Genomic DNA, 115,343 nt, shown 5'->3' on the forward strand with positions numbered 1-115,343 from the left:
GGCTATGTACTTACCGCTACAGGGTCGTACTCGGGACTTTCACCCGTTAGAGTTCGCCCATGCTGGGCGAACAAAAAAACGAACCCTCGCTAAAGGATTCGTTCCTCTTATTATTTTAAGACAGCGAAGGCTGCCTCTGCCGCTTCAATCGTTTTTTCAATATCCTCATCTGTATGTTTTGTCGATAAGAACATACCCTCAAATTGAGAAGGAGGAAGAGAAATGCCTTGCTTGAGCATTTCTTGGAAGTAGCGAGTAAAGTAATCTAAGTTTGAAGAGGATGCCTTTTCAAAGTTCGTTACTTTCTCATCTGTAAAGAAAAAGCCTACCATCGATCCAGCTCGGTTAATTGAGTGAGGGATGCCGTGTTTTGTCGCTGCTTCTGATAAACCATCTGCAAGCTTAGCTGCTAGGACATCAAAGCGATCATAATCTTCTGGTGTCAGCTGTGACAGTGTTTCATATCCGGCTGTCATGGCTAAAGGATTTCCTGAAAGGGTTCCCGCTTGATAAATTGGTCCTGCCGGGGCAATTTGTTCCATAATTTCTCGCTTCCCGCCGTAAGCTCCTACAGGAAGACCGCCTCCAATAACTTTTCCAAGACATGTTAAATCAGGTGTCACGCCTAAAACCCCTTGTGCACAGTTGTATCCTACACGGAATCCAGTCATGACTTCATCAAAAATTAACAGCGTGCCATTTTCTTCTGTGATCTCACGAAGAGATTCTAAAAATCCTGGCTCTGGAGGGACAACGCCCATGTTGCCTGCTACCGGCTCAACGATTACACCAGCAATGTCATCGCCGAATTGTTCAAACGCATACTTTACGCTTTCTAAATCATTATACGGCACCGTTAACGTATTTTGTGCAACGGATTCCGGCACTCCAGGTGAATCCGGCAGACCAAGTGTAGCAACACCCGACCCAGCTTTAATTAACAGGGAATCGCCGTGGCCATGATAGCAGCCTACAAACTTCAAGATCTTGTTACGTCCTGTATAACCGCGTGCAAGGCGAAGAGCACTCATTGTTGCTTCTGTTCCTGAGTTCACCATACGCACAACTTCAATCGACGGTACTCGCTCAATCACTAATTCAGCTAGTTTTGTTTCAAGCTCACTCGGAGCACCAAAGCTTGTTCCTTTTTCCGTAGCCGCTTTAAGCGACTCCACTACTTGCTCATCTGCATGACCTAAAATAAGCGGCCCCCACGAAAGAACATAATCAATGTATTCATTTCCATCGATATCATAAATTTTTGACCCTTTTCCGCTCTCCATATAAACAGGGTCCATTTTCACTGATTTAAATGCACGTACAGGGCTGTTTACGCCACCTGGCATTAATGGTTTTGCTTTTTGAAATGCAGCTTCTGATTTTTTAAATGTACGCATTTTCATCTCTCCTTTCGATTCCACGTTTTTATTACGGTTTCATTTCACGTATTTGAACCAACGCCCAAAGCTTACTTCGTTTCTTGAAGCCAGCGTGCCACATCTTTTGCATGGTACGTTAAAATAAGGTCAGCTCCAGCACGCTTCATGCTCGTCATCTTCTCTAGGACAATGGCTTTCTCATCCACCCAGCCGTTTTGACTAGCTGCTTTAACCATCGAGTATTCCCCGCTAACATTATACGCAACTACAGGATAGCCTGAATGATCTTTTACTTCACGAATCACATCTAAGTAAGAAAGGGCCGGTTTAACGATGAGAAAATCTGCTCCTTCTTCCACATCAGACTGTGCCTCACGCAGGGCTTCTAGTCTGTTTGCAGGGTCCATTTGATACGTTTTACGGTCTCCGAACTTAGGAGAACTGTGAGCAGCGTCACGGAAAGGTCCGTAAAATGCTGAAGCGTATTTAACGGAGTAAGCCATGATCGGTACATCATGGTACCCTGCTTCATCTAGGCCGTGGCGGATCGCTGCAACGAACCCGTCCATCATATTAGAAGGTGCAATAATATCTGCTCCTGCCTCTGCTTGTGAAACCGCTGTTTTGGCTAGTAGATCTAGAGTTGGATCATTTAAAATCTTCCCACCTTCAATCACTCCGCAATGGCCATGATCTGTAAATTGGCACAGACAAGTATCCGCGATGACAGTCAAATCCGGATAGTTTGATTTAATTTGACGAATCGCTTTTTGTACAATTCCGTGATCATGATAAGCAGATGTGCCGACTTCATCTTTTACATCTGGCACACCAAACACGATGATCGATGGGATGCCAAGGGCTGCTACTTCCTCTACTTCGGCATCAACAAGATCAAGTGACCACTGATAGACACCAGGCATTGAGTTTACTTCATTCTTAACACCTTCGCCCTCTGTAACAAAAATTGGGTAAATGAGATCATCTGCTCTTACATGCGTTTCTCGGACCATGCGGCGAACACTATCTGAATTGCGCAGACGGCGATGACGATTAAATTCTACATTCTTCATACCTTTTTGGCCTCCTTATAATAGGTAATGATCGCTTCAATTAAACCTTCTATTGTGTATGTACTAGCTGTTATATCTACGCTTAAATGAAACTCTGTTGCCGTTTTTTCTGCAATCGGACCAATACAAGCAATCTTAGCATCCTTAAATGGCTTTTCTATTTTAAGCTCATGAAGAACCTGAGCAAAATGTCTAACCGCAGATGAGCTTGTAAACGTAATGACATCTATAGCCTGACCGCTTTTTATAAAAGCTCTAAACTGATCTTTAGCTTCAGGCGGACAGACCGTTTCGTATATGGTAAGGTCTGAAACCTCAATCCCAGCCTTTTCGAGCTCTATTGGCAATAGAGTACGTCCTAGGTTTCCTCTAGGCATTAGAATCTTCTCACCAGCAGTGATATGTGTGGTTAATGCTACTACTAAATTTTCTGCTACATAACGGTCAGGCAGCAGATCTGCTTTTAATCCGTATTCATCTAATACGGCTTCTGTTTTTTCACCTACTACCGCAATGCGTGCTTTCAATGAGGATGGTAAATGCCTTTTTTTCAATTCCTCTAAGAAGAAACGTACCCCGTTCGCGCTAGTAAACACAAGCCAATCAAATTCATTTATGTACGTAATGGCTTTCTCAAGCTGATCACTCTTGACTGGCTGAAATAAGAGAAGCGGAATTACATGAGAAATTCCGCCTGCCTCCTCGATTCGATTAATAAATGGTTCAGCTTGATCTTTTGCACGTGTTACAAGGACATGTTTACCCGACAGTGCATTTGTAGCCATTATGAGTCCAGCTCACGTTTTACTTTATCTAAAATTTCTTTAGCCCCTTTTTCAAGAAGGCGCTCTGAGACTTCTTCGCCCACTTTGACAGGATCCTGTCCAACTACAGTATCTTTTAGGATCGTCTTACCATCAGGCGAGCCCACTAATGCTGTAAGAGAAACCTGCCCGTCTTCCTGCATCGTTGCATATCCCGCAATTGGTACTTGGCACCCGCCTTCCATCTTGTGCAAGAACGTTCGCTCTGCTGTAACTGTAAGAGCTGTTGCTTCATCATTTAACTTTTGAATTAACTCAATCACTTCTTGGTCATCACTGCGGCATTCAAGTCCTAGTGCCCCTTGACCTACAGCAGGTACACACATTTCAGGCTCTAAATACTCCGTTACTAACTCCTCTGAGTAGCCTAAACGATTAAGTCCAGCTGCTGCTAAAATAATTGCAGAGAAATCCTCTTCTTTTAATTTACGTAAACGAGTTTCAACATTCCCTCTGATCCATTTCACCTCTAGGTCAGGACGCTCTGCTAACAACTGAGCAGAACGACGAAGGCTGCTTGTCCCAACAATCGCCCCGCTAGGCAAGTCTTTTAATTTCACATGATCGAGTGAAATAAACGCATCACGCGCATCTTCACGTTCCGTAATCGCTGCTAATGAAAAGCCATCAGGCATAACAGACGGGACATCCTTCATGGAGTGTACAGCTATGTCAATCTCTTTATCTTCAAGAGCCTGCTCAATCTCTTTTACAAAAAGACCTTTCCCGCCTACTTTTGAAAGAGTGACATCAAGAATTCGATCTCCTTTTGTCACAATCTTCTTCACTTCAAAGTTATAAGGGACTTCTTTTTTCTTTAATTGATTGATAACCCAATCTGTTTGGGTTAATGCTAAATTACTGCGGCGTGAACCAATAACAATCGTACGCATTTCATAAACCTCCAATTAATACACCGGTCAAGTATCAAGATAGGATCATATGAGCAGAACCTGAAAAAAATTAGTTACACCCATAAATGAAACTCTGAATATTGACCAGATAAGAAATAGTTAATTAATAGTAATAAAAAGCATGCTATATTTAGCAATGCCATATTGTATCCTCGCACGTAGTGAACAGCTCGCTGATAAAGATAAACCGCATAAGCCGCTAACACGATCAATGAGCTGATGACTTTTGCATCCGTTAATGGAATAAAGCCAAACTGACTGTACGCCCATACAAAACCTAGGATTAAGCCAATTAAAAAGAAAGGGAAAGCAAAGATCGTCATTCGATTAGCGAGTGTATCAAGATTTGTTAAGGAACCAAACCTTACTAACCGTTTTCCCCACAGTTTTTTCTTCAGCATTTGATGTTGGATGACATACATAATAGAAAAGGCAAATGATAAAGTAAAAGCTGCATATGATAGGAGAATAATGGTAATATGGATGATTAACAGCTCAGATACAAGCAGCGTGTAAAGTGATTCTGGGATTCCGCTGTCGTCTACAAATAAACTGAATGCCATCATACTAAAGCCAATCACATTGGTGAAGAACACAAGGAAATCGACTCTAAAGTACCAGTTGATTAACAACGATGAACTAACAACAACCCATGCATAAAAAAAGAGCCCTTCAAACGGGGTAATTAACGGCAATCGATTTAACTCAAATGCTCGGTACACGAAATACACCGTTTGCAAGACCCATACTATAGAAAGCAACCAGAAAGCCAGTCGATTGACTTTCCGGTTTTGCTGTAAGAAATCAATAAAATAGCCAAATACACTTAAACTATATAAAACAATCGTTAATGGATAAATCCAATTCATCCGCCAAGGTCACTCCTTTCGTTAGGAGCGAACGACTGCATCTTGCTCTTTTGAAATGGTTGCATACTCTTTCTTCTGTGCTTCCCACTGCTGCTCAGCCTCGCGCACACGAACCTCACGCTCATGAGCTTCAAGCTCATCTTCTAACGCAAAGATCTTAGTAAATAACTCAAGCGCATCATCAGAACCAGGCTCACCTGCAAGTTCCTTTACTCTTGTAACAGGGTCTCTTAGCAGTTGATTAACAATACTTTTCGTATGCTTACGCAGAACTTTCTTCTCACGCTCTGTTAAATCAGGCAGCTTGCGCTCAATACTCTCCATCGTTTCCGCTTGTACTGCAAGCGCTTTTGTACGAAGAGCCGTAATGATCGGCACAACTCCTAACGTATTAAGCCATGATTTAAATTCATCAATTTCCATTTCAACCATAAGCTCAATTTTTTCAGCTTCGCGCTTACGCTCTTCTAAGTTAGCTTCTACGATATTTTGCAGATCATCAATATCATATAAATACACATCATCAAGATCTGCTAAGGCAGGATCAAGATCACGTGGCACAGCAATATCCACCATAAACAGCGGACTGCCTTTACGCTTTTTCAGTGTTTGAGCCATCATATCTTTAGACACAACAAAATCACGAGCTCCTGTTGAGCTGATTAAGATATCAGCATCAACGAGCGCCTCTTGAAGCTCTTCAAACGGTCTTGCTTGTCCGAGAAAACGCGCAGCAAGTTCCGCGGCACGAGCTTCTGTACGGTTAATAACCGTAATCTTCTCTGCCCCGTTCGCATGCAAATGCTTTGCAGTTAACTCACTCATTTTACCGGCCCCTAAAATAAGAACATGCTTGCCAGTAAAATCCCCGAATATATTTTTACCAAGCTCGACAGCTGCGTAGCTGACTGATACTGCATGTTGTCCGATCTCTGTACCAGAATGTGCACGCTTGGCTAATGTTACTGCCTGCTTAAATAGATGATTAAAAATCGTTCCAGTTGCTTGTTCTTTTTGCGCTAAGAGGAAGCTGTCTCGAACCTGTCCTAGAATCTGCGTTTCTCCTAAGATCATAGAATCTAGTCCACATGCGACTCTAAATAAATGCTCAATCGCATGATGGTCTTCACGAATATCTAAATACGGAGACACTTCGTCTTTAGATAATTGAAACCAATCTGCAAGGAAGGTTTTCGTGAAATGACGTCCTGTATGAAGCTGGTCAGCCACTACGTAAATTTCCGTTCGATTGCACGTAGAGATAATCGTGCACTCTAAAATACTCTTCATATTACGTAATTGATTAAGAGCAATTGGCATTTCAGCTTCTTGAAAGGCAAACTTCTCACGCATCTCAACTGGGGCTGTTTTATAATTTAAACCAACAACTATAATATGCATTCTTCCTACACCCCCACCGTTCGATATCTCTCAATTAATATCTATCATGTCCTTCATACACTCAAGTGAGAGCATAACAGGATCTTACAAAAATCGATCAAATTAGGTAATAGTTTATCCTTTACCCTTTACTGAACTTATTATAACATGTCTGTCTAAACACACAAAAAAGAATTTGTGAACAGATCATGAAGCCTATGCTATTATGTTGGTATTACATAAAGACACTGGCACGTTAGTGAATTCTTTCCTTTTAGCATAACCATTTCTTTGTTACTATATGTCAGATTACCATAGGATTGATCCGCTTATGACATATGAAATGTGACCAAATTAATAACTGATTATTTTTGGGAGGACCTTAATATGAAGCAGCAACGAAGCGTAAAGCCGAAAAGAATCTTTCCTGGAGTATTACTTATAGGACTTGGGCTCTATTTTCTCGTGAATCAATATCAATTCCCTTATAAAGAACAGCTAGCAAGCTGGCCGTCGATATTAGTCATCATAGGGGTTGCCTTCTTACTGCAGGCCACGCTCGGAAAAGAAACTCATTCCTTATTCCCTGGCCTCTTATTAACTGGCTTAGGAGTTCATTTTCACGGACTAGCCCTTCTTCCATCATGGCCCGATCATTGGGGAATGTATACCCTCATTGTCGGTATTTCTTTTTTATTCGTCTATCTCCGCACAAAAAAAGAAGGGTTGATCCCAGGTCTCCTTCTCACGGTTATTGCCATCATAGGTTTTATGTCATTTAACCCACTCGACGCTATTGAGTCAACCACTCAATCAACCATCGGATCAATACCAACCATTTTACTAGATTTATGGCCTGTTGTCCTGATTATTCTTGGCGTTGTCTTTATTTTAAAACGAAAGTAATAACAAAATCAAAAGGTCTGCATCAATTTGATGCAAACCTTTTGATTTTTTATCTCGTTGCGTAATGCATTATTGTTTTCCATGCTTGTTCTTTCCCATGACCTGATTCAGATGAGAATAACAGCAGCGGATCTTCCTCATGCTTTGACAACTCTTCTGAGATGACCTTCAAATGCTTTTGCCACTTGCCTTTAGGAATTTTATCGCATTTCGTCGCAATGACAATAACGGGAATGTCAAAATGCTTTAACCACTCATACATGAGCTTATCATCTTCTGTTGGCTTATGACGAACATCAATTAACTGAACAACAGCGCGCAGCTGTTCACGCTGCTGAATGTACGTTTCAATCATCTTTCCCCATGCTTCACGTTCTTTTTTCGACACCTTTGCAAACCCGTATCCCGGAACATCTACAAAATGGAGCTGCTCATTAATCGCATAAAAATTTAACGTTTGTGTTTTACCAGGACGCTGCGATGTACGGGCAAGGCTTTTGCGGTTAATCATTTTATTAATAAAAGAGGATTTCCCCACATTTGAACGCCCAGCTAAGGCAATCTCCGGTAATGGTGTATTAGGGTACTGCTCAGGTTTTACAGCAACTGTAAATAATTCTGCTTTTGTTACTTTCATTTCTTCTCTCCCAACGCATGCTTTAAGACGTCATCTAAGTGCCCTACAAGGATATAGTTTAAATCTTCACGTACACTCTCTGGCACATCTTCTAAGTCTTTCTCATTATCTTTTGGGATGATGATGGTTTTAAGCCCTGCTCTGTGAGCACTCATTGACTTCTCTTTTAGACCGCCAATCGGTAAAACACGGCCTCTTAGCGTAATTTCTCCAGTCATCCCCACTTCTTTTTTAACCACTCTGCCTGTTAATGCAGAAATTAAAGCGGTGGCCATCGTTATACCTGCTGAAGGGCCATCTTTAGGCGTTGCTCCTTCAGGTACATGAATATGGATATCATTTTTCTCATGGAAGTCAGGCTCGATCTCAAGCTCCTTAGATCTTGCTCGAATATAACTAAAGGCCGCTTGAGCAGACTCTTTCATCACATCACCCAATTTTCCAGTCAGCGTTAACTTCCCTTTTCCTGGGGCTAATGAAACCTCAATAGACAGGGTGTCTCCTCCTGCAGAAGTATAAGCCAGACCAGTAGCTGCTCCCACTTGATCCTCTTCTTCTGCCTGACCATAACGAAAACGAGGTTTTCCTAACATGTCTTCTACTGTCTTAGCTGTAAGTATAACACGCTTTTTTGTACCTGTTACGATCATTTTTGCTGCTTTACGACAGAGGGTTGCCAGCTGACGCTCTAAATTACGAACCCCTGCTTCCCTGGTATAATAGCGGATTACCTTTTGAATTGCTTCATCCTTTACTTGCATCATCGACTTTTTAATACCATGATCTTTCATTTGTTTTGGCAGCAAATAATTTTTGGCGATTTGCATCTTTTCGACTTCGGTATATCCTGCAATATGAATCATTTCCATTCTGTCACGAAGAGGTCCTGGAATCGTTGCAATATTATTCGCTGTTGTCACAAACATGACTTTAGATAGATTATACGGCTCTTCAATATAATGATCACTGAAATTATGATTTTGCTCAGGATCCAGCACTTCTAGCAAGGCAGACGAAGGGTCTCCACGAAAATCATTAGCCATCTTATCTATTTCATCTAGTAAGAAAACAGGATTAATGGATCCAGCTTTCTTCATCCCTTGTATCATACGGCCAGGCATAGCCCCCACATATGTACGGCGATGGCCGCGGATCTCTGCTTCATCCCTTACCCCGCCTAGAGAGATTCGTACAAATTCCCGATCAAGAGAACGTGCAATTGAGCGGGCTAACGACGTTTTACCTACCCCAGGAGGGCCGGACAAACAAAGAATTGGTCCTTTTAACTCATTCGTTAATTGCTGAACAGCTAAGTATTCAAGCACACGTTCTTTCACTTTTTCAAGCCCGTAGTGATCTTCATTTAAAATCTCTTCTGCGCGGTTAACATCTAATTGGTCTTCTGTTTCATATACCCATGGAAGTTGAATCAGCCATTCAATATAATTTCGTAATACAGAGCTTTCTGCAGAATTAGCAGGCATCTTTTCATACCGGTCAAGCTCTTTTAATGCTTTTTCTTCCACTGATTCAGGCATCTCAGCTTCTTCAATCTTCTCACGCAGCGTAGCGACTTCTCCGCCTCGTCCTTCACGATCTCCAAGTTCCTTTTGGATCGCTTTCATTTGTTCACGCAAATAATATTCCTTTTGCGTCTTTTCCATTGATTTCTTCACTCGCTGGCCGATCTTCTTCTCAAGACCTAACACTTCTTGTTCGTTATTTAATATATCGATTAAATGAAGAAGTCTTTCAACAACATTATTCATCTCAAGAAGTTCTTGTTTTTCAGCAAGCTTCAATGGAAGATTAGATGCTAAAACATCTGCAAAACGACCTGGTGCTGTAATGTCAGAAACAGTCGCAAGCGTTTCTTGGGAAACTTTCTTGCTTACTTTTGTATATTGTTCAAACATCTCTAACAAGCTTCGCATAATCGCTTGCGTTTCTGTTGTACGTTCTTTTTGTTCTTCTGTTAATGGAGAAATGTCTACTTCAAGAAATTCCTCATTGTCTACATACTGTTCAATCTCAGCACGATAAAGTCCTTCTACGTGAATACGAACCGTACCGTTCGGAAGCTTTAACAGCTGTTTAATTTTAGCGATCGTTCCAATTGAATAAATCTCATCTTCAGTCGGCTCGTCAATTGAAATTTCCTTTTGAGTAGATAAAAGGATTTCTTCATCTTCATTCATTGCAAATTCTAATGCCTGTACCGATTTTGCCCGTCCCACATCTAAATGCAGAACCATCGATGGAAAGACGAGCAATCCGCGTAAAGGCAGAAGCGGAATTCGTCGTTTTGTCTTTTCTGCGACCATCCGCATACACCTCCAAATTTCCTAGTTCCGAATCAATACCCTAATCACCCATACGTTAACCTAAACAAATCGTTTAAGTCTATAATGTGTTGGATTGTTCTGGCTTAATTGCTAAAAGATTCGAATTTGATCTTCATTAATTTTATCTTATCCCCCATTCTTTGTCTAATGATAGTCGTTAGATCAAAGTTTCTGTCCTATACCGGCGTAACCGAAGAATCAAGAGTTGTACTTGCTGGAATAACTGCTTCCTCTGTCTCAACCGCTTCTAAAGCAAGATCTAACACTTCATCTAAATGAGTGACTGCAACAATCTCAATGCCCTTTACCTCTTGCAAGATTGCTTGTTCGTTTTCTTTAGGGATAATCACGGTTGTGGCACCGGCAAGCTTAGCCGCTTCTACCTTGGCTACCACTCCTCCGATCGGCTTAACCGAGCCATGGATCCCAAGCTCTCCTGTCATCGCTACAGTATTTTTTATTTTTTGCTTTTGAATGGCAGAGAAAATACCAGTGGCGATGGCGATTCCGGCAGACGGGCCATCAACAGGTCCTCCTCCTGGAAAGTTCACATGGACATCATAATCCTGAGTGGGGATGCCCATTCTTCTAAGAACCGTTACGACATTTTCCACAGAGCCTTTAGCCATACTCTTTCTTCTTATTGAACGCATTTGATTGCCTGTACTTTCTTCCTCTGCAATACCTGTTATATTTACCGTTCCTTTGCCAGGGTTATCGATCACATTCACTTCAATTTCAAGCAAGGCGCCCATATTCGGTCCAAATACTGCAAGACCATTCACTAACCCTACCGCTGAATCTTCGTGAATCTTTCGCTCCGGACGAGGTGTAAGCTGACTGGCATGCAGCACCCATTCTACATCACGCAGTGTGACTTCTTCTCGCCCTTCTGAGGTCGCGACACCAGAAGCGATTTGAACAATATTTACAGCTTCACGTCCATTTGTTGCATATTTAGCGATTCTCTCTAGTGCACTTTCTTCTGCTTTAAAAGAAAGTTTATTAATCGCTTTTTGAGCAATCAAGATAATTTCCTGTGGCTTTAAGGCACGGAAATACACTTCAAGACATCTTGATCTGATGGCCGGAGGCAGCTCTTGGGGTGTTCTTGTTGTTGCACCGATCATTCTAAAATCTGCCGGCAGTCCTTTTTGAAAAATCTCATGAATATGTTTTGGAATTTGCTGATTTTCTTCACTATAATACGCACTCTCTAGGAATACTTTACGATCTTCCAGCACTTTTAATAATTTATTCAGCTGAATGGAATGAAGCTCACCAATTTCATCAATAAATAATACCCCGCCATGAGCCTTCGTCACAGCTCCGTGCTTAGGCTGGGGAATTCCGGCTTGTCCCATCGCTCCTGCTCCTTGATAAATCGGATCATGAACCGATCCAATTAACGGATCAGCAATTCCTCTTTCATCAAATCTTGCTGTGGTTCCATCTAATTCAATGAACACAGCATCTTGACGAAATGGGGATTGGCTGTTCTTTTTTGCCTCTTCTAATACTAAACGTGCAGCAGCTGTCTTACCGACACCAGGCGGTCCATATACAATAACGTGTTGAGGATTTGGTCCGCATAACGCCGCACGCAATGACCTGATTCCTTCTTCCTGCCCCACAATATCATCAAAACTGATCGGTCTTACTTTCTCCGATAGAGGTTCGCTCAACTGAATTTCTCTCATCTTTCTTAATTGTTCCATCTCTTTTTTTGAATCTCTATCAATGGTCACACGTTGGTTGCGTTGAGTTTTTAACAAATTCCAAAAGTACACCCCGATAATCACGCCAAACACTAACTGAATGATTAAAGCAATACCTGTCCAATTCATCCTGTAACCTCCTGATGTCGTCATAAATTGTTTTTCTGATTAGAATGTTCTTCTCAGTTAAATTGTCTTTTTACTTTAAATTGATTTGTTGCTTAATTTGTTTTTATTAGTATGACCGACAACAACGACACTAACCACAAAACTCATTACTTCTATAAATTCATGCAGGAAGGCTGAGATTACAATATAAAAAAACACATCTCCTCATTGGGAGATGTGTTTAAGAAGCATTAAGCACTTTCCTTAGGCTCTTCTTTAGACAGCGAAATTTCAGTACCATCTTCTGTTTTTAAGATTGGCAGTGCATTTTCAGTGATGCATTTATCATGAATCACACATGTTACAACATCGGAACGCGAAGGAAGGTCAAACATTACATCTAGCATGATTCCCTCAATAATCGAACGAAGGCCACGGGCTCCTGTTTTACGCTCGATCGCTTTTTTCGCAATTTCCACTAATGCCTCATCAGTGAACTCTAATTCAACATCATCAAGCTCAAGCAATTTTTGGTATTGCTTTACTAAAGCATTTTTAGGCTTCGTCAGAATCTCAACAAGAGCATCTGTATCAAGCGGCTCAAGACTTGAGATAACCGGAAGACGGCCGATAAATTCTGGGATCAGACCAAAGCGCAGAAGATCTTCTGGTAATACTTTGCTTAGGTATTCGCCTGGCTTTAATTCTTCTTGCTTCACTTCTGAACCAAAACCGATCACCTTTTTACCTAAACGGCGTTTGATAATCTGCTCGATTCCATCAAATGCTCCGCCGCAGATGAACAATACATTCGTTGTATCAATTTGAATAAATTCTTGATGAGGATGCTTACGTCCGCCTTGAGGAGGAACGCTTGCTGTTGTTCCTTCAAGGATCTTCAGTAATGCTTGCTGCACACCTTCACCTGAAACATCTCTTGTAATCGATGGATTTTCAGATTTGCGAGCTACTTTATCAATCTCATCAATATAGATAATTCCTTTTTCTGCTTTCTCCACATCATAGTCAGCAGCTTGAATTAATTTAAGTAAGATGTTCTCGACATCTTCCCCTACATAACCTGCTTCTGTAAGCGATGTTGCATCAGCAATCGCGAAAGGAACATTTAGAATGCGTGCTAATGTCTGAGCAAGAAGAGTTTTCCCGCTTCCTGTCGGTCCAATCATCGCGATATTACTTTTAGCCAGCTCCACTTCTTCAGAGCGGTTCATGGAGTTAATACGCTTATAGTGATTGTAAACAGCGACTGAGAGCGACTTCTTCGCTTGATCTTGACCAATTACATAATCATCTAAGATTTGACGGATCTCTTGAGGCTTAGGAACCTCTTGGAATTCAACTTCCTCTTCACCGCCAAGCTCCTCTTCTACGATTTCTGTGCAAAGTTCAATACATTCATCACATATATACACACCAGGACCTGCAACTAACTTACGGACCTGATCTTGAGTTTTTCCACAAAAAGAACATTTAAGCTGTCCTTTATCTTCATTAAATTTAAACATCAAATCACCCCTCACGAATATTTTACCATCAAGTGTCATCTTTTGCCTATTGATGACCCTTCATGGAGAGTTATACACGACGTAAATGAAAGTATGATGGGCATGGTTCATTAGCTTCGTCAAGCCATTGTAACACATAACCCGTAAAACCCGTTAAAAAAAGCTCTGCTGCTATGTACAAATAATTCAAACTACTTACTTTATCATGCTGACAAGTTCTTTCTTTATTTAGTTTATGTGTGGATTTAGTATACATTCAAGATTCACCCTAAAAAATCCTCTTTCTTCATTCAAACTTTCTTCGTTCAACGTTTTAAAGAATGATACGATTTTCACCTTAGGAGAATATTGATCTGACGAGTATACACGTATGGATTACTTGAAGCGCTACATACATCTTGTTCATAAGAGATTAGAAACATACCTCACAACGGACAGATTTCTTAGAAGTCTTTTAAATGAGATAAAGACAAGGCACAAATTGTGCGCCTTGTCTTATTTATCACCTTTTGATTAAACTCAAACCTAAAGTTATGCTTTTTTGCTGTTTTCAACAAGCAGTTCAACAGCTTTTTGGATTTTAAGGTCGCCTTTAATGCCTTCAGTTCCGCCTTGCGCAGCGAAGATTGTTTTTAATTCTTCAACAGAACGTTGGTACATTTCAGCCATTTTTTCTAGTTCAGCATCAACATCTGCATCTGTTGCTTCAATGTTTTCTGCATTAGCAATTGCTTCTAGAGTAAGGTTAATGCGTACACGTTTTTCTGCATCTTTTTTGAACTGCTCACGCATCGCTTCCTCATCTTGACCAGCGAATTGGTAGTACATTTCAAGGTTCATACCTTGCATTTGCAGGCGTTGTTCGAACTCTTGAAGCATGCGGTCTGTTTCAGTTGTTACCATAGCTTCTGGAATGTCAACTGTAGCATTTTCAGCTGCTTTTTCAACTAGAGTGTCACGGATTTCAGTGTCAGCCGCTTGCTCTTTTTCTTTTTGAAGCTTATCTTTGATTTCTTTTTTAAGCTCATCAAGAGTTTCTACATTTTCATTTGCATCTTTAGCAAACTCATCGTCAAGTGCAGGTAACTCTTTACGCTTAATATCGTGTACTTTCACTTTGAATGTAGCAGCTTTACCAGCTAGATCTTCAGCATGGTATTCTTCTGGGAAGTTTACTTCTACATCTTTTTCGTCTCCAGCTTTAAGACCAACTAATTGCTCTTCAAATCCAGGGATGAATTGGTTTGAACCAATTTCAAGTGAATAGTTTTCAGCTTGTCCGCCTTCAAAAGCAGCGCCGTCAACGAAACCTTCAAAGTCGATAACAGCAGTATCGCCGTTTTCGATTGCGCCGTCTTCAACAACAACTAGTTCAGCATGACGATTTTGAAGCTGAGTAAGTTCTGCTTCTACATCCTCATCTGTTACTGTTGTATCTTGCTCTTCTACTTCAAGACCTTTGTACTCGCCTAGAGTAACTTCTGGCTTCACAACAACTTTAGCAGTGAAAACAAGGTTGCTTCCTTTTTCCATTGTTTCGATATCGATCTCAGGACGATCTACAGGCTCAATGTTTGTCTCATCGATTGCTGCAGCATACGCTTCTGGCAGAAGAATATCTAATGCATCTTGATATAGAGCTTCTACACCAAATTGTTTTTCAAATAAAGAACGAGGTACTTTTCCTTTACGGAATCCTGGTACGTTTACTTTCTTTGCTACCTTTTTGAATGCAGCATCAAGTGCAGCATCTACTTTCTCTGCTTCAACATCAATTGTTAAAACGCCTTCGTTTCCTTCTAACTTTTCCCATTTTGCAGTCATAACTCTTTCCCTCCAACTATACACATGTTCGCAATGCGAACGATTTTTATACTGTTCATGATTTACAACCATTCTATTATAACATAACACTATGTGTTTTCAAATCAATCTTGTTTTGATTATCCCCTTGACTAAAATCTACTTTTTAGTGATGCGGTCTACCCATCTTTTATTGCATAAAATGAGTATATGCCTCAAATACTTTTTCTTCTAGTTTAGCAACTTCTCTAGCTCTTTTTTCTAATGCATCATCATCAGTACTATACAAATCGGCTATTTCACTGATCGATTCATCAAGCCCAAGTCTCTCACTTGCAAGAAAGTGATAAACGGCAGCCCATAAAGAAGCATTTTCAGGGGTCGGAATAAATGGATACCAGGCAAATAAATGCAAACCGCCAATTTGTTCAGCCATCTCTTTTAATAGAGGATCTTTATGCTCTAAGCTGTCTTGCAGCGCCTCTTTTACTTCTACAGCAAAAGGCTGCTCATTCACTGCTTTTAATTGACTAGGGATGACTTTTTGTTCTTTTTTAGATTTTTTAATATAGACTTCTGCGTGGTAGTTCTTTGTATGTAAAATCTCTAAGGCAAAGCTTCGCAGCAGCCAATCTTTTTGTGAATCTTCTATGTATGTAACTAACACTTCCAAGGCATCCTTATATGGGCGATCCTTTAAAACCTGCAAGGCCTTCCACTGTATCTCAATCGAACCGCTTTTTAAATCATTGCTTATTTCTTGGATGACAGATTGCTCATCATCTTGACTTTCATTCATCGTTTCGTCATCAATATTTGCAAGTAATACAGAATCATCGATCATCTGTCTGCTGAAATGAAGCAGCTGATAAAACGATTCAGCAAATTGAGCAGGCACATTATTTTCACTCAAAACTGCTTCTAGCATATCTACTACTTCTTGATAGTGACCTAATTGTACCAACAAAGAAATATGTACTTGAAGATTATCGTAATATTCCCCAATTCCTTCATTTAAAAGAGCACTCGTATGAGTAACCGCTTCTTCTAATCTACCAAGCTCCACAAGACTCAATACTTTTCCAAATCTTACTTGCGGGTGATCTGGTTCATATTGCTCTGCTGTAAGGAAATGATTATAAGCTGCCGTTGCATCCTTCGCTTTTAGAGCATCCATTCCCTTTTCAATTAAGCGCTTAACAAGACCTGGGTATAAGATTACATTTGTATCTTTTTTATTCGTTTTTTTGCCGTCCATGGAATCGCTCCACTCTTTTTGACATGTTGCTTACTATTCTGTGTTTACTAGCATTAACCATTTATTTTAAGTTATTCTTTTCAGTTTATCAGCTTGATCCCTGAATTACAACGAGAACAGACCTTTAGGAGCATTCAGAAAAAACATCCCTACCAATATTTTAAAAACAAACGAGTCATTTGACCTATTTTCTTTGACAAACACCCCTGTCTAAATTCATAATGATTATACATTAAATAAATAAAACTTGTACGAGTTGTATAAATAAGACTCGTGCATAAGGGAGATGGACAAATGGTTTTCCCATTTAAAACGAAAAAATCCGATTACAAACCAAGCTTTACAATCAATACAGGACTGCCTCATACAATCAAAGATAAAGAAATAGATATGCGCATGGCCTATATGGGATTTACAACACAAAGTACAGAGCACTTGCAGGAGTTGCAGGCGTTTGTTGATGAACATGCAGATGCTCTTTTAGAAGCAACATTAGATCATGTGTATTCTTTTCCACACTTAAAGAAGATAGCTGAAACACATTCAACTAGAGAGCGGCTTAAAGGGGTTTTTCTTTATTATTTAAAAAACGTTGTAGAAGGGGATGTATCCTTAGAAGATATAAGAAAGAAACAAAAAGTAGGAAGTGTTCATAATAATAGTGACCTTCCGATTGCGTGGTTTTTAGCAACGTATCAAGTCTTTTTACAATTAATCATTCCACAGCTGGTATCGAACTTTTTTAAGGAACCAGATAAATTAACAAATTACATTCTTGCTTTAACAGGGCGATTTAATTTTGATTCTCAATTAATTGTTGAGGAGTATCTTCAATCAAAAATGAGACAGCTAAACGATTTACACGAGTCAAATCAAGTCTTGCAGCAAGAACTCTTATCTATTAGCCAGGAACTCGCATCAACGATTAACAAAACAGAGGCATCAACTACTTCAACGACTCACAAAGCGAAGCAAATAGGATTAGAAACAGACAATACGGTGAAATCGAGTCAGAATTTACAAGGTCTGCTACATAAAAATGTAAATGATGTAAACAGCATGTTCACTACTTTTGAAATGTTAGAAGAACAAGTCATACAAACGATCACTCAAACAGATCAATTAAAAGACATCTCAAAAAACATTATGAAAATGACGAACGAAATCGAAACAATCTCTGACCAAACGAATCTATTAGCATTAAATGCTTCTATTGAAGCTGCTAGAGCAGGAGAACATGGAAAGGGTTTTTCAGTCGTAGCGCACGAAGTTAGAAAGCTTGCTGAACAATCTAAAGAAATGAGCAGCTCCATTTCACACTTAATTAATGATAGTAACAAAACGATCCAAGCTCTCGTCTCGCAAATGACGACAATGAATACCGCAAGATCAGGTTCTAGTGAAAAGATGACGACTGTTAAATATGGTCTTGAAACCGTTCAAATGGAAATGGAACATTACATTGAATTATTTAAGAAAAATAAAGAAGATGTTGACTACGTGATCTCTTCTATAGAGCATATTCACGAGACGGCCCATGAAATGGCTTCGCTCAGTTCTGAGCTTCAACAAAAAGCAGAGGAAATTAAATCAAAGTAAAAGTAAACGGATGAAGGATAAAGGACAACATTTAAGATGCGGCCTAAAGCGCCGCTACTGAAATATGCTTCGCTTTTCGTGGGGAGCTTGTGAACTTCCTCGGGCTTTTGCCCTGTGGGATCTCACTCCTGCTCTAGTTCCCACAGAAGTCTTCACATATTTCATCCGCTAAGTTTCTCTACTGTTCTGAAGTGTAGTAGAAATTTGGTTAATTTAGCTTAACTAAATACTTATTATTATATTTTTCACAGTAAAAAAGCACCTGGAAAAGGTGCTTTTTTACTGTGAGGGGGAGTAACTAAACAATATTCTCGCTCCGTTGATTTAGCGGAAGGGCTGCGTCTATTTCAGGAGCGGCGAGTATGCTCTCTCCCAGCCCTTTTTCTTTCTTATACAGGCTGACCTGCCATTTTGTCTTCATACTCTTTGATTTTCCCGTCGTATTTCAGCGTTAAGCTGATCTCATCCCAGCCATTTAGGAGCATTTCCTTCCAGTATGGGTCAATGGCAAAAGAAGTCTCAAAATCCTCTGATTGGATCGTTTGGTTTTCAAGATCTACGGTCAATCTTAATTCTTCGTTCTCCCCTTTTTGCAACAGCTGATAAACATCCTTTTCATCTAGTCTAATCGGAAGCATCCCGTTCTTTAAGCAGTTGTTATAAAAAATATCGGCGAAATTAGGAGCGATCACGACTCTGAAGCCATAATCATGCAATGCCCAAGGTGCATGCTCACGAGACGAACCACAGCCAAAATTATGACCTGCTACTAAAATAGTCGCTCCTTTTGCATGTGGTTGATTAAGCTCAAATTCTTCGTTTTCACTTCCATCTGCCTTAAAGCGCCAATCAAAAAATAAAAATTGACCAAATCCCGTACGTTCAACTCTTTTTAAGAATTGCTTAGGAATGATTTGATCCGTATCCACATTCACTCGGTTCATTGTTGCCGCCTTACCTTCATGCACTTTTAATGGTTCCATCCTATATCCCTCCTATGTTGTTAGTGTTTTTCCTTTTTTGTAGTCACGTACATCAACAAAATGGCCAGCAAGAGCTGTTGCAGCTGCCATCTCAGGACTAACCAAATGTGTTCTAGAACCTTTTCCTTGGCGTCCCTCAAAATTTCGATTGGATGTAGAGGCACAGCGTTCTCCTTCCGGAACGACATCAGGGTTCATACTTAAACACATGCTGCACCCAGAATCGCGCCACTCAAAACCAGCTTCAATAAATAATTGATCCAAGCCCTCTTTCTCCGCTTGTTTCTTTACTTTTTGAGAACCAGGTACGACCAATGCACGCACGCCGTCCGCTACTTTTCTTCCATTAATGATTGATGCTGCTGCACGAAGATCGCTTAGACGGGAATTTGTACAGGAACCGATAAAGACATGCTGAACTGCTACTTCTTGAATTGGTGTTCCTGGTTTTAAATCCATATATTCCAATGCTTGCTCGATCCCACGTCTATCTGCCTCAGATACCGCTTCACTTGGAGATGGAATTAACTTCGAAACACCGATCCCTTGCGACGGGTTTGTGCCCCAAGTAACCATTGGTTCAATCTCTTCGGCACGAATCGTTACTGTTCGGTCGTATTTTGCTCCCTCATCCGTGGCTAGTTTGCTCCATTGTTGCGTTAGCTCTTTGAATGCTTCCCCACTCGGAACATATTCGCGGCCTTCTAAGTAATCAAATGTAACTTGGTCTGGGCTGATTAAGCCAGCTTTCGCGCCAGCTTCAATGGACATATTACAAATAGTCATTCTCTCTTCCATTGTCATTCCGCGAATTGCTTCGCCTGTAAATTCGATGACCGAACCCGTTCCGACATCGACCCCGAATTTTGCGATAATCGCTAAAATAACATCTTTTGCTGAAATGCCAGGTTTAAGCTTGCCGTCAATGTTCACTTCCAATGTTTTTGGCTTTGACTGCCAAAGGGATTGTGCAGCCAAGACATGCTCTACCTCACTTGTACCAATACCAAAGGCAAGCGCCCCAAAAGCCCCGTGTGTGGATGTGTGACTATCTCCGCAAACAATCGTTTTCCCAGGTTGAGTAAGGCCCAGTTCAGGACCAATTACGTGGACAATACCATTCTCCGGATGTTCAAGATCAACTACATCAATTCCAAATTCATCACAGTTTTTCTGAAGGGTTTCAATCTGCGTTTTGGCAATCTGATCTGTAATATTGTAACGATCCACCGTCGGAACATTATGATCCATCGTTGCAAATGTTAAATCCGGTCTCCTTACCTTTCGATTGTTTAGCCTTAGGCCTTCAAATGCTTGAGGAGATGTCACTTCATGTACCATGTGCAGGTCAATATAGAGCAAACTCGGCTTACCTTCCTCCTTAATGACTTCATGCTGATCCCATATTTTCTCTATAATCGTTTTTGGGGTCATATGATTTCCCTCCCTTTTCTTTATTAATTGTTTATATACAAATGTTTTACGTACAAATATTTCACGTCCAAATGTATCATTTAGATGATCAAGGTATTAAAAGAGGGCAATGGATGAATCCACTGCACCTGCTTTTATTACACACGAATATGGTTTAATTGCTTAATGACCTCATCTGTCACTTCATCTGTTGAAGCCTGCGCCTCTCCCTCTTTTGCAAGGTCAGCTGTACGAACTCCACTTTCAAGCACCGCGCTGACAGCTTCCTCAAGCACACGAGCTTCCTCTTCTAATCCGAATTCATATTTTAGCAGCATGGCAACAGACGAAATTGTCGCAAGCGGATTCGCTTTGTTTGTTCCAGCAATATCAGGAGCTGATCCATGAATTGGCTCATATAAACTTGGTCCAACTGCAGAGAGACTGGCAGACGGCAGCATCCCAAGAGATCCAGTCAGCATAGAAGCTTCATCACTTAAAATATCACCAAACATATTCTCTGTCACAACGACATCAAAGTAAGCCGGCTGACGAATTAACTGCATTGCAGCATTATCTACAAGCATATGTTCATAGCTTACATCTGGGTAATCAGCTGCTACCTGCTCCACTACTTCTCTCCATAAACGGCTTGATTCAAGTACATTCGCTTTATCTACTGAGGTTACTTTTCCGCGTCTGACTTGAGCCAATTCAAAGCCCTTACGAACGATACGTTCAATTTCATAACGTGTATAGGTAAGCGTATCAATGGCTATTTCATCACCGCCTTCCCCTTTACGCTCACGAGGTTCGCCGAAGTAGATGCCCCCTGTTAGTTCCCGTACAATAATAAAATCTACTCCTTTGATTCTCTCAGGCTTTAAAGGCGAAGCATCCAGTAAACTTTCATAGCATGTGACTGGTCTAAGATTTGCAAATAATTGCAGCTCTTTTCTTAATTTGAGCAGCCCTTTTTCAGGACGCATTTCAGGTGCTAATTGATCCCACTTAGGGCCCCCGACTGCGCCAAGGATGATCGCATCACTCTGACGGCAAACTTCAAGAGTCTGATCAGGAAGCGGGTTCTCGTGCTGATCAACAGCACACCCGCCGATATCTGCAAACGTATAGTCAAATTGATGATTAAATTGTTCAGCAAGCTGGTCTAACACTCGTAGTGCTGAGCCTACTACTTCTGGTCCAATCCCGTCTCCAGGAAGGACAGCAATGGTCTTTTTCATACTGAGCCCTCCTAGGCGTTTAACTGTTTCATCCGCTCTTCATTATAAGCACGGCGGTTAATCGTACGGTTAATGGCGTGAATATACGCTTTAGCAGATGCTTCTAATACATCATGCGCTGTACCACGGCCTGTTGATTCTACCCCGTCGTATTGAATTTTCACGAACACTTCTGCAAGTGCATCGCGTCCGCCGTTAATAGACTGAATGCGGTAATCTTCTAGAACAACCGGGCCTTCAATCATACGCTCAAGCGTATTGTAGATCGCCTCAACACTACCCGAACCTGTTGCAGCTTCTTGAATCGTTCCCTCAGTTGGTACATTCAATGTAATCGTTGCAGTCGGAATATTGTTGGTACCATAGTTTACTTGCAATGCCTCTAGCTCGTAATGAGCAACAGAGCCGCCAACAGTCGCTTCAGTCATAAGGGCAAATAAGTCGTCCTCTGTGACATCTTTCTTTTTATCTGCTAAATCTTTAAATGCTGTAAAGATTGTTTGAAGCTGCTCATCTGTGCCGTTAAAACCAAGCTCAACGACTTTCTCTTTAAAGGCATGACGTCCAGAATGCTTTCCAAGAACCATTCGGTTAGAAGACACACCGACTAATTCTGGCGTGATAATTTCATATGTTTCTTTATTCTTTAACACACCATCTTGGTGAATGCCTGATTCATGAGCAAAAGCATTCGCACCTACCACTGCTTTATTGCTCGGTACAACCATACCTGTTAACTTGCTCACTAGTGAACTAGTGCGTTTGATTTCTTTTAATGTTAAGCCTGTTTCAGCTTGATAATGGTCTTTACGAATATTTAGGGCAACAGCAATTTCTTCAAGCGATGCATTTCCTGCTCTCTCACCAATGCCGTTTACTGTACATTCCACTTGGCCTGCCCCGTTTTGAATCGCCGCCAGTGAGTTTGATACAGCCATTCCAAGGTCATCGTGGTTATGAGTAGATAAAATCGCACGGTCAATATTCGGTACATTTTCTGTTAAGTAACGGAACATATTCCCGATTTCATGAGGTGTAGTATATCCGACTGTATCCGGCAGATTAATAACCGTTGCTCCAGCATTGATCACTTCTTCAATAATCTTAGCCAAAAAAGGAAGTTCAGAGCGACTCGCATCCTCTGCTGACCACTGGACTTGCGGGAATTTAGCTTTAGCATATTTAACTGATTCAACCGCCGTACGAACCACCTCATCAGGCGTCATACGCAGCTTATAGGTCATATGAATTGGTGAAGTTGCCAAGAAAACATGGATGCGAGGTTCCGCACTGTCTTTTAGCGCTTCCCAAGCTGCATCTATATCTTTTGTTACAGAACGCGCAAGGCCTGTCACGGAACTTCCTTTTACCGTTTGTGCAATTGCCTGAACGGAGCGGAAATCTCCTTGAGAGGAGGCTGGAAACCCAGCCTCAATCACGTCTACACCAAGTCTTTCAAGCTGCTTAGCTATCTCAAGTTTTTCTTCAAAGTTTAAATTGACGCCAGCCGATTGTTCACCATCACGAAGCGTGGTATCGAAGACGTTAATTTTTCGCACTAGCTACCACTCCTTTTGCTTTTGGCTTTGCTTTAACAAATGGCATCATTTCACGCAGTTCACGTCCTACTACTTCAATCGGATGATTTTTCTCCGCTTCGTTGATTGCTGTAAATTCAGGACGATTCACTTGGTTCTCAAGGATCCAACCTTTTGCAAATTTACCTGTTTGGATATCTGTTAATACTTTCTTCATCGCTTGCTTTGTATCTTCAGTCACGATTTGCGGACCTGCTACAAAGTCACCCCATTGTGCTGTATCAGAGATCGAGTAGCGCATGCCTTCTAATCCACCTTCATACATTAAATCTACAATTAATTTTAATTCGTGCAGACACTCAAAGTAAGCAACTTCTGGTTGATAGCCTGCTTCAACAAGCGTTTCAAATCCTGCTTTAACAAGAGCTGTTGTACCACCGCATAGAACCGCTTGCTCACCGAATAGATCCGTTTCTGTTTCTTCTTTAAATGTAGTTTCAAGAACACCTGCACGAGCAGAACCAATCTGCTTAGCATAAGCAAGTGCAATCTCTTTTGCTTGGCCTGTTGCATCTTGGAATACTGCAATTAAGCCAGGAACGCCTGCACCATCTTCAAACGTACGACGAACTAAGTGACCTGGTCCTTTTGGTGCTGCTAAGAATACATCCACTGTCGCAGGAGGTACGATTTGATTGAAGTGAACATTAAATCCGTGTGCAAATGCTAATGCTTTTCCTGCTGTAAGCTCTGGTTCAATTTCTTCTTTGTACACCTTTGGCTGATGCTCATCCGGTAGAAGGATCATGATTAAGTCAGCTTGTGCTGCTGCTTCTCTTACTGTATAAACATTAAAACCATCCTCTTCAGCTTGAGCCCAAGACTTTCCTTGACGAAGACCTACGATTACATCTACTCCGCTCTCACGCATATTTAGCGCATGTGCATGCCCTTGTGAACCATACCCGATTACTGCTACCTTTTTCCCGTTTAATACTGCCTCGTTTACATCACCGTTATAATATACTTTTGCCATTTCTCATCTCTCCCTTGTTTTGGTTGTTTTAGTTTTTTAATTTATTAGTTAATTAAGGTTAAACGATAGGAATCATTGAGCGGTTTTTTATGACCGCGATTAAATGCTGTGATACCTGTACGCGCCAATTCTTTGATCCCATACGGCCTCAAAAGATCAATAAATGCTTCCACTTTTGGATGGTCTCCAGTAATTTGGATCGTCATGCTCTCACGGCCGATATCAATAATCGACGCTCTAAATGGATTCACTAGAGCAGCAATCTCTCCCCTTTGAGCCGTAGATGCCACAATTTTAATTAAAGCTAGTTCTCTAGCTACAATCGCCTCATCTGTGATGTCTTTTACTTTTAACACATCCACTTGCTTATTCAGCTGTTTAATGACCTGCTCTACATTTTCCATTTGATCAGCGTTTACGACAAAGGTCATTCTTGAAATAGAAGGATTCTCTGTCACGCCAACTGTAATGCTCTCAATGTTGTAATGCCTTCTTGCAAATAAACCTGTAATTCGATTCAGCACACCAGATGTATTGTTTACTAGGGCTGTGATCGTACGTTTCATGGCTTAACCCCCTCCATTTGGTGCTGTCCTTTCCCTGGTGAAATCATAGGGTAGACATTTTCTTGTTTCGCTACCCTGCAGTCCATTAAGACTGGTCCAGGATAGTCAAACATTTCTTTTAGAGCAGATTCTAGCTCGTGCAGCTCATTTACCTGCATTCCTTTAATATCATAGGCTTCAGCTAGCTTCACAAAGTTTGGCTGAATCGGGAATAAAGAGTTTGAGTAACGCTCTCCGTGGAATAACTGCTGCCATTGTCTAACCATTCCAAGAGCGGCATTGTTAACAATCATGATTTTAATTGGCAGGTTCAGCTCTTGCAGGATAGAAAGCTCTTGGGCTGTCATTTGAAATCCTGCATCTCCAATGATCGCTACAACCGGTTTATCCGGCTTTGCAAATTGAGCTCCAATGGCCGCCGGGAAACCGAATCCCATTGTTCCAAGGCCGCCTGAGGTTACCCATTGGTTAGGATGATTGAACTTATAGAACTGAGCAGACCACATTTGATGCTGACCAACATCTGTTGTCACGACCGCTTCACCTTTTGTCACTTCATAAATCTTTTCGATTAGGTGCTGCGGCTTGATTGTTTCACCGTCTTGGACATACCATAATGGATACTCTTCTTTCAGCCCGCTCAACCAAGTTTTCCACTCCTGATGGTCACCGCGCTCTCCCTGTTCTTCAATCAACATTTTCAGCGCTTCTTTGGCATCCCCTACTACTGGAATCTCTGTCGGAACATTTTTGCCGATTTCAGCAGGATCGATATCAATATGAGCCACTTTTGCGTTTGGAGCAAAGTGTGCCAAATTTCCAGTTAATCGATCATCAAAACGTGCACCGATACTAATTAAAAGATCAGCTTCGTGGAGAGCCATGTTCGCCGTATACGTCCCATGCATTCCAGCCATCCCAAGATGTAATTCATCTTCACCTGGGAAGCTGCCTAACCCTAATAGAGTGTTCACTACAGGAATTTGCTGTTGCTCTACATACCGAGCGAGTTCTTCTGAAGCTTTTGCGTGCAGAACTCCTGCCCCAGCAAGAATGACTGGCTTTTTAGCCGTTGTGACGGAATCAACCACCTTGCGAATTTGCAATTTGTTTGGAATAACCGTCGGCTGATACCCCGGGAGGTCAACCTCTTTATCGTAATCAAATAATCCTGTTGCTAAAGATACGTCTTTAGGGAGGTCGATTAATACAGGTCCTGGTCTTCCAGTCGTTGCAATATGGAAAGCCTCTTTAATAATTCTTGGCAGCTCATCAACAGAGCGTACTTGGTAGTTATGTTTAGTGATTGGCATCGTAATTCCAATCATATCCGCCTCTTGGAAAGCATCTGTTCCAATGACTGTTGTTGCTACCTGTCCCGTAATAACTACAAGCGGCAGGGAATCAATCATCGCATCAGCAATTCCTGTCACAACATTTGTCGCTCCCGGCCCTGATGTCACAATACAAACACCAGGCTTTCCAGATACTCTTGCATACCCTTCAGCTGCGTGAATCGCACCTTGCTCATGTCTCGCTAAAATATGTCTGATTCCTGTTTTATAGATTTCATCGTAGGTTGGAAGAATAGCTCCTCCTGGGTATCCAAAAATGACATCAACATCCTCACAGGCTAATGCTTTAATCAGCATACTAGAACCCGACATTTCTTTTGCATGTGCATTTGTTTCGGTTTCCATACTTTGCAACTTTGTGCTCACATCTCTTCCTCCTCACAAACTATCTTTTTGAACATTCTGTATTTTCTTTGTGAATTAGTATCTTGTATCTTTTTTATCAAATAAAAAAATCTTTCCACTCCACAACAAGCCGTTAAGGTAACGACTGAAGGGGTGAAAAGATTTTTTTCACGGTACCACCCTTGTTCGCTGAATAAAATGCATTCAGCCTTATGGACAAGCCAGGCTTATCACGTTTTGATAACGAGTGCTTTTAACACTCGACCAACCCTAGTAGAATATTCGTTCAGGTTGACACTCAGAGGTGAGCTTCTTCATTAGAGCAACGCCGCCTCTCAGCACCAGCAGCTCTCTGTAGTTGCTACTTCTAATGAATACTTTTCCTCTTCTTCGTTTTAACTATTAAATTTTCATAACTCCGCCAGTATTCGCGGATGTAACTAATTTTGAGTAACGTGCTAAATATCCTTTTTTCACCTTAGGTTCAGGTGCTACAAAACCTTCTTTACGCTCTGCATGTTCTTCAGGTGTAACTAACCATTCCAGCGTACGGTTCGTTAAATCGATGCGGATCTTATCTCCGTTTTCAACGAATGCGATCGGACCGCCTTCCGCTGCTTCAGGAGAAATATGACCAATCGAAATTCCTCGAGATGCACCTGAGAACCTTCCATCTGTAATCAGAGCAACCTTTGTACCAAGTCCTCTACCTACAATCGATGATGTCGGTGCGAGCATTTCTGGCATTCCTGGTCCGCCTTTAGGTCCCTCATAGCGGATAACGACTACATGACCTTCCTTAACGGTTCCCTCATCAATTCCTTTTTGAGCATCATCTTGAGAGTTAAAGATAATTGCTTCTCCTTCAAATACCTTAATCGAAGGATCAACAGCCCCTACTTTGATCACTGCCCCATCCGGTGCAAGGTTTCCATAAAGAATGGAAAGGCCGCCGACAGGACTATAAGGATTATCTTTGCGACGAATAACATCGTCGTTTGTAATTTCTGCATGTGCTACATTTTCATATAAGCTCTTGCCAGTAATCGTAATTCGATCAGGGTGAATCGCTCCGTCAATATGACAAAGCTCTTTCATAATCGCACTTACTCCCCCGGCTTGATGAACATCATCCATTGAATAATCAGAAGCAGGACTGATTTTAGATAAATAAGGCACTCTCTCAGCCACTTTATTAATCCGATTTAAGTCGTACTCAATTTCTGCTTCATTCGCAATAGCTAATGTATGAAGAACTGTATTTGTTGATCCGCCCATTGCCATATCTAGAGCAAAGGCATCATCAATTGCTTCTTCTGTAATGATATCGCGAGGCTTAATATCTTTTTCAATTAAGTTCATTAAATGCTTAGCTGCATCCTTAATTAATTGGTGGCGAGCTTCGCTTGTCGCAACCATAGTACCGTTACCAGGCAGGGCCACACCAAGCATTTCCATTAAGGAGTTCATCGAGTTTGCTGTGAACATTCCAGAACAAGATCCGCAAGTCGGACAAGCACTCTGTTCAATTTCAAGCAGCTCTTCTCTTGTCATAGCCCCTGATGAGAATGCCCCGACTCCTTCAAATACAGAAGCAAGTGAAAGGCTTTTTCCATCTTTTGTACGCCCTGCTTCCATCGGTCCTCCTGATACAAATACAGAAGGGACATTCGTTCTAACAGAAGCCATTAACATCCCTGGTGTGATTTTATCGCAGTTTGGAATGTAGAATACTCCGTCAAACCAGTGCGCATTGATTACTGTTTCTGCTGCATCACAGATAATTTCTCGGCTCGGAAGCGAGTAACGCATCCCGATATGCCCCATAGCAATTCCATCATCTACGCCGATCGTGTTAAATTCGAATGGAATTCCACCTGCATCTCTAATTGCTTGCTTAGCTACTTCTGCAAATTTATTAAGATGCATGTGGCCTGGAATAATATCAATATATGAATTACACACTCCGATAAATGGTTTATCCATTTCATCTTCTCGTACACCAGCGGCTCTCAGTAAGCTTCGGTGTGGTGCGCGATCGATGCCTTTTTTAATCATGTCACTTCTCATATTATCGCCCCTAATTTCCCTTGCTTCTCTCCACTCCGCTCGTCTATTACTATCTCTATATAAGACTAACTAGTCTCAACTGACTTCTATCTGTTCTTTTTCTGTATATACTTTCTCTCCATCTTCTACAACACGCTTACGGAAGGCCGCTAACAACTTATTCGTTTCCTTTCCTGGTGTCCCATCTCCGATGACTCTCCCATCTACTTTTACAACAGCAATCACTTCTGCAGCTGTACCTGTTAAGAAGACTTCATCAGCAACATAAACATCGTGTCTAGTAAAAGGTTCTTCCCTCATGTCGTAACCAAGCTCATTAGCGAGCTCGATAATTGCATTACGAGTAATCCCTTCTAGAGCTCCAATATATCCTGGAGGAGTGAGAATCTTGTTGCCTTTTACGATAAATACATTGTCCGCAGATCCCTCTGCAACATAGCCTTGATCGTTCAGCATAAGTGCTTCACTTACTCCAGCTAAACTGGCTTCAATTTTTACGAGGATATTATTTAGATAGTTCAGTGATTTCACTTTTGGACTTAGTACATCAGGCCGGTTTCTTCTCGTAGCAACCGTTACAATTTCAAGTCCTGTTTTGTAGAGTTCTTTAGGGAATAAAGCTAATTCCTCTGCAATCACTATGACTTGCGGCTTTGCACAAGATGATGGGTCAAGCCCGAGATTGCCTACACCTCTTGAGATCACTAAACGAATATAAGCATTTTTTAATTCGTTTTTTCTTAATGTTTGGACAACAATGTCCGTCATTTCTTCTTTCGAATGAGGAATCTCTAACATGATTGACTTTGCTGAATAATACAATCTGTCAAGATGTTCGTCTAGTCTAAAGACATTTCCATCGTAGACACGAATGCCTTCAAATACGCCATCACCATATAGAAATCCGTGATCATAAACAGACACTTTGGCTTCATGTTTCAAAACAAATTGTCCATTTAAATAGATCCACTGTTCACTCATGCTGCTCACTCTCCAATCAGGCAAAACAATGTCACAAACCATGTTGCCAAGCTCGTTTTACAACTAAAAAGGAACCTAGAATGTATCTTCCCTGAGCGGACATTTGTTTTTTCTAAGTTGTTTATTTGAGGTTTATAATACGCTCATTTTGGGAAAGGGTCAACCACTTTCGGTAAAATAATTTGACAATTTTGATTTATCCGAACTATTGTATACGCTTACACTTATATCCTGCTTGCGTTACAGCTCTTTAAAATTCTTTTTATTTTTTATTCATAGAATCTGTCGAAAGCGGAAAAGATATAGTTGGGTGATGAAGATGAAATGTAAGCAACTGTTCCGCTTGGTTTACTTATCTAAACGCTTTCCTTACATTCGATTGAGACAAAAAAGGAAAGCCTCTTTAATTTTAGTTCAAGAAAACGAGAATAGCTGCCGGACAGAAGGGGAACGAATCCTCTATGAGAAATTAAGAGAATCCGGATATTATCCGACCCCGCATTATAAGATGTTGGGCAGTACGGTAAACATGGCTCTTGTACCATTCAGGCTTGCTTTGATGGAACGGACATCAGGAGTTGATGAAAAGAAGCTTGTAAGATCGTTCAAGAAAAAAGGCTGGAGTGTATTGTTTTACGAGGAAGATACGATGCTTTCTGACACACACAATTACTTAAGAGAAATTAGACAGCAAGCAAGACCAACAAAAAACGTCTCCGTATAAATACGGAGACGTTTTATTATATTTATTATGTATTACAGAAATGGCGTCCCAGGAGAGATTCGAACTCCCGACCGACGGCTTAGAAGGCCGTTGCTCTATCCTGCTGAGCTACTGGGACAAAGCGGGTGATGAGAATCGAACTCACATCATCAGCTTGGAAGGCTGAGGTTTTACCACTAAACTACACCCGCATGTTAAATTAGCTTTCGCGAAAACGCATGTTACTCATTAAATTCGGTCAGATCAGTTACTGACGACGCTTATAAATATACCTTATAAAACAGTAAGTGTCAATAAAAATCCTATAATTTTTTTGGATAAAATTCCACTTATTAAGAAGACGGTCAAAATGGACCGTCTTCCCCTTGCTTCTTCATCTCGAGTAAGTGCGGGATAGATCTGTTAACTTCTCACCGCTGGCTCTTTCATAAAAGCTAACCTCTACCTGAGTATCCGTTATGTCACAGATAACATATGTTTGCTCTTTAGGCTTTCGTGGCAGACGCATGCTGCCTGGATTAATGAATAGCACTCCTTGCTCCATAAAACAATCTGCTACGTGTGAATGACCGAAACAAACCAAGTTTGCTCCTACTTCTTCTGCACGATAACTCAGAGGAACATACGTCATCTTTACGTTATAATGGTGACCATGAGTAACATACACCGTAAGCGACCCATAAGTTTCTTTTATTTCTTCAGGAAAATCTGCTCCAAAATCACAGTTTCCTTTCACTGTCTTCACTCCATTTAGCTCTTTGGAATCAACCTGCAATTCAGAATCTCCGCAATGAATGAGCTCATCAACTTCATGCTTATGGCGGTCGACCACTTGAACAACCTCATCTGTCCACCCGTGGCTATCACTCATAATTAACAGCTTCAAACGATCTCCTCCCTTGATTGCCATTTATTCTTTATTTCCATTGCTCCATAAGCTTCTCAAGTGCTCTGGCTCGATGGCTGATCTGATTTTTTTCCTGTGGTGAAAGTTGAGCCATCGTTTTCTCAAATCCAGGTAAGAACATAATAGGGTCATAGCCAAATCCGTTTGCTCCTGCTGGTTCTAGTGCAATGATTCCCTCACAAGTTCCCTCTACAACATAAGTCGGTTCCCCTGGAGAGGCTACGGCTATCGTACAAACAAATCGTGCCGTTCGATCTTCGCTTGGGATATCCTTCATTTCATTCAACACTTTTTCGTTGTTTGCCTTATCACTTTTTTCCTCACCGGCATATCTCGCAGAATACACACCCGGACGTCCATCTAAGGCGTCAATCACTAAGCCAGAATCATCCGCAATTACTTTTTGGTTCAAAGCTTTTGCAAGTGTCTCTGCCTTTAGGACCGCATTCTCTGCAAACGTTTTCCCTGTTTCTTCAATATCAGGTATTTCCTCATACTCAAAGAGAGATGTTACCTGATAGCCATCATTGGCAAACATTTGCTCAAATTCTCTTACTTTCCCTTTATTTTTAGTCGCAATTATAATTTGATTTTTCATTAATTATTCATCCTTTTTATATGTATCAATCTTCTCTGAAATCTCACCTAATGCAGTTTTTTGATGGGAGATTAACTCGTCGATTCCATGTTCAGCTAAGTCGAGCAGTTGATTCAGCTGCTCCCTTGAGAACGTAGCTTCCTCACCCGTACCTTGAAGCTCTACGAATTGATGAGCGCCAGTCATGATGACATTCATATCTACTTCTGCAGCAGCATCTTCTACATAGCATAGATCAAGCACCTCTCCATGAGTCGGCACAACTCCTACTGAAACAGCTGCTAAATAGTCTTTAATTGGCCAGCTTTTGATCAGACCTCGCTCGACTGCTTTGTTAACAGCTATTGATAATGCGACAAAAGCGCCTGTAATGGAAGCGGTTCTCGTTCCACCATCTGCTTGAATAACGTCACAGTCAATCCAAATCGTTCTTTCACCGAGCTGGTCTAAGTCTAAAATGGTTCTTAGCGAACGCCCAATTAAACGCTGGATTTCCATCGTTCTTCCCGTCACTTTCCCTTTTGATGATTCTCGTATTGTACGTTGTTCTGTCGCGCGCGGAAGCATAGAATATTCTGCTGTAATCCAACCTTTGCCCTGCCCTCTCATAAAAGGGGGGACTCTCTCTTCTATACTTGCTGTACAAATCACTTTTGTATCACCCATCGAGATAAGTACTGATCCCTCTGGATGTTTTAAATAGTCCGTATCCAACTGGACTGCTCTAAGTTCATTTACTTGTCTTCCATCTGATCTCATATTGCATTCCTCCTCTACCATATCATAACATCTATCCCTTTGTAGAATCACACAATATCCAATCTCCTATCCATGGAAATCAATGAGATCAAATGATTATCTAAAACCATACTCAAAAAAAGAGACAGCATTTTGCTGTCTCACTCAATTAGAAACTCCCTGTATTCACTTTTTCCGGTCTAGATACAGGCTGCGTCACCTGACCCGATTCATGTAAAATATTTGTTTCCCCGTTTACTTGTACTGCGACCTGCTCGACTCCTTCTTGTTCTGTCAGGGTAAGCGCGAGCATATTCAATGCTGTATCAGATACTGCTTTTGCATCCAGCTGGCTTAACAATGATTCATTAAAGTTTAAGGTCACGACCCCATTTTCATATAAAGGGTCGGATAACAGCTCAACGCCGTTCCTAAAATCAGTTAATAGATTAGACTTATAAGAAGGTCCCTGCAAGAGTTCATTGACTGCTGCTTTCAATGAATCTTCACCAAGTCCTACCCTTCTTGTGACAGGAACATAATACGTGTTTTCGCCTTTTTGATCTAGAAAATATAGCGTAACGCTTTTACTGTTGACCATATCTGCTACACCATTTGATTCAATATTAATCCCATTGGCACGGCTTACCCCCTCACCAATCGGAGTGCCATTTTGCGGCATCATCTCTTGGTCATAGCCATTAATTCTAATTTTCACTCTTTCAACTGTATCAAACTGTGTTAATGTCCACGTGATCGCTTGAAGAATCTGCTGTTCTTGTTCAGGGTCATACTCTTTAAATTCATTTGAGAAATCAGCAATAGCGACTCCATCATCATCTAAATGAACATCCACTTCCGTTCCAGCAGGTATAACCGCTTTAAATCCATTTGGCAATAATTCAGTCACAGGTCCACCGTCAACTAAATATTGAAGAGACTGGCGCAGGACACTTTCCGTTTTAGGCAAAGTTAACGTTTGAGGGACGACTAAGCCATTCTCATCGATTAGATACAATTCTCGCTGCACATCTTCTACAACTGCATCTGCCTCAGCTTCACCTTCACCCTCATCACCATCTTCGCCTTCTTCACCTTTACTAGGAGCTTCGGCATCCCCTTCGCCGTTTACTCCTTCTCCACTCTCTTCTAATTCAAGCGAATCTCCCTCATCAATATAGCTAACTGGCGGCGCATCCATTTCATTTGCTGCTTCATTCGCTCCAAACGAACACCCTGTAGCTACAAGGGTTGAAATGACTAATACAGGAACACCTTTACGAAAGAACTTACGCATTGTTTCCCCTCCTAAAAAAGATGGTTTGTACTACATGTATACGAGCACTTTTGAACTTTAGACCACTTGTCTACAAAAAATAACAAGCACAAAAAAACCACCTAACGTAATGTTAGACGGTTTCTTGTCTGCCTAGACGAATCGACTCGACTTCAATATCGATTTCAAGCCATTTATCAGCAAGTGTTTTGAATTGGTCTTTATCTCCTGTAGTAAAGAAGCGGTGGGTTGGTTTTCGTTGGTCGGTAAACAGTAAATTATTATGATAGAGGAGCCCGCTCACTTCTCTTGCGGTTTCATCCCCAGATGAGATCAATTGCACATCCGGACCCATCTGCTTTTGAATAGTGTCTTTTAACAGCGGGTAATGAGTACAGCCTAAAATCATCGTATCAAAACCTCTATTTTGTAATGGCTCTAATACTTCTTTTACAATCAGATCAGCTTCTGCTCCCTCAAATACTCCACGTTCTACTAGCGGAACAAATGGAGGACAAGCTAGACTTTCCACTCTCACTTCATGATTAATTGACTTTAAAGCTTTTTCATACGCACCGCTCTCAATCGTCCCAACCGTACCAATCACAGCCACATGATCCTTTTTTGTAACCTTAAGTGCACTTGTTGCACCAGGATGCACAACACCAACTACGGGAATGGAAAGTTCCTTTTTTACTTCTTCTAAAACAACGGCTGTTGCTGTGTTGCATGCGATAACTAACATTTTCATGTTCTCTTCAAGCAGCCGGTTAATCATTTCCCAAGTGTACGTGCGAACCTCTTCGCTCGTTCTCGGGCCATAAGGACATCTAGCTGAATCGCCCAGATAAACAATCTCCTCTTTTGGAAGCTGCCTCATCATCTCTTTAGCTACTGTTAATCCCCCTAGGCCCGAATCAATCACTCCTATCGGTCTATCCACTATGTTTCCCTCAATTTCTATGCAACCTTGACGTTCTACACTTTAGCCTTCATTTCTTCATGTAGTACATGCAAGCTCTTCTCGAGAAAATCGACTTCTTCTTGAGAAAAATTCTGCAAAATATTTTCTAAATACTCTTGTCTTTTATTGATCACTTCATTAATAATTGTCGTTCCTTTTTCTAACAAGTGAATCCTAACGACACGACGATCATTTTTATCTTTCACACGTTCTACCAGCTCGTTTTTCTCCATCCTGTCAACGAGATCAGTCGTAGTACTGCACGCTAAATACATCTTGTTAGATAGCTCTCCTATTGTCATATCACCATATTCGTTCAACCATTGTAATGCGACAAACTGTGGCGGAGTAATAGGAAACTGCGTTAAAATTTCTCTTCCTTTTTGCTTAACCATTTCTGAAACTCTTCTTAAAGATCGTTCAATTTGTTCAATTTGTTGATGGTCCATCTAATGTACCTCCGTCTATTAAACGTGATTTCGTCTATGACGTCTAGACGAAAATCGTCCTAATTTATTTTATATTTTATACGCATTTCCAAACCCGCAGCCGGCAAGCTCCAGCATTTAGTTAGCGATCTCATTTCGTTACATCGTTCCACACTTAAAATATGTACCTTATTTCCTCATTGTCTCTGTTTTCTGCAGGAATTGCAAGCTTTGATCTAACTGTTACGAGAAATGTCAAATGATTTTGCTCATAAAAAAGAGCAACCGCCAAGACGGTTACTCTAAGTATATTATGCTTTCACAAATGCTTCACGGACACGAGCTTCTACTTCATCTGCTGTATCTAAGTTAAGCATTTCTTGCGCAAACGTTGCTAATTCTTCTTTTGACAGGTCAAGTAATTGACTTCTAGCAGGTAAGATAGATGTTGCACTCATGCTGAACTCATCAAGACCAAGACCTAATAATAACGGAATAGCAATCTCGTCTCCTGCCATTTCACCGCACATTCCAGCCCATTTTCCTTCTTTATGAGCTGCTTTAATGACCATATCTACTAATCGTAAAATGGAAGGGTGATACGGCTGGTACAAGTATGAAACTCGCTCATTCATACGATCTGCTGCCATTGTATATTGAATCAGATCATTTGTACCAATACTGAAGAAATCAACTTCTTTGGCAAAACGATCTGCAGCTACTGCTGTCGAAGGAATCTCAACCATGATTCCAACTTCGATCTCATCTGATACTTCTACACCTTCAGCAGTAAGCTTGTCCTTTTCTTCAGCAAGTAAAGCTTTTGCTTCGCGAAGTTCTTCAAGAGTAGCAATCATTGGGAACATAATCTTCAATTGACCATACGAGCTAGCACGCAAGAGAGCACGCAGCTGAGTACGGAACATATCGTCTTTTTCTAGACAAAGTCGAACGGCACGGTACCCTAAGAAAGGATTCATCTCTTTCGGAAGATCTAAATAAGGAAGTTCTTTATCTCCACCGATATCAAGAGTACGAATAACGACCGGTTTTCCGTCCATACGCTCAACTACTTCTTTATAAGCTTCGAACTGCTCATCCTCAGTCGGAAGTGCGTCACGTCCCATATAAAGAAATTCGGTACGGTATAAGCCAATACCCTCTGCACCATTATTAATTACACCTTCAAGATCTTTTGGTGTACCAATATTTGCAGCAAGCTCTACATGTTGACCATCCTTTGTAACAGATGCTTCATTAACAAGCTTAGCCCATTCTTCCTTCTGCTTTTGATAATCAGCTTTCTTCTTTTCGTATGTAGCCAACTCATCAGAAGATGGGTTAATAATGACATCACCATCGATACCATCTACAATAATTGTCATTCCATTCTCAATTTTTGCCGTTACTTCTTTAGCCCCTACGACCGCAGGGATTTCAAGTGAACGAGACATAATAGCTGAATGAGATGTTCTTCCGCCGATATCTGTAGCAAATCCTTTAATGAATACAGGGTTTAACTGCGCTGTATCTGATGGCGTTAAATCTTCTGCAATAACAATCGTTTCCTCAGCAATAGTTGCTAATGATTGAGCTTCAACGCCTAGAAGATGTCCAAGCACACGCTTTGATACATCACGAATATCAGACGCACGTTCTTTCATATATTCATTATCCATGTTCTCAAACATATCGATGAACATATTAGCGATTTCATTTAATGCGTATTCGGCATTTTGACTTTCATCGTTAATTTTCCCTTTTACTGCATCAACAAGCTCAGGATCACTTAAAACAAGCAAGTGAGCCGCGAAGATCTCGGCTTTATCAGCACCCATTTCAGCTTCAGTCTTGTCTTTAATGACAGTCAGTTCATCTTTTGCTGTTTTAAGTGCCGCATCAAAACGCTCAATCTCAGCATCACGATCAGTCACTTTTTTTAATTCAATATTCAGGTCAGGTTCAACGTGGACAAAAGCTTTGGCGATTGCTACTCCGCTAGAAGCAGCAATCCCAGTTAATTTTAATGACATTATTCGCCTAACCCTTCTTTAATAACATCCTCAATTGCTTGTAATGCTTCATCTGCATCAGAACCTTCTGCCTTAATTGTTACTTCAGCACCTTGACCTACACCTAGTGACATAACACCCATGATTGATTTTAAGTTAACAGACTTACCTTTGTACTCAAGAGTTACATCTGATGAGAATTGTCCTGCTTTGTTTACTAATTGTGTTGCCGGACGAGCGTGAATTCCTGTTTCTGCTGTAATTTTAAATGTTTTTTCTGCCATTGTTCATCAACCTCTTTCATTTATTTTAGAATGGGGTTGGTTTGATGCACCCATTCTGTTTCATAATTTTGTCGCTGCTCTTTGCATCCTCCTAACGTTAACTATGCAATTTGCATCTGCATGAAAACGTTTTAAAGGGAATCCTACAAAAAACAGGCATCAGTAAAGAAACGCACATGATGATAACATGGACTACACTTGTATCGTACCCCATTTAAACCTCATATACACTTCCATACTCATGCCTGATCTTGTCAGTAACACGTAACCTAAGTGCAACATTTATTTACTTAGTAAGACAACATATTATTTATTTAATAAATCGTTGTAAGTAAAACACAACTTCCGGCAGCTGTTCTGCCTTGTAATGTGTGTTAAAACGTTGATTTAAAACATTAATTAACTCACTAGAGACAGTATAGCACAACTCAAATTCTTCTTTCAACACATCTGATAGCTTGGGAGAATAGTTGAGTATGTCAGTTGATTGAAAACGATCAATCAGTTCGCACAAAAAACTAACTAAACGCATATACTCAACTGAGCGCCTATTCAAACTGACATTGCCTTTTTCCATAATAATTTCTACAAGCTCTGAAATGAGCTGAGGATGTTCATTCATCTCAGATAGTGGCTGATTAGATGAAGCACTATAAATATGCAATGCGACAAATCCAATTTCAGCTTCTGGCAGTTCGACAGCCAAGTGAGAGTTTAAGTAATCTACCGCTTTTCTAGCAAGGTGAAACTCGTTTGGAAACATCATCTCAGTTTCAGTTAAAAATGGATTAGAAATTTCGATCCCCTGCTCCAGCCTTCTTATCGCAAATTGAATATGATCCGTTAAAGCAAGATGAATCCGTTCATAAAGAGGCTTAGGCAGCTCTCTTTGAATCATGCGGATAATCTCATTGATATGAACGATTAATGCTTCATCTAGATCACTTAGGAGCTCTCTGTATTGCTTTTGTTCTTCTTTGTCTTTTAACACAAATAATTTATCAATTGCATCGGCTTGTATGTGCTGTCCTTTTTTACGGCCAAAGCCAATCCCTTTGCCAATGACAATCACTTCATTAAGCTCAGGACTTTGTGCGATTACCACATTATTATTAACTACTTTCTCAATTCGATAAGTTCCATTCATGAACTGCCCTCTTTTGCATACATTCTATATACCATCTTATCTAAGGAGCAAATCACCGTCAATAAATATAGTCATTCGTATCATGCTTTATTTATTTAGAGATTATGCTCACATGTTAGAAGTTCTTTACATATACTATCAAGACTAAAGCCCTTCAACAGTGGGATTGAGTTACCCAAATTCGCTCTTAGCCCGAGCAAGAAGGAGTGAACTCATTGAAAGGAGCAGAATTCGGACCTAAACCATTACTTACGAAAAGGGAACGAGAAGTGTTCGAACTACTTGTACAAGATAAAACAACGAGAGAAATTGCACAAGAACTTTTCATAAGTGAGAAAACAGTACGAAATCACATTTCTAATACAATGCAAAAGTTGGGGGTTAAGGGGCGCTCTCAAGCTGTTATTGAACTGATCAGATTAGGTGAAATCGAAATCTAAACAGCATTAAACGCAGCAGGTGCACAAACATCATATGACAGCCTTCTCGGTCAGCTTACCTCCTAATTTGGAAGTAAGCTGACTTTTACTGATTTATAAAGCCTCTGTAACCACACTTTTACCATTGCTTATGAACAAACCATTTCTCCTTTGAGAGCTTGACGCATTTCTTCATTCCAAGGTACTGCTTTGCCGCTTTCTTTACCTATTTGGACAATGGCTCCTCTTCCAGTTAAGCACACCTCTTGATCTTGATTAAGAACGAGATAGTGAAGATCCAATGATGAACTTCCTAATTTTTCAACTTTCACATACACTCTTAGCTGCTCGTTGAATTTAATTTGTCTTACATAATCGCATTGAAGGTCAGCTGCTACGATCATCGTCTCAAAATCGGCATCGGCCCATTTTTGCATTAACCCTAACGAGCTGAAATATTCAAGCCTGGCATCTTCAAAATAAACAAGGGCGTTTTTGTTGTTCACATGCCCGAAAGCATCTGTTTCTGAAAATCTCACACGAACCTCGCTTGAGAAAGTGAACCCATTTTTCCATTTATCAAAATCAGTAATATACGCTGGCAGTCTCATGTTAGTCCCTCACTTCAAATAGTAAATAGTCTATTAAAAAAACTCACCCTCTATTGACCTATATACCTACTTAAGGGTAATAGCTCAATAAAAGGGTGAGTGTTAAATTTCAATCATTAACCGATTAATTCTTATTGTCCACCAAAGAAGTTCTTAAATGATTGTAATGTTGTTTGACGGTTTAGGTCCGCAATGGATGTCGTAAGAGGAATCCCTTTTGGACAAGCTTGTACACAGTTTTGTGAGTTACCGCAATTAGCAAGTCCGCCATCACCCATAATAGTCTCTAAACGTTCTGCTTTATTCATTTCACCAGTTGGATGAGCATTGAATAAACGAACTTGAGATAACGGCGCAGGTCCGATAAATTCAGATTTACTGTTTACATTCGGACATGCTTCTAAGCAAACCCCACAAGTCATACATTTAGAAAGTTCATAAGCCCATTGACGCTTTGTTTCTGCCATACGTGGCCCTGGCCCTAAATCGTATGTTCCGTCAATTGGAATCCATGCTTTTACTTTCTTCAATGAATCAAACATTCTGCTGCGGTCAACCATTAAGTCACGTACAACAGGGAATGTTTTCATTGGCTCAAGGCGAATTGGCTGCTCAAGCTGATCCACTAGTGCCGTACATGATTGACGGGGCTTCCCGTTAATCACCATTGAACACGCTCCGCATACCTCTTCTAGACAGTTCATATCCCATGCGATTGGAGTTGTTGTTTCCCCTTTTGTAGTAACTGGGTTACGACGGAACTCCATTAACGCTGAGATAACGTTCATATTTGGACGATATGGTACCTCAAACTCTTCCACATAAGAACTGCTGTTCGGGTCATCTTGACGAGTCACTTGGAATTTGATTGTTTTTTCACTCATGATTTAACAGCTCCTTGCTTCTTTTGTGAGTAGTCACGTTTACGAGGTTTGATGAGTGATGTATCAACTTCTTCATACGTAAAGTCTGGTGCGTTCTTCGCTGGGTTGAACGTAGCCTTTGTTGTTTTTAAGAAGTCTTCATCATTACGCTCAGGGAATTCAGGCTTATAGTGTGCTCCGCGACTCTCGTTACGATTGTAAGCACCAAGAGTAATTACACGTGCAAGGCTTAACATACCATCAAGCTGGCGTGTGAATGATGCACCTTGGTTACTCCATTTAGCCGTATCATTAATGTTGATGTTTTTGTAACGTTCCATCAACTCTTGAATCTTTTCATCTGTTTTAAGAAGCTTTTCGTTGTAACGTACTACTGTTACGTTATCTGTCATCCACTCACCAAGCTCTTTGTGAAGGATATAAGCATTCTCTTTACCATCCATTTTCATGATGTTATCAAATGTTTCTTGCTCTTTCTTCACTTCATTATCAAATAATGATGAAGACATAGCTTCTGCAGACTTCTCTAGTCCGTTCATGTATTCAATAGCTTTAGGACCAGCAACCATTCCACCGTAGATCGCAGAAAGCAGTGAGTTTGCTCCTAAGCGGTTTCCACCATGCTGAGAGTAATCACACTCACCTGCAGCAAATAGACCAGGGATGTTTGTCATTTGATCGTAATCAATCCACATTCCACCCATTGAATAGTGAACAGCAGGGAAGATCTTCATTGGTACTTTACGTGGGTCATCCCCCATGAACTTCTCATAAATCTCGATGATACCGCCAAGCTTAATATCAAGCTCTTTAGGATCTTTATGAGATAAGTCAAGGTATACCATGTTTTCTCCATTAATACCAAGCTTTTGCTCAACACAAACGTCAAAGATTTCACGCGTTGCGATATCACGTGGAACAAGGTTTCCGTATGCAGGGTATTTTTCTTCTAGGAAGTACCACGGCTTACCATCTTTATATGTCCAAACTCGTCCACCTTCACCACGTGCTGACTCACTCATTAGGCGAAGCTTATCATCACCTGGGATTGCTGTAGGGTGGATCTGAATGAATTCACCGTTTGCATAATGAACACCTTGTTGATAAAGTTTCGCAGCAGCAAAACCAGTGTTGATTACGGAGTTTGTTGACTTACCAAAGATAATTCCAGGGCCGCCTGTTGCCATGATTACAGCATCAGCTGGGAAGCTCTTAATTTCAGAAGACTTCAGATCTTGTGCTGTAATTCCACGACAGGTACCTTCATCATCAACGATAGCTGATAAGAACTCCCATCCTTCATACTTTGTAACAAGACCGCTTGTCTCATGACGGCGAACCTGCTCATCTAGTGCATACAGTAATTGCTGTCCTGTTGTAGCACCTGCAAATGCTGTACGGTGATGCTGAGTTCCACCAAAGCGGCGGAAATCAAGAAGACCTTCTGGAGTACGGTTAAACATAACTCCCATACGGTCCATTAAGTGAATAATCCCTGGTGCTGCTTCTGTCATTGCCTTTACAGGAGGCTGGTTTGCTAAGAAGTCCCCCCCGTATACCGTGTCATCAAAGTGCTCCCAAGGAGAATCCCCTTCACCCTTTGTATTTACCGCACCATTAATTCCGCCCTGTGCACACACAGAGTGAGAACGTTTTACCGGCACCAATGAAAATAAATCAACAGGCACCCCTTTTTCTGCTACTTTAATTGCTGCCATCAGACCAGCTAGTCCGCCTCCGACAACAATAACTCTGCCTTTACTCATCCTGATCCACTCCTTAAATGTTTGCTAAGTCTGGATTAATGAATGCGAGGATTGCGCGAATCCCAACAAACGTTAATGCGACGAAAATACCGATCGTTACATATGTTGCAATTTGCTGTGAACGTGGTGTAACTGTAAGTCCCCAAGATACTGCAAATGACCACAAACCATTAGCAAAGTGGAACGTAGCAGCAACGACACCTAAAATATAAAACGCAAGCATAAATGGACTGCTTAAAATATCGGCCATCATATTGTAGTTAACTTCTGCACCAAATGCAGCTGCGATACGAGTTTCCCAAACATGCCATGCAATGAAAATTAATAAGAAGATACCTGAAGTACGTTGTAAACGGAACATCCAGTTACGGAAGAAACCATAACGTGCCGTGTTATTTCTAGCTTGGAATGCAATATAGATACCATAAATAGCGTGGTATAATAGTGGAATAAAAATAATGAAGATCTCAAGCGCATAACGGAAAGGTAAGCTTTCCATGAAATGTGATGCTTGGTTAAATGAACTAGCTCCTCTTGTAGCAAAATGATTGACTACCAAGTGTTGTACTAAGAATAATCCAACTGGAATTACGCCTAGTAAAGAATGCAACTTACGATTAAAAAACTCTCGATTACCGGCCATACCTTTGTCCCCCCACAATTGTTTTTTGACTACCCATACAAAAACTCTGTCTACATTCTCTCTTTTTCCGTATAACGTGTACCTCCCCACTGTGAAAACAACGTGATATGGAAATTAAACGAAATTTGTGAAACTTACGTAAAGTTTCTGTGAAAAAAATCCGACAAATTAATTGTACTCCCATCAGTTTGCCTCGTCAAGAAAACGTATACAAGTCTTTTATCCAAAGTTTTTCGCGCTTTGTAACCCTTACTGGGCAAGAAACCCTTGGTATTTCGCACTTTTTGTAGAAAATAGTCTGTTAATTTTAATGGCTCTAACTCAATCTCCTGAAAAAAATTATAAAAAAAATCCTGTTTACCCTGAATTTCTCAGGATAAAACAGGATTTTTGTTCTTTAACCAATAATAATCCGCTCAGTTGGATATTTAAAATGACTCTTCGTTTCTCTTCTTCTAATAGAGAATAAGAAGGCGATTAGTCCAACCCGCCCAATAAACATTAATACCATTAATACAAACTGGCTAGGCAACGATAAATCAGGTGTAATCCCTAATGATAAGCCACATGTTCCGAACGCAGAGGCAGTTTCAAAAATAATCGCTAAAAGCGTGATATCACTTTGCGATTCAAATGCAGCAATTAAAGTAACAGCTGCAAACAACATGACTAGAAACACGGATAGAACAATGAAAGCCTTTTGACGATCTTCAGGATGAATCTCTCTTCCAAATACTTTTACATCATCCTTACCCAGGGCAAAGCATTTAATCGTTAAAAACATGACCGCTACCGTCGTCGTTCGAATTCCCCCGCCCACACTTGAAGGACTGGCCCCTATAATCATAAGGGCAGACATAAACAATAATGTCGCAATATTTAATTCCGACACATCCATAGTCGAAAGGCCGCCGCTTCTCGTGGTGGCTGAATTAAAGATGGAATAAAACAACTGCTGATGCCACTCAAGACCTACGTAATAGGATCCCGTCTCAAGCGCCCAGATTCCAATAACCCCAATAATAAAAACAGCAAAATAAGTAGTCGTTGTAATTTTCGTAAACAAGCTGAATTTAAAATGAGGGTTATCTTTAGAGAAATACTCCTTTAGTTCCATTAACACAGGGAACCCAATCGCACCAGCAAAGATAAGCAAAATCACCACAAGCTGAACATAATAATCGTTCGCAAAAGGAATTAATGATTGCCCCGTGACATCAAAACCCGCATTTGTAAATGCACTTAATGAAGCAAATGCCCCTTGATAGAAGGCTTCTCCAACCGTATCAAAGTAGCGTATATAATATGTACCTAGAATCAATGCCCCAATTAATTCGATGATTAACGCTACAAAAAGAATACCTCTCATCAAATTCACAAGGCCGGAAAATTTATTTTGGTTTTGATCAACCATAATCAGCATTCGCTGAGATAAATTGATTTTCTTTCCGAAAAGCATCCATACAAATGTGCCTAGTGTCATAATGCCAATTCCGCCAAGCTGAATAGCCAATGCAAGAAAGAATACACCTATATAACTATACGTTTCTGACACATTTACCACCGTTAACCCAGTCACACTTACCGCACTTACAGACGTAAATAACGCTTCAGAGAAAGTAAGGTCGACTCCTTCTTTATGTGAGATAGGTAGATAAAGAAGGATACTAAAGACAATCATTGCTACGATATAAGAAATGATAATAACCCTAAAGGGGGAAAGAAATTGACTTAACCCTAATTTCATCGCGTAGTACCTCCGTATTCATTCGCGCTTAAGTATACCATTTCTGTATAAGAGAAACTATAAGCGCTAGGAAAAAAGTAAGCACTTTTCCTTATCTTTCCCACTGATAATCTCTCAATACTTCTGAGATTCCTTCTATATTCATTTGGACAGCTAGAAAGAGACCTTTTATAATATAAGAAGAGGAGAGGTGTTTTTCTACATGGAATCTAGAGATGAGACATTCGGTTACGATTTACTTAGAAATGATATTTTAAAGGAGGTCTTCGGGCAAGAGCATGATTCTATTATGTACTGGGTTGGAAAAGCCCTTGCTCGCAAGTACCCGTTACATACAATCGAGGAAACCATCGATTTTTTTGAAAAAGCAAATTGGGGTACCCTGTCATTAGTAAAAGAAAAAAAGCAAGAGCGGTTATTTGAACTGCGCGGCGAATGGATGGATAAAAAAGATGATCGCTGTTATCAATTAGAGGCTGGATTTCTTGCGCAGCAAGTAGAAACATGGCTGTCCTCTTATACAGCTGCTACTCAGACAAAGAAAAAAGGAATCATTCACATTCAAGTAGAGTCTGATCTGCATGATACGATTGAAGCGTAAAAAAAGCGATGCATGAGTGCATCGCTTTTTCCTTTATACTAATTGTGCCGCTTGTTCTTCATGTACTTCGTCTAACTTAAACGCATCATGTAAGACCTCAACAGCCATCACCATATCGTCTTCAGAAACAACAGCCGACACTTTAATCTCAGATGTACTGACCATTTTAATGAATATTTCATTTTTAGCTAGAGCCTCAAACATTGTAGCTGCCACACCAGGATTTGAAATCATGCCTGACCCTACAATCGATACTTTTGCTAGATCTTCTTCATGATATAAGTGTTCAAATTCAAGTTCGTTCTTTGCTTGCTCTAAACATGCTACCGTTTCTTTCAGTGAGCATTGAGTAATAGAAAATGAGATATTAACATGATCTTCGTCATATTGGTTCTGAATAATAATATCTACATTTACTCCGTTGCTAGACAGAATAGAAAAAAGTTTTGGCAGGGTATCCATACGGTTTGGCAGACCTGCAACCGTTACTTTTGTGACGTCATTCTCAAATGCAATCCCTCGTACAATTAAATTTTTCTCCACTGTAACTTCCTCCTCAATCATTGTTCCCGTTTCTTCTACCATGCTTGATGCAACCATTAATGGGACTTCATAATTTTTCGCAAACTCTACCGCTCTTGGATGAAGTACGCCTGCCCCCAAATTAGCCATTTCTAACATTTCATCGTAGGATACCGCCTGCAGTTTACGTGCCTTCTTCACATACCGTGGGTCCGTCGTGAAGACTCCTGTTACATCTGTATAAATCTCGCAACGATCGGCCTCTACAGCTGCAGCTAACGCAACCGCTGTTGTATCTGAACCGCCTCTTCCTAATGTTGTAATGCTGCCATCTTCTGTTACACCTTGAAACCCTGCCACAACAAGCACTTTTCCTGCTTCAAGCTGATTCTTTAAACGTTCTGAATCAATTTCTTTTATTCTAGCATTTCCATGAGTTGCTTCTGTTAAAATTCCTGCCTGACCGCCTGTATAAGATACGGCTTCTACTCCGCGCTTTAAAAGAGCCATTGTAAGTAAGGAGATCGTGACCTGTTCTCCAGTGGATAAAAGCATATCCATTTCTCTTTTACTTGGATGCTCCGTAATATCATTTGCTAAACCGACTAACTGATCCGTTGACTTTCCCATCGCTGATACAACAACAATCAGCTCACTCCCTGCCTCCGCTGCTCGTGTAACACGGTCTGCAACATTTTCAATCTTTTCTACAGAACCAACTGATGTTCCGCCGTATTTTTGTACAATCCTTGCCATTTCGCCTCATCCTTTCAATCTCTTCACGCGCGATACTTTTGATCGACTGGATGTGTTATACCTTTTTTGCGTACAAAAAAAGCAACAATAAGGAAAACCCCTCACCGTTGCTTGTCATACCGTACAGGTACCACACTACTCCCTTTCTCACGTGAGATAGTTCTCCACAAGACTATTGGGTATAGTCAAGTGACAGCCTTATCCCTGTTTGAGATAAGTCCAGCATGTATAGCTATGAGCTCTATACAAACTTCGGCGAATTCCCCTTTTAACCAGCGTCTTAGAACCTCACCGCTCTCAACTGGTTTACTAATGGTTTTCGCTCCTCTACCATCACTTCATTGTTTTGAAGTGCGGCATATTTAATTGGTTTTCATTCTAGCAGAGGATTACGTATGTTGCAATAAGAAATTTAATCTTTCTCATGCAGCTTTTCATAAATAGCTTCTGCTACGTTCCTTGGAACCCCTTCTACTGCTAATTCTTCAATCGTCGCTTCCTTCATTTTTTTCACGGACCCAAAATGTTTGAGCAGCTGGCGTTTTCGTTTCTCTCCTACACCAGGAATCTCATCAAGCACAGATTGAAAGAAGGTTTTTGACCTTGTTTGTCTATGAAAGGTAATCGCAAACCTGTGAACCTCATCTTGTATTCTTTGAAGTAGATAAAATTCATGGCTGTCTCTTTTTAACGGAATGACTACAGGAGGGTCGCCCATTAATAATTGAGAAGTGCGGTGCTTTTCATCTTTAGCAAGTCCGCAAACCGGTATGAAGAGTCCTAATTCGTCTTCAATTACTTCTTGCGCAGCAGCGATTTGACCTCTCCCGCCATCAATGACAATTAAATCAGGCAGCGGTCTTTCTTCTTGGAGCAGCCTCACATAGCGCCTTTTTACAACCTCGCGCATTGAACCGTAATCATCTGGACCTGTCACTGTCTTAATTTTATATTTCCGGTAATCTTTGCGGCTTGGCTTCCCATCTAAAAAGGTCACCATTGCAGAGACAGGATCTGTTCCTTGAATGTTTGAGTTATCAAAGGCTTCTATGCGATAAGGTGTTGCAATCCCCATTGCTTCTCCTAATCGTTCTACTGCTTTGATCGTTCGATCTTCATCCCGCTCAATTAAGGAAAACTTTTCTTTTAGCGCAAAAGAAGCATTCTGGTTGGCTAAATCAAGCAGTTCCTTTTTCTTACCTCGTTTTGGATGAGCTGTTTTCACTTCTAATAATTGTTCAACCAATTCACGATCTACTTCTTCTGGCAGGAGTATTTCTGCTGGCTTAATATGATCTTTTTGAAGATAAAACTGCCCTACAAATGTAAGCAGATCATCCTTAGCTTCTTTATAAAATGGAAAAATCGACACATCCCGCTCGATCAGCTTTCCTTGACGTATAAAGAACACTTGCACGCACATCCAGCCTTTATCATAAGCAAAGCCAAATACATCTCGATTAATGTGATCATTAATGGTCATCTTTTGCTTTTCTCTGATTTGGTCCATATGCTGCAATAGATCTCTTAATTCTTTGGCCCGCTCAAAATTCAACTCTTCTGAGGCTTTCATCATCTTCTCGGTCAGATCTTCTTTAATCTCATCATGACCTGAACGCAAAAATTTAGTGATTTCTTGAACCATCTCTTGATTTTGCTCTTTGGTTACCTCATAAACACACGGCGCTAAACATTGACCAATATGATAATATAAACACACTTTATCAGGCATCGTTCTGCATTTACGCAATGGATATAAGCGGTCTAATAACTTTTTCGTTTCGTTAGCCGCCCCTGCATTAGGATAAGGACCAAAATACTTTCCGCCGTCTTTTTTTATATTTCTTGTCGTGATCAAACGCGGATGCTCTTCGTTCGTAATTTTTAAATACGGATACGATTTATCATCTTTTAACATGACATTGTATTTTGGGTCATGTTTTTTTATTAAGTTCATCTCGAGAATAAGTGCCTCGATATTTGATGAGGTCATAATATATTCAAAGTCCACAATTTCACTAACAAGCCTTTGTGTTTTCGCATCATGAGAACCGGTGAAATATGATCTCACTCGGTTTTTCAAAACCTTTGCTTTTCCTACATAGATAATGGTTCCTTGACGATCTTTCATTAAATAACAGCCAGGCTGATCAGGCAAGACCGCTAGCTTTTCCTTCAGGTAATTTCCATCTTTCTGATTCACTTACACGTCTCCCCCTCTCCATTACAGCGAAACTTATTGCTGTAAATCCGATAGCTCTAACCTATTGGCTGCAAAATCTAAACATATGTTCTCTCACTCTATTGTTAGCGACATCTAAAAAAATATCAAGTATGAAGCAGCAAGCACAGCAAAAAATCGCGCTCTCTTTTGAGGGCGCGATTTCATAATGAATTATAGGTGTTTGTTTAGAAGTTCAGCTAATGCTTCCTTCGGCTGGAACCCAACAACTTGATCTACTACATCTCCATCTTTAAAAACAAGAAGAGTAGGGATACTCATGACGCTGTACTTACCAGCTGTTTCTTGGTTCTCATCTACATCTAACTTAGCGATCTTTACTTTATCGCCCATCTCTGCATCTAATTCTTCAAGAACAGGTGCAATCATTTTACAAGGTCCACACCAAGGTGCCCAAAAGTCTGCAAGAACGACTCCCTCACTTGTTTCACTTGCGAATGTTTGATCTGTTACGTTTACGATAGCCATCAAAAAAGCCTCCTTTAATTCTCAACAAAATAATTTACAGTCTGATTATACCATTTGACGTATTAAATTGGCGAATAAGTTGCTCGCAATTATCATCCCCTGCCTAGTATTAAAATAACCGAATGAATAATTTTAAAACATGCCCGCTATAATACAGGCAACAAAAAAAGAAAGCCCATGCGTCCATGGACTTTCTTTAAGGATCATTAGTTAGAAACTAATGTGCTTTTAAGCTCTTCTGTCAGGATTGGAAGAATTTCAAATAGATCGCCGACTATACCGTAATCAGCTACTTCAAAAATAGGAGCTTCTGGGTCTTTGTTAATTGCTACAATGACCTTAGAGTTAGACATACCAGCTAAATGTTGAATCGCACCTGAAAGACCAACCGCAATATATAAGTCTGGTGTTACGACTTTACCCGTTTGACCAATTTGAAGTGAGTAATCGCAATAGTCTGCATCACACGCCCCACGAGATGCTCCAACCGCACCGCCTAGGAGGTCTGCTAATTCTTGAAGCGGCTCAAAGCCTTCTTTACCTTTTACTCCACGGCCGCCAGCTACGATTACTTTTGCTTCAGACAGATCAACACCGCCTGTTGCTTTACGAACTACATCTTTAATGACTGTGCGTAGATCTTTAATATCTACTGTTAAGTTCGACACATCTCCGCTTCTTGACTCATCTTTTTCAAGCGGCGGAATGTTATTTGGACGGATTGTTGCAAAAACAACTCCCTCATTCACTTTCTTTTTCTCAAATGCTTTACCAGAATAGATTGGACGCGTGAATACCGCATCTCCTCCGTCCATCTCAACAGAGATCGCATCAGAGATCAGCCCCGCATTTAGTTTCATTGCAAGACGAGGTGAAACATCTTTCCCTAATGAAGTGTGTCCAAGAAGAACTCCCTCAGGACTCTCTACATCAAGAACTTGCAATAATGCCTGTTGATAAGCATCTGTTGTGTATGTTTTAAGGTCAGCATGGTTCACAACGATTACACGATCTGCACCGTAGTGGATAAGACTTTCAGCTAAACCGCTTACATCTTCTCCTAAAAGAACCCCTACTACTTCTCCGCCATCTGCTACTTCTTTTCCGGCAGCAACTGCTTCATATGATACATTACGTAATTCTCCGTCACGAACTTCTCCGATTACAAGTACTTTCTTTGCCATGATAATCCCTCCAATTAAATGACTTTTGCTTCAGATTTCAGAAGTGATACGAGCTCTTTTACTTGCGCTTGCGGGTCGCCTTCTAATAGTTTTCCTGCTTGCTTTTCTGGTGGTAAGAAGATTTCAATTGTCGTTGTTTTTGCTTCTACATCATCTTCATCCAAGTCAAGATCATCTAAATCAAGTGTTTCTAATGGCTTTTTCTTCGCTTTCATAATACCAGGAAGTGATGGGTAACGCGGCTCATTTAAACCTTGTTGAGCCGTTACAAGAACAGGAAGAGATACTTCTACTGTTTCTTCGTCTCCTTCAACATCACGAACGATTGTTGCTGTCCCGTCCGCCACTTCTAGGTTTGTAATCGTTGTCACTTGCGGGATTTCTAATAGTTCAGCTACACGAGGACCAACTTGTCCGCTTCCTCCGTCAACCGCCACATTTCCGCCTAAAATAATGTCATACTCTTGCTCTTTTAAGTAAGCAGCAAGCATTGAAGCTGTTGTAAATTGATCTAATTCATCTACATCTTCGCTATCAAGCAATACAGCTTTGTCTGCACCCATTGCTAAAGCAGTACGTAGTTCTTTTTCTGCCTCTTCTTCACCAACTGTTACAACCGTTACTTCTCCGCCATGTTCATCACGGAGTACAATCGCTTCTTCAATGGCATACTCATCGTATGGGTTAATAATAAATTCTGCTCCACCTTCATCAATTCGACCGTTTGAGATCGCAATTTTTTCCTCAGTGTCAAAAGTACGTTTCATTAAGACGAAAATGTTCATGCTTTATTCCCTCCTAGAATTAGTAAACTATTTATTTTGGAATTTAGGTGCTCGCTTTTCAATAAAGGCTTGTATGCCTTCTTTTCCATCCTCTGAATCAAATGCAAGCCCAAAAAGTTCAGCTTCTCGCTTCGCTCCAGCTTTGTACTGCTCATCAATGCCAAATTGCAGCAGCTCTAAAGTTAAGCGTGTTGTTACTGTGCTTTTCTTGGCAATCTTTTTCGCTAACGCCATTGCATCTTCAATGAGCGCTTGCTCAGAATGAGTCGAATTAACAAGACCTAATGTTTTTGCCTCAGACCCTGTAATCGGATCACTAGTCAAAAGCATTTCGGTCGCTTTAGCACGGCCAACATACTGCGGCAATCGCTGGCTTCCTGCAAATCCTGGAATTAATCCAAGCTGCAATTCTGGAAGACCAAGTTTTGCATCTTCTGTTGCCAGACGAATATGGCAAGCCATAGCAAGTTCTAATCCTCCGCCAAGTGCTGCACCATGAATAGCTGCAATAACAGGTTTTTTAAATGCTTCAATACGATCAAATAGAACTTGACCTTGCAGGGCTAGTTTGGTGAAAGCTGCACCATCCTCTACCTCTGTGAACTCTTTGATGTCAGCTCCTGCGGCAAAGAATCTTCCTTCGCCGCATAAGAGGACAACATGAACATCATTATTCTGTTCAATTTGAGTAAAGGCTTCATCAAGTTCCGATAGAACGCCGCGTGACAAGGCATTTGCTGGCGGACGAGCTAACGTTATGGTCGCAATATGTTCGCTAACATCAAGCTTGATATAATCCATTCCTTCCACTCCATTCTTATCTACCTTTTACAAAAACCTCCCAAAAGCATTTGGTGTAAGGGTTTTGCTAGAGCACTCAGGTCATACTTGCAGTCTTTCATAACCCAATTTGTAACTACTTCATCTAACGTGCCGAAAATCATTTGACGCGCTAGGCGATTGTCTAACTCAGGGTCAAAATAACCGCTTTCTTTCCCTTCAGTAATTAATTCGTCCATCAAGGTTAAATACCCTTTTAAGATATCATTAATTTTCAGTCTAAGGTCCGTATTTGATTGTCTAAGCTCTAGTTGTGTGACGATAGCGAGCTGCTTATCTGCTTCTAATTGTTCAAAGTGCGTGGTCATTAGAAGGAGGAATTTTTCATCCACGGTTTGGCAAGACTCAATCTTTGTTCGAATGGTCTCTACAAAACGGCCCATCTTCTCTTCAAATAAAGAGGTCAAAATGTCTTCTTTATTTTTAAAATAAAGATAAATCGTTCCATCCGCAACTCCCGCCTCTCTGGCGATCTTCGCTACTTGTGCCTGATGATAACCATGCTTAGCAATAACCGTTACAGCTGCATCGATAATCTGGTTGTATTTTGGTCCTTTTTTCTTTCCCACTTTTGTCGCTCCTTTAAAATGAATGAGTATTCATTCATATCTCTTATTCTAGTGGAAAAAACCAAGACTGTCAATCCACCATTTTCATAATAGAATGGTTATCAACTAGATTTCTCTTGATTTAATGCAGCTGTTTTCTCTTTTTCTTCCTCGATAAGTACTCGCTTTAAAATTTTACCGACAATTGTTTTTGGGAGCTCTTCACGGAACTCATATAACCTTGGTACTTTATAAGCAGCCAGATGTTTACGGCAATATTGATTTAACTCTTTTTCAGTAAGCTGCTTGCCTTCTTTAAGGACGACAAATACCTTTACGGTTTCCCCGCGGTATTCATCCGGCACACCAATAGCTACTGCTTCTTGAATATCCTCATGGTTATATAACACTTCTTCAATTTCTCTAGGATAAATGTTAAAACCACCAGCAATAATCATATCCTTTTTACGATCAACGATATAAAAATAGCCTTCCTCATCCATATATCCCATATCACCCGTTAAAAGCCAATCATCTTGCATCGTTGCTTGAGTAGCCTCCGGCCGGTTCCAATACCCTTTCATAATTTGCGGGCCTCGAACGGCAAGCTCCCCTACTTCTCCTTGCTCCACAGGTTCTCCTGTTTCCATAGAGAGAATAACAGCTTCTGTATCCGGCCATGGCAATCCTATACTTGCTTGGCGATGGTCTCCCCATAGCAAGTTACAATGAGTCACCGGTGATGCTTCAGTCAGACCATATCCTTCAACAAGGCGACCGCCTGTCAGCTCTTCAAACTTCTGTTGAACTTCTTGAGGCAATGAAGCAGAACCGCTGATACACGCCTCAATCGACGACAGGTCATACTTCTTGACATCAGGGTGATTAATTAGGCCGATATACATCGTTGGTGCACCTGGAAAGATTGTAATACGTTTTTTGTTAATAATTTTCAAGACTTCTTTTGGATCAAACTTCGGAACAATATGAAGTGCATTCCCGTTCATCAGCGTAAGATTCATTGATACAGTCATGCCGTATACGTGAAAGAATGGAAGCACAGCTAACGTACGCTCTTCGCCTTCTTTCATTTTGTACATCCAATGACGGCATTGAATCGTGTTCGCCACAAGATTACGGTGAGTCAGCATAACTCCTTTTGCAAGGCCCGTAGTCCCTCCTGTGTATTGCAGCAAGGCTAGGTCCTCTCTTGGGTCTATATCTACCTCAGGACGCTTGTCGCTTCCGGCCTTAACAAAGGGCAGAAACGGATGAATAGTAGAAGAGTATTCCACATTGACCGTCATCTTTGTGTTCTTCTTTTGGATAAACGGATAAATCAAATTCTTTGGAAACGGCAAGTAATCTTTGATAGCGGTTACAATAATATGTTCGACTGACGTTGCATTTTTCACCTTCATTACCCGTGGATATAACAAGTCCAAACATAAGATAATTTTGGCGCCTGAATCAGATAGTTGATGTTCTAATTCTCGCTCTACATACAGAGGATTGGTTTGAACGACTACTCCTCCGGCTAGTAATGTTGCAAAATAAGCAATGACTCCTTGCGGGCAGTTAGGCAGCATAATCGCTACGCGTTCACCTTTTTTAAGACCTAAGGTTTGAAGATGATTGGCGAGCCTTCTTACTTCTAAGTCAAATTGACTGTATGTAAGCGACTTCCCCATAAATTCTAACGCCGTGTTGTTCGGATATTTATGTGCAGCTTGCTCAACTAATTCGTGTAGTGAAACATTAGGATATTCGATACTTGCTGGAATTTCCTTGTGATAACGTCCAACCCATGCATGTTCTGTTACTGTCGACATTAATTGGCCTCCTCATCGCTCCCCTTTCCTTATAAACGTTTCCTCTCTCTCTTCTACATTGTAATGAATAATGATTCAATTTTAAATAGATTTTTGTGATTTTTTAAAATTTTCCTGCGATCTAGTCGAAATTTGTCCTTTATTAACATATTCACACTCATAAAAAAACTGCCCGAAAGTCGGACAGTTTCCTTCATCACTCTATTCACTGCTTGCTTTTTTAGCTTCATGCTTTTTGTTTTCTTCTTCAACCAAAACACGTCTGAGGATTTTACCAACAAGTGTTTTTGGAAGTTCTTCTCTAAATTCATATACCTTTGGCACTTTAAATGCAGCTAGATGCTTGCGGCAATATTGATCGAGTTCTTCTTCTGTGACAGATTTCCCTTGCTTTAATACAATAAATGCTTTGACGGTTTCCCCGCGATACTCATCAGGAGCCCCGATAATGACAGCTTCTTGAATCGCATCGTGCTCATAAAGCACTTCTTCAATTTCCCGTGGGTAAATATTAAAGCCGCCTGCAATGATCATATCTTTTTTACGATCAACAATGTAGAAATAGCCTTCCTCATCCATATAACCCATATCACCGGTTAAGAACCAATCATCTTTAAACACTTTAGCCGTTTCCTCAGGCCTGTTCCAGTACCCTTTCATCACTTGAGGACCACGGATGGCAATTTCACCAACTTCTCCAAAATCAGCTTTTTCGCCTGTTTCAGCAGAAATAATTGCAGCATCGGTATCCGGCCACGGCAGACCGATACTTCCTGTTTTCCTCTCTCCCCAAATTAAATTAGAAATAGCAACTGGAGAGGTTTCAGTTAACCCATACCCTTCTACGAGTTTACCGCCTGAGAGCTTCTCAAACTTTTGCTGAACTTCAAGCGGCAAAGGTGCAGCTCCGCTTAAACAAGTTTCAATTGATGATAAATCATATTCCTGTATATCAGGATCATTAATGAGTGCCACATACATGGTAGGAGCACCTGGAAATAGTGTAACCTTTTGCTTTTCAATTGTTTTTAGTACATCTTTCACTTCAAACTTCGGCAGGATAACAGTTGTTAACCCTCCCATAATTGAGAAGTTCATGATGACCGTCATACCATACACGTGGAAGAACGGCAAAGCTGCAAGCATTCTTTCATTGCCAGGGCGCATCTTATACATCCACGCCATACATTGAGAAGTATTAATGACGAGGTTTGCATGTGTCAGCATTACACCTTTAGCAGGGCCGGTTGTACCTCCTGTGTATTGCAATAATGCCAAATCAACGGTAGGATCTACTTCTACATTTACCTCTTTTGTAGACCCTTGGTTTAAGAAATTTTTAAAAGCAAGCGTCTTATCGTCGTACACAACTTCAACTTTAATACCCATTTTCTTTTTTTGCACGAGTGGATACAAGAGATTTTTCGGAAATGGTAAATAATCTTTAATGCTCGTTACGATGACATGTTCTAAGCTGGTTTTACTGCGAACGGCCTGCACTCTTGGAAATACTAAATCAAGACAAATAATTACTTTTGCACCTGAGTCAACCAGTTGATGCTCGAGCTCCCTTTCAACATATAAAGGGTTCGTCTGCACTACAATGGCGCCAATCATTAAAGTACCGTAATAGCTGATAACCGATTGGGGACAGTTTGCAAGCATAATCGCGACACGGTCTCCTTTTTGAATGCCTAGAGACTGAAGCTGATTTGCAAACTGTTTAGCTTGATTGTAAAGCTCTTCATACGTTAACTCTTTTCCAAGGAAATGCAATGCTGATGTACTAGCATACTTACTTGCAGCTTGCTTTAGGTAGTCATGAAGCGTATTGTCCTCATATGGAATCGTATGAGGAATCTCCTTTGGGTAGTGCTTGAGCCAAACCTTATCTTCATGCGTCATAACAGTCATCTCCTTACCCCTTTCTCCATTCTCCTTTCTTGTGTGCCACTCTCCTCTAATACTATTGTATTGTAATCGCTTACAATTTTGAATCTTTTTTTAAAAATTTTCTGAACTTTTTTCCTAGTTCTTATTTATCCGATAAAAAAGACTGTGCAAAATACATTCGCACAGCCTTTATCTATTTTATGAAGCTGCAAAGAACATCATGTAAATGATACCCGCTAAAATGAACGCCCCGCAGCATACATACAATATTTTCATTAACGTTTCCAACGTACCTTCTCCCCTTTAACTTCTGCTTATAATGCTCGCTCCTATGACATAAGACAGACCAATTGAAATCACCATCGCGATAAAGCCAACAGCACGGTTATCGCGAGCAATCTCTTCATCAACTTTGAAGCTTGGCGTTAAAAATTCAAATATAAAATAACTAAAAAGCAATAGAGCAAAGCCTAGTACTCCCCATCCTAGCATCATTAAAAGTGAGTCGGAGTGTTCAATAGAGTGCCTAAAAATATTGGCTACCCCAAAGATTTTCCCTCCTGTTGCAAGCGCCACTGCTATGTTGCCATTTTTGATTTCATCCCAATTTTTGTATTTCGTTACCGTTTCAAACACCGCTAAAAAGACGATTAGCGCTAGCAAGGAAACACTGTAATATGCCGCAGTCTTGATTAATTCAAGCTCGAAAAGTGACTCCATCCTATTCTCCTTCACTCGTTTCTAACTCTAGTCAACTACTTATAACCTGTGCAGTCTTACACGTACGTTCTAAAGAGTCTATTTTAATTCAATCACCGTATTTCCAAGACCGCCTTCATTCATACCTCCGTCACGAGCTGCTTTTATTCTTGGATGCTTACTCACTAATTGTTTAACTCCTTTTCTGAGAGCACCCGTCCCTTTCCCGTGAATAATTGATACTTGATGATAACCAGCCAATAGCGCATCATCAATGTATTTTTCTACTTTTAACATAGCATCTTCATACCTCTCTCCGCGAAGATCAAGTTCAGGTTTCACATGATGCTCGCTGCCTCTGACAGTAGCAAGAGGCTTTGTCTCTACTTGTTTTGGTTTATCTAAGAGCTGTAAGTCATCTGCTTTGACTTTCATCTTCATAATGCCGATTTGAACGTTATATTCTTTCTCATTGACCTGTTCAATGACATGCCCTTTTTGCCCGAAGCTTAATACTTTAACATCATCGCCGACTTTAATTGTCTGCTTCGCTTTCGCTCTCGCAGCTTCCTTTTTCACTTTCTTTTGCTTTGCCGTCAGCTTTGGTGCTGCTTCTTCTAAATGTTTTTTTGCATCAATTAATTGATGCTCCTTAACATTCAGGCCTTCTTTTTGCATTTCTCTTAGTTCACCAATAATAAATTCGGCTTCTTCTTTAGCAGACTCAACTGCAGCTTTTGCTTTATCTTCGGCCTCTTTTAAGACACGTTCCTTTTGTTCTTCTAATTGTTCTATTTGAGCCATTAACTCATTTCTTAATGTTTCAGCTTTTTTTCTGATCTCGCTCGCCTCTGCCCATTCAGATTCAGCAGATCTTTGGCTTGTCTCTAAAGAGGCAATCATATTTTCAATTTGATTCGTTTCACTATCAATTTGTTCTTTCGCTGATTCGATAATGCGCTCATCAAGTCCAAGCCGTCTTGAAATGGCAAAGGCGTTACTGCGGCCAGGAACTCCTATAAGTAAACGATAAGTTGGTCGCAATGTTTCTACATCAAATTCAACACTTGCATTCATTGCCCCTTCTCGGTTATATGCATAGCCTTTTAACTCACTGTAATGGGTGGTCGCAACAACACATGCCCCTCTTTTATACACATCATCCAAGATAGAAATCGCAAGTGCAGCACCTTCGGTCGGATCTGTCCCTGCACCAAGCTCATCAAATAAGACCAGGCTTTGAAAGTCAACCTTATCTAAAATGTCCACAATATTTGTCATATGACTTGAAAACGTACTTAAACTTTGTTCAATCGACTGCTCATCACCGATATCAGCAAATACTTGCTTAAATACGGCTACCTCAGATTCCTCATCAACCGGTACATGCAATCCTGATTGAGCCATTAACGTTAAAAGTCCTACTGTTTTTAAAGTGACCGTTTTACCGCCCGTATTTGGTCCAGTGATAATTAATGAACGGTATTCGTCTCCGAGGATCACATCGATTGGAACAACTTCATTATCAGCGAGCAACGGGTGCCTTGCTCTTTTCAAATGAATGTAGCCACGGTCATTAAGCAGCGGCGCTGTTGCTTTAATTCGTTTCGCATAATGAGCTTTGGAAAAGATAAAATCAAGCTGCGCTAATTGCTCAAGATTAATAAGGATCGCATCCGCATGCTCTGAAATAAGGGCAGACAATTCTGCTAAAATCCGCTCAACCTCATGTGCTTCTTTTACTTTGGCTTCTCGTAATTGATTGTTAATAGTAACAATTGCCTGCGGTTCGATAAAAAGGGTTGCTCCAGAAGCAGATTGATCATGTACAATCCCGCCAAAGGCACTGCGATACTCTTGTTTTACTGGAATAACAAAGCGGTCATTTCTAATCGTTACAATCGCATCTGAGAGCATTTTCTGAGTGTTAGAAGAACGAGTAATACTTTCAAGCTTCGATCTGACCGATGACTCATAACTTCTTACTTGCTGTCGAATCGTTCTAAGGGCCGGGCTTGCAGAATCCAGCACATGTCCATTATCATCAATGCATTGTTTGATCGCACGTTCTATATCCGTTAATGGCTCTATTTGTTGTGTGTAATAATAAAGATGTGTCAGTTCAAGCTCTTCTTCTTCGACCATCGTCTCAATGAATTTCTTTAATTGTCTGCCGCCATAAATGGTACTCGCAATTTCAATTAATTCTCCAGCAGCTAACGCTCCGCCAATCTGCGCTCGCTTCGCATGTGCAGTCACATCAAAAATCCCGCCTAGAGGCACATGACCTTTTAACCTTAAGACAGTAGCCCCCTCAGACGTTTCTTTTTGGCTGCGTGCAACGTCTTCTAGGTTCACATGCGGCTTAAGTGTATGAACAAGCTGCTTGCCTAAAGAAGAGGCCACATGTTCTTGCAGCTGATGCTTCATTTTGTTGTACTCTAATACCCTTAATACACGTTCCATCTATTTACTCCTTTATAAAACCATTTTATATCTTTATTTGTCGTGGCGATTTAAAAATGCCCTCACTTCGTCTACGCTCCACATATTCAGTACTTGTTCTTTTTTCAGCATCGCTCTTCTTGCTTGCGCCACACCATATTTCATATCAGTTAACCCATCTATATGATGAGCATCTGTATTTACTGAAAGAACAACTCCTGCTTCAGCAGCTTTCTTGAGCCATTCGGCAGCTAAATCAAGACGGTTCGGATTTGCATTCAGCTCAAGAGCCGTATTCGTTTCTTTTGCTAATTGAATAAGAGCTTCTAGATCAACGTCATAGCCCTTACGTCTGCCGAGTACTCTGCCGGTCGGATGGGCAATTAGATCCACATGATGATTTGTTAAAGCCGTTTTCAACCGATCCATAATCACCTCTTGTTTTTGTGAAAAAGAAGAGTGGATCGAGGCAATCACAAAATCTACTTCTGATAAAATAGAATCGTCATAATCAAGCGTTCCATCAGGCAGAATATCCATTTCAATACCGGTGAAAATCGTAAAATCATCGTATTGCTGATTCAGTTCACGAATCTTTTCATGCTGCTCTTTAAGGCGTTTTTCGGTTAACCCATTTGCCACCTTTAAATACTTTGAGTGATCTGTAATTGCAATATAATGATACCCTCTAGCTTGAGCTGCTTTTACCATTTCTTCAATTGAATTGGCTCCATCACTCCACGTCGTATGCATATGGAGATCTCCGTGGATGTGCTCTAAATCGACATACTCTTTCTCCGACTCGTAATACTCAACCTCACCTTGGTCTTCTCTAGCTTCCGGCGGGATGTAGGCTAGACCGAAATGGGCAAAAAAAGCTTCTTCGTCTTCAAAGGTCTTCACTTCACCCGTTTCATTATTTTCTACGCCGTATTCACTTATTTTTTCGCCTCGTTTTTTTGCAAGCTGGCGCATTTTCACATTATGATTTTTTGAGCCAGTAAAATGATGAAGCGTCGTAGCAAATTCCTCTGGCTTCACTAGTCTGAAATCAACTGATATCGGGAATTCTTGTTCGATTTCTAGCGATACTTTGGTGTCGCCGTTTGCAATAACTTTCCCCGCTCCTTCAAGTGACACTAACTGCTCTCTTACTTTAGCAGGGTTATTAGTTGCAATGATGAAATCAAGGTCTTTCACCGTTTCGCGAAGCCTGCGTAAGCTGCCGGCTCTTGAATACTTTTCAATATCACTCATTTGTGCAAGCTGCCCTTCAACCCATACAGCAACCGGCAATACTAAAGGAAGAGCCAGTCGTTCCGGTCTTGTCATAGCCTCTTCAAGCGCTACCAAAATTTTCTCTTCCGTCTTTTTGCCAAATCCAGCTAAAGCTTGTACTTTTTTATCTTTACATGCTTGCTTTAAAGTGGTAGCATCTACAACCCCCAGCTCTTGATAGAGCTTACCGATTTTTTTACCGCCCAGCCCTTGAACTTTTAGCAATGGAATTAAACCTGCTGGTACATCTTCACTTAGCTCTTTTAATAAGGTAGATTCCCCTGTTTCCTTAAGCTCATTAATGACTTCGGCAGTCCCTTTTCCGATGCCGTTTAACTTTACAGGATCTTTAATTTCATCTAGTGTCCGCTCATCAGTCTCAAGAGCTTGAGCTGCTTTTCGATATGCAGATATTTTAAACGGGTTTTCCCCTTTAATTTCTAAATAAATCGCAATAGTCTCCAGGGTTTTAATTACCTCTTTTTTGTTCATCACACTCACCGTTCCTTTCTCCTATTCACCATCATACCGATATCTAACAGGTAAAATCAAGAATTCAAGCAATCATAGAAAAAGGTCTAACCATTTCGGTCAGACCTCTTCGTTTTATGCCCCTAAATCATTACGAATCCATAAGTCACGGATCCAATCAGATAAAAACGGCGTGTAATTCATCATTGTTTGAGCAACAATCGAGCGCTGCAATTGATCTTGAATAAGATCAACCGGAAGCAATGCCGCCACATACAGCAGGATAAATAGAATTAAGTAGGTTTCTACAAAACAAAAAATGCTTCCTAGTAAACGATTAATTGATCTTAAGATTGGTAGGTGTGCTACAAAATCTAGCATTGACCCTACAATATGAAGTAGAATTTTTGTTCCAAAGAATAGAATTGCAAAAGCGATCCCAGAGTAATACACGCTCTCGCCATTAAAAGAATTAATAATCATTCCTACAGTGCTGTCTTGTGAAAATTGAGGATATGGAATCCAGAGCTGGATATAAGATGCGACCTCTTGATAGTAAGTATAAGCCACATACAAAGATACTATAAATCCAACTAGATGAATCAGCTGCAAAATAAGTCCACGTCTACGTCCTATAAAGAAACTCATTAATAAGAGTAGAAGGATAAGAAAGCTCAACATATTATTCGTCTCCTGTCGTACGGTTTGATCCCTTTGTTTCGTTTAATTCAGATCGATTTAGTTCGGATCGATTTAATCCCCTTCGACCTAAATCTGATTTATCTCGCTCGGTTATTTCTAGCTCTAATCTCAACTGTAACTTTTTACATTCATCTACTACATTTACAGCTGTTAGCACAGCAAGACGCGTTGTATCTAAATAAGGATTTCTTTTTTTTATTTCTCTCATTTTTTGGTCAACCTCTTGCGCCACTTCTTTTATATGTGCCGGAGATTCTTGACCGACAACCGTATAATTCTGACCATAGATTGAAACAGTTGTCCGTTGCTTTTCTTTTTTCTTAGACACAAAAGAAGCCTCCTATCTCGACATTGTTCCTGCATTTATTAACTAACTTGCACAAACGCTCTAAAACAGTATCATGCATAATATCTCATACACCATTATACACAAAATGTATACACAGCCGACAAAATCCTCAGTTAATCATAACACGAAGAAGGGTTGATGGAAATATACTTGTTTCTCCTATTGGAAAAAAAAGAAAGATTTCAAAGAAACCACTGCCGAGTCTTGCGGCAGTGGTTGATCGCATCTTAATAAGTTGTTAACCCTGTTATTTTTTGCAAGCGGTATAGGAACCTCGTTATCCATGTTGTATTATCTTGATATTCTTCGTACGGCACTGTGTAATGCCCTTGTTCATTGTTCCACACCCGCTCAAAATAGCTGGTGATATCTTGTGAGAATTCCTGCTCATTCGGTGCCTTTACCCATAGGTTTGTCTCTAAATTATAGTCGCGTAAGTTACGGCTTGTAAAGTTAGCTGATCCTCCAATAACAGTGGTTTGGTCTTCAGTTATTCTTGCCATTAACTTTGGATGAAATTGTTCGCCAATCGTATCGTACCATCTAACCTCGATTGGGCCTTCTTCTAGTAATTCCGCTGCTACCGGACGATTTGGCAAGCCAACCTTTTCTTGTCCGAACGCATCTTTATTAGGGTCTAGCACTAAGCGTACTTGAACACCCCTGTTTGAAGCATCAATGAGGGAGTTAATAACGTCGCGGTCAGATAGGTAAAACATTGCAAACCACAGCTCATCTCCGCTTTCTGCTTCATCTATTAACTCTAACGTACGCTCATATATTCTGCCTTCCGTAATCACCCTAACTTCTGCTTCCCCTTCTTCTGCCAGGCGAGCTTCAACATCTACTGTCGGACCATCTGAGAATTCACTTGCAGCATTTTCAGTGTACACAAGCTCATCAATAATCGGCCCGTCTACTTGAATAGCAATATTTGAATGATAAGCACTGGCATCGTGAGGATTTGCTGAAGAAATAATTGCTGTTTTCTCTGTTGCTACTACTTTACGATGATTTGCTTTTACATTAAATAGCTTTAAATAAGATCTTAATGTCACGTCTGGAGCTTCCGGACTAAAGGCATTAGGAAGCCAGCCGCTGCCTGATTGACCAAACCATTGTATAAAGGTTCTCCAAATGCCCGAGTATAAAGGGTTGGAATCACGCAGCTGCGTTACATCAACAACAACCACATCAATCCCTGCATCACGCAGCTGCTCAAAATGCTGTGACTTATGCGATCCATACGTTGTATTAATTTCATCTGATAAAACAAGCATTTCAATATCAGGTTCTGCTTGTTTTTTCTCAATTAATACATCTGTCATATGCTGGCTAAGAGGGGGGAAATCCAGCTCTGGGTCATAAAACTCATTATACAAAAACATATCAAATACGATAAACTCTTCAGCTTCATTTACAGCCTCTTCAACTGCTGTGAAAATCTCATGCTCCATCTGGATGAGACCATCCTTTTGATACGTTAAATCGTATAAAAAATCTACATTATTCACGTAATAAGAATCACTTTCATAAGAAACCCCTTCAGGAAGCGGGCGATAGATCCCATAAAGTGTAACGATAACTAGAATAGATAATATTACAATAAGTACATAACGCTTTTTCAGTGATGCCACTCTCCTTCAACCAATTTAAAAGAACCCCCTGCCTTATCTTTTCCTTTTAGGCAGGGGGTTCAAACCACTTATATTAAGATCTTAGAGAAGCTCCGATTTGTGCTTGCAGTTCCTCCAGCACTTTTTCATGCACAAGAGTAACATCTTCATCCGTCAGCGTTTTTTCTGGATCTAAGTAAGTTAATGAGAAAGCTAATGATTTCTTGCCTTCTTCCATATGCTCACCTTGATAAAGGTCAAATAACTGAACAGAGCGTAAAAGAGATCCTCCAGTTTGGCTGATCACTTTTTCAACTTCCCCTGCTTGTACTTCACTATTTACTACAAGGGCAATATCTCTTTGGATGGACGGGAATCTTGGCAGGCCTTGATACACCACATCTTCAACATCAACGTTTAATAACATTTCTAAATCAAGCTGGAAGACATACGTTTCACGCAAGTCTTCTTCTTTTTCAGTAGAAGGGTGGACTTGGCCGATAAATCCTGCTTCTACATCATTCACCATGATCACTGCCGTGCGGCCCGGATGCATTTTAGGACGTTTTACTTGCTTAAAGCTTACATGATCTTCTAACCCCAATTCAGCAAATAACCCTTCTACAATTCCCTTAACAACAAAGAAATCTACAGGCTTTTTCTCGGCTTGCCATGGGTGTTCAAGCCACAACCCTGTAAATGCTGCTGCAACCATTTCTCGCTCTACCGGCTGTTTTGTCAGCACCTTTTCCTCACTTGTGAAGATTGATCCAACTTCATACAAATGAAGATCTTGATTTTTACGATTTAAGTTATAGGTTAATACATCAAACAAATGAGGGATTAAGCTTGTGCGCATTGTGCTGCGGTCTTCACTCATCGGCATCGCTAAACGTACTGCCGATTCTGCCGGAGACTCCTCTGCAAACCCCTCTGCTTTTTTAGGACTTGTTAATGAATACGTAATCGCTTGAGTAAGACCCACACTTTCAAGGTAGCGGCGAACGCGTCGGCGTTTTGCTTGATAAGGTGTTAATGCTCCTTGAGTCGTTGCTCCTACAGGCAATGTCGTTGGGATCGTATCATAACCGTACAATCTTGCCACTTCTTCAAACAAATCTTCCTCAATCTGAATATCACCACGGCGAGTCGGAGCACTGATCACAAGGGTTTCTCCTTGATCCTCATACGTAAATTGCAGACGGTTAAAAATACGCTCCACATCTGCTTTTGAGATGTCTGTACCTAGACGATTATTCATGCGTGGTAAGTTAAGGTGCACTTGTACTTCTTCTCTGTTTAATTGATCAGACTCCACCACACCAGATACAATGGTACCATCGCATAGTTCCGCAATAAGTGCTGCAGCGCGTTCTCCGGCAGCTTTTACACGGCTCGGGTCTACGCCTTTTTCAAAGCGAGCACTTGAATCACTGCGTAGTCCAAGATCACGAGAAGCTTTTCTCACTGCAGCCGGATTAAAGTAGGCTGCTTCAAGAAGAATGGTAGTCGTTTCATCACTTACTTCTGAAGTTTGGCCGCCCATTACTCCAGCAATGGCCATCGGCTTCTCTCCATTTGTAATAAGAAGATGATCTGTGCTAAGCGCTCGTTCTGTCTCATCAAGTGTAATCATTTTCTCGCCTTCACGGGCACGGCGAACCACTACTTCTTTTGATCCAAACTTATCATAATCAAAGGCATGAAGCGGCTGACCATATTCAAGCAGCACATAGTTAGTAATATCAACCACATTGCTGATTGGACGAATTCCAGCAGCTGTCAGACGGTTTTGCAGCCATAACGGGGATGGCCCTACTTTTACATCTTTTATAATCGTTGCACCGTAATAAGGGTTGTCATCGGTATTTTCCACATTTACATCAATGTAATCTGAGGCATGCTCATCATTAGTGTGCAGGGAAACAGCAGGTAACTCTACTTCACGATCATAAAGTGCTGCAACCTCATACGCGACACCTAACATGTTTAAACAATCTGAACGGTTCGGTGTAAGATCAAGCTCTAACACTGTATCATCTAAATTCAAGAGAGCAAGAGCATCTGCCCCTACTTCAACCTCTTCCTTGAATACATAAATACCTTCTGCAAAATCTTTATGTACAAGTTTGCTCTCAATTCCTAGTTCCTGAAGTGAACAAATCATACCGTGAGACGCCTCACCGCGAAGTTTAGCCTTTTTAATTTTGAAGTTGCCAGGAAGTACTGCCCCAACTTTGGCTACCGCTACATATTGACCTGCTGCTATATTTTTTGCACCGCAGACAATTTGAACTGGTTCCTCTTCTCCGATATCTACTTGGCAGACATTTAATTTATCTGCATTTGGATGCTGTTCACATGAACGAACATATCCTACAACAACACCGCGCACTCCTTGATTCAATTCATGAACAAAATCAATTTCAATTCCGCCGCGTGTCATTTTTTCAGCGATTTCTTTCGGTGTCACATCATCTACTTTTACGTAATCTTGCAGCCATTTATAAGAAACTAACATGATTCACTTCTCCTCCTTACACCCGTTTAAATTGCGCTAAAAAGCGTACATCATTTGTATAGAAATGACGAATATCATCAATATCATATTTAAGCATCGCTAATCTCTCTACACCCATCCCAAAGGCAAATCCACTATATTCTTTTGAATCAAAACCGCTCATTTCAAGAACTTTCGGATGAATCATACCTGCTCCTAGCACTTCAATCCATCCAGTGTTTTTACATACGCGGCAGCCTTCTCCTCCGCACATTCCACAAGAAACATCTACTTCAACAGAAGGCTCTGTGAATGGGAAGAAACTTGGACGTAAACGAATACTGCGATCAGGTCCAAAGAAGCTTTGTGCAAAGGCTTCAAGAACACCCTTTAAGTCACTCATGCGTACATTTTTATCAACGAATAACCCTTCAATCTGCATAAACTGATGAGAATGCGTTGCATCATCATCATCACGGCGGAATACTTTACCAGGGCAGATAATTTTCACTGGTCCTCTTCCTTCAAACTTCTCCATCGTACGAGCTTGTACCGGCGAAGTATGAGTTCTTAGTAATAATTCATCTGTAAAGTAGAAAGAGTCCTGCATATCACGTGCGGGGTGATCCTTTGGCAGGTTCAGTGCTTCAAAGTTGTAATAATCTGTCTCCACTTCTGGACCTTCCGCTACAGAAAACCCAAGTCCTAAAAAGGCATCCTCCACTTCTTCAACTACAGCCGTTAGTGGATGGCACGCTCCTGTTTTTTGCGGACGGCCTGGAAGAGTCACGTCAATGCTTTCCTTCGCTAATTTTGCTTCTACAGCCGCTGTTTCTAGCGCCACCTCTTTTGTTTCAATCGCAGATTTAATCTCATCACGAACTTCATTTGCCATTTGGCCGATCAGCGGTCTTTCTTCAGCTGATAATTTACCCATGCCGCGAAGTACCTCAGTAATAGGCCCTTTCTTACCTAGATAAGCAACACGGACTTCCTGCAATGCTTTCACATCTTGTGCTTCAGTCACTTGTGCTAATGCTTGCTCTTTAAGCTCTTGTAAACGCTCACGCATGCTAATTCCTCCTTTTTACCAATCATCTATAGTATGTCGTTCTAATTTGAACGCAAAAAAGGCCTTCGCCTCCCGCAAAAGGGACGAAGACCGTGGTACCACCCTTAATTTGTAATCAACAATCGTTCATTACATTCTTCATTGTCATAACGGCACATTGCCGGAACACCTTAACATGCAGAAAATCTGCTGCCCTCCGGTGTCTGCTCCAGAGTGAATTCAGTGATTCCTACCATAGAAATGCTTTCAGTCAAGGCATTCCCTCCCTTTTTGGCGGTCTAACACGTACTACTCTCTTTCGTCGCATATCCCTTATTTAATTGCTTCTATATTATAGATAATTCTAAGTGCTTATGCAACCGTTCGTTAACGAAAAGCGACTATCCTCTATAGCCCATCTTAGCCTTTTAAATAATAAAGCAGGATGCCTGTCGCAACTGCTACATTTAAAGACTCTGCTTGTCCATATATAGGGATGTAGATATTTTGATCACTGCCCTCTAGCAGTTCGCTTTGCACGCCCTCTCCTTCATTCCCAACAATCAAAGCGAATGCAGGCTGCGGCTCAATCGCTGTATAAGAACTTGCTTCTGTTAAAGACGTCCCAAACACAGGGATGTTTCTTTCTTTTAACTTTTCAACCCATTCGATCAGTGATCCTCGTATAACAGGCATATGGAAAATGGATCCTTGAGAAGCACGAATCACCTTACTGTTAAATAAGTCAACACTTCCTTCTCCTAGTACAACGCCTGTCATACCTGCTGCATCCGCTGTACGGATCATTGTGCCTATATTCCCTGGGTCTTGAACTCGGTCGATTAATAAAAACTGACCGCTTAATGTAGTCATAGACGGGGGCGCTGGTATGGCACAAACCGCAGCGATGCCTTGAGGAGTCTCTGTTTCAGATATTTCTTTTAACACTTGTGGACTGACGATAATGATGTCATTTTCATTGACCTCCCAAGTAAGCGGCAGCACTGTTTGTTCAGTCATTAAAATAACTTCTATGTGGAACTTCGCTTTTAGGGCTTCCTCCACAAGGTGAAAACCTTCTATAAGAAATCTTCCTGCCTTATCACGGCCTTTTTTTGTATGCAGCTTCTTCCAGCCTTTTACTTGTTCATTTTTCACAGAATCGATTCGTTTCATGCTTTTCTCCTTTACGTTCATCTCTATAAACATCATACCGATTTTCTTGCTCATAATCCAGTCCGGCTTGTGACATACTAATGCAAGCAAGAAATTTATTTCCATATTAAAGGAGTGGTTTCAGGTGGGTTTTAATTTACGTGGAGCGATTATGGCTAATATTCAAGGCAGCAGTGAGGAAGAAGTAGAAGCAACCATTGTTGATGCGATTCAAAAAGGCGAAGAAAAGATGCTTCCTGGATTAGGTGTATTATTTGAAGTGTATTGGAAAAATGCGAACGAGCAGGAAAAAGATCAGCTTTGCCAGCAAATTTCACAAGGATTGCAATAACACACGAGAGCATGAGTGATGAGATTCACTCATGCTTTTTTATTCCATTCCCTTGTGCTACATTCTAAACAAGGGAGCGAGTATACCAGCTAGCAAATATAATGAGGCAAAAATGACGATAAGTTTAAAGCAGAATCTCCATTTGTTCTTATCCACCCGAGTGATCTCCTTTCTGCTACTGTATGATCTGTGTATAAAAAAATCCAGCCGCTGCCGACTGGATTTTATCTTAGGTCTTAATTATACGTAATGGCTTCTACCGTTTCTTTATCAAGCTTTTTAATGACTTCAACAATTAACTTTACTGTGTTTTCATAATCATCTCTGTGAAGCATCGCAGCATGTGTATGAATATAGCGGGTAGGCACCGTAATTGATAGAGCCGGCACCCCGTTCGCTGTTAAGTGAATGGCACCAGAATCTGTGCCTCCGCCAGCCATAGAGTCGAATTGATACGGGATGTTATGTTCATCAGCTGTATCTACTACAAAGTCACGCAAGCCTTTATGAGAGATCATTGAAGCATCGTACAATACAATCTGCGGACCTTCTCCCATTTTAGCTAATGCTTCTTTTTCTGTTACACCAGGCGTATCTCCAGCAATTCCTACATCCACACCAAAGCCGATATCAGGCTCAATAAGGTGAGCAGATGTGCGGGCTCCGCGTAATCCAACTTCCTCTTGAACTGTTCCTACACCATATACTGTATTTGGATGGTTTACATCTTTTAATTCACGTAATACATCAATCGCAATTGCACAACCGATACGATTATCCCATGCTTTTGCCATTAATAATTTTTCATTTTTCATCACCGTAAACTCGCATACAGGCACAACAGAATCACCTGGGCGAACACCAAACTCCATTGCTTCTTCTTTGCTTGTTGCACCAATATCAATAAACATATCTTTCTTATCAACAGGCTTGCGACGAGCTTCTGCAGGCAGAATATGCGGTGGCTTTGAACCGACAACCCCTGGAATGTTACCGTTCTTTGTCATGATCGTAACGCGTTGTGCAAGCATCACCTGTTCCCACCAGCCGCCTACTGTTTGAAAACGAAGGAAGCCTTTATCATCAATACTTGTGACCATAAAACCAATTTCATCTAGATGTCCGGCTACCATAATTTTAGGACCAGCTTCTGATCCGACCTTTTTAGCAACAAGGCTCCCTAACCCATCAGTCGTTACTTCATCTGCAAAAGGGCTGATGTATTTAGACATCACATCACGAGCTTCTTTTTCATTACCAGGAATCCCATTTGCATCCGTCAAATCTTTTAGCATTTGCAGCTTGTCATCAAGCTTTGTCATTATGTATTTCCCCCTTCAATGGGTATGCATACTTACCCATAACTAGTATGTACTATACGACTAGTATAAATGAAATTGTTTCGCAACTCAAATTATTTCGAAAGAATGTTAATAGCCTTGATCTTGTCTTTTATGGTTCACTTTATTTTTTTCAAAATACGCTTGTTCAATCTCTTTGCCGCTAAACCCAAGCATGTCACCAAGTTTCATAAATGAAGCCGTGAGTTTATGAAAATCCTCTTCATTTCGATTTCTATTCAAATGATGAGTGGATTCCATTACATATAAAAATTGTTCTGTAAGCGTTCGCTCGGCTTGACCATTTTCATCCATTGCAAAAGTGGTATACCCTAAAGACAATCCTAGCGTTAAAACGAAGTGAAGACCATCAACATATTCTTCTAAAATAACAGATCTCTCTGCCGGTCCTTTTTTACTCCAATACTTAAAGCTTCTTGTCTCATTTGCTAGTTCTCCCAATTCCACAAGAAATGCAAGCTGCTTCTCTTGAAAAAGATCATGCCCAGTCAGATTATGCTCCTCTAAAATACGGTCATTAAGATTTTTTTGAGTTTGAAATAATTGCTCTACATTTAAATTATTATCCTTCATCATGCATATCACTCCTATTCATTCTTATTTATTATACCAATTTTTTTTCATCATTTTGCAACCAAAGAAGGGCTGATTCGTATAAACTAGTAAGTAGACAAAAAACCCGCACGAAAGGGGCCTCTAGAAATGGTTATTTTATTTCGATTACTACTGCTTATCGCCATTGCGTTTATTGTATATTCCGCTATTAAATATGTATTTCATCCAAGAAGGAAACTTGAACAAGCTCATGATCGCAGACAGTATTTCTTTTTAGATGAAGAAAAGAATGTAAGAAAGAATTTTTTACTTACTTACAAAGGAGTTATGTTTGAAGGGGAAAAATATCTAGGGACGACGGAGCAGTCGTTTGAAATTGTTTCGATCTATATTTGGGCAAGAGATACTGAGCGTTTAAAAGGGCTGCATCGTGAAGATTTCGAGTTTATTGAAGAGGATATCAGACTTAGATACCCTAATGCAAAAATTGAATGGAAGAGCCCGATTAAAGAATTTCTAAAAAGATAAAAATAAACCGTACCATTCCATTGACTATGGAAATGCTACGGTTTTTTCGTCTGGAAAAACTCTTCCCAGCTCATACTTGATTGTTTCTTTCTAAAAAGCATAAATAATAGAAGCAGGAACCCAGCAAATACGATCGTTCCTGCTAAAGGCAGCTCATGAATCATATCGCCAAAGGCTGTATATAATATTGCTGGAGGGATACTGACTAAAAATGATTTCTTTGTATATTCTTTTAATCCTTTTGATGTTTCAATTAAATAAAGTGAAACGACATGAAAATGAACCAAAGGCATCATTCGAATAATCATCATTTGCGGCAGGTTCCAGTCTTGGCGTCCTTTAAAGAAATGTTGTTTAATATTCGTCAGCTTTCTTTTAAGTCCTGGAGCAATTCGCACTAATCCATAGAATACTACACTTACAGCTGTCAAACCAATAATAGAATAAATTGACCCATACAGCGTTCCAAATAAATATCCACCAATCAAGCAAACAATTAATACCGGAATAAAAAACGCTTGTCTGAAGACATGCAACAAAATAAAGAAGAGTGGAGCCAGCCAGCCGCTTTGTTCAATAAATAATAGCGAACGATCTAAAAATTCATTCATGCAAGCTCCCCCTCTCTTTGTATATCATTTCGTTAGCGTCTATTAAATAGTATATGTTTAACGACCCAGGATGATGAAAACGACTCCTATAATTTGAATGGTAATAATGATAGGAATTCCAGCCGTAAATGTACGATGCTTCGTTTTGTGACGGTATTCCTTCATCCCAATATACGTACCAACGCCACCGCCAATTAGGGCTAATAAAAATAAATTTTTCTCAGATACACGTCTTTTTTTAGCTATTGCTTGCCGCTTATCGTATCCCATCACTACATAAGACGTAATATTAATGAGCAACAAATATATGAACCACTCCATTATATCGACTCACCTCTATTTTGGTAACCTTTTATGTATTCATAAAAAAAAACGCGAGCAAGAATGCCGCGCTTTTTCATTGTTTTATGCGTTTAGGCTTGACTTAGCTTTTTCAGCTAATTGTGCAAATGCTTCAGCATCGTTCACTGCAAGGTCAGCAAGGATCTTACGGTTTACGTTGATTTCAGCAAGCTTAAGTCCGTGCATTAAACGGCTGTATGAAAGACCATTCATACGAGCAGCTGCGTTGATACGTGTAATCCAAAGTTTACGGAAATCACGTTTCTTTTGACGACGATCACGGTAAGCATATAGTAAGGACTTCATTACTTGTCCTTGTGCTGATTTGAATAATAAGTGTTTAGAACCGAAATATCCTTTTGCTAACTTTAATACCTTCTTACGACGACGACGAGCGACATAACCGCCTTTTACTCTTGGCATCGAAGTTCCCTCCTTTTAATCATCCGAACGAATCAATTATTTTTTGTACGTTAACATTGAGCGAATACGCTTGAAGTCTCCAGAGTGTACAATAGCAGACTTACGTAGCTTACGCTTTTGCTTTTGAGACTTGTTACCAAATAAGTGACTAGTGAAGCCGTGCGCACGCTTAAGCTTTCCAGATCCAGTCTTTTTAAAACGCTTCGCAGCGCCTCTATGAGTTTTCATTTTAGGCATAACTAAGGTCCTCCTTTAATCTTCTTCAAGCTAGTCGATGTTACTTTTCAGTTTTAGGCGCTAAGATTAGGAACATGCTACGACCTTCCATCTTAGGCTTTGCTTCAATGACAGCAACATCTTCACATTCTTTTGCAAGACGCTCTAATACTACTCTTCCTATTTGAGAGTGAGTAATCGCACGTCCGCGGAAACGGATCGCTGCTTTTACTTTGTCTCCTTTTTCAAGGAATTTACGAGCGTTGCGAAGCTTCGTGTTGAAATCATGGTCTTCAATTGTCGGGCTCAAGCGAACCTCTTTAACGTTGATGACCTTTTGTTTCTTACGTGCTTCTTTGTCTTTCTTTTGTTGCTCATAACGGAATTTACCGTAGTCCATAATGCGACACACAGGTGGTTTCGCAGCAGGTGCAACACATACGAGATCAAGATTTACATTTTGCGCCATTTCAAGCGCTTCTTGTTTTGACTTGACTCCAATTTGATCGCCATTCGCTCCAATGAGTCGTACTTCACGGGCACGAATCCCTTCATTGACCAACATGTCTTTACTAATAATGAGCCACCTCCAAAGGATTTTCGCGGATCAAAGCAATTTATAAGCATAACTGTTCATCAAAAATGATTACAGAACATGCACCGATTCATGAAAAAAAGTGCGGGCGCACAATACGCCCACACTTCGGTCATTTACTAAAAATGAATCCCATCATACCTGGTAACAGCTTCATGCGTCAATCAGGTGAGAAGCGGGCGCTTCTGCTTGCTTTGTGTCCTTCTATTCGATTACCTAGATAACTATAGCATAATCCTTTTTGCGGTGTCAACACAATATGTCCGACTTCGTTATTTTAACGAATGTCCAGTCACTTTGCAATCCTTTTTTTAATTTAAGAGGAGTAGAAAATAATTGAAATGATTTCTACTCACCAATCGGCACCAAAAGATTATTTTTTCAGCTCAATGGCTAGATCAGAAATAAATGTTTGAAGCTCTTTTGATTCTGATGCCTGCTCCCCGTATTTACGAATGTTTACAGCACCAGCTTCCATTTCCTTATCTCCTAGAACGAGCATGTAAGGAATCTTTTGCATCTGCGCTTCACGAATTTTGTATCCAATCTTCTCGTTACGCTCATCAATTTCCACTCTAGCACCTGCTCGTTGAAGCTCATCTTGCACTTTCTTCGCATACTCAAGATGAACATCAGGCGATACTGGAATGACTTGTACTTGAACAGGCGCAAGCCATGTTGGGAAAGCCCCTTTGTATTCTTCAAGCAAGAAAGCAACGAAGCGCTCCATCGTAGAAACAACCCCGCGGTGTACAACAACAGGACGATGCGGCTGACCATCTTCTCCAACATACGTTAAATCAAATCGTTCTGGTAATAAGAAGTCCAATTGAACCGTTGATAATGTTTCATCCTTACCTAGGGCTGTACGAACCTGCACATCTAATTTTGGACCATAAAACGCTGCTTCGCCTTCTGCTTCATAATAATCCACATCCAGCTCATCCATTGCTTCTTTTAACATGCTTTGCGCTTTTTCCCACATCGCATCATCATCAAAATACTTTTCCTTATCTTCAGGATCACGATAAGATAAGCGGAATTTATAATCATCCAACCCAAAATCTTTGTAGACTTCCTGGATTAAATACACAACGCGTAAGAACTCTTCTTTAATCTGGTCAGGACGACAGAAGATATGAGCATCATTTAACGTCATTCCACGTACACGCTGAAGTCCTGATACAGCCCCGCTCATCTCATAACGGTGCATCATACCAAGCTCCGCAATACGCAATGGAAGCTGACGGTAGCTGCGCATGTCTTGTTTGTATACCATCATATGATGAGGACAGTTCATTGGGCGAAGAACGAATTCTTCATTGTCACGCTCCATAACAGGGAACATGTCATCTTTATAATGATCCCAATGTCCTGATGTTTTATAAAGTTCTGAGCTTCCTAAAATCGGAGTGTACACGTGTTGATAGCCAAGACGCTCTTCTTTATCAACAATGTAGCGTTCAATCACACGACGAACAGTCGCACCTTTTGGCAGCCATAACGGGAGGCCTTGTCCTACTTTTTGTGAAAGAGCGAAAATCCCTAGCTCCTTGCCAAGTTTACGATGATCACGTTCCTTAGCCTCTTCTAGCAAGCGTAAATGCTCCTCTAGATCAGCCTTTTTGAAGAATGCCGTTCCGTAAATACGCTGAAGCATTTTATTTTTGCTGTCACCGCGCCAATATGCACCTGCCAGACTTAACAGTTTAAACTCTTTAATTTTGTTTGTTGAAGGGACATGCACGCCTCGGCATAGATCAAAGAATTCCCCTTGTTCATAAATAGTAAGGCTTTCCCCTTCAGGGATCGCTTCAATCAGTTCTAGTTTGTACTCATCACCAACTTCTTTGTAACGAGCAATGGCTTCCCCGCGGCTTAATTCCACACGTGTTACTTCAAGGTTTTCTGCAATGATTTTCTTCATTTCTTTTTCAATCTTCGGCAGATCTTCAGCCGTAATCGATTCTTCTGAATCAATATCATAGTAAAAACCGCCTTCAATCACAGGGCCGACTCCTAGCTTTACCCCTTTAAACAGGCGCTTAACAGCTTGTGCCATTAAGTGTGCCGTACTATGACGCATGATTTCCAGTGCTTCCTCTGAATCTTGAGTGACAATTGCTATCTCTCCGTCCTCAGTAAGAGGTGTACGTAAATCAACTAATGTATTATTAAGCTTTCCAGCTAACGCTTTTTTCTTAAGACCAGGGCTGATTGATGCCGCAATGTCTTCTGTTGTCGTGCCGCTCGGAAACTCCTTTACTGCACCATCTGGAAATGTAATCTTTAGTACATCTGCCATTCTTCTCGACTCCTTTTTTGTGTAAATAAAAAACACTCGTCCCTTCATCATAGAAGGGACGAGTGTAGTTCGTGGTTCCACCCTTGTTACGCTGCAGCAAATAAATATTGCAAGTGCAGCAACTCATCATACAAGATAACGGCTGTGCGCCGGCGCTAGTTAATCCACATACGTGTTTCCCTGCGCAGTTCAGAGGTGGTAAGGTCACTAATATGAGCTAGGAAGCTTGCAGCGAATGCCTCCCTCTCTGTAAGTCATATATAATGCCTCTTGTCCTCATCATAACCATTCATATCCAAAGTGTTGTTTCATATCAAATAGGTTGATATGTAGTATTATATGGATGCAGAATTGGAAAATCAAGAGGACATCTCATTTATTCTAATCTTTTTTTCTCATAATGGTGATAAGGATATAACTTCATCCGTTCTTGAAATATTGCTTGAATGGTCACTACGACCCCGTGATCTGGTTGATCGGAGAATACATGAACTATGTTTGGCACCATACTAACCAACGGACTGATCACCATATCTTCAAGCTCAATCGAATGTTCGAAAATAAGTTCTTCCTGCAAATGGAACAATACCTCATCTTTTGCAAGCTTTCTAAAATGCTGATCATAAAAAGAAAATGTTCCGTCATGGACAACATAGATTTCATTATATTTAGAAGGCTTCGTTTGAACGTATTGCCGGAAATCTTCAATCATATTTTGATATTCTTGTTCGAGCATATACTCATCAATAGCAATTTCCACACAATCAATCAGCATCTCCCCATAATCTCTCAACCGGAATGTTAAAAATGGGTCATAATAAAAATTAGTTTCTTCTTCTAGACTATTAGCAAACGCCTCATAAATATAAGCATAACGATTAAAGAACGGGACGAGTGAAGGCAGGTCATTTCGATCTCCTTCTAGAATCGACCTTGCGATCATCAGAATCTGCTGCTGCTCTTCTTCATCTGTAAAATAAAACATCGATTCAATAATATCTAAGAGCCAATCATCTTCTCTTGTTTTAATCACATGTTCAGTTAATACAGAGGACAACAAGGGGTGAAAAGAATCATAGAAACTAACCTGCTTATTTGTATAATCAAGCAAAATTGTTTCTACACCATTTGACTCCACTTTCCCTCCTAGTCCAAGGTCTGCATATCGCTCAATGTACTCACGAAGCAGTTCATACAATTGCTTACAATCTTGCTCTTCTTCAAAATGAATGGCTATCACACCTATTCCCCCTAACCAACTCAACTAAAAAACTGATCTATAGTTACACACTCATGAAGTCACTTAGACAGGCCTTATTCCATCCTATGCATGAGCATAAAAATAATGATTAGTTTTTCACATGCACGAGTCAGTATGGAAGAAAAACAAAAAAACCGCTCCTCTGCTAAAAGCAAAGAAACGGTTTAGGATTAGTTTTGCATCGTAAAATCTTTTTCTGCTGCAGTTTCCCCGTCAAACATACGAACAATATCGTATTTTGTATTACGTTGAGCAGGAATTTTTCCGGCTTCACGAATGAGACGAAGAATTTCATTTGTATTTACTTTATGAGTGGTACCTGCAGCTGATACAACATTCTCTTCAATCATCGTACTTCCGAAATCATTACAGCCATATTCAAGCGACTGCTTTCCTACTTCAGGACCCATTGTAACCCATGATGATTGGAAGTTCGCAATATTATCAAGGAAAATCCTTGAAATCGCAACATTTTTCAAATAATCACGAGCCCCTAGCTTTTCTGTCTTCCACATACCCGTGTTCTCAGGCTGGAATGTCCATGAAATATAGGCTTTAAAACAATCAGTCTCATCCTGCGCATCTCTTACGCGTTGTAAGTGCAGAGCACGCTCCTCGTTCGATTCCCCAAAGCCGATAACCATCGTTGCTGAGCCGTGCATTCCAACACGCTTTGAAGCTTTCATTGCTTCCATCCATTGTTCCCAGGTAATTTTTAAACGGCTGACACGAAGGCGCGTTTCCTCTGTAAGAATTTCAGCGCCACCGCCTGGCATACTATCTAATCCGGCCTCGTGCAGGGCACGAAGTACATCTTCAACCGTCATCTCGGAAACCTCTGCAATTTTCCAAATCTCGGCAGGCGAGAAGGAATGCATCCAGATGTTTGGAAAACGTTCCTTAATTTCACGAAGAAGATTTGTATAATAATCTAGTTTCAAGTCAGGATTCGTTCCGCCTTGCATAAGAATCTCTGTACCGCCAACATCGATTGTTTCTTGGATTTTCTCAAAGATACGTTCGTTATCAAGTACATACCCTTCTGAATGTCCTGGCTTACGATAGAATGCACAGAAACGACAATACGTGTCGCAGAAATTTGTATAGTTTACGTTTCTACCTATTACAAAGGTAGTTACAGGTTCTGGGTGCCATTTTTTCATTATTTTATTGGCTGCTTCACCCATTTTTTCAACTTCATCACTTTCATATAGCGCAATCGCATCTTCCATAGAGATGCGCTCCCCATTTACCGCTCGTTCAAGAATTGCATCGATGCTCATGATTATGACCCTCACAATCTATCAAAATAAGATACCTTCATCCTATCATACATGAAACCCTTAAGGAAGCAACGGCGCTCCCTGTTCCAAAAGTTTCAAATTAATTTCTGTATTATCGTTTCTCTCTGCGGTTATGCCCAGCCACTGTCACAAATGTCGTGTTGTGCTTAATCCGCTCCATAATCCGCTTTGCCTTTAATTCTTCTATTCCACCACGGTCTGAGTAGGAAAGGTGATCTTCAAGTTCATCATAGTCATAATTAGAAGTAAATAATGTAGGCAGCTTCTCAAGCATTCTGTACTGCAGGATCGCTCCGAGCACATCATCTCTCACCCAGCTTGAAGTCGTTTCAGCTCCAATATCATCTAAGATCAATACTTGAGCCTTTTTAATCGTATCGAGCTTTTCTTGAAAGGTCCCATCCCCAAGAGACTGCTTCATCTCACGAAAGAAATCAGGGGTATAAACCGTATACGATTCAATCCCGCGGTCGAATAATTCATTTGCTACAGCACCCATTAAATAGGTTTTTCCTACACCGAATTTCCCGTAAAAGTATAAACCTCCACCGTCCTCACCCGGATTTGCCTTTAACGCAAACTCAAGCGCTGCCGCTCCCGCTTCTCCTCGCTCCCCGTCCATATCAATCTCTTCAAAACGAGCAGATAAGATATCTTTAGGAATGTAGAGGGACTTCATGAGCTGACTTTGTTCCTTCTGCTTTTTCTCCTGTACTTTTAGGGCACAAGGAAGGTAATGAAGCTCTAAATGCCCCCGCTCAATTGATAAAGAGGGCTGATACCCCTTCATCATGTTAGGACACTCTTTAAGCCCGGGACAGTTTGCACAAGCTCTGCGCTCTTTTTTAAATTCATAAAGCTTAACCATTCCGGTGTCGAGCATCTCATTTGTCACGGAATCTTTATTTTCTTTAATAAATGCCTTAATATAGGAATCAGTTAGAAGCTCTTCTCTTTGTTTATCTAAACGTTCTTTTAATCCTGTGCTTTTGGCCCATTGTTTAAGCGTTGATTGAATGGATTTCATTATCAGCTTTCTCCTTTCTCCCTTTTTCGTGCCCTAAGCTCTTCCATCATCTTCTCAAAACGCTTTTGGGCATCCGTGGTCTCTTTACCCGCTCCATTAGACAGTTCTTCTGATGATTGACCGCTTTTTGCACCTTCACTTTTGTCCTCTTGCTTACTTTTATTCTGCTGCGTACCTTTATTCTTTTCTTTTTCTTTTTCTTCTATCAGCCATTTAGGTAAACGATCGCGTCTTGTAGTCTTCCTTGTACCTTGACTTCTTTTTGCAGCTGGAGTACTCTGGCCTTTTTCCTTTGCTAATGCCTTTTTCTCTTGTTCTTCTCTTGCTAAAAGCATAGCATCTTTCACTTTTTGGATCTTCTTTCGTGCCCAGTGAGCAGCAATTTTATCAATGAATGCCTTTTGCAGCTTCATATCATGCTGATACAACACATAGTCAATTAAGACATTCGCTACCCCAGGAAGTAAATGATAATCAATGAGCAATGATTCTACAATTTTCGCATCAGCTGGCGCGACATACGCCCCGTCTGACCTGATTTCAAGTAAGGTTAACGGCGGTATGGTTTCATAAAATTTAATAATTTTTTCTTCTTCTGTTTCAGGTTCCTTTTCACGCATCGTCTGGTGCTCTGCAGGATGCGTCCTTAAACCAAGCGCAGGGGGCTCTGAACTATGTTCAATCTTGTACCATTCTTGAGCTTTTTTCCTCAAGACTTCAAGGTCTACTTCATCATCATGCAAAACAGCCTGCCCTACAATACGGCTCATCTCAAGAGGCTTGATCCGATACACAAATGCCAGTTTAAGAATGGCATTTTTCACTCCTTCCGTAAGAAGGCGCTCTGGAACGAGGAAGCTTGATAAGTCTTTTTTCATCAGTTCAAAGTCAAATTCATCCTCACTAAATAATAAAGAATCGCGTTCCTCCCCTAACAGCTCCATCTCCCCGCTAAACTTCATAGCATCTGATGTTTCAGATTGAAGGTTTGAGACAATTTCTGAATGATGGAGAGAGGTAAACACCTCATCAAAGGAATGAGTTAATTCTGTATACGTTTCGTCTTTCACAACTTCGACTGCAAAACGATCTCTCATTTGTCTGTACTTTTGTTTGCCTAAACGATTTAATAAATAAACACTAAGCACATCATTTTCAAAAAACTGCTTAGGATTCATAGGTTTTTGTAATTCATATAAATAAGAAGAGCCTTCTTCTGTTGTTTCTTTAAATGTTCTTATCAATCCTATAGCTTCTAGCTTTTTCCGCTCTTCAAAAATCGTTTGGAGAGGAATATTCATCATGAGCATCAGCTGTCTGTGAGGTTGACGGTCACTCCAGTATTGATCCCTTTCTAACTGAGCCCAAAATGTCATATATAAACTATGAGCTACTGCTCCAATCAGCGGCTGATACAATAATGTCATTACTTTTTGATCTAGGTCCGTCAAATAATCTGAAACACGTACTGTAAAAGGGTCAACAGGAAGCAGTTCCTTCCAATGCCAGCTCATATTTATTCCTCCCTTCCTATAAAAATCATGAGTAAAAAAGAGCTTATAGCGCAACAACACTACAGCTCTTTGATCTTTAACCTTTATTCATTAATTCGGTCAATTCTTTTATAAAAACATTGATATCTTTAAATTGACGATAAACCGAAGCAAAACGTACATAAGCTACATCATCAATTGTTGCGAGTCTCTCCATCACTAACTCACCTACATCTTGACTGTTGACTTCATTTTTGCCTCTGCCTCGGAGTTCTCGCTCCACTTCGTTGACAATCTGCTCTAACGTCTCAAGAGGTACTGGACGCTTCTCACATGCACGAATAAGACCACGCAATATTTTATCACGATTAAATTCTTGGCGTGTGCCATCTTTTTTTACTACAATCAAAGGAACTTCTTCAACCATTTCAAAGGTTGTAAAACGATTGCTGCATGATTCGCACTCTCGTCTTCTTCGAATTGAACGTCCCTCGTGGCTTGGTCTTGAGTCAAGCACCCTTGTTCCATTATATTGACAAGCTGGACACCGCATGTAATCATCTCCACTTACTGTACCCTAACACGTGTCACCTACACCGATACAGTCTGGTTCTTAACTCTATCATATAAAAAAAGAAGGTATCTGACAAGCCAAGCTAATGAATTTGCCTTATTCTCTACACAAATTCATCTGCCATTCCGGTACCTAAATACGGCAGTTCCTTATCTAATTTCTCATAAATAGCCACAACGATCTTTTTACTTTTTCCAAAATCACTTGGAAGGCTTGTACCGCTTGAACAAGAAATATCAATAGCCGTTCGGTAAGGCTTTACTGTTACGATAGTGGCGACTAGAAGGGACTGTCCACCTTTTTCGGGCTCGGCAATCACTTCTCCTCGGCCGGTTTCTGCCTCTTTGATTTTCCATCCGGATGAAGAAAGTACAGATTCAACTGCATGCATGGCTTTATCTTTAGAAGTTTTATAGTAACGAGTTCTCAATCGTTCATCATAATGAGATTCAGCTGTTTCGGTATGATTATTAATAAATTGACCAATAAACTGACGAATAGACATTAAATTCACCTAACTTTTCTTTTTCTTTCATTAATCATACCACACTCATCTAAGCAAATCAGTTTCAGTACACACAAAAAAGAGGAGCATCTAAGCCCCTCTTTTAATGTGCGCAAACTAACCTGCGCCAAATGTTCTCTTTATGTTAGAACGCATTTACTGTTGTTTTTTCTACTTTGACTGGTCCCATTCCTCTTGGTACTTCAATCACTTCACTAGTACTAGCACCAAGCGCTTCAGCAATGTAATTAGATGCTACATTAGGATCAATACGATCTCCACATGTATAGACATCAATACTTGCATATCCATGTTCTGGGAAGCTGTGAATCGTTAAATGAGACTCTGAAATGATGACTACGCCGCTAACACCATGTGGTGCAAATTTGTGAAATGCTACTTCACGTACTTCTGCACCTGCTTTAAGTGCAGCATCTACAAACGTTTGTTCAATAAAACTCATATTATTCAACTTCTCAATATTACATCCCCAAAGTTCTGCAATAACGTGACGACCCATAGTGTCCATAAGTTGAATCCCCCTTCACAAAAAATTCATGCCTTCTCAAGCATGTAGGATCGTTCAGTTACACGGGGGAAAGTTAGTCCAAAGAGGTCCTAACCCTTTCTGCAAGTAAACGCATCCTGGTTTGCTTTAATTGAAGTTCACGAAAATCAGTATACTTGTTTTATAAATTGAATGCAACCAATCCTTGTCATTTTTTTAAAAGAAATTTTTGCTAAATTTTTTAATGTACAGTGAAACAATAACCAGGACTCGTGCAAACATAGGTATACACTCATTTCATGGGCACTTCTCTTTTGTTAGGGTAACCAAACAGGACATTGCTATGAGCTTGAATACGATAAAGCAATCGTACAAACGTTAAAATCAGCTCACATGAGTAGGTTCAGCTATTTTTTTTGCCACAAGATTCATGAGATCGACTACGCGGCAAGAGTATCCCCATTCGTTATCATACCAAGCAAGAACCTTCACTTGACGATCGCTCATCACCATTGTTGATAAACCGTCAATTACAGATGATTGCTCTTCACCGTTAAAATCAATAGAAACAAGCGGTTCGTCAGAGAAACCTAAAATACCTTTAAGTGATCCTTCTGCAGCCATCTTAAGAGCAGTATTCACTTCTTCTTGAGTCACGTCCTTTTTCACTTGAACTACTAAGTCCACTAAAGACACGTTAGGTGTAGGAACACGTAATGCCATCCCGTTTAATTTGCCTTCAAGCTGCGGAAGAACTTTAGCAATTGCTTTTGCAGCCCCTGTTGAAGTAGGAATAATGGATTGTCCGCATGCACGAGCGCGGCGAAGGTCTTTGTGCGGATTATCAATATTCTTTTGATCATTTGTATAAGCGTGTACCGTTGTCATTAAACCGCTTTCAATTCCAAACGTCTCATCAATAACCTTCGCAACAGGTGCAAGGCAGTTTGTTGTACATGATGCGTTAGAAATAATATGGTGGTTAGCTGGGTCATATTCATGATCATTTACACCCATCACAATCGTTACATCTTCATCTTTTGCTGGAGCTGTGATTAATACTTTCTTTGCACCAGCTTCAATATGATATCCAGCCGTTTCTTGTGTTTTAAATTTACCAGTAGCTTCAATAACAATGTCTACTCCAAGCTTTGCCCATGGCAGCTCACGAGGGTCACGTGAATGAAGCAGTTGGACTACTTTTCCATCAACTACAATCGTATCGTCTTTCGCTTCTACAGGAAGAGTGTATGTTCCATGGATACTGTCATATTTAATTAAGTGAGCAAGTGTTTCTGCCGGGTAGCTCGCGTTAATCGCAACAACCTCCACTTCATCCTCAAGCATTGCTTTACGAAATACCATACGGCCAATACGACCAAATCCATTGATGGCAACTTTAACCTTCATTAGAATTCCCCTCTCCAAATATATGTTATACTCAATATTGTTTTTATGTTAATTAGTATATCATATATACCATAAAAGGACGATTACTTTTTGAAAAAAACTGTGGAAAATGTGTGTCTGACTATAAAAAGAACCCTTCTAACTGATTAGAAGGGTTCTTTTGACCAATGTTGTATCACATTTTGTAATTGTTGAAAGGTTTCTTCAAGAGACCCGCTGTTATCTACAATGTAATCTGCACGCGATTTTTTATCTTCTAATGGCAGCTGCGAGGCGATTCTTGCTTTTGCATCTTCACTTCCTGCCTGGTCTCTTTCTAGCAGACGGTTCAGTTGTGTTTGTTTATCAACATACACAAGCATCACCCGATCAACAAGATGAAACAAGTTACTCTCAAATAAAAGCGGAATATCAAAAATAATTGTCTCGTGACCTTCGGCTTCATATCTGTCTTTTTGGGCAAGCATTTCACGGCGAACCGCAGGATGAACAATTTGATTTAATTCCGACCGCTTTTTCTCATCCTTAAATATTATAGAACCTAGCTTTTTGCGATTAATCGTGCCATCTTCAAATAATATGTCGCGGCCAAACTGCCCTACAATCTCTTCGTAAGCACCCCTGCCTGGCTCTACTACATCTCTTGCAATTTTATCCGCGTCAATTATGGGATAACCGTGTTCACTCAGCCAGTTGGAAACGGTAGATTTCCCGCTGGCAATACCCCCTGTTAATCCAATCAGCATATCCGTACCCTTTCTTCCTTACAGACTTAAAATTCCTAAAACAATTAAAAGCAACCCAGGAATAAATGAAAATTTCTTCATCATGCGCGACTCAGAAAAACGGAATCCGCTCTTCATACCGAGCGTGACAAATAAAGCACTCATTAAGGCCACACTTACAGCCATTGGAATCGGAGAAAAACCAATTAAAGCCGCCCCTATCCCCGCCCCAAACGCATCAAGGGACAGAGCAATCCCAAGCAACACGGCTTCACGGCCAGTAATGGTACCGGAGTTGTCAATATCAGCAACCATCGGCTTTCTCAGTATTCGAATAACGACACCAAACATTTTAATTTCAAAGTTCATAATGATCTCATCTTCTTTTGTTTTCTCAGAAGCTTTTGCCGGCCTGAACACTTGATACATGGCCCAAGCCCCAATCAAGATTAAGATCATCCCGCCAATAGAGCCCGCGACCTCAGCTGGCAGAACTCGCTGGATTACACTTCCAAATGCCATAGCTAGTAAAATGGAGGTTGCAGAGCAGCAAGCAATAAAAAGTAAAGATTTGAATGGCAGTTTCATTTTCCTAAGTCCATACGTTAACCCTACACCGAAACTATCTAAGCTCACAGCAAGTGCGAGCGCAAGTAATGAAAGAATCTCAACCATCGTGATAAGCTCCTCCCACCTAGACGATACGATAGTATATGGCAAAAGCCTATCCGATGTACGTTACAATTGGCAATTTGGACAAAAATGAGTGCCTCGGCCTCCCACTACAGTCTTTAAAATGTCTGTACCACATTGACGGCAAGGTTCGTTTTTTCTTCCGTACACATCTAATTTCTGTTGAAACATTCCCATTTCACCTTGACCATTCACATATGACTTAATCGAGCTTCCTCCCATTTCAACTGCTTCTTCTAGAGTGGAAACAATCGCCTTATGCAATACAGCCATTTCCTCTTCGCTTAAAGAATGTGCTAATCTCTCAGGATGAATACGTGCTCTAAACAATGCCTCATCAACATATATGTTTCCAAGTCCTACCACCGTTTTTTGGTCTAAGAGAGCAACCTTTATTTTTCGGTTTGTTTTCTGAAATGCGTTCATTAAAAGCTCTGAGGTAAACTGCTCAGAAAATGGTTCCACGCCTAATTGAGCTAAAGGCAGGACCTTCTCTTCTGAGCCTTTTGGAAATAGATGCATCGTACCAAACTTCCTCACATCCTGATACCTTAGCTCTTCCCCATCTGTGAAATGGAAAATAACATGAGTATGAGGAGGCAGCGGCTCTTCTTTTTGATATAGACCGTAACGACCTTCCATTCGCAGGTGAGAAACCATTACGATATCATCGAACTCAAAAAGTAAAAACTTCCCTCTTCTTCGTATGCTCTGAATCGTCTGATTCATAAGAAGTGTTTCAAACTCCAAAGCATCCGCCGGCTCTTTAATTATATTTGCCCACTTAACGGTTATTCCGGCAATCGTTTTACCGATCACTAATTCTGTTAACGTCCGTTTGACCGTTTCAACTTCAGGTAATTCAGGCATGTTGTCTTCTCTCCTTACTTCGCATCATACCAAGTATCGCCAGCTGATATATCAACTTTTAGGGGAACAGCCAGCTCTACTGCATTCTCCATCACTTCAGGAACTATTTTCATCATCTTGTCCACCTCTTCAGGCGGCACTTCAAATATTAGTTCATCATGCACTTGCAAAAGCAGTCTGCTCTTAAGATTTGCCTCTTCTAAACGAAGAGCCATCTCGACCATGGCTTTTTTAATGATATCTGCTGCGGTTCCTTGAATAGGTGTATTCATTGCGGTACGCTCAGCAAAGCTGCGCTGATTGAAATTACGGCTTGTTAATTCAGGGAGATAACGGCGTCTGTTAAGTAATGTAGATACATAGCCATTTTCTCTCGCCTCTTCTATAATACGTTCCATATATTCTGCAACATTTGGATAACTCGCTAAATAACGCTCAATGAATTTTGCCGCTTCCTTACGAGTAATCCCCAGGCTTTGTGATAGACCATAATCACTAATTCCATAAACAATCCCGAAGTTAACAGCTTTAGCACTTCTGCGCATCATTGAAGTGACATCTTCTTCACTTACATGAAATACATCCATAGCCGTTTTCGTGTGTATATCCATATCTTCTTTAAAGGCAGTAATCAGCTTTTCATCCTGTGCAATATGTGCAAGCACACGTAGTTCAATTTGAGAATAATCAGCGGCAAGGATTTTCCAGCCTTCCTCAGATGGAATAAAGGCTTTTCTTATTTTTCGGCCTTCCTCTAAACGGATCGGGATATTTTGTAAGTTCGGGTCCGTCGAGCTTAATCTGCCTGTTTGTGTCAATGCTTGATTAAAACGTGTATGAATTTTAGACGTATCCTTATGTGTCACTTTTACTAAGCCTTCAATATAAGTTGAGTTCAGCTTACCGAGTTGACGGTAATGAAGAATATGACGGATGATTTCATGGTCTTCGGCAAGCTTCTCAAGAACATCAGCAGAAGTAGAATAGCCTGTTTTTGTTTTCTTAATGACTGGCAGGCCGAGCTTCTCAAACAGCACTTCCCCTAGCTGCTTAGGAGAGTTAATATTAAAGGACACTCCAGCATGCTCATGAATATGTTTCTCAAGCTCCGCTAACCTGCTTGCTAGATCTTCACCCATTGCTTTTAATTGGTCGATATCAACTTTTACACCTTCTGTTTCCATACGTCCAAGCACGACCGATAAAGGCATTTCTAAGTCCTTAAACAGCTTAAATTGTTCATTTTTCTTCAGTTCTTCTTCCATCTGCTCTTTCAGTTCATAAATGACATTAGCTTTTCTCACTAAATGTTCCGCCAACACGCCTGTCTCAGGCACTTTTCGTTTAGCACCTTTTCCATACACCGCTTCATCCGCTTGAATACTTTTGGCTCCTTTTCGAGTCGCAATGTCACTTAGGTCATGAGATGAATGAGACGGATCAAGCAGATAAGACGCCATCAGCAAGTCAAAATCAACTCCATCTAACAGCACATCTTTCCACCCTAAAACGACCACACCACGTTTGGCATCTAGCAGCCACTTTTTCTTGGTTTCATCTTTTGCCCACTCAACAAACAAATCAGAACGAAGAGCCGTTTCTGTGGGGATAAAGTACCGGCCTTTCTCATGTACAAGAGCAAACCCTGCAATATCTGCTTGATGATAATTTTCATCCAATACTTCTACAACCATAGCAGCTGGCGTTGCGAGATGTTCTTCTTTTACCTCTTCCACTACATCAAAAGATAATTCCTCTAACTCCTTTTCTGCAGCACTCACGCCTGTATCAAATTGATCCACTAACGATTTAAATTCCAACTCTTTAAAGAGCGACACGACTTTTTCTTCATCGTATTCACCAAACTTAAGTTCATCTAAGGTAAGGTTATAAGGAACTTCTGTAAAAATGGTCGCAAGCTCTTTACTCATCAATGCTTGTTCTTTATTTTCTATAAGTTTTTCTTTAAGCTTTTTGCCAGACACGTCATCAACAGAGTCTAACACGTTCTCAATCGTTCCAAACTGTTTCAGTAATTTAAGCGCAGTCTTCTCACCGACTCCAGGCACTCCAGGGATATTATCTGAACTATCACCCATCAGTCCTTTCATATCAATGATTTGATTCGGCTTAATACCATATTTCTCATCAATCAACGCTTCATCATATGACTCGACATTCGTAATTCCTTTTTTAGTGAGGACCACTGTGACGTAATCCGAGACTAGTTGCAGCAAGTCTTTATCACCAGAAACAACTTTCACTTCCCACTTTTCTTTTTCTGCTTCCTTACTAAGCGTTCCGATAATATCATCTGCTTCATAATTATCAAGCTCGAACCTTTTAATATTAAAAGCATCTAATAACTCACGAATTAAAGGAAACTGCTCAGAGAGTTCCGGCGGAGTCTTTTGACGCCCTCCTTTATATTCTTCATAAGTTTTATGACGAAACGTTGTTTTACCAGCGTCAAATGCGACAAGCATATGAGACGGTTTTTCTTCTTGGATAATTTTTAACAGCATCGTAGTAAAGCCATAAACAGCATTTGTATAAACACCTTTATCGTTATTAAGCAGCGGCAAGGCAAAAAACGCACGATATGCAATACTATTTCCATCAATTAATATGAGCTTCTTCAACGAATCGGCTCCTTTCTACACGTTTATTCTTGTCTTTAATTGTAGCATAACGGCTAACGAAAAAGAAAAGTCTCGCATATGCGAGACTTCCTTATAAGAACAATCTTGTTTAATCAATATATCCCATTAGAATACGAGCATACGGAGAATCTGCAGGTAAGACAATGACTGTTTCTTCACCAATTGTCTGCTCATAAGACTGAAGTGTGCGGTACAACTGATAAAAATCAGGGTCACGTCCGAACGCGTCATTGTAAATAGACGCAGCTTCTTCCTCCCCTTCCCCTTCAATCACACGCGCATCTGCTGTTGCGGTTGCAACAATTTCTTGTACTTCTCGATCTGTATTAGCTTTAATACGGTTGGCTTCCGCGTCACCTTGAGACAAATAATCCTGTGCTGTCGATTGACGTTCTGAAATCATCCGACGATAGACAGCCTCTTCATTTTCCTCTGGTAAATCCGTACGCTTCATACGAACATCAGTCAAGACAATCCCGTAATTGCTGCGTTCTAATGCTTCGTTTACTCGTTCACGAACCATTTCATTAAAACTTCCTCTAGAAGATTTTTCTTCATTAATAATCTCATCAAAATTCAGCTGTCCTAACTCTGCACGGATCGCTGAGAAAATTATTTCACCCATGATCGCTTCCGCACGCTCAATCGTTGCAGCATTAGAAATCATTAATTGCGGGTCTTCTATCCGCCATAATGCATAATGGTCGGCAAGCATTCTCTTTTTATCTAATGTATTAATCTCAGCAGGCGGGATATCATAGATCATTTGATACTTTGGAAGAGTGGTAACGGATTGAATGAAAGGTAGTTTATAATTTAATCCTGGTTCATCTACCACACGCACGACTTCACCAAATTGGCGGACAACTTTATATTCACCTTGTTCTACAATAAACAAATTACTAATAATTGTAGCTAAAATCGTAATTAAAATAATGGCTACAGCAATCAATTTCACATATTTACGCCACTCGTCACTAGGACGACGTTCATTTAAATCGACAATGTTCTCGTCACTCATTAGTTACTCCCCCCCTCTGCAGCCTCAGGTCGACGCTCAAGCGGTCTGATCGGCAAATAATTAACCGTATCATTGTTGCTGTCCATAATATAAATCTCTGTATTCGGAAGAACTCGATCAAGTGTTTCTAATACTAAACGCTGTCTTGTTACTTCTGGATTGACGACATATTCACTGTATAAAGAGTCAAATAAAGCAGCATCCCCGCGGGCACGTTCAATCCGTTCTGCTTTTGTCCCTTCTGCACGAGAAATAATGGCATCCTTTTCCCCTTCAGCTTCATTTATTTGCTGATTTCTATATTTGTTTGCTTCATTGATTTTAGTTAAACGCTCTTCACGAGCATCTGTTACATCAGTAAACGCACGACGAACTTCTTCAGTCGGCAGCTCAACGTCTTGTAGTTTCACATCTTGAATACTAATGCCAATCTCATACATCTCAAGCAACTCTACCAAATTCTCAAATACTTTTGCTTCAATCTCCGGGCGTTGGTCAGTAAGAGCTTCATCAATGCCAGAACTTCCAATCACGCCGCGCAGTGCTGCTGAGGTTGCGCTGTACAATACAGTTCTAGCATCCTCAGTGCTGTATAAATATTGCTCAGGATCTGTGATTCTCCATTGAACAGCAAGATCAGCAAAAAGGATATTCTCATCCCCTGTGATCATTTTTGCTTCATTCGTAAATTCAACCACTTCACCATCCTGCTCACTGTATCCTACTTGCAGATTGTATGTACCTCTAGATAAAATCTCTACTCGCTGAATCGGCCAAGGCATCTTAAATTTCAAGCCTGGTTCTGTGACTGTTTCGTCAACCTTTCCAAATGTAATTAATGCGGCTTGCTCTGATTCATCGACAATATACCAGCCTGTTGCAAGAAATAAAGCAAGAATGGCTATACCGATCAAGGAGACAAACCCAACAACTAACTGTTTGATTGTCATACGTAATCCCCCTCTTTTATCATTAGTACTTTATACGAGATGACTTTCCAAAAAGATTCAAATCCTATGAAAAAAGAACGATAGATTTTATACGATTGATTCTATAATGTTAGAAAATCCCTTACTATTATAGTATAGATTCTCTCTAACATGCAGGAAAAATTGTAAATATTGATAAAATGTTGGTGAATTTTGTACGTTTAGGAGGATGTACAGGAATGGGAAAAGACGAAAGCTAAGGGGGTGCTTTCGTCTTTTTAAGGGGATGTAAATCAACGTGAACAAACATATAGATGGGATGAGCACCTAACGTTTGCCCGTATTGATGAAACCGTTCACTAATCATTGTAGATGATCTTCATTAAGCATTAATGAATAGAATGTAAATATATTGTAAAATTTTCTTTTTCTATTCTATCCCATGAAGCTAGGTTCTCACTGCTTCTCTTGATCTATCATCTGATCTTTCATAAAATGAATGGTGAACGTCGTTCCATGACCAAGCTCACTTTCAACTGAAAGCTTTCCGTTATGTGCTTCTACTAAATGTTTAACAATCGCAAGACCTAGACCTGTCCCTCCAGAGTTTCTGCTCCGTGCCCGATCTACGCGGTAAAACCTTTCAAATATTCGCGGCAGTTCACTTGATTCTATCCCAATTCCATTATCTGAAACAGTAAATAAGATTGATTGATGATCCTGTGTGACTGAGACATTAATTTCCCCATGGTTCGGAGTATAGGTTATCGCATTGCTGATTAAATTAATCGCCACTTGTTTCAGTCGTTCTGAGTCCCCGTCCATTTCTACTGAAGAGGCTGCATGCAGTGAAATAGCAATTTCTTTTGCCTCAGCCTTTGGCCTTAATAACTCAACTGCATCTTGAACAATTTTTGTTAACTCAGCCCTACCCCAATTCAAACGAAAATAATGTTGTTCTAATTTTGAAAGCTCGAGTAAGTCTTGAATCAAACTTTGCAGCCTTTCGCTCTCTTTATGGATAATCGTTAGAAACTTTTCCATATAAGCAGGATCAGCCATAGCGCCATCAAGCAGTGTTTCTGAAAATCCTTTGATTGAGGTAACCGGCGTCTTTAATTCATGTGATACATTTGCTACGAAGTCTTTTCGCACCTGCTCTAATTTTTTTAGTTCTGTTATATCATGGAGGACAAGTACAATTCCTTTTACCATACCCATTTCGCTCAAAATAGGAGCTGCCTGAATATCAAAGTGCTTTGTATCAATTCCGGTCACAAGTTGTATCTGTTCTCGATGTCTTTTTTCGGTTATAAATATTGTTTGCACAATTTTGATTAACTCTTTGGACTTGAATACTTCATGGTACAGCTGATTGAGCCACTTATCTGTATTTTCCTCAAAGATCTCGTGACATTTTTGGTTAATCAGCGAAATATCCCCTCTTGTATTGATGAAAATAAGTCCGCTACCCATATTGTTTATTAACGTCTCGAGTCTCTCTTGCTGCGCTTCGTGACGTTTTGTTATTTGTTCAAGATTATAAGCGAGAACATTCATAGAACGAGTCAGCTGTCCGACTTCATCCTGTTTCCCTTCAAATGTTCTCGCTTTAAAATTACCTTCTGCAAGTTCAATCGCTACTTCTGAAGCATTTTCAATTGGTCTGATCATTTCATTAGCTATACGGTACGTAATCGCACCAATTACAATAAACGCAACAGTAAAGCTGACAATGAGGATTGTCCAAATAGTTTCATTCAACTTAGCAATCGTCTGTGTCGCAAGACCAAGTCTTACATATCCAGATTGCTCAGCATCTACTTGATAAGGAACAGCATAATATAACAGCTCTTGTCCAATCGTATCACTGTACCGCATCTCTGTTCCATTTTTACCTTCACGGACTTCCCTGATTTCAGGCCGGTCTGCATGATTATCCATATCCTCTGGATCGGTTGCTGACTCCCCTAGAACAGTTCCATCTGCTGCAATGATTGTGACCCGGGCATCGAGCCTTTCACTCATCCTGAGCGCCAGCTGCTGTTCATCAATCGCTTCTTCTGAATGAGATTCAATTGTAAAAGCAGCAAGCTCAGCTTCTTTCATTAGTCGATCTGTTAGATGATTTTCATATATATTTTTATATACTTGTCCAATCACTAATCCTAAGCTTGCCATCACAAGCAACGTAACGCTTAGGATCGCAAAGACAAGCCTGAATTTAAGCTTATGCATGAAGCTGCGGCTCTTCTAATTTATAGCCTAGGCCCCTCACTGTTTTAATGTACACTGGTTTTTTCGTGTTCGGTTCAATTTTTTCTCTCAGATGGCTGATATGAACATCCACTATTCTTGTATCACCCACAAACTCATAGTTCCATACTGCATTTAATAATTGGTCTCTCGTCAGCACCCTGCCCTTATGATTAGCTAAATAAAGAAATAGTTCAAATTCTTTTGGAGTCAGTTCTAACGCTTTTTTATGAACGAGAACTTCATAATTTTCAGGGAAAATCTCCACATCACCAATTTTTATGACACGGCCGTTTTCTTCATTATTAGCCGCCTCACTTGTCTCTGAGAGTTGAGCGGAACGTCTTAAGATCGCTCGGACTCTAGCCACTACTTCTCTTGGACTAAAGGGCTTCGTCATATAATCATCCGCCCCAAGCTCAAGTCCCAATACTTTATCGAACTCATCGTCTTTGGCTGTCAGCATGAGAATAGGCGTCATCTTTTTATTTTGTCTTAGCTGCTTACAAATATCTAAGCCATCAATTTTAGGTAACATTAAATCAAGTATCAACAGATCAAAAGGTTCATCCTTAGCAAGTGCTAATCCTTCTTCTCCATCTGATGCGACAGTCACTTCAAACCCTGACTGCTCTAAATTAAATTGCAATAGTGTTGCAATCGATTCTTCATCATCTACTACTAAAATTCTTTGTGCCATTTTGTTACCCTCCACACTCTACCTTATGTAGATCTTATATTAAACGGCTTCAAAAACGTCTTACTTATGTACTCATCCCTTTTCATAGTTAGTATACCAAAGTTCTTTCACATTTCATCATTCTTTTCTATTTTACTCGTTTAGTTTTTTCACTGGTTAAAAGGAATTGAGCAAATAAAAAAGCCTTATGAACATCAGGTCCATAAGGCATACTTCACTGTATCAATCGTTTGGCAGAGCCTGCATTACATTGCGAATAGACTCTACTGATTTTTCTAGAGCAGATTTTTCTTCATCTGTTAAATCAAGTTCAATTACTTTTTCAATACCGTCGCCGCCTAGAATCGTCGGCACACCGGCATATAAATCTTCATATCCATACTCGCCTTCAAGGTAAGCAATTGTAGGAATAACACGCTTCTTATCTTTTAAGATCGCCTCAACCATTTGAGCAAGTGAAGCTGCAGGTGCATAATACGCGCTGCCATTTCCTAATAAGCCAACGATTTCACCGCCGCCCTTACGTGTACGTTCAACAATCTCATCAATACGCTCTTTTGGAATCAATTTCTCTAACGGTACTCCTCCAGCTGCTGAGTAACGGATTAGAGGGACCATATCATCTCCGTGGCCGCCAAGAACAAAACCAGTAATATCTTCAACTGATAAATTTAATTCTTGTGCAACAAACGTGCGGAAACGAGCCGTATCAAGAACACCAGATTGACCGATTACACGGTTTTTAGGAAATCCTGATTCTTTATACACAGTATACGTCATAGCATCTGCTGGGTTCGTTAAAACGATAATATAGCAGTTTGGCGAGTGTTTGACTACTTCTTTCGTTACAGCTTTCATAATACCGGCATTAGTGCTGACTAAATCGTCACGGCTCATCCCTGGCTTACGAGCAATCCCAGCAGTGATCACGACAACATCTGAATCCTTCGTATCTTCATAGCTTGATGTGCCGATAATGTTTGAGTCCACACCTTGTACAGGCGTTGATTCAAGCATATCTAATGCTTTCCCTTTAGTCGGCCCCTCTAATTGAGGGATGTCCACTAATACAACATCGCCAAGCTCTTTTTGAGCGACCATTAATGCTGTAGTGGCGCCGGTAAAACCTGCACCGATAACTGAAATCTTTCTACGCTTAATTGCCATCTTCATCAACTCCCAGTTATGATAGTGAAACGATTTATTCCATAAATTAAGTTTATATCATTTTACCCTTAGATACAAAGAATTCAAAAAGCCCTAAATAAGGACTTTTTGAATTCATAAATGTTTTATGATCTTAAAGATTTTTTATTAACTCATCAGCAAAGCCTGAACATTTCACTTCAGTTGCACCGTCCATTAGACGAGCAAAGTCATATGTTACTACTTTACTTGCAATTGTTTTATCCATAGAAGCCATGATTAAGTCAGCAGCTTCGTTCCAGCCTAAGTGACGAAGCATAAGCTCACCAGATAGAAGAACAGAAGATGGGTTTACTTTATCAAGTCCAGCATACTTAGGTGCTGTACCGTGTGTTGCTTCAAAGATTGCATGACCAGTATCGTAATTGATGTTTGCTCCAGGAGCAATTCCAATACCGCCAACTTGTGCAGCAAGGGCATCAGAAATGTAATCACCATTTAAGTTCATTGTAGCTACTACGTCGAACTCTTTTGGACGAGTTAAGATTTGTTGTAAGAAGATATCAGCAATTGAATCTTTTACAATGATTTTGCCAGCAGCTTCTGCATCAGCTTGAGCTTTATCTGCAGCGTCTTTACCTTCTGCTTCAACAATCTTGTCATATTGAGCCCAAGTGAATACTTTATCTCCAAATTCACGCTCAGCTACTTCATAACCCCAGTTCTTGAAAGCACCTTCTGTGTACTTCATGATGTTTCCTTTATGAACTAGTGTTACACTCTTACGGCCTTCATCAATTGCATATTGAATAGCCGCACGAACCAGTCGGTCTGTACCTTCTTGTGATACAGGCTTAATACCAATACCAGATGTTTCAGGGAAACGGATCTTGCTAGCTCCCATCTCTTCACGAAGGAATTTAATTAATTTCTTTACTTCATCAGAACCTTCTTGATACTCAATTCCAGCATAGATATCTTCTGAGTTCTCACGGAAGATAACCATGTTCGTATCTTCAGGACGTTTAACAGGAGATGGAACTCCTTCAAAGTAACGTACTGGACGTAGACATACGTACAAATCTAACTCTTGACGTAATGCAACGTTAAGCGAACGAATTCCGCCGCCTACTGGTGTTGTAAGAGGGCCTTTAATTGCGATCATGTACTTGCGAACCGCATCAAGAGTTTCATCCGGTAACCAGCTTCCAGTTTCGTTGAATGCTTTTTCACCAGCTAAAATTTCTTTCCAAACGATTTTCTTTTCGCCATTATAAGCTTTCTCAACTGCAGCATCCATTACACGTGAAGCTGCTGCCCAAATATCAGGACCAATTCCGTCACCTTCGATATAAGGAACAATTGGGTTATTAGGGACATCAAGTACCCCGTTATCTACCTTAATTACATCTCCGTTTGCCATGTTACATTACCTCCCTAGATTGATAAAGCTGTCTTTCTTTTTGACAAATATGACCTTGTCCGCTTATTACGTATGTACAAGGAGATAAAAGCTCCTTGTTACGCTGAAATTAGCGCTGTTCAATTGGAATATATGTTTGTTTAGCCGGTCCTACATATTCAGCACGTGGACGGATTAGTCGGTTGTCACTGTATTGCTCTAGAATGTGAGCTAACCAACCTGATGCACGGCTGACAGCGAAGATTGGCGTAAACAAGTCATGTTTGATCCCAAGACTATGGTAAACACTAGCAGAATAAAAATCAACATTTGGAAGCAATCCTTTTTCGCCAGTAACCATATCTTCAATCTTAATTGACATATCATACCACTTAGATTCGCCTGTAATACCCGTTAAACGTTTAGACATTTCACGTAAATGTTTCGCACGCGGATCACCGTTTTTATACACTCGGTGTCCAAAGCCCATAATCTTTTCTTTATTATCAAATGCTTTGCGAATGTATGGTTCTACATTTTCAACTTGTTCAATTTCCATCAGCATAGACATTACAGCTTCGTTCGCACCGCCGTGAAGAGGACCTTTAAGAGCGCCGATTGCCGCTGTAATTCCAGAATATACATCAGAAAGAGTAGCTACACATACACGTGCAGTAAACGTTGAAGCATTAAGCTCATGGTCAGCATGCAGAACAAGTGCTTTATTAAATGCATTTACTGCAATTTCGTCCGGCTCTTCACCATTAAGCATGTATAAGAAGTTTGCAGCAAACCCTAAATCCTTGCGAGGAGCTACTGGTTCTTTGCCTTCACGCACTCGAGAAAACGCTGTCACAATTGTTGGGATCTGTGCTTGGATCTTAAGCGCCTTTAGTCTGTTCGCTTCTTCTTCCATTACATCTGCATTTTCATCAAATAATGCGAGACTTGAAATAGCCGTACGAAGAGCAGCCATCGGATGAACTTCATTGATTGGATATGACTTCATCTGATCAATGATTGCTTGTGGAATTTCTGCATGATCAGCAAGCTCTTGAGTAAATGAACGTAATTCATCTTCTTTAGGAAGACGTCCATTCCAAAGCAGGTAAATTACCTCTTCAAAACTCGCATTATCTGCTAAATCGTCAATATCATACCCTTGATAGGTTAAGACGCTTTCAATAATTGAACTGACACTTGATGTCGTTGCAACAATTCCTTCTAGACCACGAGTTGTACTCACGTTAATCTCTCCTTTTCCCTAATTATCTTTTTTCATCTTTCGGTAAATGCTTACATTTCCAATTAAAAAAAGAAATGTGCGCTATGTAGGAAGGATGTACACAAGCACCATTATAAACATTTTTTACACTTTTGTGAACGTTTAAATAGTAATTAAATTGAATCATTTTAAAACTATCACTACATTTAGTATTCTGATAGTTTTAATCAGCAGCGGTCTTACCCGCCTAAATTTGAAAAGAATTGTACAACCCTCATCGCTAGATAAGCAATGCCCGCACCGATTAAGGGACCTACTGCGACTCCATTAAATAGGGCAACCGCCAAAATCGTACCAAACACCAATGCCGTTGTAATATGAGGATCATTTTTTAAAAGGTCAATTCCACTTGCTGCAATGAGTGCAACAAGAATGCCTGAGGCTAATGCAATCCACGCATAGGAAGACCGCACTGCTTCGCCAAGTTGTTTAAAACCAATGTCACCTGTAACAATCGGCGTTAAAACCGCTATCGTTATAACAGTGACTCCTATATTAATCCCCTTTTGTTGGAAAATTGGAAATAATTTATCGCCAAGTCCTACCCATTTTATAATAAGCAAGAATCCAACAGCAACTAATAGAGATTGGTTTTTAGCAAGAAGGGCAACGGCAAGTAGAATCAGCATAAATAACGTTGCTTGTGAAAACAAGTTTGTACCCAACCTTCCTCCTTAGCAATTCTACTTTATCATATCATAGTTTTGAAAATTCCGCCATGTTTCACGCTTTTGCTACAAGCTGGGAAATACTGCATTGTGAGATGAAAATAAAAACCACAGCTTATATGCTGTGGTTATCGTCTAGACATAATTATAAAATTCCCATTTTTGATCATTTTATTAAAGATCGAGAGCAGGAAGCCTTTTGCAATCCCGCGAGTTGCTGGTATTAGCAGAAAGAACCCTATTGCATCTGTAATAAATCCCGGGGTTAAAAGAACAACTCCCCCAATGAGAATACAAATACCATCAAGCATGACACTGCTAGGCAGCTGACCTTGACTCGCTTGAAGCTGAGCTACTCGAATCGCTTGAAGCCCTTCTTTTTTGGCAAGCCATGCCCCGAGTACTCCTGTTAAAATGATAAGAGCAATGGTAGGCCACACACCGATCGTATTCCCAGATAGAATAAGCACGGCAATTTCTAGGGCAGGAACGATAATAATTAGTAATAAGAGGATTCTAAACATCGTTCTCTCCTTTATTTATAAGTCATGCACCCAAAACACATGTGATAAAAAAAGAGAGAAGGAAAAATCCCTTCTCCCTAAATCTTATTATAATACACTTGCATGTCCTCTGTAAATGTCACCACGTGCGCCGTCTACTGTAATCTCTTCACCATCTTTGAATAGATCAAGTGCATTAACCACACCAACAATCACAGGTGTGCTTAGACTTAAACCGACTACTGCAGCGTGAGACGTTAAACCGCCTTCTTCTGTAATAACAGCTGCTGCCTTTTCAAAGGCAGGGATCATGTCTTTATCTGTGCTGTACGTGACAAGAATAGAACCTTCTTTTACCTTTTCATTTGCTTCTTGCGCATTTTGAGCTACGACTACTTTACCTGAAGCTGAACGACGGCCAATCCCTTGACCTTTAGCCACAACTTCTCCAATTACATGTACTTTCATCAAGTTCGTCGTGCCAGTTTCTCCTACAGGAACACCCGCCGTAATAACAACAAGATCTCCTTGACCAATTTGACCAGCTTGTACGGCCGTATTTACCGTTGTATCGAGCATTTCATCTGTTGTTTGAGCTGTTTGTCCCATTAGCGGGAATACACCCCATACTAGGCTTAATGTGCGCATAACACGCTCATTGCTTGTCACCGCAATGATTGGAGACTCTGGACGGTATTTAGCTACGACACGAGCTGTGTAACCACTCTCTGTAGCTGTGAGTATAGCTGATGCATTCAAATTAAATGCAGCATGAGCTACAGACTGGCTGATTGCACTTGTAATCGAAGGACGCGTTTCTTTTGTATGCTTAGAAAGAATTGCTTGATAGTTTAGTGCTTGTTCTGTACGAGCAGCAATGTTATTCATTGTCTGCACAGCTTCTACAGGATAATCACCAGCTGCTGTTTCCCCTGAAAGCATAATCGCGTCTGTACCATCAAAAATAGCATTTGCCACATCACTCGCCTCAGCACGAGTCGGACGAGGATTGCGCTGCATAGAATCAAGCATTTGTGTAGCTGTAATAACAGGTTTTGCTACTGCATTACATTTTTTAATTAATTCTTTTTGTACAAGCGGAACTTCTTCTGCTGGAATTTCCACACCTAAATCTCCGCGAGCAACCATTAATCCATCAGATACTTCAAGGATTTCATCGATATTGTCGACACCTTCTTGGTTTTCAATCTTAGGGATAATTTGGATATCAATTGCTTGATTCTGCTCAAGAAGTTCACGAATCTCAAGCACATCAGATGCACGGCGTACAAATGAAGCGGCAATAAAGTCTACCCCTTGTTCAATACCAAATTTAATATCAGCCGTATCTTTTTCAGTGATACCAGGAAGTTTCACACTTACATTAGGTACGTTGACACCTTTTTTGTTTTTAAGAGTACCGCTGTTTAAAACTTTTGTTTCAATTTCTTTCTCTCTAACTTCTACAACCTCTAATCCAATCAGGCCGTCATCAAGCAAGATTTTTGAACCCGGATGCACATCTTGAACAAGTCCAGGGTATGTAATTGAAATCTTCTCTGTATTGCCTACTACTTCTTCCATTGAGACAACAAGGCTTTGACCTGCTTTTAATTCAGCAACGCCGCCTTCTAGTGTCTGTGTGCGAATTTCAGGACCTTTCGTATCAAGTAAGATCGCTACTGTTTTGCCTGTGCGCTTACTCGCTTCACGGATGTTCTCAATTCTCGCACCATGTTCTTCAAAATCACCGTGAGAAAAGTTTAATCTTGCAACGTTCATTCCAGATTCTATTAATTCAACCAACGTATCAATCTGCTCACTCGCTGGACCAATCGTACATACAATTTTCGTTTTACGCATATTCTGCCTCCTGTAATTGCTGATCTACTATCTAGAGTCTATTTTTGGGGTTAAATGGAAAGTTCTTGTGAAAGCTTGTACATGTCAAGATCGACGGAATGCGGCTGTGCTAGTACTTCATTGATGTCATGATGGACTAATTTATTATTTTGAATTCCTACTGTACGACCTGCTTCTCCCTCAAGCAGAAGATCGACAGCTTTCGCTCCTAAACGGCTAGCAAGCACACGATCTGCCCCTGTTGGAGATCCGCCTCGCTGAATATGACCAAGAACGGTTACACGTGTTTCCATCTTTGTAGCATCGCTAATACGTTTACCAAAGTCCATACCGCTGCCTGCACCCTCTGCAACGATAATGATACTGTGCTTCTTGCCGCGCTCTTGTCCACGTTCTAGACGACTGATGATTTGATTCATATCGTAATCTGCTTCTGGAATAACAATCGTTTCTGCTCCATCAGCAAGCCCTGACCATAAAGCAAGGTCTCCAGCATGACGACCCATTACTTCAATGACATAGGTACGCTCATGCGAAGTCGCCGTATCACGAATTTTATCGATGGCATCAATAACTGTATTCAATGCAGTATCAAATCCGATTGTATAGTCCGTACCAGGAATATCATTATCAATCGTACCAGGAACACCAATCGTTGGGAAGCCATGTTCTGTCAGTTTTTGAGCACCACGGTAAGAACCGTCGCCGCCGATTACTACAAGCCCTTCGATCCCAAATTTCTTAAGTTGTTCAATTCCTTTTTTCTGACCTTCAAGAGTTTTAAACTCTTCACAGCGTGCAGTGTAGAGCATAGTCCCGCCGCGATGAATAATATCACCTACTGAACCAAGTTCCATTTTACGAATATCACCAGCAATTAGACCTGCATATCCGTAAGAAATTCCATACACTTCTAAATCATGATAGATTGCTTTACGGACAACCGCACGGATCGCGGCATTCATTCCCGGTGAATCTCCACCACTTGTTAATACTCCAATTCGTTTCATGAATACTCCCTCCATCAAGCGTCAAATTTATATATCTAAAAGAGACCTTAAATTGACAATCCCTTTTTTTACAAGGTGCCAAACCTACATTCTTCGTGCTTTCCACCTATTATCATGCTCTCATTTTAAAAAAATACCACTTAAATCAACTGAACACAATACAGATGCTTCCAAAACAAAAAGTGCTTTCTATTAACCAGAAAGCACTTTACCTTATTCTACGCCAATGGTATCGTTTACAAACGTAAATTGTCCGATTTTTTTGTATTTTTGATAACGTGTATTCACCAGCTCATCTTTTGATAATTTTTCCAAATCTCCTAGTGATTCACGCAGCATCTGATCCATTGCTTCTGCTTGGCTTTTCACATCTCGGTGAGCCCCGCCTTTTGCTTCACGGATAATTCCATCGATGATCCCTAATTCCTTAAGATCAGGTGCTGTAATCTTCATCGTTTCAGCTGCTTTTTGGGCAAGAGTCGCATCTTTCCATAGAAGCGCCGCTGCTCCTTCTGGTGAAATAACAGAGTAAGTAGAATTCTCGAGCATGAAAATACGATCTCCTACTCCAAGTGCCAATGCTCCACCGCTTCCGCCTTCACCGATGACAATGCAAATCACAGGCACAGTCAAACCAGCCATTTCAAGCAAGTTTCTTGCAATCGCTTCACTTTGGCCTCTTTCCTCTGCTGCCATACCAGGGTATGCACCTTTTGTATCAATAAAGCACACAATTGGACGATTGAACTTTTCTGCTTGTTTCATCAAACGAAGCGCTTTGCGGTAGCCTTCAGGATGAGGCATTCCGAAATTTCGGCGAATATTTTCTTTCGTATCTTTTCCTCTTTGGTGTCCAATGACTGTAACTGGCTTCCCGTGATATTTTGCAATCCCGCCGACAATAGCAGCGTCATCTCCATATAAGCGGTCCCCATGCATTTCCAGGAAATCTGTAAATAAATGTTCAATGTAATCAAGGGTAGTTGGACGGTCGCTATGCCTTGCTATTTGAACACGTTCCCATGGCTGAAGATTGCCGTAAATATCTTTTTCTAATTGTTGAAGTCTTTTCTCAAGCTTCTCGATTTCATCACTTAAATCAATCTCTTTTTCACTTGTAAACGCTTTAAGTTCTGTAATCTTGTCTCTTAATTCAACAATCGGCTTTTCAAAACCTAGTTCACTTGCCATTTTCTACACCTCCTTATGCATGTTGATGAATATCTAATATAGTCGTAAGGACTTTTTTCATTTCTTTACGAGACACAACACGATCAAGCTGTCCATGTTTCAATAGGAATTCAGCAGTTTGGAAATCATCTGGAAGCTCTTGGCGAATCGTTTGTTCAATAATTCTTCTGCCGGCAAACCCAATTAACGCACCTGGTTCAGCAAAATTATAATCACCAAGGGAAGCAAAACTTGCAGATACCCCTCCAGTAGTTGGGTGCGTCATAATTGAAATAAACAAACCGCCATTACGATGTAGCTTTTGAAGGGCCGCACTTGTTTTAGCCATTTGCATTAAGCTAAGTACACCTTCCTGCATACGAGCTCCACCTGAGGCTGAGAACAATAAGAAAGGATAGTCTTTTTCAATAGCTGCTTCGATCGCCCTAGTGATCTTCTCACCTACGACAGAACCCATGCTTCCCATCCGAAAACGTGCATCCATTACTGCAATGACTGCAGGAAACCCATTAACGTCTCCCTCGCCAGTAACCACGGCTTCGTTCAGGTTTGTTTTTACTCGGTCCGCTTCAAGTTTTTCTTCATACGTTGGGAAATCAAGCGGATTCTTCCCAATCATATCTTTGTCGTATTCAACAAAGCTGCCTTCATCAAACAAGCTTTCCATTCTCTCATAAGCACTCATACGATGATGATGACCGCATGAAGCACATACATTTAAATTTTTCTTTAACTCTTTTGTATACATGATGGTACGACATGACGGACATTTCGTCATTAAGCCTTCTGGTACTTCTTGCTTTGCACGCTCTGACGGAATCGTTGCATATCGTTTCTTTTTAGTGAATAAATCCTTAAGCATCTCAGCACCTCACTAGCTTCGGAGCCATATTTTTTAGAGCATATGATCACTTGTCCTAAAATAGTACAACCTTATTAACTTAATTAAAAACGACTATTTTCCAGGTGATTGCGCAACGCATCGAGTGCATCTTCTAACCTCTGGTCAACTAACGCTTGATAAATGGCTTCATGTTCACAAATGGAAGCCTCAGGACGTCCTTCTCGTTTGAGAGATTCTCTGATTGCTACTTTGTTATACTCAACCAATGAAACCCAGATGTTAAGCAGCAGCCTGTTCCCGCAAGCTTCTACAATTGTTTTATGAAACAAATAATCTTCATCAACCGGGAAATCACCATGCTCCCATTCTTCCCTAGACTGATCAATTAAAGACCTGAGTTTGCAAAGCGTCTCAGGAGTCATTCTTCCAAATGCTAAACGTGTCGCTTCTAGTTCTACAATTCGCCTAGTTTCAGTTAAATCCTGCTTAGCACTTTCCTCTTTTAATAAAAATGAAAGAATGATGTTCACAAGGCGGTGACTATTTACTGGCTTTAAAAATGTCCCCTCTCCTCTTCTGGTTTCGATCAAATCTAATAATTCTAGTGCCCGAAGAGCCTCACGCACAGAGGAGCGACCGACATTAAGCCGGTCGCTCAACTCGCGCTCTGAGGGGAGACGATCACCTTGTTTTAAATTATCCTCTTCCATAATCTCATTGATTTTATTAATAATCTCAATGTAGATTTTTGGCTGATGGAGTGACATGAGTCAACCTCTCCTCATTTTCAACTACCTTTTTAGTCTTGACCAATTACAGCAAGCTGACGAGTTTTCTCAGCCACTTGTTCAGGGTCAACTTTTAAACGTGCTACGCCTGTTTCCATCGCCGTTTTCGCCACAGCTGCAGCTACAGCTGGAGCTACACGCGGGTCAAATGGAGCTGGAATGACATAATCTGATGACAGGTCTGCTTCTGCTACTAAATCAGCAATAGCATATACCGCTGCTACTTTCATTTCTTCGTTAATATGTGTAGCACGAACATCCAGCGCTCCGCGGAAAATACCTGGGAATGCTAAGACGTTGTTTACTTGGTTCGGGAAGTCAGAACGTCCTGTTCCAATGACTTTTGCACCTGCAGCTTTAGCATTTTCAGGCATAATTTCTGGAACTGGGTTAGCCATTGCAAAAATAACAGGGTCTGCATTCATTGTTTGAATCATCTCTTCAGTTAAAGCACCAGCAACAGATACACCAATAAATACATCTGCTCCTTTAATTACATCTGCAAGACTGCCTTCTAGGCGGTCACGATTAGTAAATTTAGCTACTTCAGCTTTCACATCGTTCATTCCGTGAGAGCGGCCATCAAAAATAGCACCTTTAGAGTCACACATAATAATGTCGCGGACACCCATACGCTGCATCAATTTAATGATGGCAATCCCAGCTGATCCAGCGCCATTTGCAACAACTTTAATCTCAGACATTTTCTTGCCTGTAATCTTTAACGCATTAATTAAACCAGCAAGCGTTACGATTGCTGTCCCATGTTGGTCGTCATGGAAAACAGGGATATTTGCTTCTTTTTTAAGACGTTCTTCAATTTCAAAGCAGCTCGGTGCCGCGATATCTTCTAAGTTCACGCCGCCAAAAGTCGGCTCCATTAATTTCACTGTCTCAACAATCGTATCGACATCTGTTGAGCGCAGGCAAATAGGGAACGCATCTACGCCTGCGAAAGATTTAAATAGTACTGCTTTACCTTCCATAACAGGAAGTGAAGCTTCAGGACCAATATTTCCAAGTCCAAGCACCGCTGTACCGTTACTTACTACCGCAACCATATTACCTTTCATTGTATATTCATAAACGGATTCAACATCTTCAAAAATCTCTTTACAAGGCTCTGCAACACCTGGTGAGTAAGCAAGGCTTAGATCCCGAGCATTTTTTACAGGCACCTTTGATTTTGATTCTAATTTCCCTTGGTTAGCGCGATGCATATGCAGCGCTTCCTCTCTTGTTGTTGGCACAACAGACACTCTCCTTTTAGTTCGGCAGCAAGACCGTTTTTTTTATTTTTATCACTTGTCCAATTTCATGATCGACAGAACAGAAAATTGGTCTGACCACCAAAATCATTCTTAATTATAAACAAAACTAAATCGATCAACAAGGGGGTAATTACTTGAAAGCCTTTACGAGCCCTTATCTAAGACCGCTTATTCATATGGTTCATTTATCATATCGTGTAAACGGGAGCTGCGTTATTTCAACACAACTTGCTCCCTGCCAAGCAGTTCCATTAAATGATTCATGCACTCTTCGCTCGGCCCCACCTCATAAACAGGCTGCATCTGTATTGTTTGTCTCTCCTTCTCCAAATAGGTGATGACTTTTGTGGCCCCTTCATCGCCTATCAACAGTTTCTTTACATCCGGCAGCTGCGATTGATCTTTTAATTTAAGGTACAGCACCTTCTCTTTACGAGATGCAGCGACAATCGATTGAATAAGTACACTTCTTTTTAGGAGGAATTGAGGCTTGTCACGTGTTTGATCAAATGCCCCTTCCATGAAAAGAAGCTCACCTTCTCTTATCATCGTTCCGTATTGTTTCCACACATCTGGGAAAACAACCACTTCACAATGCCCAGATTCGTCTGCAGCCTCCAAAAAGGCCATTGGATCTCCTTTTTTTGTCGTAATTTTTTTCAAGCTAGACACCATGCCCGCAATTCTCAATCGTTTACGTTCCTGACCTTTTTGGTCTTGAATCATATCTGCGATTAGCACACGCTGATATTTAGCTAACACATCGCTTACTTGCTCTATCGGATGCCCCGATACATAGACACCAAGAGCTTCTTGTTCAAAAGAAAGCTTTTCTTGCAGAGATAAAGGGTCAACGTGTTCATACTGAGGGGTTTCAATATCTAACGTAAACAATCCAGCCATTTCATCTTGAAAAGATAGTACTTTCTCAGCAAAAGAATACGCTTGATCAAGGTTATATAAGAGGGTCGCACGATCTTCCCCCCATTCATCCATGGCCCCAGCTTTGATTAAATTTTCAGTAGCGCGCCGATTAACGATGCGCTGATTAACTCTCACACAGTAATCAAATAAATCTTTATATGGCGCCTCTCTGGCTGTATCAATGATATGCTTTGCCGCCTGCACCCCTACATGACTAACCGGCAGAAGGCCAAAGCGAACAGTGTGTCCATGGTCTTCAAGAGTAAACAACAAACCACTTTTCGAGATACTTGGAGGCATGATGTCAATCTTCCTCTTTTTAGTCTCTTGAAGTAATTCCGTCAGCTTTTCTGGGGTATTCCATACACTCGATAGTAAAGCTGTATAAAAGGCAGTCGGAAAATGGGCTTTCAAATAGGCGAGTTGATAACTGATCATACTGTATGCAACAGCATGACTTCTATTAAACCCATAATTCGCAAATCGTTCAATGAGTTGAAATACTTTATTCGCTATGTCTTCGTTATATCCTTTTTCTTTGGCACCTTTTAGAAAATCTCCACGGCTTTTTTCTAAATCAGTTTTGTTTTTTTTACTAATTGCTCGTCTCAATAAGTCAGCACGGGCTAATGAAAAGTCAGCCATTTTAACGGCAATTTGCATAATTTGTTCTTGATAAACAATGACGCCATATGTTTTTCCAAGGATTGGAGTTAATTCCTCATGTATATCATTAATGGGGGCTTTCTTATGTTTCCCGTTAATATACACTTGAATATAATCCATCGGACCCGGCCGGTAGAGCGCATTAACTGCCACGATATCTTCAAATTCTGTCGGCATAAGCGAGCGCAGGACTCTTCTCATCCCCTGAGACTCTAGCTGAAATACTCCTGTTGTATCACCATTTGCTAAAAGTTCATAGGTTTTCACATCATCCCAAGGAATGGAATGAATATCCACCCTTCTTCCTGATTCCTGTTCTATAATAGAAAGAACTCGCTCTAGCAAAGTTAAATTACGTAATCCGAGAAAATCAAATTTCACTAACCCAATATCCTCTACAATACCCATTGTTGCTTGCGTCAACCGAACGGGTCCTTGCCCTTTTTGCAAAGCGACAAGCTCTGTTAATGGAACAGGACTTATCACGACACCTGCTGCGTGAGTAGACACATGTCTCATCAGACCTTCGATTGATTCTGCAATCGAGAGAAGTTTGTTTGCATCCTCTGAATCATTTCTTATTTGTTGTAATCCTCTCTCTTGTTCCATTGCTTTTTTAATTGTAATTCCAGGTGTTGAAGGGATGAGTTTCGCAACCTTTTCAATTAAAAAAGAGTCACAAGAGAGTGCCTTTCCTGTATCTCTTATCGCAGCCCTGGCTGCCAGCGTACCAAACGTAGCAATTTGCGCCACATGATCCGGGCCGTATTTTTCCTGTACATATTGAATAACCTCATCTCTTCTATGATCTGGGAAATCAATATCAATATCTGGGAGTGAAATTCGTTCTGGATTAAGAAATCGTTCAAATAAGAGATCGTATTTCAGCGGATTTACATCTGTTATATATAACACATAAGCTGTCAAAGACCCTGCAGCAGAACCCCGCCCCGGTCCTGTCATCATGTTTCGTTTTCTTGCATGCTGCATAAAATCTGCAACGATTAAAAAGTAATCATTGAATCCCATTTGGTCAATGACTGCTAATTCTTTTTCAAGCCTTCTTCTTACTTCATCAGTGATGGTGTGGTTGAACCTCTTGTTAGCACCCTCTAAGCATGCTTTTTTCAGCACTTCTTTTGCAGGCTCACTCTTTGTAAAAGGATAGGCAGGTAAATAACGCCGGTCTAAATCGATCGTAATATTGCATTGTTCAACGATTTCTCCTAACCCGCTTAAAGCAGCAGGAACAGGCGAAAATGATTGCTTTAACTCTTCTTTACTCTTTAAATAAAATGACCTTTCAGCGTGTCCCTCGTCCTGAAGGTGAATCGTTTTCCCCTCACGTATCGCTCTAACTGCCGCATAAGCTTCATAATTCTCCTTACTTGTAAATCGAACAGGGTTAGACCCGCATAGTTTCAAGTTATAACGAGAAGCAAATTGGGAAACAGCTTCCCAATGGTGACTTTCTCTATCAGCATTTCCAGCAAGGTCGATATACCAATCCTCTTTTTTAGAACGGGTGATCCAGCGCACACACCATTCTTTTGCTGCTTCTACCTCTCCTGCCTTGATCAATTGATGCATCGGACTGTCATAAGGAATAATAATGAGACAATCATTAATACGCGAACGCAAGTCATCAGGTGCTAATCCAGCACGTAGGTTGTCCTCTGTTTGAAGAAGGGTCGAAATCTTTAATAAGCTCTTATATCCTGTTGTATTTTTAGCTAGCAGTCTTAATGAACCGCTGTGCTCATTGTCTTTAATAGGTATCTCTAAACCTATTACAGGTTTGATCCCCGTTTCCAAGCAGGCTTTATAGAAAGGGACGGCCGCAAACATATTCCCTTTGTCTGTTAATGCAAGCGCAGTGAAACCTGTCTCTTTTGCTTTACTCACCAGCTCCTTAATCCGATTAGTCGAGGAAAGCAAACTGTATTCACTATAAACATTTGTATGAAGCAAGTTCACCGTTTCACCTTCTCTCTTTCTTAACGAACTAAAACTCCTATATAATCTTGTTTCATTTATCTTCTTTATTATAGTACGCATTCGATTTAAGACACCATAGCTTTGCATTTTTATTTAACGATGTCTATTTTCTACTCATCTAGTCAGCCCATTCGCTTTTAGTAATTTAACCAGATCAAGCATAAAACGTATTCCTCATTTATATAGTATATAAAATGGTCAGGACAACCTGATAAAGGATGTGGGAAAGCAATATGGATCGTGACCTTCTCGCAAATTTAATTATTGATTATTTTGTCGCATTTGGTGTCATTGTCGGCGGTGCAATTATAGGTGGAATTGGAGCATTTCTAATCGGCAAGCCGCCTCTGTCGGTTATGTACAATTTAGCTGGCAGCTTAAAGATTTGGGCGATTGTCGCTGCAATTGGGGGAACCTTTGATGTCATAACAAATATTGAGCGCGGCCTGTTTAACGGGACACACGATGATATATATCGAACATTATTTCTTATCTTCGCTGCTCTATGCGGAGCACAGACCGGCACAAAATTAATTCAATGGATTGTTGGTGGTGAGCAATTACCGTTATGAGAATCCCACCTTATTATAAACGACCGGGATGGCAGCGTTTTTTTGCAGGGATCGTGATCGGTGTATTAATTGGATGGGTGTTCTTCCTTTATCAGTATGGCTTAATTTATGAAGAGCTGATGGTTAAATTATCAGAACAAGAAGTAACCATTCAAAGCCAAACGAGAACGATTGAAGAACTGCGAAGTCAGCAGAAAGAGGAAAATGAAGAAAATGCACGTAAGCTAACGGTACAAAAAATTGAAATTCATTTCACCAATACTCAGCGGCTGCGCCTAAACCAATTAACCTTATTTGAATTACAGCAGCAAGCCTTAGAAGAACTGGCTTTTCTTGAGCGAAAGAACATTGCCTCTGTATCTGAAACAGAAGATTTAATGATCCGTACCATTGAAAACAAATTATTTGAAGTCGGGGATCACCGCTTTCAGTTGGAAATAGAGCGGCTGCACCTTCATACAACGTTAAAAATCTATGCTAAAATCATCCCGCCTAGGTCATAACTTTAACAGTTTTGAGAACATTTCCGTATTTAACAACTAAATTTCCTTCTTTATTGTATACTGATAGTAATTCAACACGTCACTATTTAAATATGAAGGAGGCTGTTAGTATGGATGTAACTGGTAAAGAAATGGTCCTAGATCGCAAAGCGATGGCTCAGAAAAAGGTCGACAAAATTAAAGCTGGCTTATCAGCATTTGCTGAGACGAAGGAAGTTTCTGAATTAATCCGAAAGCAATTAGCCAAAGAAGGCATTGCCGTTCATGAAGACGTAACAGAAGTGGGTTCATGGTTTATCCCAGGAGATAAGGGAGCAGCAAAATCTTAGTTTCTTTATACTTGATAACTAAAAAAGCGTGGAGTTGAACTCACACGCTTTTTTCATTTTTACATGCTAATACCAGCTTTTGAATTACTTCATCAGTCTCTTCCCAAGAATATGCCGAAGCGCCAGCTGCCATCGGGTGTCCTCCGCCTTGATGCTCTTGTGCAATGGTGTTGATAACCGGCCCTCGTGAGCGGAGTCTTACTCGAATTTTTTCATCGTCCTCTACAAAAAATACCCATGTTCTAAGACCTTCCACATCTGAGAAGCAATTGACTAATTGAGAGGATTCACTCGATGTGACGTCAAATTGTTCCATCACTTCTTTTGTAAGCTTCATTACACCTACCATTCCATCAACGATTTCAAAGTGCTGCAGCACATACCCCTCAAGCCTAGTAATCTTCAGGTCTCGTTTATGAAGCTGGCTGTAAAATTGATTTTGATCAAAGCCTGCTTCAATCAATCGACTCGTTAATTGCATCGTTTGCGGTGTAGTATTGTTATAGCGGAAACGCCCAGTATCACCAACAATACCTGCATACAACAGAAGTGCGGCTTCAGAGTTAAGGTCGAGCCCTCGCTCTTTTGCTGCATCAAGCAGCATTACGATCATTTCACTCGTTGAACTTGCATTGGTGTCGACCCATACGATATCTCCATACGGCTCTTCGTTCGGATGATGATCAATCTTTATAATGGCAGCGCCATTTTTGTAGCGCTTATCACTTATTCGATCTGTGTTCGCTGTATCACATACAATCACAAGCGCCCCATCATACACATCGTCAAGAATGTCATCCATTTCTCCTAAGAAGCTAAGTGATGGCTCCGTTTCCCCTACAGCATAAACAGTTTTATCATGATAAGCCTGTGTTAATATTTCTTTAAGCCCTAATTGAGATCCTAATGCATCTGGGTCAGGTCTTTCATGACGATGAATAATAATTGTTCCTGCTTTTTCTACTTCGTCTAGTATCTTATGTATGTAATTCATAGTACTCCTCTTTTCTGGTCATTAAGATTAAAATACAGCTTTCTTTCATCTCGCTCATCAATAAGACTTGATGAGACGCGTTTATTAGACCCGTTCATTATACGCGTTCATTGTTCGTTCACTAGCAATTCACGTTAACTCACGCTACAATAAATATAGCATATAGGGGAGGAAGTTGTAGCATGGATAAAGTGATGACAATTATTATTGTCTTTTCTGCGGTCTTTTTTATTTATAATAAAGTTAAAACATGGAAAACTCCTGAAGGTCTTTTGAAGCGTATTTACCAAACGAAGGCAAACATTTCAATCGGCTTTTTCTTGGTCGCAATCAGTATTAATCTCTTGATCGCTCCACGCAGTACGGTCGATGTGGTAGTAGGGATTGTGTTTCTTATTTTAGGTATAGCTAATGTTGTTTTAGGCTATAAAGCATACCGTCATTATATTCCGCAGCTAGATAATAAATAAATGCAAAAAAGGCCAGGTAACGTTATGTTACCTGGCCTTTTGGTTTATTCAATTAATTGCGCCATCATAAGAGCCTTACCTACTATTTCTCCCTCATGAAACATCTCTACATCAATTTTACCGTGTTTACGGCCGATTTCTAGCACTCTAGGCTGGATTACTATACGGCTTTCAATTTGAACAGGTTTAATGAAATATAACGTAATATTCTCAACAACCAGATCACCTTTTTTATATTTACGCATAATTCGGCTGCCGGCTTCTGTCACTAGAGTCGTCATAACCCCATATGAGATCGTACCAAGCTGATTTGTCATTTGCGGTGTCACTTCACACTCATACGCATAATCAGAATCTATCATCTGCTCTTCTATGCGGCTTGTAACCGTATCTTCAATGGTTTCACCCACATGAGGCTGCCTTTGAATCATCTGCAGCGCTTTTAATACGTCTTGACGGCTGATGACTCCAATTAAGCGGCGCTGGCTATCGATAACTGGCAATAACTCAATGCCTTCCCACACCATTACATGTGCAACTGATGCCACCGATGTCCGTTCATTTACTGTAATGGGATTTTTCGTCATAACCTTCTCGATCGGTGTTTGCTTTGTTGCCCCTAATACGTCTTTTGCAGCAACCATCCCTTGAATACGCATATGTTCATCAATAACAGGATATCTGCTGTGACCTGTTTTCGAATTCAACTCATGCCATTTCTCCACTGCATTTGCTGTTGTCATATAATATGTATCCTGCAGTGGAATGAGAATATCATCGACGAGGATAATCTCTTTTTTGATGAGTTGATCATAGATAGCCCGGTTAATCATCGCAGCCACTGTGAAGGTGTCATAACTTGTTGTGATAATAGGGAGATTCAATTCATCAGCGAGCTGTATAACTTCTTCACTCGTATCAAAGCCGCCTGTTATTAATACAGCTGCGCCTGCTTCAAGGGCAAGCTTGTGACCTTGATAACGATTTCCTACGATTAATAAGTTTCCAGCCTCTACATAACGCATCATCGCATCTAACTTCATAGCCCCAATCACAAAACGGTTAAGGGTTTTATGCAGTCCGTCTTTACCGCCTAAAACTTGTCCATCAACAATATTTACAATTTCAGCATATGTTAACTTTTCAATATTTTCTTTTTTCTTCTTTTCAATACGAATGGTTCCTACACGCTCAATCGTACTTACTAAACTTTGATTTTCAGCTTCTTTAATTGCACGATAAGCTGTCCCCTCGCTTACCTGAAGCGCTTTGGCAATTTGGCGGACTGAAATTTTCTCGCCTACTTCTAAATTTGAAATGTATTCTAAAATTTGCTCATGCTTTGTAGCCATGATAGCCTCCACACATTCATTCTAATCAGCTGTACCAACATGTAATTGGGTAACTGTACTAGTCCTATTATACGGCTGATAGAATACAGTATCAAGGCTATCTTCATTAACCTCTTACTTTGACTTGCTTGCCTCTTGACACAGCTTGGCTCTTTTTCAGCTGAACAGGCTTGCTGAATTGTGATAACAGTCCGTAGATATTTCCGCCGATAACAAGAAAACTAAAGGCTAGCCAGCTCCAAGCAAAAATTCCTGCCATGCCACTTTCTTGAAAAGGGAGATACCCAAAACTGTAAATTAATAATGTGCTAGCAACTAGTAGACTGATGATAAGTCTCTGCTTCAACAAAGTCCCTCCTCGTTTTTCTTTTACTAGTACATATATGTCCATCGACATAAAAAAAGACCGAACAAGAGCATTCTCTTGTTCGGTCCTATAAATACTTATACGTCGATTGACTCTCCCACTTCTAACACTTTTCCTTTTTTACCTGATAGGTTATCAGCAAACTCGTGTGGGTCCTGTTCAATAACAGGGAATGTATTAAAGTGAATAGGAACGACCTGTTTGGCTTGAAGCCATTCAGCCGCCACACTTGCATCCTCAGGCCCCATTGTGAAATTATCGCCAATTGGAATAAATGCAAGATCAATCATATTCCGTTCTCCGATTAATTTCAAATCTGAGAACAGGGCGGTATCTCCCGCATGATAAATCGTTTTGCCTTCTGCTGATAGTAAAATTCCAGCTGGCATCCCTGTATAAATAATCTCTTGTTTTTCTTCATCTGTATAAGCAGAGCCATGAAAAGCCTGAGTTAATTTAACTGTCCCAAAATCAAAGGTATGCGCTCCGCCAATATGCATCGGGTGTACATTTACCCCTTTCCACCCTAAGTATGTAGCAAGTTCAAAAGGTGCAACGACTAACGCATCATTCCTTTTTGCAAGCTCAACTGTATCACCTACATGGTCATTATGGCCATGAGTCAATAAGATTACATCTACTTCCAGCTTGTCTGCATCCAAGTCCGTTAACTCATTGCCCGAGATAAATGGATCGATAATAATCTTTTTCCCATTTGCTTCAACTTGAACAACTGAATGGCCATGATAACTTACCTTCATTTAATGACACTCCTTAAGAAAATGTTTTCTTTGTTTTCCTTTACCTTTTAACATTACAATTAAACCATTACAATTAAACCATTACACATAAACGTTAAAAATCCTGCCTTACTTTCCGTTTTCTCTGTTTACTTCAAAGAAGTTTTGTTTTTTTACTCCAGCCGTTTCAGTTACATAAGACGCTTCAATCACTGCACTTGAATCAACTGACATGACAACTTCTTTCAATTTTGGATACATAAAGCGGTTGGTTA

General features: G+C 40.5%; 105 protein-coding genes, 2 tRNA genes, 1 riboswitch and 2 other annotated features (1 of these 110 running past the window's edge). Of the genes, 11 read left to right on the top strand and 96 right to left on the bottom strand.

Going from position 1 to position 115,343, the window contains the following annotated elements; genetic code table 11:
* Positions 1-110: 110 nt before the first annotated feature.
* The 6 genes from hemL to hemA all read right to left on the bottom strand — a co-directional run bounded on the left by hemL (position 111) and on the right by hemA (position 6,460).
* A complete protein-coding gene (hemL, locus tag A33I_RS12665) occupies positions 111-1,397 on the bottom strand; it encodes a glutamate-1-semialdehyde 2,1-aminomutase (protein WP_022628767.1) in 1,287 nt (428 codons plus the stop codon).
* 71 nt (positions 1,398-1,468) lie between these two features.
* On the bottom strand, positions 1,469-2,452 hold the full coding sequence (gene hemB, locus A33I_RS12670) for a porphobilinogen synthase (protein ID WP_022628768.1): 984 nt from the start codon (positions 2,450-2,452) through the stop codon (positions 1,469-1,471).
* Complete coding sequence (locus tag A33I_RS12675) at positions 2,449-3,237, bottom strand: uroporphyrinogen-III synthase (RefSeq protein WP_022628769.1); 789 nt, start codon at positions 3,235-3,237, stop codon at positions 2,449-2,451. The genes hemB and A33I_RS12675 overlap by 4 nt, the downstream gene beginning before the upstream one ends.
* Positions 3,237-4,169, bottom strand: a complete 933-nt coding sequence (gene hemC / locus A33I_RS12680; protein ID WP_022628770.1) for a hydroxymethylbilane synthase — start codon at positions 4,167-4,169, stop codon at positions 3,237-3,239. The genes A33I_RS12675 and hemC overlap by 1 nt, the downstream gene beginning before the upstream one ends.
* Positions 4,170-4,243: 74 nt before the next feature.
* Positions 4,244-5,059: a cytochrome C assembly family protein gene (locus A33I_RS12685; RefSeq protein WP_022628771.1), complete on the bottom strand. Its 816-nt coding sequence runs from the start codon at positions 5,057-5,059 to the stop codon at positions 4,244-4,246.
* 21 nt (positions 5,060-5,080) lie between these two features.
* A complete protein-coding gene (gene hemA / locus A33I_RS12690; RefSeq protein ID WP_022628772.1) occupies positions 5,081-6,460 on the bottom strand; it encodes a glutamyl-tRNA reductase in 1,380 nt (459 codons plus the stop codon).
* Between the two features lie 366 nt (positions 6,461-6,826).
* Between hemA and A33I_RS12695 the strand changes: the two genes are divergently transcribed.
* The gene (locus A33I_RS12695) at positions 6,827-7,345 is read left to right on the top strand and encodes a LiaI-LiaF-like domain-containing protein (RefSeq protein ID WP_022628773.1); all 519 of its coding nucleotides are present in this window, start codon (positions 6,827-6,829) and stop codon (positions 7,343-7,345) included.
* A 49-nt stretch (positions 7,346-7,394) separates the two neighbouring features.
* Here the strand turns inward: A33I_RS12695 and yihA are convergent, their stop codons facing one another.
* From yihA to A33I_RS12725, 6 genes are all read right to left on the bottom strand, one after another.
* Entirely contained in the window at positions 7,395-7,982 is a 588-nt protein-coding gene (gene yihA, locus A33I_RS12700; RefSeq protein ID WP_022628774.1) for a ribosome biogenesis GTP-binding protein YihA/YsxC, read from the bottom strand.
* Positions 7,979-10,306, bottom strand: a complete 2,328-nt coding sequence (gene lon, locus A33I_RS12705) for an endopeptidase La (protein ID WP_022628775.1) — start codon at positions 10,304-10,306, stop codon at positions 7,979-7,981. Before lon ends, yihA begins: the two co-directional genes overlap by 4 nt.
* Before the next feature lie 197 nt (positions 10,307-10,503).
* Positions 10,504-12,174, bottom strand: a complete 1,671-nt coding sequence (lonB, locus tag A33I_RS12710; protein ID WP_022628776.1) for an ATP-dependent protease LonB — start codon at positions 12,172-12,174, stop codon at positions 10,504-10,506.
* Positions 12,175-12,404: 230 nt separating this feature from the next.
* Positions 12,405-13,679, bottom strand: a complete 1,275-nt coding sequence (gene clpX, locus A33I_RS12715; RefSeq protein WP_012959939.1) for an ATP-dependent protease ATP-binding subunit ClpX — start codon at positions 13,677-13,679, stop codon at positions 12,405-12,407.
* A 531-nt stretch (positions 13,680-14,210) separates the two neighbouring features.
* Positions 14,211-15,503: a trigger factor gene (tig, locus tag A33I_RS12720; protein WP_022628777.1), complete on the bottom strand. Its 1,293-nt coding sequence runs from the start codon at positions 15,501-15,503 to the stop codon at positions 14,211-14,213.
* 169 nt (positions 15,504-15,672) lie between these two features.
* A complete protein-coding gene (locus tag A33I_RS12725) occupies positions 15,673-16,740 on the bottom strand; it encodes a DUF3196 family protein (RefSeq protein WP_022628778.1) in 1,068 nt (355 codons plus the stop codon).
* A gap of 294 nt (positions 16,741-17,034) precedes the next feature.
* Between A33I_RS12725 and A33I_RS12730 the strand changes: the two genes are divergently transcribed.
* On the top strand, positions 17,035-18,339 hold the full coding sequence (locus tag A33I_RS12730; protein ID WP_022628779.1) for a globin-coupled sensor protein: 1,305 nt from the start codon (positions 17,035-17,037) through the stop codon (positions 18,337-18,339).
* Between the two features lie 389 nt (positions 18,340-18,728).
* On the opposite strand, the gene leuD is transcribed toward A33I_RS12730, so the two are convergent.
* From leuD to ilvE, 9 genes are all read right to left on the bottom strand, one after another.
* A complete protein-coding gene (gene leuD, locus A33I_RS12735; protein ID WP_022628780.1) occupies positions 18,729-19,322 on the bottom strand; it encodes a 3-isopropylmalate dehydratase small subunit in 594 nt (197 codons plus the stop codon).
* Positions 19,323-19,334: 12 nt separating this feature from the next.
* The gene (gene leuC / locus A33I_RS12740) at positions 19,335-20,756 is read right to left on the bottom strand and encodes a 3-isopropylmalate dehydratase large subunit (RefSeq protein WP_022628781.1); all 1,422 of its coding nucleotides are present in this window, start codon (positions 20,754-20,756) and stop codon (positions 19,335-19,337) included.
* 137 nt (positions 20,757-20,893) lie between these two features.
* On the bottom strand, positions 20,894-21,979 hold the full coding sequence (leuB, locus tag A33I_RS12745; protein WP_022628782.1) for a 3-isopropylmalate dehydrogenase: 1,086 nt from the start codon (positions 21,977-21,979) through the stop codon (positions 20,894-20,896).
* Positions 21,980-21,990: 11 nt separating this feature from the next.
* The gene (locus A33I_RS12750; RefSeq protein ID WP_022628783.1) at positions 21,991-23,538 is read right to left on the bottom strand and encodes a 2-isopropylmalate synthase; all 1,548 of its coding nucleotides are present in this window, start codon (positions 23,536-23,538) and stop codon (positions 21,991-21,993) included.
* The gene (gene ilvC / locus A33I_RS12755; RefSeq protein ID WP_012959947.1) at positions 23,525-24,553 is read right to left on the bottom strand and encodes a ketol-acid reductoisomerase; all 1,029 of its coding nucleotides are present in this window, start codon (positions 24,551-24,553) and stop codon (positions 23,525-23,527) included. Before ilvC ends, A33I_RS12750 begins: the two co-directional genes overlap by 14 nt.
* 44 nt (positions 24,554-24,597) lie before the next feature.
* The gene (gene ilvN / locus A33I_RS12760; RefSeq protein ID WP_012959948.1) at positions 24,598-25,119 is read right to left on the bottom strand and encodes an acetolactate synthase small subunit; all 522 of its coding nucleotides are present in this window, start codon (positions 25,117-25,119) and stop codon (positions 24,598-24,600) included.
* A complete protein-coding gene (ilvB, locus tag A33I_RS12765) occupies positions 25,116-26,819 on the bottom strand; it encodes an acetolactate synthase large subunit (protein ID WP_031311638.1) in 1,704 nt (567 codons plus the stop codon). The genes ilvN and ilvB overlap by 4 nt, the downstream gene beginning before the upstream one ends.
* A gap of 146 nt (positions 26,820-26,965) precedes the next feature.
* Positions 26,966-27,219: a binding site (T-box leader), on the bottom strand.
* Between the two features lie 2 nt (positions 27,220-27,221).
* A complete protein-coding gene (ilvD, locus tag A33I_RS12770; protein WP_022628785.1) occupies positions 27,222-28,889 on the bottom strand; it encodes a dihydroxy-acid dehydratase in 1,668 nt (555 codons plus the stop codon).
* A gap of 75 nt (positions 28,890-28,964) precedes the next feature.
* Positions 28,965-29,870, bottom strand: coding sequence for a branched-chain-amino-acid transaminase (gene ilvE, locus A33I_RS12775; RefSeq protein ID WP_022628786.1), 906 nt, complete (start codon positions 29,868-29,870; stop codon positions 28,965-28,967).
* 319 nt (positions 29,871-30,189) lie between these two features.
* On the opposite strand from ilvE, the gene A33I_RS12780 reads away from it, so the two are divergent.
* Positions 30,190-30,594 (top strand): hypothetical protein, encoded by a 405-nt coding sequence (locus A33I_RS12780; RefSeq protein WP_022628787.1) that lies wholly within the window; start codon positions 30,190-30,192, stop codon positions 30,592-30,594.
* A 41-nt stretch (positions 30,595-30,635) separates the two neighbouring features.
* Here A33I_RS12780 and A33I_RS12785 read toward each other — a convergent pair.
* The 11 genes from A33I_RS12785 to A33I_RS12835 all read right to left on the bottom strand — a co-directional run bounded on the left by A33I_RS12785 (position 30,636) and on the right by A33I_RS12835 (position 38,948).
* A tRNA-Arg gene (locus A33I_RS12785) sits at positions 30,636-30,712 on the bottom strand.
* 2 nt (positions 30,713-30,714) lie between these two features.
* A tRNA-Gly gene (locus A33I_RS12790) sits at positions 30,715-30,785 on the bottom strand.
* Between the two features lie 182 nt (positions 30,786-30,967).
* The gene (locus tag A33I_RS12795; protein ID WP_022628788.1) at positions 30,968-31,480 is read right to left on the bottom strand and encodes a metallophosphoesterase family protein; all 513 of its coding nucleotides are present in this window, start codon (positions 31,478-31,480) and stop codon (positions 30,968-30,970) included.
* 31 nt (positions 31,481-31,511) lie between these two features.
* A complete protein-coding gene (locus A33I_RS12800; RefSeq protein WP_022628789.1) occupies positions 31,512-32,099 on the bottom strand; it encodes an XTP/dITP diphosphatase in 588 nt (195 codons plus the stop codon).
* A gap of 3 nt (positions 32,100-32,102) precedes the next feature.
* The gene (rph, locus tag A33I_RS12805) at positions 32,103-32,858 is read right to left on the bottom strand and encodes a ribonuclease PH (protein ID WP_022628790.1); all 756 of its coding nucleotides are present in this window, start codon (positions 32,856-32,858) and stop codon (positions 32,103-32,105) included.
* A 148-nt stretch (positions 32,859-33,006) separates the two neighbouring features.
* The gene (locus A33I_RS12810; protein WP_022628791.1) at positions 33,007-34,134 is read right to left on the bottom strand and encodes a GerMN domain-containing protein; all 1,128 of its coding nucleotides are present in this window, start codon (positions 34,132-34,134) and stop codon (positions 33,007-33,009) included.
* Positions 34,135-34,246: 112 nt separating this feature from the next.
* Positions 34,247-35,056 (bottom strand): glutamate racemase, encoded by an 810-nt coding sequence (gene racE / locus A33I_RS12815; RefSeq protein WP_022628792.1) that lies wholly within the window; start codon positions 35,054-35,056, stop codon positions 34,247-34,249.
* Positions 35,057-35,091: 35 nt separating this feature from the next.
* Positions 35,092-35,526, bottom strand: a complete 435-nt coding sequence (locus tag A33I_RS12820) for a MarR family winged helix-turn-helix transcriptional regulator (RefSeq protein WP_022628793.1) — start codon at positions 35,524-35,526, stop codon at positions 35,092-35,094.
* A gap of 290 nt (positions 35,527-35,816) precedes the next feature.
* Positions 35,817-37,538: a phosphoenolpyruvate--protein phosphotransferase gene (ptsP, locus tag A33I_RS12825; RefSeq protein ID WP_022628794.1), complete on the bottom strand. Its 1,722-nt coding sequence runs from the start codon at positions 37,536-37,538 to the stop codon at positions 35,817-35,819.
* Positions 37,538-37,801 carry a phosphocarrier protein HPr gene (locus A33I_RS12830; protein ID WP_012959961.1) on the bottom strand — a complete coding sequence of 88 codons (264 nt, stop codon included), beginning with the start codon at positions 37,799-37,801 and terminating at the stop codon, positions 37,538-37,540. Before A33I_RS12830 ends, ptsP begins: the two co-directional genes overlap by 1 nt.
* A gap of 310 nt (positions 37,802-38,111) precedes the next feature.
* Positions 38,112-38,948 (bottom strand): PRD domain-containing protein, encoded by an 837-nt coding sequence (locus A33I_RS12835; RefSeq protein WP_022628795.1) that lies wholly within the window; start codon positions 38,946-38,948, stop codon positions 38,112-38,114.
* Positions 38,949-39,163: 215 nt separating this feature from the next.
* On the opposite strand from A33I_RS12835, the gene A33I_RS12840 reads away from it, so the two are divergent.
* Positions 39,164-39,388, top strand: coding sequence for a helix-turn-helix domain-containing protein (locus tag A33I_RS12840; protein WP_012959963.1), 225 nt, complete (start codon positions 39,164-39,166; stop codon positions 39,386-39,388).
* A gap of 128 nt (positions 39,389-39,516) precedes the next feature.
* Here the strand turns inward: A33I_RS12840 and A33I_RS12845 are convergent, their stop codons facing one another.
* From A33I_RS12845 to A33I_RS12865, 5 genes are all read right to left on the bottom strand, one after another.
* Positions 39,517-39,978 (bottom strand): acyl-CoA thioesterase, encoded by a 462-nt coding sequence (locus tag A33I_RS12845; protein WP_022628796.1) that lies wholly within the window; start codon positions 39,976-39,978, stop codon positions 39,517-39,519.
* Positions 39,979-40,109: 131 nt separating this feature from the next.
* Positions 40,110-40,862 carry a succinate dehydrogenase iron-sulfur subunit gene (gene sdhB, locus A33I_RS12850; RefSeq protein WP_012959965.1) on the bottom strand — a complete coding sequence of 251 codons (753 nt, stop codon included), beginning with the start codon at positions 40,860-40,862 and terminating at the stop codon, positions 40,110-40,112.
* Entirely contained in the window at positions 40,859-42,628 is a 1,770-nt protein-coding gene (sdhA, locus tag A33I_RS12855; RefSeq protein WP_012959966.1) for a succinate dehydrogenase flavoprotein subunit, read from the bottom strand. Before sdhA ends, sdhB begins: the two co-directional genes overlap by 4 nt.
* Positions 42,629-42,641: 13 nt before the next feature.
* Positions 42,642-43,271 carry a succinate dehydrogenase cytochrome b558 subunit gene (locus tag A33I_RS12860; RefSeq protein WP_012959967.1) on the bottom strand — a complete coding sequence of 210 codons (630 nt, stop codon included), beginning with the start codon at positions 43,269-43,271 and terminating at the stop codon, positions 42,642-42,644.
* A gap of 397 nt (positions 43,272-43,668) precedes the next feature.
* Positions 43,669-45,018 carry a TrkH family potassium uptake protein gene (locus A33I_RS12865; protein WP_022628797.1) on the bottom strand — a complete coding sequence of 450 codons (1,350 nt, stop codon included), beginning with the start codon at positions 45,016-45,018 and terminating at the stop codon, positions 43,669-43,671.
* Positions 45,019-45,220: 202 nt separating this feature from the next.
* On the opposite strand from A33I_RS12865, the gene A33I_RS12870 reads away from it, so the two are divergent.
* Entirely contained in the window at positions 45,221-45,619 is a 399-nt protein-coding gene (locus A33I_RS12870) for a YslB family protein (RefSeq protein WP_022628798.1), read from the top strand.
* A 33-nt stretch (positions 45,620-45,652) separates the two neighbouring features.
* Here A33I_RS12870 and A33I_RS12875 read toward each other — a convergent pair whose 3' ends face one another.
* The 18 genes from A33I_RS12875 to A33I_RS12960 form a co-directional block, all read right to left on the bottom strand.
* Positions 45,653-46,897, bottom strand: coding sequence for an aspartate kinase (locus A33I_RS12875; protein ID WP_022628799.1), 1,245 nt, complete (start codon positions 46,895-46,897; stop codon positions 45,653-45,655).
* 149 nt (positions 46,898-47,046) lie between these two features.
* Positions 47,047-47,235, bottom strand: a riboswitch (Lysine riboswitch).
* 74 nt (positions 47,236-47,309) lie between these two features.
* On the bottom strand, positions 47,310-49,100 hold the full coding sequence (uvrC, locus tag A33I_RS12880) for an excinuclease ABC subunit UvrC (protein WP_022628800.1): 1,791 nt from the start codon (positions 49,098-49,100) through the stop codon (positions 47,310-47,312).
* Positions 49,101-49,292: 192 nt separating this feature from the next.
* Positions 49,293-49,607, bottom strand: coding sequence for a thioredoxin (trxA, locus tag A33I_RS12885; protein ID WP_022628801.1), 315 nt, complete (start codon positions 49,605-49,607; stop codon positions 49,293-49,295).
* Between the two features lie 206 nt (positions 49,608-49,813).
* On the bottom strand, positions 49,814-50,791 hold the full coding sequence (locus A33I_RS12890; RefSeq protein WP_022628802.1) for an electron transfer flavoprotein subunit alpha/FixB family protein: 978 nt from the start codon (positions 50,789-50,791) through the stop codon (positions 49,814-49,816).
* A 14-nt stretch (positions 50,792-50,805) separates the two neighbouring features.
* Entirely contained in the window at positions 50,806-51,576 is a 771-nt protein-coding gene (locus A33I_RS12895; protein ID WP_022628803.1) for an electron transfer flavoprotein subunit beta/FixA family protein, read from the bottom strand.
* A 27-nt stretch (positions 51,577-51,603) separates the two neighbouring features.
* Positions 51,604-52,377 carry an enoyl-CoA hydratase gene (locus A33I_RS12900; RefSeq protein ID WP_022628804.1) on the bottom strand — a complete coding sequence of 258 codons (774 nt, stop codon included), beginning with the start codon at positions 52,375-52,377 and terminating at the stop codon, positions 51,604-51,606.
* A gap of 20 nt (positions 52,378-52,397) precedes the next feature.
* Positions 52,398-52,985, bottom strand: a complete 588-nt coding sequence (locus A33I_RS12905; RefSeq protein ID WP_012959976.1) for a TetR/AcrR family transcriptional regulator — start codon at positions 52,983-52,985, stop codon at positions 52,398-52,400.
* Positions 52,986-53,086: 101 nt separating this feature from the next.
* On the bottom strand, positions 53,087-54,796 hold the full coding sequence (locus A33I_RS12910; protein WP_022628805.1) for a long-chain-fatty-acid--CoA ligase: 1,710 nt from the start codon (positions 54,794-54,796) through the stop codon (positions 53,087-53,089).
* Between the two features lie 201 nt (positions 54,797-54,997).
* A complete protein-coding gene (locus A33I_RS12915; RefSeq protein ID WP_022628807.1) occupies positions 54,998-56,701 on the bottom strand; it encodes a long-chain-fatty-acid--CoA ligase in 1,704 nt (567 codons plus the stop codon).
* A 291-nt stretch (positions 56,702-56,992) separates the two neighbouring features.
* A complete protein-coding gene (locus A33I_RS12920; RefSeq protein ID WP_022628808.1) occupies positions 56,993-57,409 on the bottom strand; it encodes a DUF350 domain-containing protein in 417 nt (138 codons plus the stop codon).
* Between the two features lie 78 nt (positions 57,410-57,487).
* The gene (locus A33I_RS12925) at positions 57,488-59,854 is read right to left on the bottom strand and encodes an endonuclease MutS2 (protein WP_022628809.1); all 2,367 of its coding nucleotides are present in this window, start codon (positions 59,852-59,854) and stop codon (positions 57,488-57,490) included.
* 33 nt (positions 59,855-59,887) lie between these two features.
* A complete protein-coding gene (polX, locus tag A33I_RS12930; RefSeq protein ID WP_031311641.1) occupies positions 59,888-61,603 on the bottom strand; it encodes a DNA polymerase/3'-5' exonuclease PolX in 1,716 nt (571 codons plus the stop codon).
* Between the two features lie 114 nt (positions 61,604-61,717).
* Positions 61,718-62,263 carry a CvpA family protein gene (locus A33I_RS12935; protein ID WP_022628811.1) on the bottom strand — a complete coding sequence of 182 codons (546 nt, stop codon included), beginning with the start codon at positions 62,261-62,263 and terminating at the stop codon, positions 61,718-61,720.
* Between the two features lies 1 nt (position 62,264).
* Positions 62,265-62,612: a cell division protein ZapA gene (gene zapA / locus A33I_RS21305; protein WP_022628812.1), complete on the bottom strand. Its 348-nt coding sequence runs from the start codon at positions 62,610-62,612 to the stop codon at positions 62,265-62,267.
* A gap of 248 nt (positions 62,613-62,860) precedes the next feature.
* Positions 62,861-64,270, bottom strand: a complete 1,410-nt coding sequence (locus tag A33I_RS12945; RefSeq protein WP_022628813.1) for a phospholipase D family protein — start codon at positions 64,268-64,270, stop codon at positions 62,861-62,863.
* A gap of 73 nt (positions 64,271-64,343) precedes the next feature.
* Positions 64,344-66,770, bottom strand: a complete 2,427-nt coding sequence (gene pheT, locus A33I_RS12950; RefSeq protein ID WP_022628814.1) for a phenylalanine--tRNA ligase subunit beta — start codon at positions 66,768-66,770, stop codon at positions 64,344-64,346.
* A gap of 16 nt (positions 66,771-66,786) precedes the next feature.
* Positions 66,787-67,821 (bottom strand): phenylalanine--tRNA ligase subunit alpha, encoded by a 1,035-nt coding sequence (gene pheS / locus A33I_RS12955; protein ID WP_022628815.1) that lies wholly within the window; start codon positions 67,819-67,821, stop codon positions 66,787-66,789.
* A 399-nt stretch (positions 67,822-68,220) separates the two neighbouring features.
* Positions 68,221-68,976 carry a TrmH family RNA methyltransferase gene (locus tag A33I_RS12960; protein ID WP_022628816.1) on the bottom strand — a complete coding sequence of 252 codons (756 nt, stop codon included), beginning with the start codon at positions 68,974-68,976 and terminating at the stop codon, positions 68,221-68,223.
* A 124-nt stretch (positions 68,977-69,100) separates the two neighbouring features.
* Here A33I_RS12960 and sspI point away from each other — a divergent pair, with 124 nt between their 5' ends.
* Complete coding sequence (gene sspI / locus A33I_RS12965) at positions 69,101-69,307, top strand: small acid-soluble spore protein SspI (protein ID WP_012959988.1); 207 nt, start codon at positions 69,101-69,103, stop codon at positions 69,305-69,307.
* A 236-nt stretch (positions 69,308-69,543) separates the two neighbouring features.
* On the opposite strand, the gene A33I_RS12970 is transcribed toward sspI, so the two are convergent.
* Together A33I_RS12970 and A33I_RS12975 are read right to left on the bottom strand one after the other, a co-directional pair.
* On the bottom strand, positions 69,544-70,629 hold the full coding sequence (locus A33I_RS12970) for a M42 family metallopeptidase (RefSeq protein WP_022628817.1): 1,086 nt from the start codon (positions 70,627-70,629) through the stop codon (positions 69,544-69,546).
* A gap of 108 nt (positions 70,630-70,737) precedes the next feature.
* Positions 70,738-71,244 carry a dUTP diphosphatase gene (locus A33I_RS12975; RefSeq protein ID WP_022628818.1) on the bottom strand — a complete coding sequence of 169 codons (507 nt, stop codon included), beginning with the start codon at positions 71,242-71,244 and terminating at the stop codon, positions 70,738-70,740.
* Positions 71,245-71,370: 126 nt separating this feature from the next.
* On the opposite strand from A33I_RS12975, the gene A33I_RS12980 reads away from it, so the two are divergent.
* A complete protein-coding gene (locus A33I_RS12980; RefSeq protein WP_012959991.1) occupies positions 71,371-71,751 on the top strand; it encodes a hypothetical protein in 381 nt (126 codons plus the stop codon).
* A gap of 35 nt (positions 71,752-71,786) precedes the next feature.
* On the opposite strand, the gene A33I_RS12985 is transcribed toward A33I_RS12980, so the two are convergent.
* The 34 genes from A33I_RS12985 to dnaE form a co-directional block, all read right to left on the bottom strand.
* Positions 71,787-72,362 carry a TVP38/TMEM64 family protein gene (locus A33I_RS12985; protein ID WP_012959992.1) on the bottom strand — a complete coding sequence of 192 codons (576 nt, stop codon included), beginning with the start codon at positions 72,360-72,362 and terminating at the stop codon, positions 71,787-71,789.
* 57 nt (positions 72,363-72,419) lie between these two features.
* The gene (locus A33I_RS12990) at positions 72,420-72,683 is read right to left on the bottom strand and encodes a DUF1294 domain-containing protein (RefSeq protein ID WP_022628819.1); all 264 of its coding nucleotides are present in this window, start codon (positions 72,681-72,683) and stop codon (positions 72,420-72,422) included.
* An 84-nt stretch (positions 72,684-72,767) separates the two neighbouring features.
* Positions 72,768-73,127, bottom strand: coding sequence for a 50S ribosomal protein L20 (gene rplT / locus A33I_RS12995; RefSeq protein ID WP_012959994.1), 360 nt, complete (start codon positions 73,125-73,127; stop codon positions 72,768-72,770).
* 36 nt (positions 73,128-73,163) lie between these two features.
* On the bottom strand, positions 73,164-73,364 hold the full coding sequence (gene rpmI / locus A33I_RS13000; protein WP_012959995.1) for a 50S ribosomal protein L35: 201 nt from the start codon (positions 73,362-73,364) through the stop codon (positions 73,164-73,166).
* Positions 73,365-73,404: 40 nt separating this feature from the next.
* Positions 73,405-73,908 (bottom strand): translation initiation factor IF-3, encoded by a 504-nt coding sequence (gene infC, locus A33I_RS13005; protein ID WP_012959996.1) that lies wholly within the window; start codon positions 73,906-73,908, stop codon positions 73,405-73,407.
* Positions 73,909-74,008: 100 nt separating this feature from the next.
* Positions 74,009-74,135, bottom strand: a sequence feature (ribosomal protein L20 leader region).
* Positions 74,136-74,311: 176 nt separating this feature from the next.
* Positions 74,312-76,243 (bottom strand): threonine--tRNA ligase, encoded by a 1,932-nt coding sequence (gene thrS / locus A33I_RS13010; RefSeq protein WP_022628820.1) that lies wholly within the window; start codon positions 76,241-76,243, stop codon positions 74,312-74,314.
* Positions 76,244-76,619: 376 nt separating this feature from the next.
* Positions 76,620-77,483, bottom strand: coding sequence for a putative sporulation protein YtxC (ytxC, locus tag A33I_RS13015; protein ID WP_022628821.1), 864 nt, complete (start codon positions 77,481-77,483; stop codon positions 76,620-76,622).
* A 191-nt stretch (positions 77,484-77,674) separates the two neighbouring features.
* Entirely contained in the window at positions 77,675-78,787 is a 1,113-nt protein-coding gene (mqnC, locus tag A33I_RS13020; protein WP_022628822.1) for a cyclic dehypoxanthinyl futalosine synthase, read from the bottom strand.
* A gap of 112 nt (positions 78,788-78,899) precedes the next feature.
* Entirely contained in the window at positions 78,900-79,835 is a 936-nt protein-coding gene (gene dnaI / locus A33I_RS13025; RefSeq protein WP_022628823.1) for a primosomal protein DnaI, read from the bottom strand.
* 2 nt (positions 79,836-79,837) lie between these two features.
* Positions 79,838-81,349 (bottom strand): replication initiation and membrane attachment family protein, encoded by a 1,512-nt coding sequence (locus tag A33I_RS13030; protein ID WP_022628824.1) that lies wholly within the window; start codon positions 81,347-81,349, stop codon positions 79,838-79,840.
* 76 nt (positions 81,350-81,425) lie between these two features.
* Complete coding sequence (gene nrdR, locus A33I_RS13035) at positions 81,426-81,881, bottom strand: transcriptional regulator NrdR (protein ID WP_012960002.1); 456 nt, start codon at positions 81,879-81,881, stop codon at positions 81,426-81,428.
* A gap of 124 nt (positions 81,882-82,005) precedes the next feature.
* Complete coding sequence (locus A33I_RS13040; RefSeq protein ID WP_022628825.1) at positions 82,006-82,407, bottom strand: hypothetical protein; 402 nt, start codon at positions 82,405-82,407, stop codon at positions 82,006-82,008.
* 145 nt (positions 82,408-82,552) lie between these two features.
* Complete coding sequence (gene speD / locus A33I_RS13045) at positions 82,553-82,936, bottom strand: adenosylmethionine decarboxylase (RefSeq protein ID WP_012960004.1); 384 nt, start codon at positions 82,934-82,936, stop codon at positions 82,553-82,555.
* 363 nt (positions 82,937-83,299) lie between these two features.
* Positions 83,300-84,325 (bottom strand): glyceraldehyde-3-phosphate dehydrogenase, encoded by a 1,026-nt coding sequence (locus A33I_RS13050; RefSeq protein WP_022628826.1) that lies wholly within the window; start codon positions 84,323-84,325, stop codon positions 83,300-83,302.
* A gap of 146 nt (positions 84,326-84,471) precedes the next feature.
* Positions 84,472-85,071 carry a dephospho-CoA kinase gene (gene coaE, locus A33I_RS13055; RefSeq protein ID WP_022628827.1) on the bottom strand — a complete coding sequence of 200 codons (600 nt, stop codon included), beginning with the start codon at positions 85,069-85,071 and terminating at the stop codon, positions 84,472-84,474.
* A gap of 18 nt (positions 85,072-85,089) precedes the next feature.
* Positions 85,090-85,725 (bottom strand): sporulation membrane protein YtaF, encoded by a 636-nt coding sequence (ytaF, locus tag A33I_RS13060; RefSeq protein WP_012960007.1) that lies wholly within the window; start codon positions 85,723-85,725, stop codon positions 85,090-85,092.
* Between the two features lie 63 nt (positions 85,726-85,788).
* On the bottom strand, positions 85,789-86,613 hold the full coding sequence (gene mutM, locus A33I_RS13065; RefSeq protein WP_022628828.1) for a DNA-formamidopyrimidine glycosylase: 825 nt from the start codon (positions 86,611-86,613) through the stop codon (positions 85,789-85,791).
* Between the two features lie 14 nt (positions 86,614-86,627).
* Positions 86,628-89,255: a DNA polymerase I gene (gene polA, locus A33I_RS13070; RefSeq protein WP_022628829.1), complete on the bottom strand. Its 2,628-nt coding sequence runs from the start codon at positions 89,253-89,255 to the stop codon at positions 86,628-86,630.
* Between the two features lie 109 nt (positions 89,256-89,364).
* Complete coding sequence (gene hflC, locus A33I_RS13075) at positions 89,365-90,297, bottom strand: protease modulator HflC (protein ID WP_022628830.1); 933 nt, start codon at positions 90,295-90,297, stop codon at positions 89,365-89,367.
* Positions 90,297-91,247: an FtsH protease activity modulator HflK gene (hflK, locus tag A33I_RS13080; RefSeq protein WP_012960011.1), complete on the bottom strand. Its 951-nt coding sequence runs from the start codon at positions 91,245-91,247 to the stop codon at positions 90,297-90,299. The genes hflC and hflK overlap by 1 nt, the downstream gene beginning before the upstream one ends.
* 435 nt (positions 91,248-91,682) lie before the next feature.
* Positions 91,683-93,464 (bottom strand): two-component system histidine kinase PnpS, encoded by a 1,782-nt coding sequence (pnpS, locus tag A33I_RS13085; protein ID WP_022628831.1) that lies wholly within the window; start codon positions 93,462-93,464, stop codon positions 91,683-91,685.
* Positions 93,457-94,182 carry a response regulator transcription factor gene (locus A33I_RS13090; protein WP_012960013.1) on the bottom strand — a complete coding sequence of 242 codons (726 nt, stop codon included), beginning with the start codon at positions 94,180-94,182 and terminating at the stop codon, positions 93,457-93,459. Before A33I_RS13090 ends, pnpS begins: the two co-directional genes overlap by 8 nt.
* Before the next feature lie 222 nt (positions 94,183-94,404).
* A complete protein-coding gene (gene mdh / locus A33I_RS13095) occupies positions 94,405-95,349 on the bottom strand; it encodes a malate dehydrogenase (protein WP_012960014.1) in 945 nt (314 codons plus the stop codon).
* Positions 95,350-95,482: 133 nt separating this feature from the next.
* Complete coding sequence (gene icd / locus A33I_RS13100; RefSeq protein WP_012960015.1) at positions 95,483-96,751, bottom strand: NADP-dependent isocitrate dehydrogenase; 1,269 nt, start codon at positions 96,749-96,751, stop codon at positions 95,483-95,485.
* Between the two features lie 109 nt (positions 96,752-96,860).
* Entirely contained in the window at positions 96,861-97,976 is a 1,116-nt protein-coding gene (citZ, locus tag A33I_RS13105; protein WP_022628832.1) for a citrate synthase, read from the bottom strand.
* Between the two features lie 218 nt (positions 97,977-98,194).
* Positions 98,195-98,668 (bottom strand): DUF441 domain-containing protein, encoded by a 474-nt coding sequence (locus A33I_RS13110; RefSeq protein ID WP_012960017.1) that lies wholly within the window; start codon positions 98,666-98,668, stop codon positions 98,195-98,197.
* A 143-nt stretch (positions 98,669-98,811) separates the two neighbouring features.
* The gene (locus A33I_RS13115; RefSeq protein WP_012960018.1) at positions 98,812-99,207 is read right to left on the bottom strand and encodes an FxsA family protein; all 396 of its coding nucleotides are present in this window, start codon (positions 99,205-99,207) and stop codon (positions 98,812-98,814) included.
* 87 nt (positions 99,208-99,294) lie between these two features.
* Positions 99,295-101,049, bottom strand: coding sequence for a pyruvate kinase (gene pyk, locus A33I_RS13120; RefSeq protein ID WP_022628834.1), 1,755 nt, complete (start codon positions 101,047-101,049; stop codon positions 99,295-99,297).
* Positions 101,050-101,099: 50 nt separating this feature from the next.
* Positions 101,100-102,059 (bottom strand): 6-phosphofructokinase, encoded by a 960-nt coding sequence (gene pfkA / locus A33I_RS13125; protein ID WP_022628835.1) that lies wholly within the window; start codon positions 102,057-102,059, stop codon positions 101,100-101,102.
* 213 nt (positions 102,060-102,272) lie between these two features.
* Complete coding sequence (accA, locus tag A33I_RS13130) at positions 102,273-103,250, bottom strand: acetyl-CoA carboxylase carboxyl transferase subunit alpha (RefSeq protein ID WP_012960021.1); 978 nt, start codon at positions 103,248-103,250, stop codon at positions 102,273-102,275.
* A gap of 13 nt (positions 103,251-103,263) precedes the next feature.
* On the bottom strand, positions 103,264-104,112 hold the full coding sequence (accD, locus tag A33I_RS13135; protein ID WP_012960022.1) for an acetyl-CoA carboxylase, carboxyltransferase subunit beta: 849 nt from the start codon (positions 104,110-104,112) through the stop codon (positions 103,264-103,266).
* Positions 104,113-104,195: 83 nt separating this feature from the next.
* The gene (locus tag A33I_RS13140; RefSeq protein ID WP_012960023.1) at positions 104,196-104,861 is read right to left on the bottom strand and encodes a FadR/GntR family transcriptional regulator; all 666 of its coding nucleotides are present in this window, start codon (positions 104,859-104,861) and stop codon (positions 104,196-104,198) included.
* 32 nt (positions 104,862-104,893) lie between these two features.
* Positions 104,894-106,132, bottom strand: coding sequence for an NADP-dependent malic enzyme (ystJ, locus tag A33I_RS13145; RefSeq protein ID WP_022628836.1), 1,239 nt, complete (start codon positions 106,130-106,132; stop codon positions 104,894-104,896).
* Between the two features lie 234 nt (positions 106,133-106,366).
* On the bottom strand, positions 106,367-109,720 hold the full coding sequence (dnaE, locus tag A33I_RS13150) for a DNA polymerase III subunit alpha (RefSeq protein WP_022628837.1): 3,354 nt from the start codon (positions 109,718-109,720) through the stop codon (positions 106,367-106,369).
* A gap of 254 nt (positions 109,721-109,974) precedes the next feature.
* On the opposite strand from dnaE, the gene ytrH reads away from it, so the two are divergent.
* The 3 genes from ytrH (at position 109,975) to A33I_RS13165 (ending at position 111,145) form a co-directional block, all read left to right on the top strand.
* Complete coding sequence (ytrH, locus tag A33I_RS13155; RefSeq protein ID WP_012960026.1) at positions 109,975-110,313, top strand: sporulation membrane protein YtrH; 339 nt, start codon at positions 109,975-109,977, stop codon at positions 110,311-110,313.
* Entirely contained in the window at positions 110,310-110,816 is a 507-nt protein-coding gene (ytrI, locus tag A33I_RS13160) for a sporulation membrane protein YtrI (RefSeq protein WP_022628838.1), read from the top strand. The genes ytrH and ytrI overlap by 4 nt, the downstream gene beginning before the upstream one ends.
* A gap of 110 nt (positions 110,817-110,926) precedes the next feature.
* Positions 110,927-111,145, top strand: coding sequence for a YtzJ family protein (locus tag A33I_RS13165; RefSeq protein WP_012960028.1), 219 nt, complete (start codon positions 110,927-110,929; stop codon positions 111,143-111,145).
* Between the two features lie 40 nt (positions 111,146-111,185).
* Here the strand turns inward: A33I_RS13165 and A33I_RS13170 are convergent, their stop codons facing one another.
* Positions 111,186-112,139, bottom strand: coding sequence for a DHH family phosphoesterase (locus tag A33I_RS13170; RefSeq protein WP_022628839.1), 954 nt, complete (start codon positions 112,137-112,139; stop codon positions 111,186-111,188).
* Between the two features lie 182 nt (positions 112,140-112,321).
* Here A33I_RS13170 and A33I_RS13175 point away from each other — a divergent pair, with 182 nt between their 5' ends.
* Positions 112,322-112,609 (top strand): YtpI family protein, encoded by a 288-nt coding sequence (locus A33I_RS13175; RefSeq protein ID WP_012960030.1) that lies wholly within the window; start codon positions 112,322-112,324, stop codon positions 112,607-112,609.
* Positions 112,610-112,653: 44 nt separating this feature from the next.
* Here the strand turns inward: A33I_RS13175 and A33I_RS13180 are convergent, their stop codons facing one another.
* From A33I_RS13180 to A33I_RS13195, 4 genes are all read right to left on the bottom strand, one after another.
* Positions 112,654-113,961, bottom strand: a complete 1,308-nt coding sequence (locus A33I_RS13180) for a CBS domain-containing protein (RefSeq protein WP_012960031.1) — start codon at positions 113,959-113,961, stop codon at positions 112,654-112,656.
* Positions 113,962-114,067: 106 nt separating this feature from the next.
* Entirely contained in the window at positions 114,068-114,307 is a 240-nt protein-coding gene (locus A33I_RS13185) for a hypothetical protein (RefSeq protein WP_012960032.1), read from the bottom strand.
* A 98-nt stretch (positions 114,308-114,405) separates the two neighbouring features.
* On the bottom strand, positions 114,406-115,089 hold the full coding sequence (locus A33I_RS13190) for a metal-dependent hydrolase (protein ID WP_022628840.1): 684 nt from the start codon (positions 115,087-115,089) through the stop codon (positions 114,406-114,408).
* A 108-nt stretch (positions 115,090-115,197) separates the two neighbouring features.
* Positions 115,198-115,343 carry the final stretch of a YitT family protein gene (locus tag A33I_RS13195; RefSeq protein ID WP_022628841.1) on the bottom strand. 709 nt of this gene lie beyond the right edge of the window, so only the last 146 of its 855 coding nucleotides appear in the window; the start codon falls outside the window, past its right edge; it ends in the stop codon at positions 115,198-115,200.

It is taken from the genome of Alkalihalophilus marmarensis DSM 21297, assembly GCF_000474275.2.
GTDB classification, from domain to species: domain Bacteria; phylum Bacillota; class Bacilli; order Bacillales; family Bacillaceae_D; genus Alkalihalophilus; species Alkalihalophilus marmarensis.

Coding starts and splice junctions, on each gene's coding strand:
- hemL (WP_022628767.1), bottom strand. CDS start 1,397: ATGCGTACATTTAAAAAATCAGAAGCTGCATTTCAAAAAGCAAAACCA.
- hemB (WP_022628768.1), bottom strand. CDS start 2,452: ATGAAGAATGTAGAATTTAATCGTCATCGCCGTCTGCGCAATTCAGAT.
- A33I_RS12675 (WP_022628769.1), bottom strand. CDS start 3,237: ATGGCTACAAATGCACTGTCGGGTAAACATGTCCTTGTAACACGTGCA.
- hemC (WP_022628770.1), bottom strand. CDS start 4,169: ATGCGTACGATTGTTATTGGTTCACGCCGCAGTAATTTAGCATTAACC.
- A33I_RS12685 (WP_022628771.1), bottom strand. CDS start 5,059: ATGAATTGGATTTATCCATTAACGATTGTTTTATATAGTTTAAGTGTA.
- hemA (WP_022628772.1), bottom strand. CDS start 6,460: ATGCATATTATAGTTGTTGGTTTAAATTATAAAACAGCCCCAGTTGAG.
- A33I_RS12695 (WP_022628773.1), top strand. CDS start 6,827: ATGAAGCAGCAACGAAGCGTAAAGCCGAAAAGAATCTTTCCTGGAGTA.
- yihA (WP_022628774.1), bottom strand. CDS start 7,982: ATGAAAGTAACAAAAGCAGAATTATTTACAGTTGCTGTAAAACCTGAG.
- lon (WP_022628775.1), bottom strand. CDS start 10,306: ATGGTCGCAGAAAAGACAAAACGACGAATTCCGCTTCTGCCTTTACGC.
- lonB (WP_022628776.1), bottom strand. CDS start 12,174: ATGAATTGGACAGGTATTGCTTTAATCATTCAGTTAGTGTTTGGCGTG.
- clpX (WP_012959939.1), bottom strand. CDS start 13,679: ATGTTTAAATTTAATGAAGATAAAGGACAGCTTAAATGTTCTTTTTGT.
- tig (WP_022628777.1), bottom strand. CDS start 15,503: ATGACTGCAAAATGGGAAAAGTTAGAAGGAAACGAAGGCGTTTTAACA.
- A33I_RS12725 (WP_022628778.1), bottom strand. CDS start 16,740: ATGGACGGCAAAAAAACGAATAAAAAAGATACAAATGTAATCTTATAC.
- A33I_RS12730 (WP_022628779.1), top strand. CDS start 17,035: ATGGTTTTCCCATTTAAAACGAAAAAATCCGATTACAAACCAAGCTTT.
- leuD (WP_022628780.1), bottom strand. CDS start 19,322: ATGGAACCATTAAAAGTGCATGAAGGTAAGGCGGCAACAATGAACCGA.
- leuC (WP_022628781.1), bottom strand. CDS start 20,756: ATGACCCCAAAAACGATTATAGAGAAAATATGGGATCAGCATGAAGTC.
- leuB (WP_022628782.1), bottom strand. CDS start 21,979: ATGAAAAAGACCATTGCTGTCCTTCCTGGAGACGGGATTGGACCAGAA.
- ilvC (WP_012959947.1), bottom strand. CDS start 24,553: ATGGCAAAAGTATATTATAACGGTGATGTAAACGAGGCAGTATTAAAC.
- ilvN (WP_012959948.1), bottom strand. CDS start 25,119: ATGAAACGTACGATCACAGCCCTAGTAAACAATACATCTGGTGTGCTG.
- ilvB (WP_031311638.1), bottom strand. CDS start 26,819: ATGGAAACCGAAACAAATGCACATGCAAAAGAAATGTCGGGTTCTAGT.
- ilvD (WP_022628785.1), bottom strand. CDS start 28,889: ATGAGAAGTGACATGATTAAAAAAGGCATCGATCGCGCACCACACCGA.
- ilvE (WP_022628786.1), bottom strand. CDS start 29,870: ATGAGTGAACAGTGGATCTATTTAAATGGACAATTTGTTTTGAAACAT.
- A33I_RS12780 (WP_022628787.1), top strand. CDS start 30,190: ATGAAATGTAAGCAACTGTTCCGCTTGGTTTACTTATCTAAACGCTTT.
- A33I_RS12800 (WP_022628789.1), bottom strand. CDS start 32,099: ATGAAAAATCAAATTATAATTGCGACTAAAAATAAAGGGAAAGTAAGA.
- rph (WP_022628790.1), bottom strand. CDS start 32,858: ATGAGATCAGATGGAAGACAAGTAAATGAACTTAGAGCAGTCCAGTTG.
- A33I_RS12810 (WP_022628791.1), bottom strand. CDS start 34,134: ATGCGTAAGTTCTTTCGTAAAGGTGTTCCTGTATTAGTCATTTCAACC.
- A33I_RS12820 (WP_022628793.1), bottom strand. CDS start 35,526: ATGGACCATCAACAAATTGAACAAATTGAACGATCTTTAAGAAGAGTT.
- ptsP (WP_022628794.1), bottom strand. CDS start 37,538: ATGTCATTAAAATTAACTGGGATTGCTGCTTCTAGCGGAGTAGCAATC.
- A33I_RS12830 (WP_012959961.1), bottom strand. CDS start 37,801: ATGGCAGAAAAAACATTTAAAATTACAGCAGAAACAGGAATTCACGCT.
- A33I_RS12835 (WP_022628795.1), bottom strand. CDS start 38,948: ATGAATGGAACTTATCGAATTGAGAAAGTAGTTAATAATAATGTGGTA.
- A33I_RS12845 (WP_022628796.1), bottom strand. CDS start 39,978: ATGAGACTGCCAGCGTATATTACTGATTTTGATAAATGGAAAAATGGG.
- sdhB (WP_012959965.1), bottom strand. CDS start 40,862: ATGAGTGAAAAAACAATCAAATTCCAAGTGACTCGTCAAGATGACCCG.
- sdhA (WP_012959966.1), bottom strand. CDS start 42,628: ATGAGTAAAGGCAGAGTTATTGTTGTCGGAGGCGGACTAGCTGGTCTG.
- A33I_RS12860 (WP_012959967.1), bottom strand. CDS start 43,271: ATGGCCGGTAATCGAGAGTTTTTTAATCGTAAGTTGCATTCTTTACTA.
- A33I_RS12865 (WP_022628797.1), bottom strand. CDS start 45,018: ATGAAATTAGGGTTAAGTCAATTTCTTTCCCCCTTTAGGGTTATTATC.
- A33I_RS12870 (WP_022628798.1), top strand. CDS start 45,221: ATGGAATCTAGAGATGAGACATTCGGTTACGATTTACTTAGAAATGAT.
- A33I_RS12875 (WP_022628799.1), bottom strand. CDS start 46,897: ATGGCAAGGATTGTACAAAAATACGGCGGAACATCAGTTGGTTCTGTA.
- trxA (WP_022628801.1), bottom strand. CDS start 49,607: ATGGCTATCGTAAACGTAACAGATCAAACATTCGCAAGTGAAACAAGT.
- A33I_RS12890 (WP_022628802.1), bottom strand. CDS start 50,791: ATGGCAAAGAAAGTACTTGTAATCGGAGAAGTTCGTGACGGAGAATTA.
- A33I_RS12895 (WP_022628803.1), bottom strand. CDS start 51,576: ATGAACATTTTCGTCTTAATGAAACGTACTTTTGACACTGAGGAAAAA.
- A33I_RS12900 (WP_022628804.1), bottom strand. CDS start 52,377: ATGGATTATATCAAGCTTGATGTTAGCGAACATATTGCGACCATAACG.
- A33I_RS12910 (WP_022628805.1), bottom strand. CDS start 54,796: ATGTCGACAGTAACAGAACATGCATGGGTTGGACGTTATCACAAGGAA.
- A33I_RS12915 (WP_022628807.1), bottom strand. CDS start 56,701: ATGACGCATGAAGATAAGGTTTGGCTCAAGCACTACCCAAAGGAGATT.
- A33I_RS12920 (WP_022628808.1), bottom strand. CDS start 57,409: ATGGAGTCACTTTTCGAGCTTGAATTAATCAAGACTGCGGCATATTAC.
- A33I_RS12925 (WP_022628809.1), bottom strand. CDS start 59,854: ATGGAACGTGTATTAAGGGTATTAGAGTACAACAAAATGAAGCATCAG.
- polX (WP_031311641.1), bottom strand. CDS start 61,603: ATGAACAAAAAAGAGGTAATTAAAACCCTGGAGACTATTGCGATTTAT.
- A33I_RS12935 (WP_022628811.1), bottom strand. CDS start 62,263: ATGTTGAGCTTTCTTATCCTTCTACTCTTATTAATGAGTTTCTTTATA.
- pheT (WP_022628814.1), bottom strand. CDS start 66,770: ATGTTAGTTTCTTATAAATGGCTGCAAGATTACGTAAAAGTAGATGAT.
- pheS (WP_022628815.1), bottom strand. CDS start 67,821: ATGCGTGAGCGTTTACAAGAGCTTAAAGAGCAAGCATTAGCACAAGTG.
- A33I_RS12960 (WP_022628816.1), bottom strand. CDS start 68,976: ATGAAACGAATCGATTCTGTGAAAAATGAACAAGTAAAAGGCTGGAAG.
- A33I_RS12970 (WP_022628817.1), bottom strand. CDS start 70,629: ATGACAAAGCTTGATGACAAGCTGCAAATGCTAAAAGATTTGACGGAT.
- A33I_RS12975 (WP_022628818.1), bottom strand. CDS start 71,244: ATGATGAAGGATAATAATTTAAATGTAGAGCAATTATTTCAAACTCAA.
- A33I_RS12980 (WP_012959991.1), top strand. CDS start 71,371: ATGGTTATTTTATTTCGATTACTACTGCTTATCGCCATTGCGTTTATT.
- A33I_RS12985 (WP_012959992.1), bottom strand. CDS start 72,362: ATGAATGAATTTTTAGATCGTTCGCTATTATTTATTGAACAAAGCGGC.
- A33I_RS12990 (WP_022628819.1), bottom strand. CDS start 72,683: ATGGAGTGGTTCATATATTTGTTGCTCATTAATATTACGTCTTATGTA.
- rplT (WP_012959994.1), bottom strand. CDS start 73,127: ATGCCAAGAGTAAAAGGCGGTTATGTCGCTCGTCGTCGTCGTAAGAAG.
- rpmI (WP_012959995.1), bottom strand. CDS start 73,364: ATGCCTAAAATGAAAACTCATAGAGGCGCTGCGAAGCGTTTTAAAAAG.
- infC (WP_012959996.1), bottom strand. CDS start 73,908: ATGTTGGTCAATGAAGGGATTCGTGCCCGTGAAGTACGACTCATTGGA.
- thrS (WP_022628820.1), bottom strand. CDS start 76,243: ATGGCAGATGTACTAAAGATTACATTTCCAGATGGTGCAGTAAAGGAG.
- mqnC (WP_022628822.1), bottom strand. CDS start 78,787: ATGAGCATCGATGCAATTCTTGAACGAGCGGTAAATGGGGAGCGCATC.
- dnaI (WP_022628823.1), bottom strand. CDS start 79,835: ATGAAATCCATTCAATCAACGCTTAAACAATGGGCCAAAAGCACAGGA.
- A33I_RS13030 (WP_022628824.1), bottom strand. CDS start 81,349: ATGAGCTGGCATTGGAAGGAACTGCTTCCTGTTGACCCTTTTACAGTA.
- nrdR (WP_012960002.1), bottom strand. CDS start 81,881: ATGCGGTGTCCAGCTTGTCAATATAATGGAACAAGGGTGCTTGACTCA.
- A33I_RS13040 (WP_022628825.1), bottom strand. CDS start 82,407: ATGTCTATTCGTCAGTTTATTGGTCAATTTATTAATAATCATACCGAA.
- speD (WP_012960004.1), bottom strand. CDS start 82,936: ATGGACACTATGGGTCGTCACGTTATTGCAGAACTTTGGGGATGTAAT.
- A33I_RS13050 (WP_022628826.1), bottom strand. CDS start 84,325: ATGAAGGTTAAAGTTGCCATCAATGGATTTGGTCGTATTGGCCGTATG.
- coaE (WP_022628827.1), bottom strand. CDS start 85,071: ATGCTGATTGGATTAACAGGGGGTATTGCCAGCGGGAAATCTACCGTT.
- ytaF (WP_012960007.1), bottom strand. CDS start 85,725: ATGGTTGAGATTCTTTCATTACTTGCGCTCGCACTTGCTGTGAGCTTA.
- mutM (WP_022628828.1), bottom strand. CDS start 86,613: ATGCCTGAATTACCTGAAGTTGAAACGGTCAAACGGACGTTAACAGAA.
- hflC (WP_022628830.1), bottom strand. CDS start 90,297: ATGAGTGACGAGAACATTGTCGATTTAAATGAACGTCGTCCTAGTGAC.
- hflK (WP_012960011.1), bottom strand. CDS start 91,247: ATGACAATCAAACAGTTAGTTGTTGGGTTTGTCTCCTTGATCGGTATA.
- pnpS (WP_022628831.1), bottom strand. CDS start 93,464: ATGCATAAGCTTAAATTCAGGCTTGTCTTTGCGATCCTAAGCGTTACG.
- A33I_RS13090 (WP_012960013.1), bottom strand. CDS start 94,182: ATGGCACAAAGAATTTTAGTAGTAGATGATGAAGAATCGATTGCAACA.
- mdh (WP_012960014.1), bottom strand. CDS start 95,349: ATGGCAATTAAGCGTAGAAAGATTTCAGTTATCGGTGCAGGTTTTACC.
- icd (WP_012960015.1), bottom strand. CDS start 96,751: ATGGCAAACGGAGATGTAATTAAGGTAGATAACGGGGTACTTGATGTC.
- A33I_RS13115 (WP_012960018.1), bottom strand. CDS start 99,207: ATGTTTAGAATCCTCTTATTACTAATTATTATCGTTCCTGCCCTAGAA.
- pyk (WP_022628834.1), bottom strand. CDS start 101,049: ATGCGTAAAACGAAAATTGTATGTACGATTGGTCCAGCGAGTGAGCAG.
- pfkA (WP_022628835.1), bottom strand. CDS start 102,059: ATGAAACGAATTGGAGTATTAACAAGTGGTGGAGATTCACCGGGAATG.
- accA (WP_012960021.1), bottom strand. CDS start 103,250: ATGGCAAGTGAACTAGGTTTTGAAAAGCCGATTGTTGAATTAAGAGAC.
- accD (WP_012960022.1), bottom strand. CDS start 104,112: ATGCTTAAGGATTTATTCACTAAAAAGAAACGATATGCAACGATTCCG.
- A33I_RS13140 (WP_012960023.1), bottom strand. CDS start 104,861: ATGTCACTCCATCAGCCAAAAATCTACATTGAGATTATTAATAAAATC.
- ytrH (WP_012960026.1), top strand. CDS start 109,975: ATGGATCGTGACCTTCTCGCAAATTTAATTATTGATTATTTTGTCGCA.
- ytrI (WP_022628838.1), top strand. CDS start 110,310: ATGAGAATCCCACCTTATTATAAACGACCGGGATGGCAGCGTTTTTTT.
- A33I_RS13165 (WP_012960028.1), top strand. CDS start 110,927: ATGGATGTAACTGGTAAAGAAATGGTCCTAGATCGCAAAGCGATGGCT.
- A33I_RS13170 (WP_022628839.1), bottom strand. CDS start 112,139: ATGAATTACATACATAAGATACTAGACGAAGTAGAAAAAGCAGGAACA.
- A33I_RS13175 (WP_012960030.1), top strand. CDS start 112,322: ATGGATAAAGTGATGACAATTATTATTGTCTTTTCTGCGGTCTTTTTT.
- A33I_RS13180 (WP_012960031.1), bottom strand. CDS start 113,961: ATGGCTACAAAGCATGAGCAAATTTTAGAATACATTTCAAATTTAGAA.
- A33I_RS13190 (WP_022628840.1), bottom strand. CDS start 115,089: ATGAAGGTAAGTTATCATGGCCATTCAGTTGTTCAAGTTGAAGCAAAT.